92 protein-coding genes (2 of these 92 only partly in view) are annotated in these 115343 nt (G+C 70.2%); 55 read left to right on the top strand and 37 right to left on the bottom strand.

All coding sequences use genetic code 11. The annotated features are described in order from the left end of the window. Nucleotides 1-1277, top strand: the 3' portion of a protein-coding gene (locus ACWIGI_RS11195) for an alpha/beta hydrolase (protein WP_454202219.1). Its footprint begins 247 nt before the window's first position; the window shows 1277 of its 1524 coding nt (coding positions 248-1524); the start codon falls outside the window, past its left edge; it ends in the stop codon at nt 1275-1277. On the opposite strand, the gene ACWIGI_RS11190 is transcribed toward ACWIGI_RS11195, so the two are convergent. Both ACWIGI_RS11190 and ACWIGI_RS11185 read right to left on the bottom strand, forming a co-directional pair. Further along, on the bottom strand, nt 1274-1558 hold the full coding sequence (locus tag ACWIGI_RS11190; RefSeq protein WP_454202218.1) for a hypothetical protein: 285 nt from the start codon (nt 1556-1558) through the stop codon (nt 1274-1276). The genes ACWIGI_RS11195 and ACWIGI_RS11190 overlap by 4 nt on opposite strands. Before the next feature lie 202 nt (nt 1559-1760). Further along, nucleotides 1761-2270: an NUDIX hydrolase gene (locus ACWIGI_RS11185; RefSeq protein ID WP_454202217.1), complete on the bottom strand. Its 510-nt coding sequence runs from the start codon at nt 2268-2270 to the stop codon at nt 1761-1763. Between the two features lie 358 nt (nt 2271-2628). Between ACWIGI_RS11185 and ACWIGI_RS11180 the strand changes: the two genes are divergently transcribed. Next, nucleotides 2629-3009, top strand: coding sequence for a nitroreductase family deazaflavin-dependent oxidoreductase (locus ACWIGI_RS11180; RefSeq protein WP_454202216.1), 381 nt, complete (start codon nt 2629-2631; stop codon nt 3007-3009). 238 nt (nt 3010-3247) lie between these two features. Here ACWIGI_RS11180 and ACWIGI_RS11175 read toward each other — a convergent pair whose 3' ends face one another. After that, nucleotides 3248-3751, bottom strand: a complete 504-nt coding sequence (locus ACWIGI_RS11175) for a nitroreductase/quinone reductase family protein (protein ID WP_454202215.1) — start codon at nt 3749-3751, stop codon at nt 3248-3250. 210 nt (nt 3752-3961) lie between these two features. Here ACWIGI_RS11175 and ACWIGI_RS11170 point away from each other — a divergent pair, with 210 nt between their 5' ends. Further along, complete coding sequence (locus ACWIGI_RS11170) at nt 3962-5524, top strand: ArnT family glycosyltransferase (RefSeq protein ID WP_454202214.1); 1563 nt, start codon at nt 3962-3964, stop codon at nt 5522-5524. On the opposite strand, the gene ACWIGI_RS11165 is transcribed toward ACWIGI_RS11170, so the two are convergent. The 3 genes from ACWIGI_RS11165 to ACWIGI_RS11155 all read right to left on the bottom strand — a co-directional run bounded on the left by ACWIGI_RS11165 (nt 5454) and on the right by ACWIGI_RS11155 (nt 10389). Beyond that, nucleotides 5454-6965, bottom strand: a complete 1512-nt coding sequence (locus ACWIGI_RS11165) for an ABC1 kinase family protein (protein WP_454202213.1) — start codon at nt 6963-6965, stop codon at nt 5454-5456. The genes ACWIGI_RS11170 and ACWIGI_RS11165 overlap by 71 nt on opposite strands. A gap of 339 nt (nt 6966-7304) precedes the next feature. Then, the gene (locus ACWIGI_RS11160; RefSeq protein WP_454202212.1) at nt 7305-8576 is read right to left on the bottom strand and encodes a PucR family transcriptional regulator; all 1272 of its coding nucleotides are present in this window, start codon (nt 8574-8576) and stop codon (nt 7305-7307) included. Nucleotides 8577-8586: 10 nt separating this feature from the next. Continuing rightward, nucleotides 8587-10389: an AMP-dependent synthetase/ligase gene (locus tag ACWIGI_RS11155; protein ID WP_454202211.1), complete on the bottom strand. Its 1803-nt coding sequence runs from the start codon at nt 10387-10389 to the stop codon at nt 8587-8589. Between the two features lie 358 nt (nt 10390-10747). On the opposite strand from ACWIGI_RS11155, the gene glnA reads away from it, so the two are divergent. The 4 genes from glnA (at nt 10748) to ACWIGI_RS11135 (ending at nt 14620) form a co-directional block, all read left to right on the top strand. After that, a complete protein-coding gene (gene glnA / locus ACWIGI_RS11150; RefSeq protein WP_454202210.1) occupies nt 10748-12184 on the top strand; it encodes a type I glutamate--ammonia ligase in 1437 nt (478 codons plus the stop codon). A 98-nt stretch (nt 12185-12282) separates the two neighbouring features. Continuing rightward, nucleotides 12283-12642 (top strand): nuclear transport factor 2 family protein, encoded by a 360-nt coding sequence (locus ACWIGI_RS11145; RefSeq protein ID WP_454202209.1) that lies wholly within the window; start codon nt 12283-12285, stop codon nt 12640-12642. A 248-nt stretch (nt 12643-12890) separates the two neighbouring features. After that, entirely contained in the window at nt 12891-14228 is a 1338-nt protein-coding gene (locus ACWIGI_RS11140; RefSeq protein ID WP_454202208.1) for a hypothetical protein, read from the top strand. A 32-nt stretch (nt 14229-14260) separates the two neighbouring features. After that, the gene (locus ACWIGI_RS11135; RefSeq protein WP_454202207.1) at nt 14261-14620 is read left to right on the top strand and encodes an arsenate reductase family protein; all 360 of its coding nucleotides are present in this window, start codon (nt 14261-14263) and stop codon (nt 14618-14620) included. Nucleotides 14621-15047: 427 nt separating this feature from the next. Here the strand turns inward: ACWIGI_RS11135 and ACWIGI_RS11130 are convergent, their stop codons facing one another. Further along, nucleotides 15048-15518: a nitroreductase family deazaflavin-dependent oxidoreductase gene (locus ACWIGI_RS11130; RefSeq protein ID WP_454202206.1), complete on the bottom strand. Its 471-nt coding sequence runs from the start codon at nt 15516-15518 to the stop codon at nt 15048-15050. Between the two features lie 126 nt (nt 15519-15644). On the opposite strand from ACWIGI_RS11130, the gene ACWIGI_RS11125 reads away from it, so the two are divergent. Next, the gene (locus ACWIGI_RS11125; RefSeq protein ID WP_454202205.1) at nt 15645-16334 is read left to right on the top strand and encodes a TetR/AcrR family transcriptional regulator; all 690 of its coding nucleotides are present in this window, start codon (nt 15645-15647) and stop codon (nt 16332-16334) included. 196 nt (nt 16335-16530) lie between these two features. Here ACWIGI_RS11125 and ACWIGI_RS11120 read toward each other — a convergent pair whose 3' ends face one another. Both ACWIGI_RS11120 and ACWIGI_RS11115 read right to left on the bottom strand, forming a co-directional pair. Beyond that, entirely contained in the window at nt 16531-16911 is a 381-nt protein-coding gene (locus ACWIGI_RS11120; RefSeq protein WP_454202204.1) for a DUF4873 domain-containing protein, read from the bottom strand. Continuing rightward, complete coding sequence (locus tag ACWIGI_RS11115; protein WP_454202203.1) at nt 16908-17822, bottom strand: AurF N-oxygenase family protein; 915 nt, start codon at nt 17820-17822, stop codon at nt 16908-16910. The genes ACWIGI_RS11120 and ACWIGI_RS11115 overlap by 4 nt, the downstream gene beginning before the upstream one ends. 96 nt (nt 17823-17918) lie before the next feature. On the opposite strand from ACWIGI_RS11115, the gene ACWIGI_RS11110 reads away from it, so the two are divergent. After that, a complete protein-coding gene (locus ACWIGI_RS11110) occupies nt 17919-18629 on the top strand; it encodes a TetR/AcrR family transcriptional regulator (RefSeq protein WP_454202202.1) in 711 nt (236 codons plus the stop codon). A gap of 61 nt (nt 18630-18690) precedes the next feature. Here ACWIGI_RS11110 and ACWIGI_RS11105 read toward each other — a convergent pair whose 3' ends face one another. Further along, entirely contained in the window at nt 18691-19938 is a 1248-nt protein-coding gene (locus ACWIGI_RS11105) for a DUF418 domain-containing protein (RefSeq protein WP_454202201.1), read from the bottom strand. A gap of 143 nt (nt 19939-20081) precedes the next feature. On the opposite strand from ACWIGI_RS11105, the gene dop reads away from it, so the two are divergent. The 13 genes from dop to ACWIGI_RS11040 all read left to right on the top strand — a co-directional run bounded on the left by dop (nt 20082) and on the right by ACWIGI_RS11040 (nt 34607). Continuing rightward, entirely contained in the window at nt 20082-21581 is a 1500-nt protein-coding gene (gene dop / locus ACWIGI_RS11100; RefSeq protein ID WP_454202200.1) for a depupylase/deamidase Dop, read from the top strand. Nucleotides 21582-21975: 394 nt separating this feature from the next. Next, nucleotides 21976-22170 (top strand): ubiquitin-like protein Pup, encoded by a 195-nt coding sequence (locus tag ACWIGI_RS11095; protein WP_067536347.1) that lies wholly within the window; start codon nt 21976-21978, stop codon nt 22168-22170. A gap of 26 nt (nt 22171-22196) precedes the next feature. Then, nucleotides 22197-23018 carry a proteasome subunit beta gene (gene prcB, locus ACWIGI_RS11090; protein WP_454202273.1) on the top strand — a complete coding sequence of 274 codons (822 nt, stop codon included), beginning with the start codon at nt 22197-22199 and terminating at the stop codon, nt 23016-23018. Further along, nucleotides 23015-23788, top strand: coding sequence for a proteasome subunit alpha (gene prcA / locus ACWIGI_RS11085; RefSeq protein WP_454202199.1), 774 nt, complete (start codon nt 23015-23017; stop codon nt 23786-23788). The genes prcB and prcA overlap by 4 nt, the downstream gene beginning before the upstream one ends. 438 nt (nt 23789-24226) lie before the next feature. Continuing rightward, nucleotides 24227-25585 (top strand): Pup--protein ligase, encoded by a 1359-nt coding sequence (gene pafA / locus ACWIGI_RS11080; protein ID WP_454202198.1) that lies wholly within the window; start codon nt 24227-24229, stop codon nt 25583-25585. A 286-nt stretch (nt 25586-25871) separates the two neighbouring features. Further along, the gene (locus ACWIGI_RS11075; RefSeq protein ID WP_454202197.1) at nt 25872-26864 is read left to right on the top strand and encodes a helix-turn-helix transcriptional regulator; all 993 of its coding nucleotides are present in this window, start codon (nt 25872-25874) and stop codon (nt 26862-26864) included. Nucleotides 26865-26995: 131 nt separating this feature from the next. Further along, nucleotides 26996-27970: a helix-turn-helix transcriptional regulator gene (locus ACWIGI_RS11070; protein ID WP_454202272.1), complete on the top strand. Its 975-nt coding sequence runs from the start codon at nt 26996-26998 to the stop codon at nt 27968-27970. After that, nucleotides 27967-29004 carry a 2-dehydropantoate 2-reductase gene (locus ACWIGI_RS11065; RefSeq protein ID WP_454202196.1) on the top strand — a complete coding sequence of 346 codons (1038 nt, stop codon included), beginning with the start codon at nt 27967-27969 and terminating at the stop codon, nt 29002-29004. The genes ACWIGI_RS11070 and ACWIGI_RS11065 overlap by 4 nt, the downstream gene beginning before the upstream one ends. A 148-nt stretch (nt 29005-29152) precedes the next feature. Then, complete coding sequence (gene tatA, locus ACWIGI_RS11060) at nt 29153-29422, top strand: Sec-independent protein translocase subunit TatA (protein WP_454202195.1); 270 nt, start codon at nt 29153-29155, stop codon at nt 29420-29422. 91 nt (nt 29423-29513) lie between these two features. Further along, a complete protein-coding gene (gene tatC / locus ACWIGI_RS11055; RefSeq protein ID WP_454202194.1) occupies nt 29514-30485 on the top strand; it encodes a twin-arginine translocase subunit TatC in 972 nt (323 codons plus the stop codon). Nucleotides 30486-30488: 3 nt separating this feature from the next. After that, nucleotides 30489-33185 carry a DEAD/DEAH box helicase gene (locus ACWIGI_RS11050; protein ID WP_454202193.1) on the top strand — a complete coding sequence of 899 codons (2697 nt, stop codon included), beginning with the start codon at nt 30489-30491 and terminating at the stop codon, nt 33183-33185. A 114-nt stretch (nt 33186-33299) separates the two neighbouring features. Then, complete coding sequence (locus ACWIGI_RS11045) at nt 33300-34025, top strand: DUF4333 domain-containing protein (RefSeq protein WP_454202192.1); 726 nt, start codon at nt 33300-33302, stop codon at nt 34023-34025. Nucleotides 34026-34163: 138 nt separating this feature from the next. Further along, complete coding sequence (locus tag ACWIGI_RS11040; RefSeq protein ID WP_454202191.1) at nt 34164-34607, top strand: hypothetical protein; 444 nt, start codon at nt 34164-34166, stop codon at nt 34605-34607. Nucleotides 34608-34715: 108 nt separating this feature from the next. Here the strand turns inward: ACWIGI_RS11040 and ACWIGI_RS11035 are convergent, their stop codons facing one another. Then, a complete protein-coding gene (locus ACWIGI_RS11035) occupies nt 34716-35687 on the bottom strand; it encodes a 5'-3' exonuclease (protein WP_454202190.1) in 972 nt (323 codons plus the stop codon). Between the two features lie 141 nt (nt 35688-35828). On the opposite strand from ACWIGI_RS11035, the gene ACWIGI_RS11030 reads away from it, so the two are divergent. Together ACWIGI_RS11030 and ACWIGI_RS11025 are read left to right on the top strand one after the other, a co-directional pair. Next, nucleotides 35829-38411, top strand: a complete 2583-nt coding sequence (locus ACWIGI_RS11030) for an alkaline phosphatase family protein (RefSeq protein ID WP_454202189.1) — start codon at nt 35829-35831, stop codon at nt 38409-38411. Nucleotides 38412-38578: 167 nt separating this feature from the next. Continuing rightward, complete coding sequence (locus ACWIGI_RS11025) at nt 38579-39709, top strand: M24 family metallopeptidase (RefSeq protein WP_454202188.1); 1131 nt, start codon at nt 38579-38581, stop codon at nt 39707-39709. Between the two features lie 364 nt (nt 39710-40073). Here the strand turns inward: ACWIGI_RS11025 and ACWIGI_RS11020 are convergent, their stop codons facing one another. Together ACWIGI_RS11020 and ACWIGI_RS11015 are read right to left on the bottom strand one after the other, a co-directional pair. Further along, on the bottom strand, nt 40074-40514 hold the full coding sequence (locus ACWIGI_RS11020; RefSeq protein ID WP_454202187.1) for a hypothetical protein: 441 nt from the start codon (nt 40512-40514) through the stop codon (nt 40074-40076). Nucleotides 40515-40747: 233 nt separating this feature from the next. After that, the gene (locus ACWIGI_RS11015) at nt 40748-41173 is read right to left on the bottom strand and encodes a PPOX class F420-dependent oxidoreductase (RefSeq protein WP_454202186.1); all 426 of its coding nucleotides are present in this window, start codon (nt 41171-41173) and stop codon (nt 40748-40750) included. Between the two features lie 44 nt (nt 41174-41217). Between ACWIGI_RS11015 and ACWIGI_RS11010 the strand changes: the two genes are divergently transcribed. Further along, the gene (locus ACWIGI_RS11010; protein ID WP_454202185.1) at nt 41218-41979 is read left to right on the top strand and encodes an SDR family NAD(P)-dependent oxidoreductase; all 762 of its coding nucleotides are present in this window, start codon (nt 41218-41220) and stop codon (nt 41977-41979) included. Beyond that, nucleotides 41976-43220 carry a precorrin-6y C5,15-methyltransferase (decarboxylating) subunit CbiE gene (gene cbiE, locus ACWIGI_RS11005; protein WP_454202184.1) on the top strand — a complete coding sequence of 415 codons (1245 nt, stop codon included), beginning with the start codon at nt 41976-41978 and terminating at the stop codon, nt 43218-43220. The genes ACWIGI_RS11010 and cbiE overlap by 4 nt, the downstream gene beginning before the upstream one ends. Before the next feature lie 30 nt (nt 43221-43250). On the opposite strand, the gene ACWIGI_RS11000 is transcribed toward cbiE, so the two are convergent. The 7 genes from ACWIGI_RS11000 to ACWIGI_RS10970 form a co-directional block, all read right to left on the bottom strand. Further along, entirely contained in the window at nt 43251-44858 is a 1608-nt protein-coding gene (locus ACWIGI_RS11000; RefSeq protein WP_454202183.1) for an alkaline phosphatase D family protein, read from the bottom strand. A gap of 159 nt (nt 44859-45017) precedes the next feature. Further along, complete coding sequence (locus tag ACWIGI_RS10995; RefSeq protein WP_454202181.1) at nt 45018-45755, bottom strand: anti-sigma factor; 738 nt, start codon at nt 45753-45755, stop codon at nt 45018-45020. Then, nucleotides 45748-46407, bottom strand: coding sequence for an ECF RNA polymerase sigma factor SigK (gene sigK / locus ACWIGI_RS10990; RefSeq protein ID WP_454202180.1), 660 nt, complete (start codon nt 46405-46407; stop codon nt 45748-45750). The genes ACWIGI_RS10995 and sigK overlap by 8 nt, the downstream gene beginning before the upstream one ends. A 160-nt stretch (nt 46408-46567) precedes the next feature. Continuing rightward, the gene (locus tag ACWIGI_RS10985; protein ID WP_454202179.1) at nt 46568-47356 is read right to left on the bottom strand and encodes a DUF1295 domain-containing protein; all 789 of its coding nucleotides are present in this window, start codon (nt 47354-47356) and stop codon (nt 46568-46570) included. After that, nucleotides 47353-48621 carry a class I SAM-dependent methyltransferase gene (locus ACWIGI_RS10980; RefSeq protein ID WP_454202178.1) on the bottom strand — a complete coding sequence of 423 codons (1269 nt, stop codon included), beginning with the start codon at nt 48619-48621 and terminating at the stop codon, nt 47353-47355. The genes ACWIGI_RS10985 and ACWIGI_RS10980 overlap by 4 nt, the downstream gene beginning before the upstream one ends. Continuing rightward, nucleotides 48618-49394 (bottom strand): DUF1365 domain-containing protein, encoded by a 777-nt coding sequence (locus ACWIGI_RS10975; RefSeq protein ID WP_454202177.1) that lies wholly within the window; start codon nt 49392-49394, stop codon nt 48618-48620. The genes ACWIGI_RS10980 and ACWIGI_RS10975 overlap by 4 nt, the downstream gene beginning before the upstream one ends. Continuing rightward, nucleotides 49391-50689 (bottom strand): NAD(P)/FAD-dependent oxidoreductase, encoded by a 1299-nt coding sequence (locus ACWIGI_RS10970; RefSeq protein WP_454202176.1) that lies wholly within the window; start codon nt 50687-50689, stop codon nt 49391-49393. Before ACWIGI_RS10970 ends, ACWIGI_RS10975 begins: the two co-directional genes overlap by 4 nt. Nucleotides 50690-50971: 282 nt before the next feature. Between ACWIGI_RS10970 and ACWIGI_RS10965 the strand changes: the two genes are divergently transcribed. The 7 genes from ACWIGI_RS10965 (at nt 50972) to ACWIGI_RS10935 (ending at nt 78690) form a co-directional block, all read left to right on the top strand. After that, entirely contained in the window at nt 50972-51613 is a 642-nt protein-coding gene (locus ACWIGI_RS10965) for a fasciclin domain-containing protein (protein WP_454202175.1), read from the top strand. Between the two features lie 119 nt (nt 51614-51732). Beyond that, the gene (locus ACWIGI_RS10960) at nt 51733-52395 is read left to right on the top strand and encodes a sigma-70 family RNA polymerase sigma factor (protein WP_454202174.1); all 663 of its coding nucleotides are present in this window, start codon (nt 51733-51735) and stop codon (nt 52393-52395) included. Then, nucleotides 52392-53165, top strand: a complete 774-nt coding sequence (locus ACWIGI_RS10955; protein ID WP_454202173.1) for an anti-sigma factor — start codon at nt 52392-52394, stop codon at nt 53163-53165. The genes ACWIGI_RS10960 and ACWIGI_RS10955 overlap by 4 nt, the downstream gene beginning before the upstream one ends. A gap of 35 nt (nt 53166-53200) precedes the next feature. Beyond that, nucleotides 53201-54769 (top strand): molybdopterin-dependent oxidoreductase, encoded by a 1569-nt coding sequence (locus tag ACWIGI_RS10950; protein ID WP_454202172.1) that lies wholly within the window; start codon nt 53201-53203, stop codon nt 54767-54769. A 280-nt stretch (nt 54770-55049) separates the two neighbouring features. After that, nucleotides 55050-78266, top strand: coding sequence for a non-ribosomal peptide synthase/polyketide synthase (locus ACWIGI_RS10945; RefSeq protein WP_454202171.1), 23217 nt, complete (start codon nt 55050-55052; stop codon nt 78264-78266). Beyond that, nucleotides 78263-78496, top strand: a complete 234-nt coding sequence (locus ACWIGI_RS10940) for an MbtH family protein (protein ID WP_454202170.1) — start codon at nt 78263-78265, stop codon at nt 78494-78496. Before ACWIGI_RS10945 ends, ACWIGI_RS10940 begins: the two co-directional genes overlap by 4 nt. Next, the gene (locus ACWIGI_RS10935) at nt 78493-78690 is read left to right on the top strand and encodes a hypothetical protein (protein ID WP_454202169.1); all 198 of its coding nucleotides are present in this window, start codon (nt 78493-78495) and stop codon (nt 78688-78690) included. The genes ACWIGI_RS10940 and ACWIGI_RS10935 overlap by 4 nt, the downstream gene beginning before the upstream one ends. A gap of 163 nt (nt 78691-78853) precedes the next feature. Here ACWIGI_RS10935 and ACWIGI_RS10930 read toward each other — a convergent pair whose 3' ends face one another. Both ACWIGI_RS10930 and ACWIGI_RS10925 read right to left on the bottom strand, forming a co-directional pair. Beyond that, nucleotides 78854-79282 carry a hypothetical protein gene (locus tag ACWIGI_RS10930; RefSeq protein ID WP_454202168.1) on the bottom strand — a complete coding sequence of 143 codons (429 nt, stop codon included), beginning with the start codon at nt 79280-79282 and terminating at the stop codon, nt 78854-78856. Between the two features lie 61 nt (nt 79283-79343). Continuing rightward, the gene (locus ACWIGI_RS10925; protein WP_454202167.1) at nt 79344-80102 is read right to left on the bottom strand and encodes a GTP pyrophosphokinase; all 759 of its coding nucleotides are present in this window, start codon (nt 80100-80102) and stop codon (nt 79344-79346) included. 228 nt (nt 80103-80330) lie between these two features. On the opposite strand from ACWIGI_RS10925, the gene ACWIGI_RS10920 reads away from it, so the two are divergent. Then, a complete protein-coding gene (locus tag ACWIGI_RS10920) occupies nt 80331-81128 on the top strand; it encodes a serine protease (protein ID WP_454202166.1) in 798 nt (265 codons plus the stop codon). A 2-nt stretch (nt 81129-81130) separates the two neighbouring features. On the opposite strand, the gene ACWIGI_RS10915 is transcribed toward ACWIGI_RS10920, so the two are convergent. Next, nucleotides 81131-81691 (bottom strand): DJ-1/PfpI/YhbO family deglycase/protease, encoded by a 561-nt coding sequence (locus ACWIGI_RS10915; RefSeq protein WP_454202165.1) that lies wholly within the window; start codon nt 81689-81691, stop codon nt 81131-81133. An 11-nt stretch (nt 81692-81702) separates the two neighbouring features. After that, nucleotides 81703-81951 carry a hypothetical protein gene (locus tag ACWIGI_RS10910; RefSeq protein WP_454202164.1) on the bottom strand — a complete coding sequence of 83 codons (249 nt, stop codon included), beginning with the start codon at nt 81949-81951 and terminating at the stop codon, nt 81703-81705. A gap of 165 nt (nt 81952-82116) precedes the next feature. Here ACWIGI_RS10910 and ACWIGI_RS10905 point away from each other — a divergent pair, with 165 nt between their 5' ends. Then, a complete protein-coding gene (locus ACWIGI_RS10905) occupies nt 82117-83445 on the top strand; it encodes an NAD(P)/FAD-dependent oxidoreductase (RefSeq protein ID WP_454202163.1) in 1329 nt (442 codons plus the stop codon). 23 nt (nt 83446-83468) lie between these two features. Here the strand turns inward: ACWIGI_RS10905 and ACWIGI_RS10900 are convergent, their stop codons facing one another. Together ACWIGI_RS10900 and ACWIGI_RS10895 are read right to left on the bottom strand one after the other, a co-directional pair. Further along, entirely contained in the window at nt 83469-84317 is an 849-nt protein-coding gene (locus ACWIGI_RS10900) for a DUF4436 family protein (RefSeq protein ID WP_454202162.1), read from the bottom strand. Nucleotides 84318-84389: 72 nt separating this feature from the next. Next, the gene (locus ACWIGI_RS10895) at nt 84390-85037 is read right to left on the bottom strand and encodes a hypothetical protein (protein WP_454202161.1); all 648 of its coding nucleotides are present in this window, start codon (nt 85035-85037) and stop codon (nt 84390-84392) included. Between the two features lie 18 nt (nt 85038-85055). Here ACWIGI_RS10895 and ACWIGI_RS10890 point away from each other — a divergent pair, with 18 nt between their 5' ends. The 14 genes from ACWIGI_RS10890 (at nt 85056) to ACWIGI_RS10825 (ending at nt 95451) form a co-directional block, all read left to right on the top strand. Further along, nucleotides 85056-85307, top strand: coding sequence for a hypothetical protein (locus ACWIGI_RS10890; RefSeq protein ID WP_454202160.1), 252 nt, complete (start codon nt 85056-85058; stop codon nt 85305-85307). A gap of 315 nt (nt 85308-85622) precedes the next feature. Further along, on the top strand, nt 85623-86804 hold the full coding sequence (locus ACWIGI_RS10885; protein WP_454202159.1) for a lipid-transfer protein: 1182 nt from the start codon (nt 85623-85625) through the stop codon (nt 86802-86804). A gap of 2 nt (nt 86805-86806) precedes the next feature. Beyond that, nucleotides 86807-87265, top strand: a complete 459-nt coding sequence (locus ACWIGI_RS10880) for a MaoC family dehydratase N-terminal domain-containing protein (RefSeq protein ID WP_454202158.1) — start codon at nt 86807-86809, stop codon at nt 87263-87265. Further along, nucleotides 87262-87681: a MaoC/PaaZ C-terminal domain-containing protein gene (locus tag ACWIGI_RS10875; protein ID WP_454202157.1), complete on the top strand. Its 420-nt coding sequence runs from the start codon at nt 87262-87264 to the stop codon at nt 87679-87681. The genes ACWIGI_RS10880 and ACWIGI_RS10875 overlap by 4 nt, the downstream gene beginning before the upstream one ends. A gap of 15 nt (nt 87682-87696) precedes the next feature. Then, complete coding sequence (locus ACWIGI_RS10870; protein WP_454202156.1) at nt 87697-88527, top strand: SDR family NAD(P)-dependent oxidoreductase; 831 nt, start codon at nt 87697-87699, stop codon at nt 88525-88527. 132 nt (nt 88528-88659) lie between these two features. Next, a complete protein-coding gene (locus tag ACWIGI_RS10865) occupies nt 88660-89835 on the top strand; it encodes a TetR/AcrR family transcriptional regulator (RefSeq protein WP_454202155.1) in 1176 nt (391 codons plus the stop codon). A gap of 78 nt (nt 89836-89913) precedes the next feature. After that, nucleotides 89914-91101 (top strand): MFS transporter, encoded by a 1188-nt coding sequence (locus tag ACWIGI_RS10860; protein WP_454202154.1) that lies wholly within the window; start codon nt 89914-89916, stop codon nt 91099-91101. A 235-nt stretch (nt 91102-91336) separates the two neighbouring features. Then, nucleotides 91337-91702, top strand: coding sequence for a hypothetical protein (locus tag ACWIGI_RS10855; protein WP_454202153.1), 366 nt, complete (start codon nt 91337-91339; stop codon nt 91700-91702). Next, complete coding sequence (atpB, locus tag ACWIGI_RS10850; protein ID WP_454202152.1) at nt 91699-92421, top strand: F0F1 ATP synthase subunit A; 723 nt, start codon at nt 91699-91701, stop codon at nt 92419-92421. The genes ACWIGI_RS10855 and atpB overlap by 4 nt, the downstream gene beginning before the upstream one ends. 71 nt (nt 92422-92492) lie before the next feature. Beyond that, on the top strand, nt 92493-92753 hold the full coding sequence (gene atpE / locus ACWIGI_RS10845; protein ID WP_454202151.1) for an ATP synthase F0 subunit C: 261 nt from the start codon (nt 92493-92495) through the stop codon (nt 92751-92753). 4 nt (nt 92754-92757) lie between these two features. Then, nucleotides 92758-93210, top strand: coding sequence for a F0F1 ATP synthase subunit B family protein (locus tag ACWIGI_RS10840; protein ID WP_454202150.1), 453 nt, complete (start codon nt 92758-92760; stop codon nt 93208-93210). After that, nucleotides 93207-93746 (top strand): F0F1 ATP synthase subunit B family protein, encoded by a 540-nt coding sequence (locus ACWIGI_RS10835; RefSeq protein ID WP_454202149.1) that lies wholly within the window; start codon nt 93207-93209, stop codon nt 93744-93746. Before ACWIGI_RS10840 ends, ACWIGI_RS10835 begins: the two co-directional genes overlap by 4 nt. Before the next feature lie 257 nt (nt 93747-94003). Continuing rightward, on the top strand, nt 94004-94768 hold the full coding sequence (locus tag ACWIGI_RS10830) for a DUF222 domain-containing protein (RefSeq protein ID WP_454202148.1): 765 nt from the start codon (nt 94004-94006) through the stop codon (nt 94766-94768). Then, nucleotides 94765-95451, top strand: coding sequence for a DUF222 domain-containing protein (locus ACWIGI_RS10825; RefSeq protein ID WP_454202271.1), 687 nt, complete (start codon nt 94765-94767; stop codon nt 95449-95451). Before ACWIGI_RS10830 ends, ACWIGI_RS10825 begins: the two co-directional genes overlap by 4 nt. Before the next feature lie 872 nt (nt 95452-96323). Here the strand turns inward: ACWIGI_RS10825 and ACWIGI_RS10820 are convergent. From ACWIGI_RS10820 to ACWIGI_RS10810, 3 genes are read right to left on the bottom strand one after another with little or no spacing between them, the layout of a single operon-like run. Beyond that, nucleotides 96324-97202 (bottom strand): hypothetical protein, encoded by an 879-nt coding sequence (locus ACWIGI_RS10820; RefSeq protein ID WP_454202147.1) that lies wholly within the window; start codon nt 97200-97202, stop codon nt 96324-96326. Then, nucleotides 97186-98397 (bottom strand): FG-GAP repeat domain-containing protein, encoded by a 1212-nt coding sequence (locus tag ACWIGI_RS10815; protein ID WP_454202146.1) that lies wholly within the window; start codon nt 98395-98397, stop codon nt 97186-97188. Before ACWIGI_RS10815 ends, ACWIGI_RS10820 begins: the two co-directional genes overlap by 17 nt. Nucleotides 98398-98427: 30 nt before the next feature. Continuing rightward, complete coding sequence (locus tag ACWIGI_RS10810) at nt 98428-100164, bottom strand: hypothetical protein (RefSeq protein ID WP_454202145.1); 1737 nt, start codon at nt 100162-100164, stop codon at nt 98428-98430. Between the two features lie 253 nt (nt 100165-100417). Here ACWIGI_RS10810 and ACWIGI_RS10805 point away from each other — a divergent pair, with 253 nt between their 5' ends. Continuing rightward, entirely contained in the window at nt 100418-100798 is a 381-nt protein-coding gene (locus ACWIGI_RS10805) for a nitroreductase family deazaflavin-dependent oxidoreductase (RefSeq protein ID WP_454202144.1), read from the top strand. Here ACWIGI_RS10805 and ACWIGI_RS10800 read toward each other — a convergent pair. The 5 genes from ACWIGI_RS10800 to ACWIGI_RS10780 form a co-directional block, all read right to left on the bottom strand. Further along, nucleotides 100751-101836: an AraC family transcriptional regulator gene (locus ACWIGI_RS10800; protein ID WP_454202143.1), complete on the bottom strand. Its 1086-nt coding sequence runs from the start codon at nt 101834-101836 to the stop codon at nt 100751-100753. The genes ACWIGI_RS10805 and ACWIGI_RS10800 overlap by 48 nt on opposite strands. A gap of 285 nt (nt 101837-102121) precedes the next feature. Then, nucleotides 102122-103498, bottom strand: coding sequence for an alpha/beta hydrolase (locus tag ACWIGI_RS10795; protein ID WP_454202142.1), 1377 nt, complete (start codon nt 103496-103498; stop codon nt 102122-102124). Further along, nucleotides 103498-104769 (bottom strand): MFS transporter, encoded by a 1272-nt coding sequence (locus ACWIGI_RS10790; protein WP_454202141.1) that lies wholly within the window; start codon nt 104767-104769, stop codon nt 103498-103500. Before ACWIGI_RS10790 ends, ACWIGI_RS10795 begins: the two co-directional genes overlap by 1 nt. 29 nt (nt 104770-104798) lie before the next feature. Beyond that, nucleotides 104799-105743: an alpha/beta hydrolase fold domain-containing protein gene (locus ACWIGI_RS10785; RefSeq protein WP_454202140.1), complete on the bottom strand. Its 945-nt coding sequence runs from the start codon at nt 105741-105743 to the stop codon at nt 104799-104801. An 11-nt stretch (nt 105744-105754) separates the two neighbouring features. Continuing rightward, on the bottom strand, nt 105755-106759 hold the full coding sequence (locus ACWIGI_RS10780) for an alpha/beta hydrolase (protein WP_454202139.1): 1005 nt from the start codon (nt 106757-106759) through the stop codon (nt 105755-105757). Between the two features lie 104 nt (nt 106760-106863). On the opposite strand from ACWIGI_RS10780, the gene ACWIGI_RS10775 reads away from it, so the two are divergent. Together ACWIGI_RS10775 and ACWIGI_RS10770 are read left to right on the top strand one after the other, a co-directional pair. After that, nucleotides 106864-107865: a LacI family DNA-binding transcriptional regulator gene (locus ACWIGI_RS10775; protein WP_454202138.1), complete on the top strand. Its 1002-nt coding sequence runs from the start codon at nt 106864-106866 to the stop codon at nt 107863-107865. Between the two features lie 390 nt (nt 107866-108255). Beyond that, on the top strand, nt 108256-110127 hold the full coding sequence (locus tag ACWIGI_RS10770; RefSeq protein ID WP_454202137.1) for a CocE/NonD family hydrolase: 1872 nt from the start codon (nt 108256-108258) through the stop codon (nt 110125-110127). A gap of 52 nt (nt 110128-110179) precedes the next feature. Here the strand turns inward: ACWIGI_RS10770 and ACWIGI_RS10765 are convergent, their stop codons facing one another. Then, nucleotides 110180-111400, bottom strand: coding sequence for an MFS transporter (locus tag ACWIGI_RS10765; RefSeq protein ID WP_454202136.1), 1221 nt, complete (start codon nt 111398-111400; stop codon nt 110180-110182). A gap of 4 nt (nt 111401-111404) precedes the next feature. Continuing rightward, nucleotides 111405-112745, bottom strand: coding sequence for an FAD-dependent oxidoreductase (locus ACWIGI_RS10760; protein ID WP_454202135.1), 1341 nt, complete (start codon nt 112743-112745; stop codon nt 111405-111407). 101 nt (nt 112746-112846) lie between these two features. Between ACWIGI_RS10760 and ACWIGI_RS10755 the strand changes: the two genes are divergently transcribed. The 3 genes from ACWIGI_RS10755 (at nt 112847) to ACWIGI_RS10745 (ending at nt 114742) form a co-directional block, all read left to right on the top strand. Beyond that, complete coding sequence (locus ACWIGI_RS10755; RefSeq protein WP_454202134.1) at nt 112847-113710, top strand: helix-turn-helix domain-containing GNAT family N-acetyltransferase; 864 nt, start codon at nt 112847-112849, stop codon at nt 113708-113710. A gap of 35 nt (nt 113711-113745) precedes the next feature. Continuing rightward, nucleotides 113746-113943, top strand: a complete 198-nt coding sequence (locus ACWIGI_RS10750; protein WP_454202133.1) for a hypothetical protein — start codon at nt 113746-113748, stop codon at nt 113941-113943. 61 nt (nt 113944-114004) lie between these two features. Continuing rightward, a complete protein-coding gene (locus ACWIGI_RS10745; protein WP_454202132.1) occupies nt 114005-114742 on the top strand; it encodes an alpha/beta fold hydrolase in 738 nt (245 codons plus the stop codon). 73 nt (nt 114743-114815) lie between these two features. Here ACWIGI_RS10745 and ACWIGI_RS10740 read toward each other — a convergent pair whose 3' ends face one another. Beyond that, nucleotides 114816-115343 carry the 3' end of a cytochrome P450 gene (locus tag ACWIGI_RS10740; protein ID WP_454202131.1) on the bottom strand. It continues 741 nt past the right edge of the window, so 528 of the gene's 1269 nt are visible here — the last part of the coding sequence; the start codon falls outside the window, past its right edge; its stop codon occupies nt 114816-114818.

The following is a 115343-nucleotide window of genomic DNA, read 5'->3' as shown; positions in this document are numbered from 1 at the left end:
CCGTCCTGAAGGCGCCAGCGCGCGGTGAGCGGATCGGCTCGCTGCTGCTGAACCCCGGTGGGCCGGGCGGGCCCGGAATGGCCATGGCCGCCGTCGGAGCCAAGACCTGGGCGCAGAGCCCGGTGACCGAACGATTCGACCTGATCGGCTTCGACCCGCGCGGGGTCGGGGCGTCCACGCCGGCCATCGACTGCTTCGGCGACGCGGAAACCGATGCGGGACAGGCTGTTTTCCCGATGGCATCGAGTGTGGGGCGCTGGAGTGCGGACGACACCCGGGCGCTGGTGGACCGCTGCGCCGAACGCAGCGGCGGCGCGGACGTGCTCGAGCACGTCGGCACCCGGGACGCGGTGCGCGACATGGATATCCTGCGCGCGGCGCTCGGCGACGAGAAGCTCAGCTACCTCGGCCAGAGCTACGGCACCCGGCTGGGACCCGTCTACGCCGAGACCTTCCCCGACCGCGTCCGAGCCATGGTGCTGGACAGCGCCATCGACCCGCACGCGGGCACCGTCGACCGGCGCATCACCCAGTTCGCGGGCTTCCAGCGCGCATTCGACACGATGGCCGCCGACTGCGCCACCCGCCCCGACTGCCCGCTCGGCACCGATCCGGCGCGGGCCACCACGAACTTTCAGCAGCTCGCCCGGTCGGTCGCCGACAAGCCGGTCGAGGTCGAGGGGCATCGGCTGGCCTTCGCCGACGTGTGGGGCGCGGTCACCGCGGGGCTCTACGATTCCGCCGCGTGGCCGGTGATCACCAAGGGCCTCAACGAGATTCGCGAGGGCAAGGGCGACACCCTGGTGGCACTCGGCAACGCGTTCGGTGGTCGCGGCCCCGACGGCCGCTGGCCCAACTTCGCCGAGGCCGCCTACGCGATCAACTGCCTCGACGAGGAACGCCGCACCCCCGAGGAGGAAACCGAGCTGCGCCGCCGCCTGTACGAGGTTGCCCCGTACATGGATCCGGGCCAAGGGGTCGAAGGCGCACGCGACGCCTGCGAGTTCTGGCCCGCCCCACCGACCCTGGGCTACCCCTACGCGGTGGGTATCGAGGGCCTCCCGCAAACCCTCACCATCGGCATCACCGGCGACCCCGCCACGCCCTACCCCGGCAGCGAGTCCCTCGCCGAAACCCTCGGCGGCACACTGCTCACCGTCGACGGCGAACAACACACCGTCGCCCTGTCCGCGATCAGCCCCTGCGTGAACGACGCCGTCGCCGACTACCTGATCAACCTGAAGACCCCGCCCGCCGGGACGCGCTGCACCCTCTAGCCCTGCCGTCGCGGGCCGGGCTGGTGACCGCCCCGGCCGCGCCGCTGGTTCATGTCGTTGCCGGGTGCCGCCGTTCGCGCCGGCCGCCGTTCTCGGCCAATTGCCACCGCGGTGCACAAATCGGCAACCAAGCGGTCGGGGATCCGGTCCCAGTAGTGCCCGGCGTGACCGTCCGGATCGTAGGCATGGGACACGTCGTCGATGAGGTCGTACTGCTCCGGCGTCGCACCGGGCAGCTCGAGGGCGACAGCCGCCCAGGGTAGGAGTCTGTCGAGCGCCACGTACTGCCACCACTCCGCATCCGACCACCATCGGCGCCGTCGGCGGCCACCTCGGAATCCCAGGCGCGCAGACACAATTGGGTGATCACATCGGCCACCCGGGACTTCGCGTCACCGGCTTTCGCGGCTGCCACGATGGTGGCGACGTCGACGACATCTCCAACCTGGTGGGGGCATCGCGGGCACCGGTAGACGGCCCGGGTCAGCGCAGGAGATGGGGGACCAGGACGCGGGTGTCGGGGACGAAGGGCCAGGTGGGGTCGGTCAGGTGGGCGCGGAGCTGGGCGTCGGTCCACCACCAGCCGTCGGCTATCTCGGTGGGCTGGTGGTGCAGGGGGCCGTCGGAGCGGTACTCGTAGGCGAACAGGTGGCAGCGCATCGGTTTTCCGGACCACTCGCCATCCCAGGAGGTGGTCGCCAGGGGGCGCAGGGGGATGGTGGCGGTGATGCCCAGTTCCTCGGAGAGCTCGCGGGCGGCCGCGGCGGCGGGATCCTCGCCGGGGTCGAGCACGCCGCCGGCCAGACAGTCGTGCATGCCGGCGAAGACCGCCTTGGTGTCGGTGCGGCGGTGGACGTAGATGCGGGCGCCGTCCAGGGAGCGGACCAGCACGCCGGCGGCGGCGTGCCAGAGGCCCTCGGCGTAGACGCGGGCGCGGTCCGCGGAGCCGATCTCGTTGCCTGCGGCGTCGTAGATCGCGATCATCTCGGGCATGGGGCTCCTCTCCGCGCCGGGGCCGGCGGTCGACTCGGAACACTAGTCAGGGGGCCGGGCCGGCGCGTACCCGGCCGCTGGCGGGGGTCGGCCGCATGGCGATTCGAGGGCGTGGCGAGTATTCACGGCGTCTCGGCGCGAAGCGCTCGGCCCGACACGATGGCGGTTGAGCCGGGCGCGGTGCGAGCGTGGGGCGCCACCGAGTGCGGCACCGTCGGCCGCAGCGGCTCCGGTGGGTGTGTGCACGACCGCGCCGAGCCGGTGGCCCGACCGGCCATTCGGCGTCACTCGCCCGCCGCGAGCGCACAGGCGGCGTAGCCTCTGGGGCGCAACCGTTTTCGTCAGAGAGGACGTGATCATGCCGCTGCCTCAGGCTTTGGCCGAGCTCAATCGGCGAGTCACCAACCCGGTGCTGGGGGTGCTGGCGCGGGTCGCGCCGGGGTTCGGGATCGTGCGGCACGTCGGCCGCAACTCCGGGCGGGCCTACTCGGTCCCGGTCATGGTGTTCGAGCGCGACGGGGGCTATCGGATCGCCCTCACCTACGGGCGGAACGTGGACTGGCTCAAGAATATTCGAGCGGCGGGCAGCTTCGACTTCCAGACCCGGGGTCGGGTCGTGCGGCTCGTGGACCCGGTGGTGGGACAGGACGCGTCGGCCTCGTGGGCTCCGCCGGGCGTGCGTCAGGTGCTCGTCGCGTTGTCCGCCGAGAACTACGTGCAGGCGCGTATCGCGGACTGACGCGACACGCGATCGGATTTCCTCCGGTCGCGTCGCGGAAGACGCGACGCCCATGTGGTCGGCCGCGCAGCTTCCGATGCCCGGGCCGGACGGGATCCGGACGCCTTGTCTTCGCGACTCGAACCACTCGCGGGCGGGCTTCCCTCCTTCGCCTACGCGCCGAGCACGCCGCGGACCGCCTCCAGTCGCCGGGTGCGTGCGCCTCGTGCCGCGCGTCGGCGGGCGGCGATGCCGCGCCTCAGCGCGGGGTGAGGCGGATGACGACGCCGCCCTGCTGCCAGGTCTGGTAGATGTCCGCCTTGTTCGGTGCGCCGTCGGGATCGAAGCCGATCCCGTTGAACGTCGCGTTGCGGGCGTTGTCGCGGGCGACGAGCTCGTACAGGCGCATCACCGACTCGCTGTCGGTGTGCACCTCGGCGTCCGCCGTGCGCCGGGGGCCGCCCGCGGTGAACTCGAGCGGGACGTCCTTGCGGATGTTGCGCACCCACGGGTGGTCGGCCGTGCCGATGAGCAGGTCGCCCTCGTGCCGGGTGTACGCCAGCGGGACGTCGTAGACCCGGCCGGACTTGCGGCCGACGACGTGCAGGATCAGCAGGCGTTTGCCGACGACGCCGGCCGGGCCGGGCACCTTCAGCAGCAACCGGATGATCCTGTTGAGGAAGCCCTGGTAGCCGCGGATCGGCTGCGGTCCGGTCGTGGTGGGGGTTCCGAAGGGGTTGGGCTCGGGCGGCTGGGCGGTCATGGCCACACTCCTTGCCTGAAAGATGTTGTACGGCAGCGGCATACGCGCGCAAGTATAGGACGCGCAGGTGGGTGGCCCCGCGTGTTCCCTGCCGTGCGGGGTGTGGCCGGGGTGCCGGTTCGAAATCCCACCTGTTTCGCAGGGCTCCGGCATCGGATGGAAGCTGTAGATTTGCTGAAGTCCAGTGCCCTGCCTGCGAGGAGTGTGCCGATGACCGACGTGGTTGATCGTCCGGCCCAGCCCGGACCCCCCGGTTCCTCGGGCCGACATGCGGCGGTGGAAGAACAGATCGGCATGGCGTGGTGGTGGGTCGCGGGCGTCGCCATCCCCGCTGCTGTGGTGTTGCTGCTCTCCGCCACGCGCTACGGATACTTCGGCGACGAACTGTACTTCCTCGCCTCGGGCCGGCGGCCCGCGTTCGGCTACGCCGACCAGGGCCCGGTGCTCCCGCTGCTCTCGCGGCTGATGGACATCCTCGCCCCGGGCTCGTACTTCGCCCTGCGCCTGCCCGCGGTGCTGCTGACGGTCGCCGCGATCGTGCTGTGCGCCATGCTCGCCCGCGAATTCGGCGGCGGACGCTGGGCCCAGGTGCTGGCCGCCCTCGGCTACGCCACCTCGCCGTTCCTGCTGCTGCAGGGCGCGATGCTCACCACCAACGCCATCGACACCGCGCTGTGGGTGATCATCACCTGGCTGGTGGTGCGCTGGGTGCGGACCCGCCAGGACTGGCTGTTGCTGGCCGCGGCCCTGGTGACCGCGCTGGATCTGCAGGTCAAATGGCTGATCCCGTTCTTCTGGATCGCGGTGGCGATCAGCAGCCTGGTGTTCGGGCCCCGTGATCTGGTGCGCCGCCCGCTGCTGTGGGCGGGCGGGGTCATCGCGGTGCTGGCGACCGTGCCCGAACTGCTGTGGCAGCACGACCACGACTGGCCACAGCTCGAGATGGGCCGCATCATTGCCGCGGAACAGGACATTCTGGGCGGACGGCTGCTGTTCGTGCCGATGTCGGTGAGCCTGGCCGGATTCCTCGGCGCACTGCTGCTGCTCTGGGGGCTGTGGGCACTGCTGACCTGGGACCTGTTGCGGCCCTATCGTTTTCTCGGCGCTACCTTGATCCTGCTGTTCGTGGCCTTCCTCGTCACCGGCGGCCGCATCTACTACGCGGCGGGCATGTACGGGGTGATGATCGCCGCGGGCGCGGTCGCCCTGGTCACCACCGCCGAACGGATTCCCGCGGTGGGGCGGCGGGTGCTGACCGTGGCCACCGCGCTCCTCGCCCTGGCGGCAACGGCTTTCGTGCTCTACTCCACCCCCTGGCGACCGGCGGACGACATCACCCCGCCCGCCGACGACGCCGAGGCCGCGATCAATATCGGCGTGTACGGCTCCTTCGGCTGGCACGAACTCACCGACGAGGTGATCCGGGTCTACGACGCGCTGCCGCCGGAGGAGAAGTCGCGCGCGGTCATCCTCACCGACACCTATTGGCAGGCCGCCGCTCTGGATCAATTCGGCCGCGATCAGCTCCCGCCGATCTACAGCCCCAGCCGCGGTTTCGGCTACTTCGGCGCACCGCCGGACGACGCCACCGCCGTACTGGCCGTCGGCGGCTACGAGGTGCTGCTGCGCACCCAGTTCGAGCGGGTCGAACCGGTCGGCAAGGTGGATACCCGTATCGGATTCCCGGGCAATACCCAGGACGTCACCATCTGGAAGTGCACGGGGCGGAAGGAACCGTGGTCGAAGGCGTGGCCGAACTGGATGCATCTGTGACCGCGACGGATGCGTCTGTGACCACGACCAGGCGCCGCACGGGAGCGGGGGCCTCGCCGAGCAGGAAGCGCTCCAGCGGATCGGCCAATTCCGGTATGTAGGTGAGCAGTTCGGCGCGCAGCGGGCCCTGCACCTCCAGCTGGCACAGCACCCCGGCGGTGGCCACGATGGCCCGCCCGATGGGGGTGTACTCGGGGGCGGAGGTCAGTTCCCGGCACACGTTGGTCAGGCGTAGATCGGTGGCGCGCAACACCTGTCGCCGCAGCCAGGGCGTGGTCAGGCGCACCTCGCGGTGATAGAACAGCTCGCGGATCTCGAAGGTGTTCTCGCGCAGCGCCGCGATGTCGAAATCGCGGTCGGTGCGCACGAATCCGTAGCGCCGCAGCACCTCGAGGAGCTGATCGTTGCTGCCGTTGAAGGCCGCGTCCCCGATGTCGCCCACGAGCGTGGGGAACTCGGCGGGCGAGACCGGGCAGGCGCCGAAATCCATCACACCGAGCCGTCCGTCGGGCAGCACCCGGAAGTTGCCCGGATGCGGATCGGTGTACAGCCGTCCGGTCCGCACCCCCGAGGACAGTACGAACCGGGCGATCAGCAACCCGATGCGGTCCTTCTCCCGCTGGGCGCCCGACTCGATGATGCGCGGCAGCGGAATGCCGTCGAGCCATTCGCTGATCAGCACGTCACCCCGCTGGTGGACCACTTGCGGCACCACGAAATCCGGGTCGCCGGCGTACGCCTCGGCGAACGCGCGCTGGGTGGCCGCCTCGGTCTCGTAGTCGAGTTCCTCGGTGATGCACTCCGACAGCGCCGCGGCCAGTGCGCGGGTGTCGGCGGCCGGCGCGAAAACCGTTGCCAGCGGGGCGAGCCGGCGGATCTGTTCGAGGTCCGAGTGCACCGACTGCCGGGCGCCCGGATACATGATCTTGACCGCGACCGCGCGCCCGTCGTGCCACACCGCGCGGTGCACCTGACCCACCGAGGCCGCCGCGCAGGCACGGGTGTCGAAACGGGTGAACAGGGTCTCCCAGTCCGGGCCGAGGCTCGCGGACATGGCCGCGCGCACCGCGCCGGGCAGCATGGCCGGGGCCGAATCCTGGAGCCGGCTCAGCGCCTCGCGATAGGGCGCGCCGAGTTCGGCGGGCAGGGCCAGTTCGTACAGGGCGAGCAGTTGCCCGAGCTTGGCCGCACAACCCTTGAGTTCACCGAGCACCTGGAACATGTGCTGGGCGGTGCGGGCCTGGATGTCGAGTTCCACCTCCCGCGCCGAGCGGCCGAGCGCGCGCCGTCCCACGCCGCCCGCGCGCCGCGCCGCGTAGGCGACCGGCAGCGTGGCGATCTTGGCGTTGCGGACCGACGCACGAACCGGCGGCTGTCCGGTCGTGTCGGAATCGGCACGTCGGCGCAGCCGCCGGAGTCCACCCTGGCGCGGTTCGGGCATGGAATACCTCCGAAGATCGGTGTCTCAGTGTGTCACGCGGTCGATCACCGGGGGAGGGGGTGCCGGGGAGAAGATTGCTGAGAATTATGGACATCGGGGGTGATTGCGGGCGTATCCGAAGAGTTGTCGTGGACGTCGAAATATATTGTCTGGGACATTGATTCGACGATGACTCCGGATCGGTTACCCGACTTCAACTGGAAGTTCGAACGTTCGTTCGCCCCGGCGGCGAGCTCGGTGGACTGCTTCTAGATCAAATATTGGCGTGTTCGGATAACTGTCAGGGCTCTCGGCGCAGCCCCCTCTGCCGTCCGCGCTGACGCGCCGCGAGCGCCCCGACTACGGAGTGAAGGACGCCGATTCCAGACAGCGCGCGATACGGGCCGCGGACAGCGTCATGGCGTCGGTGGGCCGATGCGGGTCCAGGCCCGTGAGTTCGTGCACCCGGGCGAGGCGGTAGGTGACCGTATTGCGATGGATATTGAGCAGGCGCGCGGTGGCCAGCTGGTTGAACCCGGTGTCGACGAACACCTCCAGGGTGTCGGCCAACATCGGCTGCGCGTCCAGCGGAGCCAGGACCGCGGCCAATCCGGGACGGGCCGAACCGCCCGCCGCGATCGTGTACTCGAACATGAGATCGTCTCTGCGGCAGAGCATCTGCGGCCGATCCAGGCAGCGGCCGAGTTCGGCCAGCATGCGCGCCTCGGTGAACCGGGCCGGAATATCGGCTCGGGAATGGGCGCCGGCCACCCCCACCCAGAACGGCGCGGGCGGGGCGACGCGTCCCGCCGGATCACCCTTGCGCACGATGCGCGCGCCCGGCTGTTCGGCCCGCCGCGTGGGCGCGGTGCTCGCGGGCGAGACGTGCCCGGCGGGATGGGCCGGGAGCAGGCGGGCGGTCAGGGCGGCGATGGCGGCGGTGCCGTCGTCGCCGGGTTGCAGCGGCAGCAGCGCGGTCCAGCCGCCGCTGTCCATCCGCAGGAAGACGCCGGGGATGGCCTCGACGCGATGCCGCAGCTCGCTGGTGTCGCCGCCGCGCGCGGGGCTGAGCCGGAACGCCGCGATCAGGAACGCGTCGGGGACCGCGATGGCCGGTTCGTCCGCCCACTCGATGGGATCGCGGCCGGTCAGCAGCGCGTCGGCGATCGCGCGGCGGCGCTCGAGCAGCTCCCAGCGCGGATCGTGGGCGTGCTGCACGTACGCGGTCGCGATCCGCGTGGTCAGCAGGGTGATGTACTGGATCAGCGCCAGCGCCGAGTCGGTCAGCGTCTGCTGCTCCTCCGCGCTCGCGCTCGCCCGGATCCCGCCCCAGATGTACTCCGCGCCGATCCGGTACCTGCCGAGCACCTCCTCCAGCGGTTCGCCGTCACGCACCCGGCCCAGCGCGATCTCGACCACCTCGCGGGTGTCCGCCTCCGACGGTGTCACCCCGCTGCGCAGGAAGTCGAAGAACAGATCCACGTTGAGCTTGATCCCGCGTTCGACCCCGCTGGCCACCAAGGGTTCCGGCAGCGTCCGGTACGGCGGCAGCGCGCCCTGGAATTCCTCCCGCACCGTCACCGCCCGCCGGTACAGCTGTTCCAGCGCCCTGTCCCCGATTCGCCCCTGCATAACTCTCCTACTACCCGTACAGCGAGTCGATAGTAGCCGCGTAGGCGTTAGCTATCGGTTTGCGCCTCAGTTTTCCGGTGGCGGTGAGGCACTCGCTGCCCGGCGCCCACACGTCGGGCAGCACCACGAACTTCTTGATCTGCTCGACCCGGGACAGCTTGGCGTTGGCGGCGTCCACGCCCTCCTGCACGCTCGCCAGCACCACCGGATCCTGCGCCAGGGCCGCGATACTGCGATCCGATAGCTGATTGCGCTCGGCGAAGGCGGCGACCAGATCGGGATCGAGGCAGATGAGAGCGGTGTTGTAGGACCGGCCCTCGCCGATCGCGACCACCGTGCCCGCCAGCGGAGTGCTCTCGGTGACGGTGTTCTCGATATTCGTCGGGGACATGTTCTTGCCCGCGGCGTTGATGATGAGTTCCTTCTTGCGATCGACGATCTTCAAGAAGCCCTCGGCGTCGATCTCGCCGACGTCGCCGGTGTGCAGCCAGCCGTCGGCGTCGATCGTCTCCGCGGTCTTGTCGGGGGCGTTGCGGTAACCGCGCATGACCATGCGGCCGCGCACCAGCACCTCACCGTCCGCGGCGATCGAGACCTCGGCGCCCGGCAGCGCGGTGCCGACGGTGCCGATCTTGACTCGCTCGGGGCGGTTGACCGTCGCGCCCGCGGTGCACTCGGTCATGCCGTAGCCCTCGCACAGCGGCAGGCCGAGGCCGAGGAAGAACTCGTGGGTGTCGCGCGGGATCGGGGCCGCGCCGGTGACCGCGACGCGAACTTTGTCCAGGCCCAGGCGTTCCCGGATGGTCGCCAGGACGAAGCGATCCGCGAGGCGGAAGCGCGCGGTCTCGAACGCCGACAGCGGGCGGCCGTCGGACACCGCGCGGGCGCGGGCCCGGCCGGTGGCGATGGCCCAGTCGACCAGGCGGCGCTTGAGCGGGCTCGGTTCGGCGCGGAAGCGATCCTCCAGGGCCGCTTTGACTTTCACCCACACCCGGGGCACGCCCAGGAACACCGAGGGGTGCACCTCGAGCAGCGCCTCGGCGACCTGCTTGAGATCGGGACAGGTGGTGATCTGCCCACCGGTGGTCATCGAGAGATAGTGCGCGAACCAGCGATTGGCGGCGTGCGCGTCGGGCAGGTACGACACCACCTTGTCCTCGGGGCCGCCGCCGCCGAATTCGTCGATCACGCGGGCGTTCTCGAGGAAATTGGTGTGGGTCAGCTCCACGCCCTTGGGTGGGCCGGTGGTGCCGGAGGTGTAGACGATCGTGAGCAGATCCTCGGGATCTACCGCGCGCCAGGAGGATTCGAAATCGAAGCCGGGATTCGGGGCCGACTCCAGGGCGGAGAGGGTGGTGGTGCCGGCGGGCTCGCCGTCGATGCAGATCACGTGCTCGACGATCGCGCCCTGGGTGGCGGCCTTGGCAACCGCGGCCAGGATCTGGGATGCGAACTGCTCCTCGCAGATCACGACCTTGTTCCCGGCATTGCCGAACTGGTACGCCAGCAGGTCCACCGGATTGGTGTTGTAGACCGAGAACGGCGTCGCGCCGGTGTGCAGGACGCCGGTGTCGCAGAGGTGGAACTCCGGGCGGTTGGTCATCATGAGCGCGACGGTGTCACCGCGGCCGACGCCCAGGGCCGCGAGACCGGCGGCGATGGATCGAACGCGCTGCCCGTACTCGCGCCAGGTGTGCGACTCGGCGCCGCCGAGCGTTCGCAGGGCGACCGCCTCGGGGTACCGCGCCACGTTCGCCTGAAACGCCTCGCACAGCGTCCGCGGCTGCACCGCCGCTACCTCTGTTGAACTCACGACCTACCTCTGATTCGACTGTGATCGAGAGCACCCCGGCCCTCGGTGTCATCCAGCACACCGCACAAAGACGGGTCGGGACCAGTGGCAATGGCGAAGATCTGCGGGGGCGCGTTTGTGCACATGACCAAAGGGGGATCGCGGGGCGAGATCCGGTGCGCGAATTGCCCGCAATGGTGCTGCGTGGCCGGACACGGCCTGCGATCGGCGGGGCAGTGCGCGTCGAATGATCTTGTTGCACAAACTGATTCGTCAACGGAGCGGTGTGGCGCGGACGTATCGTTGATGGACACGAGGACCGCCGGTACCCGGCTGGGCCGTCCGATCGGGGCGCGATGCGGCCGTGAGGGAGCCCGCCGTGATCACCCCCAGCGTCAGCGGAGTACAGGATTTCATCGACGCCGAACAGGTCGAGTACGTCGACGTCAGGTTCTGCGACGTGCCGGGGGTGCAGCAGCACTTCTCCATACCGGCGTCGATGTTCGGCGCCGAACTCGTCGACGAGGGCATCGCCTTCGACGGGTCGTCGGTGCGCGGATTCCAGGCCATTCACGAATCCGACATGCTGTTGCTGCTGGATCTGCGTACCGCGCAACTGGATTCGTTCCGGACCGCCAAAACGCTCAATATCAACTGTTTCGTGCACGATCCGCACACCCGTCAGGCGTACAGCCGCGATCCGCGCAATGTGGCGCGCAAAGCCGAGGAATACCTGCGCAGCACCGGGCTCGCCGACACCGCGTACTTCGGACCCGAAGCGGAGTTCTACATCTTCGATTCGGTGCGGTACGAGACCGGGATGAACGGGGCGTTCTATCGGGTGGATTCGGCGTCGGGGAGCTGGAACACCGGGTCCAAGCGCAATATCGACGGCAGTCCCAATCGTGGATACAAGGTGCGGCCCAAGGGTGGGTACTTCCCGGTCGCGCCCTACGACGCCGACGTCGATCTGCGCGATCGGATGTGCACGCACCTGCAGCGGGCGGGATTCGAATTGGAGAAGGGGCATCACGAGGTCGGCACCGCCGGGCAGGCGGAGATCAACTACCGCTACAACACGCTCCTGGCCGCCGCCGACGACCTCATGCTCTACAAATACATCATCAAGAACGCCGCCTGGCAGGGCGGGAAAACCGTCACCTTCATGCCCAAACCGCTGTTCGGCGACAACGGTTCCGGAATGCACGTGCACCAATCCCTGTGGAAGGACGGCCATTCCCTGTTCTACGACGAGTCCGGCTACGCGGGCCTGTCGGATATGGCCCGCCACTACATAGGCGGCATCCTGCACCACGCGCCGTCGCTGCTGGCCTTCACCAACCCCACCGTCAATTCCTACAAACGGCTGGTCCCCGGCTACGAGGCGCCCGTCAATCTCGTGTACAGCCAGCGCAATCGCTCGGCCGCGGTCCGAATTCCCGTCACCGGCGCCAATCCCAACGCCAAACGCCTCGAATTCCGCTGCCCCGACGCCTCGAGCAATCCCTACTTCGCCTTCGCGGCGATGATGATGGCCGGCCTCGACGGCGTCCTGAACAAGATCGAACCGGCCCTCCCCATCGACAAGGATCTCTACGAGCTGACCCCCGAGGAAACTGCCGAGGTGACCCAAACTCCCGCGAGCCTCGAGGCGGTGATCGACCGCCTGGAGGCCGACCACGACTACCTGACCCGGGGCAACGTCTTCACCGACGACCTCATCGAGACGTGGATAGCCCTCAAGCGCGAGACCGAGATAGCCGAGATAGCGATCCGCCCCCACCCCTACGAGTTCGACCTGTACTTCGACGTGTGAGGCGCCGCCGCCGCGCTCGTTCGATCGCTGCGGCCCGGGCGTCTGGCTTTACCCGAGGCGTAATCGACGTCACACCCTCGGGCGAAGATGCTTGGTGCATGAGCGAATACGAGAGCATCGCGCGGCGCTACATCGACATCTGGAACGAAGGGGACGCGGGGGTGCGGCGGGCGCGCATCGGCGAGTTGTACACCGCGGGGGCCGAGTTCACCGACCCGCTGGTGCGGGTCCGGGGGGTTGCGGAGATCGACGACATGATCTCGGGGGCGCGGGAGCGGTTCGCGGGACTCGAATTCGGGCTCGGGGTCGTGGACGGGCACCACGACATCGCCCGGTTCACTTGGACTTTGGGCGCGCCCGGCGGCGGCGAACCGCTGGTGATCGGCTTCGACGTGATCACCCTGGTTGACGGGCGAATCGACCGTGTGCACGGATTCCTGGACCGTGTGCCCGCATGAGCCGCCGCCCCACCCGACCCGGACGGCGTTCGGAGGGTAGCGTGTTCGGAAGAACTCGCACCGGCAAACGCGTTGCGGGGAACGGTGATTGAGGTCAGGAGTGAGCGGGGGTAAACGGGTGGGGTGGGTTCTACGTGCGCATAGTCATACGACGCGCGCTCAAACTATGACCTTTCCCTCACTGCCCGCGCCCATCACCCGGGTAGCCATACGATCCGGGCCTGATAGAGGTGGAAGGCGAAGTGCCCATGGATCGAAACGCGTTCGTCGAAGTGATGAACGAGGCGAGCGGGATGCTGGAGTCGGGCCGCGCGGGGGAGGCGCTGGAACGACTGACGGCGTTCGACGACGCGCTCACCACCGCACCCGATCCCAAGGACTACGGGTGGGTCGTGTCCTACCGGTTCCGTTCGGCGTTCGCGGCCGGTGAGTTCGATCAGGCCCTGAATCTGGCCGAGCACGGCCCGGCCCGTTTTCCCGCCGACATCCCGCCCGCCACCCTGTCCACCATGTACTCCATGGCCGTGGAGGCCGCGACCCAGCTGGGCCGGGCCGAGACGGCGGTCGTGATGGCCGACCGCTGCATCGAGATCCGGCGCGGCCACGGCGACAGCGGTGAAGTCCTCATGGCCGCCATGACCGCGTGCACCCTGCTCGGCGACATCGAGCGGCACGACCTGGCCATCAAATACGCGCAACTGCTCATCGCCGAGGGTGAGGGGCACGACGAACACCGCTCCTACGGGTACTACGCGGTCTGCGCGGCCATCGAACACGACGTGCCCGGCCCGCTGCTCGAGACCCTGAGCGCAGGCCGGGAATGGCTCAGCGGCCGCGACAACGAATTCGCCCGCGAGGCACTGGAATACCTGGACAAGGTGCAGTCCGATCCGCCGCCCGCCGCGTCCGGCCCGGCCGACGCCGCGCCCGCCGACCCGCAGGCCACCGAGTACCTGCGCATCTCCGACACCGGAGCCCAGCAGGTCACCGGGCCCGCCCAGCCGCCCGCCGACCAGGTCGCGGGCGGGGAGACCGCCGACGCCCTGCTGGACGCGCAACGTCCCGGCATCGCCGCGGCCGCCTACCGCGCGCTCGTCGACGACGCCTTCGCTACCGGCAAACCCGATCCGCTGATCGCGGGCAAGGCCGTGCTGGGCCTGCTCATGGCGCTCATCTTCGACAACCGCGTCGGCGAGGCGCACGCGGTGTGGATCGACGAGCAGAGCGCGACCTTCCTCGGGGTCTGGGCGCTGGAGAACGGGCAGACCTCGGTCCACGACGCGATCGCCTACAACCTGGTCGCGGCCTTCCTGCACTCGCTCAGCACCGGCGACCGGCACGCCGCCAACCACGCGGTCGACACCCTCATGGCGCGCACCATCGAGTGGGCGTTCGAGAACGACCCGCAGGCCGTGCCGCTCATGCTCAACACCTGGAAGCTGCATCTGCGCGAAATCCACGAGGGCGATCCCGCACCCGAATTCCGCTGGGAACTCGGCCGTTTCGAACAGCGCTGGAACGGACCCGTTCCCGACTCCGGGCTGTACTGGATGCGTCCCTACCGGTGGGTCGTCGACTGGGTCTGACCCGCGCCCGCCCGCTGACTAGGCTGCCCGGCATGGCAACCGAAATCTGGCACAACCCGAAGTGCTCGAAGAGCCGTACCGCCAAGGCGCTGCTCGACGACGCCGGCGCCGGCTACGTGGAGCGCCGCTATCTCGACAACCCGCCCACGGCCGCTGAAATCCGCGCCGTGCTGGGCAAACTCGGCCTCGAGCCGTGGGACATCACCCGCACCGGCGAGGCCGAGGCCAAGGAACTGAACGTCGCGTCCTGGGGCCGCACCCCCGCCGACCGCGACCGCTGGGTCGAGGCCCTGGCCACCCACCCCCGCCTGATCGAGCGCCCGATCGTCATCACCGACGACGGCAAGGCCGTGGTCGCCCGCAGCGAGGAAGCCCTCGACACCCTGCGCTGAGCCGCGTGCGCCCGCCGCCGACGTGCTGCGCTGAATCGCGCAGCTGCGGCGAATATCGCACCGCTTCCGACACACCTCCTCGCCTTGCGGCGAGGTGCGACCGCGTCGCCGGCCGACGCGGTCTGGCGGCGATGGCGGCCCGGGCAGGCGATCAAAGTTCTGGCGCCGGAGATGCGCCGGCTCGCCGAGTACGACGCCGTCGAGGCGGCCGGCGGCACGGTGCCCGCGGGCGCCTCCAGCACCGCCTCGCCGACCCCGACCCGCACCGGCGCCGAACCAGCCCTGGCCACGCCGTCATCGCGGCGGCACTCCCTCCGGTCATCCGGGGACGATCCGCGACCGGGTCGTGCCGCCGACGACTCCGATCGGCGCGGCCTGGCGAGGTTCGATTGCCCGGGCGGATCGGGTGTGACCGCCCGCGACCGAGTCACCGGGCGGTGTGGGGCGCCGGGGTGATCTCGAAGACCGGGAAACCCGGTGCGATCGCGGCCAACTCGGCGTCGGTGGCGTTCTTGGTCAGGCCCTCGAAGAAGCGACCGACCTCCCAGCCCCAGCGCTCGAGGTACTCGCGCAGGACGGGGACCTTGTCGGCGTCGGGCATCTCTGCCGCGGTGAAGGTCTCGACCTTGCGGCCCAGGCGCAGCTCGCCCGAACCCGCGACGCGCAGGTTGCGGACCCACTGGGTGTGCCCGCGCGGGGCGACCAGGTAGCGCTTGCCGTCGGAGTCGAGGATATTGACCATCGTGGTCCGCCACTCGCCGGACTTGCGGCCGCGCACCGCGAGCAGGCGGGAGCCCAGGACGCTGATGCCGAGCTTGGGCAGCAGGTTGAACACGCGATTCATGATGGGATCCAGGCCGCTGGGCAGGATGTAGCGGGTGGCGGCGGTGTCGTTCATGGTCTTCCCTCTCACTCTTCGAGAGCGGTGCTCTCTGATGTGATCAGTGTGCGCGGAATCGCCGCGCATTGTCAAGAGCGGCGCTCTCTAAAAAGGTCGGTGCTCCGAATGTGGCACACTGTTCGCATGAGCGCGCCGCGTACCGCCCGTGAACGGGCCCGGGTCGAGATCACCCGAGAGATCACCGATGCCGCGCGGCGCCAGCTCGCCGAATCGGGCGCGGCCGCGCTCTCGCTGCGGGCCATCGCCCGCGAACTCGGCATGGTCTCCTCGGCGCTGTATCGCTACTTCCCGAGCCGGGACGAGCTGCTCACCACGCTGATCATCGAGGCGTACAACGCCATCGGCTCGGCGGTGGAGGACGCCGTCCGCGCGGCGCGGACCCCGCGCGCGCAATGGATCGCCGCGTCGAACGCGGTGCGGGACTGGGGAATCGCGCACCCGCACGAGTACGCGCTGCTGTACGGCTCGCCGGTGCCCGGCTACCAGGCCCCGCAGACCACGATCGCGCCGGCCGCCCGGGTGCCCCTGGCCGCACTCGGCATCCTGAGCGCCGCCGTCGAGAACGACGCCCTCGCGGTCGGCTCCGAACCGCTCGCACCCGAACTCGCCGCCCAGACCGCCGCGCTGGCGGCGCAATTCGCCCCCGGCGTACCCGAGGCGAACATCGCCCGCATGGTCGTGGCCTGGACCCAGCTCTTCGGCCTGGTCGGCTTCGAACTCACCGGCCAGCTCGTCGGCAGCATGGACCCGGCCGGGCCGCTCTTCGACTACTCGGTCGCGGCCATGGCCGATCTCATCGGACTGCGCGACTAGATCGTGCCCGCGGCGAGGATGCGTACCGCGCACGCCCGCATCGGCCCCGCTCTGTGCTCCGAATCGCGTGGGGTGACCGGGTCGCCGGCACTCGCGCAGGCGAACAAGGCGGCCGTCCCGGGCGATCTCGCCGAGGCGATGGGGAAGACGTGCCGGCTCGGTGGCGATTCGCGCCGGTTTCGGTGTGGCATGGCGTCTAGTGGGCGGGCGTCGGTTCCAAGGGAAACGGCGGCGCGCCCTCGCCCGCTATTCGCAGGTTGCCCCAGGGGTCGCGCTCCTGCAGCACGGCCCGGGCCGGCAGACCTCCCGGCACCATGAGGAACACCTGACCGCGGCCCGGATCGGGCAGATCCACGTGCTCCGGCGCGGAAACCCGGCCGTACCAATGGAATTTGCCGTCTATCGGGTCCAGATGGCCGTTCAGGGCGACGGTCACCGGGAGATCCCCGGCGGGTGTGTCGAGCAGCGCCGGGCCCGAATACTCCGGTCCGGCTTCGAGTTCGGGGACCGGGTCCGCCCCGCCCGAACGCGGGAACCTGTCCGCCCGCGCCCGCCGCCGTCTGCCGAAGCGCCTCACAGCAGCCCCCTGCGCTGCCAGATACGCTTGCCGATCGGCCCCATGAGCCCCTGCTTGTCCAGGAACGCACCGAGATTCGCCGCGCCGATCCCCAGCGCCCGGCGGGCGTGCGGATTGGCGCGGGCCATCCGCCGCGCGCCCCGGCCGTCCTCGATGCCGGCGCGAACGTACATGTGCCAGTTGGTCATCAGATGCACGAACAGCGGCGCGGCGATCGCCACGCACATCCGGGTGTACGCGCGCTCGGCCGCGGTCATGGTCGGTGCGCGCCGGGCCAGTGCGTCGCGGGCGAAACCGATGTGCCGCGCCTCCTCGGTGACGTGAATCCGCATGGCGCGCGCCACGATCGGCTGCAGGTCCGCGTCGTCGAGGGTGCGCCGCTGGATGGCGTCGAAGATCTCCTCGCCGACCAGCGCGCCCACCCAGACCATGGGCCCGCGCAGGAACAGCTGCAGCGAGCTGATCACCAGGCGCTCGTAGCGGTTCGGCCAGTACGGCCGTGCCTCGATGCGGTCGATGAGTTTGCCGAACATCATCATGTGCCGGCATTCGTCGCCCATCTCGGTGAGCGTGTAGTGGCTGTGCCGCGAGGTCGGATCGCCGTTCATGAGCTCGCGCAACAGCAGTCGATTGAGCAGGTTCTCGAACCAGATGCCCACCGAGAGCACGCTCGCCAGCTCCTGGCGGGACAGTTCGCGGCGCTGCTCCGCGCTCATGGCCTCCCACAGCGGCGTGCCGTACAGCGAGATCACCTCGGGCGGGAGAAAGAGTTTGTCCGGATCCAGCGGTGCGTTCCAGTCGATGTCGACCACGGGGTCGTAGGACTTCTTCGCCGATCCGAGCAGCAGGCGCTGCGCGAAGGCCTCGCGGGGCAGTGGTGCGGCCGTTGTCACCGATGCGTCGTCGCCCATGACGGCTCCTGACTCAAGTTACTGATACAACCTGTTACACTCAGATTAGTGGTACACGATGTATCGGTCAATGGACAGGTGGGTATCGTGAGCCGGGTGACCGGAACCAGCGCACGCACGTCGTCCGCGGCAGCCGACGGCCGCAGCACCCGCTGGAACGGCCACAAGGCCCGCCGCCGCGCCGACATGCTCGACGCCGCCCTGACGGTGATCGAGGCCAACGGCACCGACATCTCGGTGCAGCAGATCGCCGACAAGCTCAAGGTGCCGCGCCCGGTGGTGTACCGGCACTTCAACGGCCGCGCCGATCTCGACGAGCAGATCCGCCGCCACATCCTCGAATCGCTACTGGCCGAACTGCTTCCGCGCCTGCGCCCGGACGGGACCCTCAAGGACGCGGTGCGCGGCGCGGTCGGCACCTACGTGGGCTGGGTCGAGCGGCATCCGAACCTGCATCGCTTCCTGGCCACCGCCGACCCCCAGGGCGAGTCCTCGCGCGCGGTCGCGGGCGCCCGCGACCGCATCGGCGGCCAGCTGGCGGACCTGTTCGCCGACACCCTCGCCGGGTTCGGACTGGATCGAAACCGCGCCCGCCCCATGGCCTTCGGGATGGTCGGCTTCGTCGACGGGGTGGTCAACAGCTGGCGCGCCGAGGCCACCCTGACCTCGGAACAGGTCGAGGGCATCCTCACCGAGTCGGTGCTCGCGCTGATCGAGGGCAACGCCCGCAGCCTCGACGTCCCCATGTCCCGGGACACCGTCGTCGGCGAGCTGATCTCGCGCGCCGAGGCCGTGCGCGCGCAGTAGTCCGGAACGAGCGCGGGCACCGGCGCGCGATCGCGCCGATGCCCGCAGAGGCCGTACCGGGCTAGGCGGTGCGCGCGCCGCCGCGCTCGGCCAGCGCCCGGTAGCTCGCGTTCCACAGCCACTCCACCGGGCCCTTGTCGAAGCGGCGCAGCCACAGGTGCGCGAAGATCAGCATGAACGCGCTGACCACCAGGTAGACCCCGACCGTGAACGGCACCCGGGCATTGCCGGTGAACTCCGCGGCCAGGCCCAGTCCCCAGCCGTAGCAGATGGCACCCGCGACGAGGTTCTGCAGGATGTAGCAGCTCAACGCCATCCGCCCCACCTCGGTGAACCGCCTGCCTACCACGCCCGGCGCAGGCCGGCGCACGTAGAACTCCGCCACCAGCGCCAGGATGCCCAGCGCCACGAACGGCGCGATGCCGTAGCGGGTGAACAGGATGAGGGTCCCGCCAAGCATGCCCAGCGCCAGATCCAGGGGTGCGGCGACGGCGAAACCGATGATCATGAGGCGCTTGCGGATTCGCGCTCCGCCCGGTTCGAAGACGCCCGCGGCGAACAGTCGAGCGCCGAGCAGGAACAGCGCGATACACAGCGGGAAGATGACGATCGCCTCGACGCGGAACAGCAGCGCGTTGTCCAGGCGGAACAGCACCAGATCCCAGAACGACCCGTCCGCATAGGGATTGGGGTCCAGCACCTCGGAGGACGACGAATCATCCTGTCCCGAACCCGATATCGCGGCCAGCGCCACCACGACGGCCAGCAGGGTGAGCAGCGCGGTGTGGATGCCGGCGGCGATCCACAGCCAGCGGCGTTGCGCCCGGGGACTCGTCGCCAGCACGAACGCCACGACCAGGCCGGTGGCCGCGTATCCCATCAGGACATCGAATTCGGCCACGAACAGGAAGTTCAGCAGGCCGTCCAGGAACAGCAGCCCGGCCCGCCACGGGTATTTGCCGGGCCACGGCCGGCCGCCGCGGGCGGCCGAGCGCTGCTGGATCGCGAGCCCGATGCCGAACATGATGGTGAGTAGACCCAGGAACTTGCCCTGCGCCAGTTGTTGCAGGAACCGCTCGGCCCACAGCCAGATCCCCTCGGGCTCGTCCGTGCGGGAGATGTATCCGGGGAGACCGCTGATGTTGGTGAAGATCCAGACGTTGGTGCCCAGCGTCCCCAGGATGGCGATGCCGCGCAGGACGTCCAGGGCGGCCAGTCGCGATGAACGCGGCTCGGCCGGAACGGGTTTCGACCCGGTGTCGGTGGTGGTCCGGGGTGCGAGCTGCGGAGCGGGTACCGGTTCGGCCATGCCGGATATTCTGCCGACGCGGCAGGTCAGCGCGGATCCACCGGCAGAACGATCGGCGGTGCGACCAGAGGATGACCTGCCCCCGAGGTGCGCCGTTGCCCAGGCGGCCACCATTCGCGGCCGCGTCGCCTAGGCTCGACGCCATGCAGCGCATTATCGGAATCGAGGTCGAGTACGGCATTTCGACGCCTTCGGAGCCGTCGGCCAACCCGATTCTCACGTCGACCCAGGCGGTGCTCGCCTACGCCGCGGCGGAAGGCGTACCGCGGGCCAAACGCACCCGGTGGGACTACGAGGTGGAGTCACCCCTGCGCGACGCGCGAGGATTCGATCTGGGGCGGCTCAACGGGCCCGCGCCGGTGATCGACGCCGACGAGGTCGGCGCGGCGAACATGATCCTCACCAACGGCGCCCGGCTCTACGTCGATCACGCCCATCCCGAGTACTCCGCCCCCGAGGTCACCGACCCCCTGGACGCGGTCATCTGGGACAAGGCCGGCGAGCGGGTCATGGACGCCGCCGCCCGCTACGCCTCGAGCGTGCCCGGTGCGCCGCGCATGCAGCTGTACAAGAACAACGTCGACGGCAAGGGCGCCTCGTACGGCACCCACGAGAACTACCTGATGAGCCGGGACACCCCGTTCAACCAGATCATCGTCGGGCTCACCCCGTTCTTCGTCTCACGCCAGGTCGTCTGCGGTTCCGGTCGCGTCGGCATCGGCCAGTCCGGTGACACCGCGGGCTTCCAGCTGTCCCAGCGCGCCGACTACATCGAGGTCGAGGTCGGGCTCGAGACCACGCTCAAGCGCGGCATCATCAACACCCGCGACGAACCGCACGCCGACGCCGACAAGTACCGCCGGCTGCACGTGATCATCGGCGACGCCAACCTCTCCGAATGGGCCACCTACCTCAAGGTCGGCACCACCGCCCTGGTGCTGGACCTGATCGAGGCGGGGGAGGACCTGTCCGATCTGCAGCTGGCCCGCCCGGTGACCGCGGTGCACACGATCAGCCACGACCCGACGCTGCGCGCGACCGTCGCGCTCGCGGACGGCCGGGAACTGACCGGCCTTGCGCTGCAACGCATCTACCTCGACCGGGTCGAGAAGTTCATGGACCGCGAGGGCAACGACGACCCGCGGGTGCAGGACGTCATCGAGAAGTGGGCCCACGTCCTGGATCTGCTCGAGCGCGATCCGATGGAGACCGCCGACCTGCTGGACTGGACCGCCAAACTCCGCCTGCTGGAAGGCATGCGCCAGCGCGAGGGCCTGACCTGGTCCGCGCCCAAGCTGCACCTGGTCGACCTGCAGTACTCCGATGTGCGCCTGGACAAGGGCCTGTACAACCGCCTGGTGGCGCGCGGATCCATGCAGCGCCTGGTGACCGAGCAGCAGATCCTGGACGCGATGACCAACCCGCCCACCGACACCCGCGCCTACTTCCGCGGTGAGTGCCTGCGCCGCTTCGGCGCCGACATCGCCGCGGCCAGCTGGGATTCGGTGATCTTCGATCTGGGCGGCGACTCGCTGGTCCGCATCCCCACCCTCGAGCCGCGCCGCGGCACCAAAACCCATGTGGGGCAGCTGCTGGACGGGGTGTCCACCGCCGCGGAATTGGTGAAACAGCTCACTCGCTGAGCGATACCCGAGGGACGTCACGCGGTGCGGGCCGAGCGCCCCGCACCGCGTTCGCGTGCGCGGCGCGCGGTCGCGGGCACCGCGGCGTGCCCCGGCGCCGGCACCGCGCACGAGGTGGGGTTCACCCCCTATAGCCCCTAATTTCCGGGGTGTTCGCGGGCGGTGCCCGGCGGCGCCGAACCGGGCGCTCGACCTACTTTTTCGAGGGTTCGAGGGGTTACCCCCGAAGAACTTTCCGTGCTTCGGGGCCGTACCCCGCAAGGCTGCCGGAAGGTCGCGGAAAGACGGCATTGCGGTTAATCCGGCATGTTGCGGTCGTCGCTGGGTACTGTTGGGTGCACGGGCACCGGCTTTTTCCGATGCTCGCCGATGATCACAGAGGAGGTCGGCTGCTATGGCACAAGAGCAGACCAAGCGCGCCGGTGGTGGCGACGAGGACGAGGGGCCCGTCGGGGACGGTGCTGCGGGGCAGGAGCGTCGCGAGAAACTGGCTGAGGAGACCGACGACCTGCTCGACGAGATCGACGACGTCCTCGAGGAGAATGCCGAGGACTTCGTGCGCGCCTACGTTCAGAAGGGCGGCCAGTGACCTCAGGCGACCCCTTGCGCAGCCAGATGGGGCTCGCTCTTTCGTCCTTCTCCGAATATCTCCGGCTCCACGCACCGGAACTGTTGCCCGGCAACGATTTCCGGGTCGACGGCGCATCCGGTTCGGGTGCGCCGTCCGACATCGCGCCGCACGGCACCACCATCGTCGCGGTCAGCTACCGCGGCGGTGTGCTGATCGCGGGCGATCGCCGTGCGACACAGGGCAATCTGCTCGCCAGCCGTGACATCGAGAAGGTGTACATCACCGACACCTTCTCCGCGGCGGGCATCGCGGGCACCGCGGGCATGGCGATCGAGATGATCCGCCTGTTCGCGGTGGAGCTCGAGTACTACGAGAAGATCGAGGGGGTGCCCCTCACCTTCGACGGCAAGGCCAACAAACTCTCGAAGATGGTGCGCGACAACCTCCCCGCGGCCCTGCAGGGTCTCGCGGTGGTGCCGATGCTGGTCGGGTACGACCCCGACCAGCCGGACCCGGACAAGTCCGGGCGCGTCATCTCCTATGACGTGGTCGGCGGCCGCAGCGAAGAGCGATTCGGTTACACCGCTGTCGGTTCCGGCTCGCTGTTCGCCAAGTCGTCGCTGAAGAAGACCTATCGCCGGGGCATCGATCAGGACCGGGCGCTGAGCATCGCCGTGGAAGCCCTGTTCGACGCCGCCGACGACGACACCGCCACCGGCGGCCCCGACACCATGCGGGGCATCTATCCGACGGCGATCGTCATCGATTCCGAAGGCGCCGTTGAGGTGTCGGAGGACCGGCTGGCCGAGATCACACGCGGGATCGTGGCCGCGCGTGGCGACGAAGAGGGGGATGCGCAAGCATGACACTGCCGTATTACGCATCCGCCGAACAGATCATGCGCGACAAGACCGAACTCGCGCGCAAGGGCATCGCGCGCGGGCGAAGCGTCGTCGTGCTGGTCTACGACAAGGGCGTGGTGTTCGTCGCGGAGAACCCGTCGGCGACCCTGCACAAGGTGAGCGAGTTGTACGACCGCGTCGGGTTCGCCGCGGTCGGCAAGTACAACGAGTTCGAGAGCCTGCGCCGGGGTGGCATCCTGCAGGCCGACCTGCGCGGGTACCAGTTCGACCGGCGCGATGTCACCGGCCGGTTCCTGGCCAACCTGTACGCGCAGAGCCTGGGCACGATCTTCACCGATCAGCTCAAGCCCTTCGAGGTGGAGATCTGCGTCGCCGAGGTCGGGTATCCGGAGGCCGAGTCCAACTCGGTGCTGTACCGGATCAACTTCGACGGATCCATTGTCGACGAGCGCGAATTCGTGGTGATGGGCGGCAACACCGACCCGATCGTCACCGCGCTCAAGGGTTCGTACAAGCCGGGGCTGCCCCTGCACGACGCGGTCTCGGTCGCGGTGGCGGCGCTGGCCAAGGCGACACCCGAGGGCGCCGACAAGGACAAGCGGGTGGCGGGCTCCTCACTCGAGGTCGCCACCCTCGAACAGGCCCGGCCGCGACGGGCGTTCCGTCGCATCACCGGCGCCGCTCTGCAGGAGCTGATCACCGGCAGGGCACCCAGCGCCAAGGCCGCCGCCGAAGCGGACAAGCCCACGGGCGGAGATCCGTCCCAGGCATAGGGAATTCGCGCAATCCCCGGTCATCCACCGCATTCGGATGACCGGGGATTTTCGACGCCGTCCCGCATCGGATCCCACATGCTGAAATTCGGGTCGCGCGCAATTCGACGCGCGGTCCGGAAAGCGCCGTACCCGCCCCGGATTCCCGGTGCGCGACCCGGATTCGTTTTCCCGCACCGGGTGTCGGGACGCGCACAAATCCGGGCCCGCTCGCCCGTCCCGGCCACCGCGCCGCCCCCGCCGATCCGGCGCCGGCGGGCTCGCACTCGCCTCACCTGAGTGTTTGCAGTCTGCACAGCAGAGTGCAAAGGGGACTTGCCTTTTCGCTGGCTACGGCCCGTGCGGCGTTGCATCCCGTGCTAAATCGTTGTGAATACGTTTGCACCATGTCTCTCACAGCGCCCTTATCGGGCAGCGTATCGCTGTAATGTCGATAGGGTGCAGCGACGAATCATGGGGATCGAAACCGAATTCGGGGTGACGTGCACCTTCCACGGTCACCGTCGGTTGAGTCCTGACGAGGTGGCCCGGTACCTTTTCCGCCGGGTAGTTTCCTGGGGCCGTAGTTCTAACGTGTTCCTCCGCAATGGCGCCCGGCTCTACCTCGATGTCGGTTCGCATCCGGAGTACGCGACGGCCGAGTGCGACAGCCTGGTGCAGCTGGTCACTCATGACCGCGCCGGTGAACGGGTCCTGGAGGATCTGCTCATCGACGCCGAACAGCGTCTCGCCGAGGAAGGCATCGGCGGCGACATCTACCTGTTCAAGAACAACACCGACTCCGCGGGCAACTCCTACGGGTGTCACGAGAACTTCCTCGTGGTGCGCGCCGGCGAGTTCTCCCGCATCTCCGACGTGCTGTTGCCGTTCCTGGTGACCCGGCAGCTCATCTGCGGTGCGGGCAAGGTGCTCCAGACGCCGAAGGCGGCCACCTTCTGCCTCTCGCAGCGCGCGGAACACATCTGGGAGGGCGTCTCCTCGGCGACCACGCGCTCGCGGCCCATCATCAATACCCGCGATGAGCCGCACGCCGACGCCGAGAAGTACCGCCGCCTGCACGTGATCGTCGGCGACTCCAACATGGCCGAGCCGAGCACGATGCTCAAGGTCGGCACCGCCTCGCTGGTGCTCGAGATGATCGAGGCCGGGGTCGCGTTCCGGGACTTCGCCCTGGACAACCCGATTCGGGCCATCCGCGAGGTCTCCCACGACCTGACCGGGCGCCGTCCGGTACGGCTGGCGGGTGGCCGGCAGGCCAGCGCCCTGGACATCCAGCGCGAGTACTACGCCCGCGCCGTGGAGCATCTGCGCAATCGCGACCGCGATCCGCAGGTGGACGCGGTGGTGGACCTGTGGGGCCGCACCCTGGACGCGGTCGAGGCACAGGACTTCGCGAAGGTCGACACCGAGATCGACTGGGTCATCAAGCGCAAGCTCTTCCAGCGCTACCAGGACCGCTACAACATGGAGCTGTCCGATCCCAAGATCGCCCAGCTGGACCTGGCCTACCACGACATCAAGCGCGGCCGCGGGGTCTTCGACCTGCTGCAGCGCAAGGGTCTGGCCAAGCGCATCACCGAGGACGAGGCCATCGACAACGCGGTCAACACCCCGCCGCAGACCACCCGGGCCAAACTGCGCGGCGATTTCATCACCGCCGCCCAGGAGGCGGGCCGTGACTTCACGGTCGACTGGGTGCACCTCAAGCTGAACGATCAGGCGCAGCGCACCGTGCTCTGCAAGGATCCGTTCCGCTCGGTGGATGAACGAGTCGACAGGCTGATCGCTTCGATGTAGTTCGTGGTTTCAGGCGCAGCGCACCGTGCTCTGCAAGCGGTGCCCGTGCCGCTCGGTCGATGAACGAGTCGACAGGCTGATCGCTTCGATGTAGTTCGCCTCGGTGTAGGCGATCGAACAGCTCGGAACCGGGCCGTGAACCCTCGTGGTTCACGGCCCGTTCTGCTGTTTTGTGAGGTTCGTCCGAACTCGCGGGACGGGCCCGCCGGTGCGCGCGCACCGAAGCGCTACTCGCAGAGGCCGGGTCGTGGTACGCGCGAGCGCGGCGCACACTAGTCTCTACGGGGTGGCGATATCCAAGGTCGAGCGGTTGATGAATCTTGTTATCGCGCTGCTGTCCACCCGCCAGTTCCTGACCGCCGAGCGGATTCGGGATTCGGTCGCGGGATACGAGGAGTCCGCGAGCGACGAGGCGTTCAGCCGCATGTTCGAGCGCGACAAGAACGAGCTGCGCGATCTGGGCATTCCCCTCGAAATCGGTCCGATCAGCCGGTACTCGAGTGCCGAGGGCTACCGCATCAACCGCGATGCGTACGAGCTACCCGACATCGACCTGACCAGCGCCGAATCGGCCGCGGTCGCGGTCGCCGTGCAGCTGTGGGAGTCGCCCGAACTGGCCGCGGCGGCCGAGAGCGGTCTGCTCAAGCTGCGCGCCGCGGGCATTCACGTCGAACCCGATGTCGGCGTCTCGGCGGTGCCCGCCGTGCCCGCGCGCACCCGCGGTTCGGAACCGGTGCTCGGCAAGCTGCTCGCCGCCATCGACGCCGGGCGCCCGGTGCGGTTCTCGCACCGGCAGTCGCACGGCGATCCGGTCGAACGCGACGTGCAGCCCTGGGGCGTGGTCACCCATCACGGCCGCTGGTACCTGGTCGGGCACGACAACGTCCGCGACGCGCAGCGCGTGTTCCGCGTCTCGCGCATCGGCGACGACGTGGTCGAGTACGGCCCCGAGAACACCGTGCACAAACCCGAGGGCCTGGATCTGCGGGCGGCGGTGGCCGAGGTCACCGGTCAGGCCCCGATCGCCGGTTCGGCGACGGTCTGGGTCGCCAAGGGCCGCGGGCAGGAGATCCGCCGGCTCGGCGCGACGATCGAGGATCGGGAACTGGCCGGGCGCGCGGGCGCCATCGTCGAGGTGCCCATCCGCTCGCGGGACTGGCTGGCCCGCCTCATCACCGGACTCGGCGCCGACGCCCTGGTGCTCGCCCCGGAAGATCTGCGCGACAACGTGATTGCCCGGCTCGAGTCGGTGCTCGAACGGACGGAGGTTTCGGCGTGAGCGAGGTAGCGGGCGGCAGTGCCCGGCGTGCGCAGCAGGACGGTGCGCGCGCCTCGGCCGGTTCGCGCGAACGCCGGAGCGCGGCCGCGTCCGGCAGTCGGCTCTCGGTCCGGCTGTCGCGGCTGTTGAACATGGTCCCGTACTTCCAGGCCAATCCCGGCATCAGTGCCGCCGAGGCCGCGGCCGAACTGGGCGTGACCACCAAACAGCTGATGAGCGATCTCGATCAGCTCTGGATGTGCGGCCTGCCGGGCTACGGTCCCGGTGATCTCATCGACCTGTCGTTCTCCGAGGAGAGCATCGAGGTCACCTTCTCCGCGGGCATCGACCGCCCGCTGCGCCTGACCTCGCCCGAGGCCACGGCCCTGCTGGTGGCGCTGCGCTCGATCGCGGATCTGCCCGGCATGGTCGATCCCAGTGCCGCGCACTCGGCCATCGCGAAGATCGAATCCGCCATCTCCGGTCGCACGTTCGAGGGCCCGGCCCTGCCCGCCCCGGTCGAGGCGCCCTCGGTGGCGACGGTGCGTTCGGCGCTCAACGCCAATCACGCGCTGCGCCTGGTGTACTACTCCGCCAGCCGCGACGTGGTCTCCGAACGGGTGGTGGACCCGATCCGCATCGTGCTGGTGGACAGCAACAGCTACCTGCAGGCGTGGTGCCGCCAGGCCGAGGGCGTGCGCCTGTTCCGGCTCGATCGCATCGAGGAGGCCACCGAACTCCCCGAGCCCGCGCGCCCGCCCGCCGAGGCCGCGCTCGACGAGGCCACGGCCCTGGACCTTTTCGTCGACGATCCCGCGGTTCCGCTGGCGCGCCTGCTGATTCGCGCCGACTACGCCTGGGTGCTGGATCAGTACCCGATGCACCGGGTGACCCAGCACGCCGACGGCGGCGTCGAGGCCACCATGCGCTTCGCCACCCTGGACTGGATGGCCCGGCTGCTGCTCGGATTCGGTTCCGGGGTCACGGTATTGGGCCCGCCCGAGCTGGTCGCCGCGGTGCGCGAGCGCTCGGGCGCCGCGCTGACGGCGTACTCCGCGCTGGCCGACGCGCTGTCCCGCGACGGCGAACTCTCCACCGCCGGTTTCGAGGAGGTCGGTCCCGCTTGACCTCTCGGGCAACTCCGGCGCAGCGGGTCCTGGTGTTCGGCGCGGGCAGTATCGGCGTCTTCGTCGGCGGCAAGCTCGCCGCGGCGGGCGCGGAGGTCACGTTCGTCGGCCGTCCACGCGTGCTCGACGAGATCGCCGAACACGGCCTGCGGCTCACCGACCTGGACGGGCACGACGTGCAGGTGCCGCCCGACGCGTTCCGCGGCGTCACCGACGTGAACGACGCCGCGCCGCCGGACCTGGTGCTGATCACCGTGAAATCCGCCGATACCGCCGCGGCCGCAAGCGAACTCGCGGGCCTGCTGAAACCCGGGACGGTGGTGCTGAGTCTGCAGAACGGCATCGGCAACGACATCGTCATCCGGGAGATCCTGCCCACGTGCGTGGTGCTGGCCGGCATGGTCATGTTCAACGTCGTGCATCACGCGGACGGGCGTTTCCATCGCGGCACCGCCGGCGGGGTCGCCCTGGCCTCGGATCCGGTGCTCAACCGGTTCGGGCCGCTGTTCCGGGCTTCGGGGCTCGAGGTGAAACGGCATCCCGATCTGCTGCCGGTGCAGTGGGCCAAGCTGCTGCTCAACCTGAACAATCCGATCAACGCGCTGTCCGGCCGGCCGCTGCGCGAGGAGCTGGCCACCCGGGACTACCGGCGCTGCCTGGCCCTGACCCAGGGCGAGGCGCTGACGGTGATGAACGCCGCCCGGATCACGCCCGCGCGGCTGACCCCGCTGCCGCCCGCGGCGATGGTGCGCCTGCTGACCGTGCCGGACGGACTGTTCCGCCGGGTTGCCGGTCGGGTGCTGGCGATCGACCCGGTGGCGCGCTCGTCCATGGCCGACGATCTGGCGGCCGGTCGCCGAACCGAGATCCGTTGGCTCTGTGGCGAAATCGTGAGTCTGGGTACGATGGTCGGGTTACCGACACCGGTCAATCAGCGGCTCATCGAACTCATCGCGGTCGCCGAGGACGGTGATCGGCGCACGTGGTCCGGGCCGGAGCTGCTGGCCGAGCTGCGGGCCGCCGCCGGCGGGTGAGAGTCGAGTCCGCTCGGCGGGCGGTCGACAGCTCGTCCGGGTAACATCCGGGCAAATCCGCGTGACGACAGGCCGTCCATGGGTTGACAAATGGTTTGCCATATGCCGGTCGGGTAGCATCAAAGCACCACAGTATTGGAGGAAGTCGATGGGTTCACTCAGCGCGACGCACTGGATCATCATTGCGCTGCTGTTCCTGGTTCTGTTCGGAGCCAAGCGGCTGCCGGATGCCGCCCGGGGTCTCGGTCGTTCGCTGCGCATCTTCAAGAGCGAGATGAACGAGATGCAGTCCGACGGTGACAAGTCCGCCTCCGCGAAGGCCACGGCCCCCGCCGCGGAACTCCCGGTCGCCCCGGCCCCCGTCGCTCCGGCGCAGGCGGCCGACGCCGAACTGAAGAAGGACCTGCACAAGGCGTAATCGCCGCAACCGACCCCGGGATGAGGAACCACTCGTCCCGGGGCGAAGTTTGTCCAGGTCCAGCGCGGCGATCAGCGAGGCAGACACTTCCATGCGCATTCCGTTCGACCCCCGGCGCAGTCGGCGCAGGACGAATCCCGACGGCACCATGTCGTTGGTCGAGCATCTCTACGAGCTGCGGTCGCGACTGCTGAAGGCCATCCTGGCGGTCACGCTGACCACCGTGCTCGGCTTCTTCTGGTATTCGCATTCCTTCCTCGGCATCGAGAGCCTGGGCGACATCCTGCGCGGGCCGTACTGTTCGCTGCCGCCCGAGTCGCGCGCGGCCATCACCGCCGACGGTGAATGCCGGCTGCTGGCCACCGCGCCGTTCGAGCAGTTCATGCTGCGGTTGAAGGTCGCCATCACCGCGGGCGTGGTGCTCGGCTGCCCGTTCTGGCTGTACCAGCTGTGGGCGTTCATCACCCCGGGCCTCTACGCCAAGGAGCGCAAGTACGCGATCTCCTTCGTGGCCTCGGGCGCGACGCTGTTCGTGGCCGGCGCGCTGCTCGCCTACTGGGTGGTCGCGCACGCCCTGAGCTTCCTCATGACGATCGGCAACGACGTGCAGGTCACGGCGTTGAGCGGTTCGGAGTACTTCACCTTCATCATTCAGCTGCTGATCATCTTCGGGGTGAGCTTCGAGACGCCGCTGATCATCGTGGGGCTCAATCTCGTCGGTGTGCTCACCTACGCCAAGCTGGTGCAGTGGCGGCGCGGGCTGATCTTCGGCCTGTTCGTCTTCGCGGCCATCGTCACCCCGCAGGACCCGTTCTCGATGCTGGCGCTGGCCCTGGCGCTGACCGTGCTGTTCGAGCTCGCGGTGCAGATCGCGCGGATCAACGACAAGCGCAAGGCCCGCAATGCCGAGAACTGGGCGAACCTGTCCGACGAGCAGGCCTCGTCGCTGGGCGGTCCCGACGGCATCGATCACGCCACGCCTGTGGCCACGCCGGAACCGGTGGCCGCGACACCGCCGGAAAAAACAACGCGAGCTGTCCCGGATTACTCCGATACCCTCTGACGGGTGACATCAAGGTCGCTTACTGGCGAACTGGCGGCATTCGCCGCCGAGCTGAAATTCGCACTGGATCCCTTCCAGCAGAAGTCGTGTGAAGCGTTGCAGGGCGGGCACAGCGTGCTCGTCTGCGCGCCCACCGGCGCGGGCAAGACCGTGGTCGGCGAGTTCGCCGTCCACCTCGCGCTGGCCTCGGGCGGCAAGTGTTTCTACACCACCCCCATCAAGGCGCTCTCGAACCAGAAGTACGCCGATCTCACCGCGCGCCACGGGCGCGAGAGCGTGGGATTGCTCACCGGTGACCAGTCCATCAACGCCGACGCGCCCGTCGTGGTCATGACCACCGAGGTGCTGCGCAACATGCTCTACGCGAGTTCGGATGCGCTGCGCGGACTTTCGTACGTGGTCATGGACGAGGTGCACTACCTGGCCGACCGGTTCCGCGGCGCGGTGTGGGAGGAGGTCATCCTGCATCTGCCGCCCGAGGTCCGCCTGGCGTGCCTGTCCGCGACGGTGTCCAACGCCGAGGAGTTCGGCGCCTGGATGGAGACCGTGCGCGGTGACACCGCGGTGATCGTGGACGAGACCCGGCCGGTGCCGCTGTGGCAGCACGTCATGGTCGGGCGACGCATGTTCGATCTGTTCGACACCAAGTCCAGTGATCAGCGGGTGCTGGTCGACGAGGACCTGGTGCGCTTCATCAAACAGCGCGAAGCCGCGGATCGGATGGAGAACTACGGCGGGATCGGGCGTCGTGGCAGCGGCGGCGGCCGCCGCATGTTCCGGCCGGTGCCGCGCCCGGAGGTCATCGCCAAGCTGGACGAAGAGGGGTTGCTGCCGGCCATCACCTTCATCTTCTCGCGCGCGGGGTGCGACGGCGCGCTGGCGCAGTGCGTGCGCTCGCGGCTGGACCTGAGCCGCGCGGACGATCGGCCCGAGATCGACGCGATCATCGAGAAGCACACCGGGGAACTGCCGCGCGAGGATCTCGAGGTGCTCGGCTACTGGGAGTGGCGCGAGGGCCTGCATCGCGGATTCGCCGCGCACCACGCGGGCATGCTGCCCGCGTTCCGGCACACGGTCGAGGAACTGTTCGTGCGCGGTCTGGTGCGGGCCGTATTCGCCACCGAGACACTGGCTCTGGGCATCAACATGCCCGCGCGCACGGTCGTGCTCGAGCGGCTGGTGAAGTTCAACGGCGAGACGCACGCCGAACTGACTCCGGGGGAGTACACCCAGCTCACCGGGCGTGCGGGCCGGCGCGGCATCGACGTCGAGGGCCACGCGGTGGTCATGTGGCAGCCGGAGGTGGACACCAGCGCGGTCGCCGGACTGGCCTCCACGCGCACCTATCCGCTGCGCAGTTCGTTCAAGCCGGGCTACAACATGTCCATCAACCTGGTGGACCGCATGGGCGCGGCGGATTCGCGGGCGCTGCTCGAGCGGTCCTTCGCCCAGTTCCAGGCCGATCGCTCGGTGGTGGGCCTGGTGCGCGGCATCGAGCGCAGCGAGGGGCAGGCGCGCAAACTGCGCCTGCAGCTCGGGGACGACAGCTTCCTGGAGTACATCCAGCTGCGCGAGCGTATTCGTGAGCGCGAGCGCGCGATCGAGCGGCAGGGCCGCACCGATCGGCGGGCCGCGGCGGTGTCCGCGCTGGCGGCGCTGCGCCGCGGCGACGTGGTCGCGATTCCGGCCGGCCGGCGGCAGGGCCTGGCGGTGATCCTGGAACCGGACACCACGCCCGGTGATCCGCGACCGCTGGTCCTGACCGAGGACAAGTGGGCCGGACGGGTCTCGGCGGCCGACTTCCCCACGCCCGCGCAATCTTTGGGCCACCTGCGGTTGCCGCGGCACGTCGACCATCGCACCGCGCGGGTGCGGCGCGATCTGGCCTCGGCGCTGCGCAGTACCGGGCTGTCCCCGCAGGGCAGGCGCTCGGGCGGCAAGAAGTCCAAGGCGGCCGACGACCACGAGTTGCAGTCGCTGCGGCGGGCGTTGCGCAACCATCCGGCACACGAGCGCCCGGATCGGGAACAGCTGGCCCGCATCGGCGAGCGGTACAACCGCATCGAGCGCGAAGCCGAGACCATGCGCCAGCAGGTGGCCGCGACCACCAACTCCCTGGCGCGCACCTTCGACCGGATTCTCGCGCTGCTCAGCGAGCGCGGGTACGTGCGGGACGGCGAGGTGACCGCGGACGGCCGGCGTCTGGCGCGCATCTACGCCGAGGCCGACCTGGTGGTGGCCGAATGCCTGCGCCAGGGGTTGTGGCGGGGCCTCGGGCCCGCCGAACTGGCGGCCGTGGTGTCGATTCTGGTGTTCGAATCCCGCCAGGAGGGCGGCTATCTCGGCGCTTCGGGGCCGACCGCGCCGATCCGCCGGGCCGTGGACGCCACGATCGGGGTGTGGTCGCAACTGCGCCAGGACGAGGCCAGGCACCGGCTCGCCCCGACCCGCGAACCCGACCTGGGATTCCTGACCGGCATGCACTCCTGGGCGCGCGGCGACGATCTGGCCGACGCGCTGCTGGCCAGCGGGGATCGCGGAAACCCGCTGTCGGCGGGCGATTTCGTGCGCTGGTGCCGCCAGGTCATCGACATGCTGGACCAGATTCACAACACGGCGGACGATGTAGAGGTGGCGGGTACCGCCGCCAAGGCCGTGCGGGCCATCCGGCGGGGTGTCGTCGCGGTGGACGCCGCGTAAGGAAAGTGACTGTGCTTTGATTCTTTGAGACGTACCGACCGCGGTGGGACCACGAGCGTGTTCCCGCTCGGGGGGCTAGCGTGTGTACATCGGATTGCGAGGGAAGGCAAGCAAATGAGCGGCCCGTACGGACCGAACGACGCCCCTGGCACAGGGGAGGGACGCAACGATCCGACGCAGCAGTGGGGCAGCGGTCAGCCCGCGCCCGGCGGCGCCGGACCGACTCAGAACTGGGGTGGGCAGCAGCCGGCACAACCCACCACCGCGTGGGGGGATCAGCAGCAGCCGTGGGCGCAGAGCCAGCCGCAGCAGCCGCAGCCCGGTCAGCAGGGGTGGGGTCAGCAGAGCCAGCCGCAGTGGCCGCAGCAGGGCCAGCCGGTCACCGGCCAGGAATGGAATCAGCAGCAGCCGCAGCAGGGGTGGGGTCAGCAGAGCGCGCCGCAGTGGCCGCAGCAGCCGCAGCCCACGGGCCAGGACTGGAACCAGCAGCAGCCCGGTCAGCAGTGGCCGCAGCAGCCCGCGCCCGCCAAGAAGAAGACGGGTCTGATCATCGGTGCGGTGATCGCGGCGCTGGTCGTGCTCGGCGGCATCGTGGCCGGTGTGGTCGTGCTGACCGCCAAGGACCAGCTGGACAACTCGGCCGTGCAGACCGGTGTCACGAAGGTGCTCAAGGACTCCTACGGCATCGAGGACGTCCAGGACGTGAGCTGCCCGTCGGGCAAGAAGGTCGAGGTCGACAAGACCTTCGAGTGCTCGGTCAAGGTGGGCGGGGAGGCCAAGAAGGTCACCATCAAGATCACCAAGGATGACGGGACCTATGAGGTCGGCCGCCCGAGCTGATCGGCTCGAAACGAATTCCGCTGGGCCCGGCCGCGATCGAGAGGATCGTGGCCGGGCCCGGCGGGCTTTTCCGGCCACGCCGTCCCGCCGGAGTACAGTGGGCCCGGAAAAGCCGAAGTTGATCATGTTGGGGGTGACGTGAAAACCGTCGCACACACGACCCGGGGATTCGCGATCCTGTTCGCGGCCCTGACCGCCACCGCCTGCGGCGCGGGCGCGACCGAATCCGCCCCCGTGAGCAGTACGGTGACCGCCGCCCCGGTGGCGACCGTCGGCAAGGCCGTACCCGTGGTGGACGACTGCACCACCTATCCGGCCCAATCGGTGAGCAAGCCCATCGATCTGCTGCTGGCCTGCGGTGACGGCGGGCTGTGGGTCCGCGAGATCACCTGGAGTTCCTGGGGGCCCGACACCGCCGAGGGCGAAGGCACCCAGAGCCGCCGGATCTGCGAACCCGATTGCGCCACCGGCGGTGTCGCGACCGGACCCACGCACATCACCCTGCGCAAGCTCGTGGACAACCGCTTCACCGAGGCCGTGATCACCGACCTCGGCGGCAAGCCGGAGACCTGGCCGCTCTAGCGGCGCGCCGTCCGGCGGCGGGGTGGCCTGCCGGATCGTCCTCGGCCCGAGCGCATCCCGGCCGCGTGATCGGCCGGGATGACGAGAAGTACGGCGGGACGGTCGAATTCAGCGCTTCGCCATCGCCGTGACGAGGCGTTTGACCGGGCTCTCGGCGTTGTAGGCCACGGCCAGGGCGTTGAGCCGGTCGAGATCGGCGGGTTCGCGGGGCAGCAGGTCGGCGCGGGAGTACTCCACGGCGGCGTCCTGCACCACGCGGACGACCGGGCCCGCGGCCTTCAGATAGTCCTCCGCCGCAGCCAGTTTGGCGCGCACGCCCTTGGCCATCTCCGAACCCGGATCGGACACCGCCGCGCGCAGGGCGTCCAGTGACCCGAAGCGGGAGATGAGCTGGGCGGCGGACTTGTCGCCGATGCCGGCCACGCCGGGCAGGCCGTCGGAGGCGTCACCGCGCAGGGCGGCCATGTCGGCGTAGGCGGGGCCCGCGTTCTGCTGCGGCACACCGTATTTGGCCGACACCTCGGCGGGACCCCAGAGTTCGGCCTTGGCCAGGCCGCGGCCCACGTAGAACACGCGCACCGGCGGCTCGGGGGTGTCGCGGACCAACTGCAGCAGGTCGCGGTCACCGCTGACCACGATCGTCTCGCTGTCCCGCTCCCGGGTGGCCAGGGTGCCGATCACGTCGTCGGCCTCGAGCCCGTCGGCCCCGGCCGTCGCGATGCCCGCGGCCTCCAGGACCTCCATGATCATGTCGACCTGCGGGGTGAGGGTGTCCGGAACCTCTTCGGCCACCGCGCCGCTCACGGTCGCGGCGTCGACGGTCTCCGCGACGCGGTGCGCCTTGTAGGACGGGATCAGGTCCACGCGGAACGCCGGGCGCCAATCCAGGTCCAGGCAGACCACGAGGCGGCTCGGGGCATGCTGTTTGGTGAGCGCCGCGACCATATCGGTGAAGCCGCGCAACGCGTTCACCGGTCGCCCGTCCGGGGCGGTGATCTTCTCCGGGATCGCGTAGAAGGCGCGGAACCAGAGACTGGCGCCGTCGAGCAGCAGCAGGGGACCGGCTTCGGGGGTGCTCATGGGATCAGACGCTACCGCTCACGGCGTGGCGGCGACACGTCGCCGCGCGTGTGGGCGCCTGAGCGGGGATGTCGCGCCCGGCGGCTAGGGTCCGGACTCGGACTGCCGGGGGATCGCGGACGGACGCGGGAATGGAGCGGGATGGATCGGCGTGGATTTCTGCGGGGCGCGGCGACGGCGGGGGCGCTGTCGCTGCTGCCGCCGAGCCTGGTGAGCGCGTGGGCGCGGGCGCGCCCGGCCGGTGGGCTGGACAGGGTCGAGCACGTGGTGATCCTCATGCAGGAGAACCGTTCGCTGGACCACTACTACGGGACGTTCCCGGGCGTGCGCGGATACGCCGACCTCAACGCCCTCCAATTGCCTTCGGGGCGATCGGTTTTCCATCAGCCGCACGGCGACGGGTTCGTGCTGCCGTTCGCGACCGAGCTCGAGAACCTCGACGGCTGCGACCATTCGGCGTTCGGCGGGCACCGCGCGGTGGCGGACGGGCGCTGGGACGACTGGATCGCGGCCAAGGGCACGGGCACGATGGCGGGGTACCGGCGGCGCTCGCTCGAGTTCTATCACCAGTTGGCCGCGGCCTTCACCGTGTGCGATCGCAACCACTGCTCGTTCAACGGCGCGACCGACCCGAACCGGCTGTTCCTGTTCAGCGGGGCGGCACGCAATCCGTTCGCCATCGAGAACGTGGCCTCCACGCTGCAGCAGCAGCTGTACGCCACGCCGGAGGTGACGCGGTGGACCGACGGGCTGCCCGAGGCCGCGGTGGCCGATCTGTTCGCCGACGCGCTGCTGGGCGTGTCGGCGACGCCGGAGCCCGTGGTGGCCGGGGTCAGCCGGGCGCTGGGGGCGCCGACATCGCAATTGATGTTCAGCAACGCCGCGCTGCGCGCGCCCGACGGGCGGGAAATGTTGCGCGAGGCCATCACCGGGCTGCGGTGGAGCACCTACGCCGAACGGCTCCAGGCCGCGGGGGTCGGCTGGCGCGTGTACCAGGAGTGGGACAACTACGGGGACAACTCCCTCGAGTACTTCGCGACCTTCCGGGCGGCCGCGCGAAACGCGCTGCGGTACACCGACGGTGGCGGCGGGACGCCGTTCCGGACGTTCTACGCCTACTATCGGGCGCTGCTCGGCGCGCCGCAGCTCGCGGACGGGCACGAGCGGGCGCTGCGGCGGGGGCTGGCCGAGCTCGGGGAGGGTGAGCGCGCCCTGGTCGAACGTGGATTGTTGCGAGCGCCGGAAGGGCAGGTGGCGCGGGCGTTCCGGGCCGATGTCGAGGGCGGGCGGCTGCCGGCGGTGTCGTGGATCGTGCTGCCCGAGGCGCAATCCGAGCATCCGGTGTACGGGCCGCGCAACGGGCAGGCGGTGGTTCGCGATCTGCTGGCCGCGCTGAGCGATCATCGCGAGGTCTGGGATCGGACGGTCGTGATCCTGAACTACGACGAGAACGACGGGTTCTTCGATCACGTGCCCGCGCCGGTGCCGCCGCCGGGCACGGCGGACGAGTTCCTGTACGGCTACAACCTCGGGTTGGGCGCGCGGGTGCCGCTGCTGGTGGTGTCGCCGTGGAGCAAACAGCAGGTGTGCTCGGAGCTGTTCGATCACACCTCCGTGCTGCGGTTCCTCGAGCGGGTGACCGGGGTCGAAGAACCCAACATCAGCGCGTGGCGGCGCGCGATGTGCGGGGACCTGACCTCGGTGCTGGACTTCTCGAGCGCTGCGGCGCCGGTGCTGCCCGTCGCCGCGCCCGCCGCGCCGCAGCCGAGTTCCGGAGCGCCGCAGGCGGTTCCGGCCGAACAGCGGCTGCCGCAGCAGGAGTCGGGCAGCGCGGGCCGGGTGCCGCTGCCCTATCGGCTCGGTGCGCGGGTGCGGCAGCAGCGCTCGGCCGGCGCGCTGACCGTCACGCTCGGGAACCGGGGTACCGCGAGCACCCACTACACCGTGCACCCCAACGCCTTCGCCGAGAACTTCACGCCCGAGCGCTTCGATGTCGGGCCCGGCGGCGACGTGGTCCGGGACTTCCCGGCGCCCGGCGGGCGGTACGACTACAGCGTGTACGGGTCCGACGGGTTCGGGCGGCGCTGGGCGGGTGATCTCGGCGCGCCGGGCGCGGGCCTGGAGGTGGACGCGGTGGCGGCGGTATCGGGTTCGCGCACGGTCGAATTCGCGTTCGCGAACACCGGAGCGACGGTGGCGGAGTTCGTGGTCGTCGCCAACGCCTACCGGGGCGACGGGCCCTGGCGGGTGCGGGTTCCGGCGGGGGAGGCGCGCGGCTGGACCCTCGACTGCGCGGGCGACGACGTGGGCGCGGGCTGGTACGACCTGTCCGTCACCTGTGACCTCGACGCCGGGTTCCTGCGGCGCGCACGGGGTTTCGTGGAGAACGGGGAACGCGGGCGGACCGCCGACGATGCCGCGCCCTTCGACCGGCTGCTGCTGGACCGGTCGATGTACGAGGCGGGACGGGCGCTCGTGGTGAGCTACGCGCTCGCCGAGGCGGCCGACGGGCACCTGCTCGCGGTGTATCCGGACCCGGGCGCGACGGTGTGGCAGCCGCCCGCCACGCCGCCGCTGCGCACCCTGGCCCTGCCCGCCGGGACGGTGCGCGCGGAGGTGGCGCTGCCGGTCGAGGGCGCGCTGCCCGCCGGGGCGTACGCGCTGCACCACCTCAACGACGCGGGCCGGGCGCTGGCGCATCCGGTGCGGTTTCGCGTGCTGTGAATCGCGGGCGGCGCCGGGGGCGTTCGTCATCCGGCATACTTTCGGGCGATCTCGGCGCGCAGCGGGCCCGGACGCGGAGGGAACCGCATGCGGGAGCGCGTCCGGGCCGGGCGCGCGGGTGGTGACCGATGCGAGCGCGAACGGCGCAGCGGGTAACGTCGGGGGGCATGAGCTCTCACGGCGAGTCACGATTCTCAGCGGACGTCTACGGAGCGCGACTGGAGCGAGCGGCGGAACTGACCCGCGCCGCGCACCTGGACGCGCTGCTCATCACCCCCGGCCCGGATCTGCAGTATCTGATCGGGTCGCGCGCGCAGTCGTTCGAACGGCTGACCTGCCTGGTGGTGCCCGCCTCGGGCGAGACGCCCTCGGTCATCATTCCGAAGCTCGAGCTGGCCTCGCTGGGCGCGTCCGCGGCCGGTGAGCTCGGTTTGCAGGTGGTGGACTGGGTCGACGGCGTCGATCCGTACGCCCTGGTGAAGTCGGTGCTGAACGCGGGCGCGCGCACCGCGGTGGACGACGCCATGCCCGCCCTGCACCTGCTGCCCATCGCCGACCGCCTGGGCAAGGTCCCGGTGTCGGCGACCTCGGTGCTGCGCGAACTGCGAATGATCAAGGACCCCAGCGAGATCGAGGCGTTGCGCCGGGCGGGCGCCGCCATCGACCGCGTGCACGCCCGCATGGGTGAGTTCCTGCGCGCCGGGCGCACCGAGGCCGAGGTGGGCGCGGACATCGCCGCCGCAATCGTCGCGGAGGGCCACACCCAGGCAGCGTTCGTGATCGTCGGCAGCGGCCCGCACGGCGCGGACCCGCACCACGAGGTTTCCGACCGGGTGATCGAGGACGGCGACGTGGTCGTCATCGACATCGGCGGCCCGGTGGAGCCCGGCTACTTCTCCGACTCGACCCGCACCTACATCCTGGGCGAGCCCTCGGAGGAGATCGCCGCCCAGGTCGCCGAGCTCGAGCGCGCCCAGGCCGCCGCGGTCGCCGCGGTCCGTCCCGGCGTGACCGCCCAGTCGGTCGACGCCGCCGCCCGGGACCTGCTCGCGGCCTCGGACCTGGCCGAGTTCTTCGTCCACCGCACCGGCCACGGCATCGGCCTCTCGGTCCACGAGGAGCCCTACATCGTGGCCGGCAACGACCTGGTCCTGACCGAGGGCATGGCCTTCAGCATCGAGCCCGGCGTCTACTTCCCCGGCGAGTGGGGCGCCCGGATCGAGGACATCGTCGTGGTGACCGCCGACGGCTGCGAGTCGTTCAACAAGCGCCCCCACGGCCTGACCCGCCTGCCGTAGTTCCGGCGTAACGACAAGGCGGCCCCGGCGTCATACGCCGGGGCCGCCTGGGTCATGAAGAGCCCGCGCGGCGCCGCCTGTCTGCGTTGTTCGTGGAGCGCTCCTGTGGCCTGGGCCTACCCGGGGTTCGGCGCGACGACCGCGCAGGCTCCACATCTGGCTCCGGGGCAGCGCTGCTCAGCAAGCGCGCGCGGCCCGTGTGTTCGGGTCTGTTGACCCGTCGGCCTCGGGATCGAGTGTGGGGCCGCGTTGTTCATGCGTGCCGCTCGGACGGTGGCTCGGGATCCGGGCCTCGGGGAGTGCGGCGTGACGTGGGATTGTCGTTGGCGCCGTGGGCCCGGCCGCAGCATGGGTGGGTGCGGGGTCAGAACAGGGACGGGTCGGTGTCCAGTTCCGGGAACGGGATGTCCTCGAAAGCGGGTGTCGCACGCGGGGATTCGTCGGGTTCCGGGTCATCGGCGGGCAGCTCTACGGGGACCGGGTCGGGGAAATCGGGGCCCAGGGTCAGCTGGCCGGACTGCCAGTCGCGGGCGAACAGGGACAGCTGGGGGGACATCGCTTCGATGTCGGTGTTCAGGCTGCGCAGGCAGCGGACGCAGGTCACGCCCGCGCGGGTGGGTTGCAGGGCGCTGGGGGACCAGCCGGCGACGCCGGTGCGGCACAGCAGCTCGGGGACTTCCTCCGCGCCGATCCACTTGCCGAGTTCGACCGCGTGCACGGTGCGGCCGTTGCGGACGATGGCGTGCACGCCGGGGTCGCCGAACTTCGCCCGAGCGAACGCGGCCAAGGGGGCGATGTCGGTCATGCCTTGGACGATACAAACTTCGGCCGACAAACGTCGGGAACCCCCGCCGAATCGGTCGCTCGTGCCGCGATTTTCGGGCGGATCGTCACGGTCGGCGGCCCATGCGGCTCCGGTGGCGGACGGGTTCTCCGGATCGTCGTCGAAGCACCCGCGACCGTCGGTGTCAGTGCGGGGCGCGTCGAGCAGGGGCGAGTGGGTGCGGTCGGTGTACGCGGGGGGCGTCCCGGCGATCGTCAGTGGGCCGGGGTCGCGCCCGGCTTGAAGACGCTGCTGGACAGCACCCGGCTCACCTGGATCGCGATCACCACGCGGGTCGGGTTCTCGCGGGGGACGCGGTAGCGGGCGGCGTAGCGCTCGACGGCCTCGGCGACCGCTTCGGGCTCGCTCAGGACGGTCGCGGGACCTTCGAGGGTGAGCCAGCGGGGGCCGTCGACCTGGCTGACGGCGGCGTAGCCGGAGCGGCGCACGTTGCGGACCTTGACCGAGCCGTCATTGGTGATGACGCGGGCGATGCCGGCCTCCGGATCCCAGGTGAAGCCCACCGCGACGACGTGGGGGGTGCCGTCGGCGCGCAGCGTGGTGAGGGTCGCGAGGTGGCGGTCGGTCACGAATTCGGCGGCGGCGGGCGAGAGTTCGGGGCGGGTCTCGGTGCTCGGCATGATCTCGACGCTAGCAATGTGCTCCGGATGGCAGACTGTCAGCCATGGCATTCGGATCGCGGGACGTCGATGCAGGCGTCGTGCTGTTGCTGGGCGGTCGCAGCGAAATCGGTTTGGAGGTGGCGCGCAGGCTCGCGCCCGGGCGCACGGTGATTCTCGCCGCCCGGCGCAGCGACGACCTGGATTGGCAGCGGCGCGAACTCGGCCTGTCCGAGGCGGCCGCGGTGCACTGCGTGGAATTCGACGCCGACGACCTCGAGAGCCATCAGGCGCTGCTGGAGAAAGTGGTGGCCGAGCACGGTCCCATCGGGGTCAGCATTCTGGCGTTCGGTGTGCTGGGCGATCAGGCGCGTGCGCAGGAGGACGCCGCGCACGCGGTCGCGGTGGTGCAGATCGACTACGTGGCGCAGGTCAACATCCTGACCAGTCTCACCACGCTGCTGCGCGAGCAGGGCAACGGGCAGATCGTGGTCTTCAGCTCGATAGCCGGTGTGCGGGTGCGCCGCGCCAATTACGTGTACGGCTCGGCCAAGGCCGGCCTCGACGGATTCGCCAGCGGGTTGCAGGATGCCCTGCACGGCAGCGGGATTCACCTGCTGCTGGTGCGGTCGGGCTTCGTCATCGGACGGATGACCGCGGGGATGGAACCGGCCCCGCTGTCCAGCACCCCCGATCAGGTGGCCGACGCGGTGGTCGCGGGCCTGTACCGGCGGGCGCGCCTGGTCGTGGTGCCGCGCCGGTTGCGCCTGCTGTTCGTCGCGATCCGCCTGACCCCGCGCTTCCTGTGGCGGCGGGCCCCGCGATGACGCGGCCCCGCGCGCACCCGATCGCGGTGGTCGGGCTCGGGGCGGACGGCTGGGACGGGCTCGGCGGCCCCGCGCGCCGGGAGATCGGCGCGGCCGAGGTGCTGCTGGGTTCGGAGCGGCAGTTGGCCCTGATCCCGGCGGCCGAGAGCGCCGCCGACCGGGTGGCCTGGCCGTCGCCGCTGGTTCCGGCGCTGCCCGGGCTGCTCGAGCGGTTCGCGGACCGTCGCCTGTGCGTGCTGGCCAGTGGCGACCCGATGTTCTTCGGCATCGGCGCGACCCTGGCCCGGCTGGTGGGCGCGGACGCGCTGCGGGTGCTGCCGCAACCGTCCTCGGCCTCGCTCGCCTGCGCGCGGCTCGGCTGGAGCCTGGCCGAGACGCCCGTGGTGAGCGCGGTGGGGCGGCGGCTGGAGACGGTGCTGCCGGAGTTGGCGTCCGGGCGCGCGCTGCTCGTGCTCAGTTCCGACGAGCACACGCCCGGTCGGCTCGCGGAACTGCTGGCGCGCAACGGTTTCGGGCGGTCGCGGCTCACGGTGCTGGAACAACTCGGCGGTCCGGACGAGGCCGTCGCGGCGGGCGTGGCCGCGACCTGGGACCGGGCGGCCGGTGATCCGCTCAATATCGTTGCCGTGGAGTGTGTTTCCGATCCCGAGGCCCCGCGACTGACTCGGGTGCCCGGGTTACCCGACGCGGTCTACGGCGGCGACGGCCAGCTCACCAAGTACGAGATCCGCGCGCTGACCCTGAGCGCGCTGGCGCCCGCGCCCGGCGAACTGCTGTGGGACGTGGGCGGCGGCTCGGGCACGATCGCCATCGAATGGGCGCGCACGCATCCGTCCTGCCGGGCGATCACCTTCGAGCGCGCCGAGAGCCGCCGCAAGCAGATCGCCGAGAACGCCGCGGCCCTGGGCGTTCCCGGTATCGAGGTGCGCGGGGCGGCGCCGGAATCCTTCGACGGCGTGCCGGATCCGGGGGCGATCTTCATCGGTGGCGGTCTCACCGTGCCCGGCTTGTTCGAGCGCTGCTGGGCGCGGCTGCCGGTGGGCGGGCGGCTGGTGGCCAACGCGGTGACGGCCGAATCCGAGGCGCAACTGACCCTGCTGGCCGCGCGGTACGGCGGCACGCTGCGCCGATTCCAGGTCTACCGCGCCGAACCGCTGGGTGGGTTCACCTCGTGGCGTCCGCAACTGCCGGTGACGCAGTGGTCGGTGGTCAAAACCACGGTGCCGGAGGCGGATTCGTAAGCCGGCCCGGCTGCTTCCGGTCCCGCCGGCTCATCGACCTGCCGGCGCGGGGAAGTCCATTTCCGCCACCGTGTGCAGGCCGGTGTCCGGGTGCGCGGTCTCCAGTTGGAATCGGCACCGGCGGCCGCTGATGTGCAGTGCGCCGATGGAATTGCCGAAGTGCGGCCCGCTGATCTTCTCCCAGCGCAGGGGATCGGGGCCGATGCCCCGGCGCGTGGCCAGCCGGCGCAGCGCCGCGGCGAGCGGGCGCGCCCAGGACAGCGCGAACATCGGCCGGAAGATCTTCGGCGGGTCGTTGTGCACCGGCGAGCACACCAGTTGCAGCACATGGGATTCGGTGGGCGGATCGTACTCGGCGCGCGCGGCGTAGCTGTGGTGCACGTCGCCGGAGAGCACGCAGATGGTGCTGGGCGGGTCCGGCACCCGGCCGAGGCGGTGGATGAGCGTGGACAGCTGCAGAAACGAGGAGCGGAACGCGGGCCAGTGCTCCAGATCGGCGGCCTGCCGGAACTTCTCGCCCAGTCGCCCCCGCAGGCCGGGCTGACCCGCGGCGCGTTCGTTGAGCGCCTGCAGATGGCTGAGCGCGTGCGGCATGAGCCACGGCAGCGAGGATCCGATGAGCAGATGGTCGTAGTCGCCCGCCGCGTTGGCCTCGATCCACTCGAATTCCTCCTCCCCGACCATGAGCCGGCGCCCGTCGAGGATGCGACCGCTGCGAGTGTCGATGACCAGCAGGCGAATTCGCCCGAAGTCGCGCCGGTAGCTCCAGCGGGTGGGTTTGCGCCCGTCGGCTTCCTGATCGGCTCGGGCGCCGAAGTCCTCCAGCAGACCCTGCGCGTCCCCGCCGGATTTGGTCACCTCGAGGTACAGCTCGTTGCCCGCCAGCTCCGCCGGGCTCAGGTTGCCCAGGTGCTGATACACCCAGTACGAGGCCAGCCCGGCCCGGATTCGCTCACTCCACCAGGGTTTCTCGGCCATCTGCTCGCGCCAGGCCCGCGAGGTGTTCCAGTCGTCGCGCACGTCGTGATCGTCGAAGATCATCGAGGTGGCGACGGTGGACATGAGCCAGCGGATCTCCGGGTCGCTCCACGATTCGTGGTACAGCGCACCGTATTCCCGGAACGAGACCACCTCCTCGGCCGGTTCGCTGCCCGCGCGCCGCGCGGTCAGCCACTCCTGCAGCTGCGGCGTCGGCTGGTCGGCGTACACCTGGTCCCCGAGCAGGATGAGCGCGTCCGCCCACTCGTGCTCGGGTCGCCCCATCATCCGTAAGGCGTACGCGTCCAAAGCATCCGGCCCGACGCGGTCCGCTTCCAGCACCCCGGGCGTGGCCTTGGCCGCCCGGCACGACCCGAACAGCAGCGTCTCGATCGTCCGCGTCCGGATCCGGCTCGGCGGGAACCGCGACCCCGCCTCCGGCCAGACCCGTTCCCCGTCGAGCGCCACCTCGTACTCGACCGACTCGTCCGGGGTCAGCCCGTCCACGACCACCAGCGCGAAATGCTGCTCGCCGACCTGGAACGTCGCCCCCCGTCGCCCCAGAATCTCGACCTCGCACGCCGCGTCGGTCTCCACCCACACGGTCGCCGTCGTCGAATCGACGTGCCGCAGCACCGGTCCCAGCACAAGCACAGCCATACGAATCGAGGGTAGTTCGTCCCATTCGGCCCGGCCGGAGAACGCCGCAGCCCCCCTTGACAGTTCGGGCTCGAGCGATGAAAGCGGTTGCTGGTACACCGTATTCACGGCAGAACCGGCGATCGGGTGCGGGCGATCCACCCTTCGCCCTCGCCGGCCCTACTCCATGTTCATCGCGACGATGGGATCGGTCGTGGGCTGGGGGGAGCCGCCGGTGGGTTCGATCGAGACGGCTATCTGCTTGGGGGTGATCTCGGGCATCAGCAGGACCATCGGGGCGGTATCGGTGGGGAGGGTGGTCATGACCGCCGCGGACTGGGCCTGGCCGGCCGGGGAGATCGTCCACAGCTGGTAGGTGTGGCCGGCGGGGGGTGCGGGCACCGTCGCGAACGAGATCGTGGCGGCGTCCAGGTCGCGGGAGGCGGCGACGGTGAGGGTGCCGCCGCCGGCGACCTCGGTGGTGGCGGTGCGGGTATCGGAGTGGGTGCGGATCTGTTGCGCGGTGACCGGGCCGGGGTCGCCGGACCCCGAGCGCACGACCGCGACGGTCACGCCGATGGCGATCACCGCGACGAGGGCGGCCGCGGCGGCCAGCAGACGCGGGGAGAAGGCTCGGCGGGGGCGCAGGGGTACCACGGGGGCGGCCGCGTCGCGCTCGGCGTCGAGGGCGCGATTCAGCGCGTCTTCCACCGACGGAGGCGCGGGCTGCGCGTCCAGGATCGTCATGGCTGCCATGGCCTCGCGAATATCGCGGACCGTATCCCGGAAGCTCGCGGCGACAGCGCTGTCGGCGCCGGTCAGGGCGTGTTCGATCGCGTCGCGTTCGGCATCGGTGAGCGCGTCGAGCGCGTACGGGTACGCGTAGTCCAGGAGATCGGCTCGATCGTCGTCAGGCATCGCCCACCACTCCCGTCAAACAGTTCTGGAGTCGTTTGAGGCCATCACGAATGCGGGTCTTGACCGTGGACAACGGGATCTCGAGATGTTCGGCAACCTCGGTGTAAGTGCGCCCGCCATAGTAGGCCAGGGCGATGGTCTCGCGTTGGAGCGCGGTCAGCGTGCCCAGGCACTGCACCACCGCGCGCTCCTCGGTGCGCTGGCCGACCGCCTCGGCGACGATGTCGTGATCGCGGCCGAGCTCGCGCTGTCCGTACGCGAGATCGCGTGTGGTGGAATTGCTTTCGGTGCGGACACGGTCCACCGCGCGGCGATGGGTGAGCATCATGAGCCAGCCGATCGGACTGGCCAGGCGCACGTCGTACTGACCGGCGGCGTTCCAGACATGGAGGTACACCTCCTGGGTGATCTCCTCCGCGGCCTGGGCGCGGCGCAGCACGCGCAGCGCGAGCCCGAAGACGCGGTCGTGGGTGGAGCGGTAGAAGTCGGTGAAGGCATCGCGGTCGCCGCCGGCTATCTCACCGAGCAGGCGCGCCAGGCGCGCGGCGACCTCCTGGTCCGGGGTGGGCCGATCGATGGGACAGGCCGGGGCCGGGTCGGCGTCGCCCGAGGGTTCGGTGTCGACCGAGTGGCCACGCGGTTGGTCCGCCATATCTGGCTGTCTCCGGGGGATCGGCTGTGCGCGGGTAGAGGTGGGCCGGTTGGTTGCCGTGGAACTGCCGGACGTCTCTTCGGAGGTTAGTTGGGGATGTCGGCTCATGTCGAGAATCGGCTTTCTGCGCGCACGCCCGGCGGTGGCCGGGCGCTGGAAATCAGCGGGGCGGCCGCGGCCAGAAATAGGCCGTACGCTGCTGGTACTCGCGATACCCCGGTCGTTCTGCCATATGTCTCTCCAGCAATCTCGCCCCCGTTCCGTAGATCAGCACGTAGGTCATCAGCAGCGGCGCGAAGATCGTCAGTACCCCGGGCCAGGCGCAGGCCGCGATGAGCCACAGCCCCCACCACACGCAGGCGTCGCCGAAGTAGTTCGGATGTCGCGTCCAGGCCCAGAGCCCGCGATCCATGACCGTCCCGCGATGGCACGGATCGGCCTTGAACTCCGCGAGCTGGCGGTCGCCGACGGCCTCGAAGGTGAATCCGATCAGCCACAGCAGCACCCCCGCGCCGACCGCGAGCCACGCGAGTCCGCTCGCCGGGCCCGCGACGGCCGACACCTGCAGCGGCGCGGAGATGACCCACTGCGAGGCCCCCTGGATGATGAAGATCCGGCGCAGCACCTGCCAGGTGCCGTGCCCGCGGCGGTCCAGCAGCTCGGTGTAGCGCGGATCCTCCCCGCGCCCAGCGGATTTGCGATGCATGTGCAGGCTCAGCCGCAGGCCCCACACGGTGACCAACACGAACAGCAGCAACCTGCGCCAGAGCGGGCCGTCGCCCGCTAGCACCCCGATCAGGGCGACCAGGACGAAGCCCAGCCCCCAGCTGACATCGACGACGTTGTAGCGGCCGATGCGGCGGCCGATGAGATAGGTCGTGCCCTGCAGCGCGGCCAGCGCGAGCAGGCTGAGCAGGGCGATGAGCGGCAGCCCGTCCACGGCGTTCACGAGCGGGCCTCGCGATCGAGCACGATCTGGCGCACGTCGAGGTATCCGGAGCGGAATCCGGCCTCGGAGTACGCGAGATAGAACTGCCAGATCCGCCGGAAGCGGGCGTCGAAGCCGAGCGAGCCGACCTCCGGCGCGCGGCTGTCGAACCGCTCCCGCCAGAGTCTGAGCGTCTCCGCGTAATGCGCGCCGAATCCGAACTCCTCGCGCACCCGCAACGAGGTGTGGCGTGCGGCGGTGGCCGCGATCGCCTCGGGCGAGGGCAGGAACCCGCCGGGGAAGATGTACTTCTGGATCCAGGTGTGGGTGGAGCGGGTGGCCAGCATGCGATCGTGCGGCATGGTGATGGCCTGCAGCGCGACCCGACCGCCCGGTGCGAGCAGTCTGTCGAGGCATCCGAAATAGGTCGGCCAGTGCGCGTGTCCGACCGCCTCGATCATCTCCACCGAGACGATGGCGTCGAAGCTGCCCTGCACGTCGCGGTAGTCGCACAGCTCGATGGTGACCGCGTCCGCGTACCCCGCGGCGGTGACCCGCAACCTGGCCAGGGACAGCTGGCGGGCGGACAGGGTGACCGAGTGCACGGTGGCTCCGCGTTCGGCCGCGCGCACCGCCAATTCGCCCCAGCCCGTGCCGATTTCGAGTACCCGGCTGCCCGCGCGCACCCCGGCCGCGTCCAGCAGCCGGTCGATCTTCGCGCGCTGGGCATCGGCCAGGCGCTCCCACGGCACCGGCCCGGCGGCGAGGTCCGCGGCGCCGAACAGGGCCGAGGAGTAGGTCATGGTCTCGTCCAGGAACAGCTGGAACAGCTCGTTGGACAGGTCGTAGTGATGTTCGATGTTCACGCGCGCGTTGGCCTCGGTGCCCACCGAGCGCGCGGGCGGGCGGGGCAGGACCGACCGGAAGCGTTGCAGCGGTGCGGGAATCAGCCGGGTCATCGCGCCCGCGAGCACGGTGAGCACCGCGGCCGGATCCGGGGCGGTCCAGTCCCCGGCGGTGTAGGACTCGCCGAACCCGATCAGCCCCTGGCCGCCGAGGCGGGCGAAGAACGCCGCCGGGTCTCGAATGATCATGCGCGGCAACGGATCGGTGTCCGCGTGCGCGCCGAGCAGCACGCCGTTGGGCAGCTCGACGCGCAGCGGCAGGCGGGTCACCGCGCGCCGGAACAGCGCGGCCGCGGCGTCGCCGCGCAGCCGGGCGAGGGTTCCGGTCGGTGCGGGCGGCAGCTCGAACGCGGTCGTGGTGTCGAGGCAGAAGTCGGTCACTGTGCAGTCCTCAGCGGAGATTCGGCCCGGGGCCGTGGAACGATGGGGAGGCCGCGCGCCCACAGCGCGATGCCGTGCCGCCGGATGCGCGCGGCGATCAGCCACGGCGCGAACGGGGTTCGCCATTGCGCGCGCAGGACCGCGCGCGTGGTCACCGGCACCCGATGGCCGGACATGGTCGCGGCGAAGGGCGGCTCGCCGTCCCGCAGCAGGGTGATACCCAGGTCGAGATCCCGCCCGGGTTCGGGCAGCCGCAGCGTGTAGCTGCCCTCGACCGCGTTGAACGGCGAGACGTAGAACTCCTTGCCGACCGTGGCGCGCCCGCGCTCGTCGGTGCGCACGAGATAGGAGTGCCGCTCGCCGTAGGTGTTGTGCACCTCGGCGATGACGCATCGCAGGTCGCCCGCGGCGTCGTGACACCAGAACACGGTGAGCGGATCGAAGACGTACCCGAGCGTGCGCGCGTTCATGAGCGCGGTGACGCGCCCGCCGCCGCAGTCGATTCCGTTGCGCGCCAGGAAGTCATCGACCCGGGCTCGCAGGTTGTCGCCGGTGTCCCGGCGGGCGGACGGCTCGCTTCCGGTGCTGACCGGCGCGAGGTGATCGGCCGCCTGGAACGAGACGAAGGGCCGCAGGGGGAGTGCGACGGTGGGCGGATTGTCGAGGTCGAAATACCAGCTGTAGCCGCGATATTCGAACGCGTGCCGGACCGGCGCGACGCGGGTGTGCCGTATCCGGGTGAAATACAGTGCGGGGGCGCCGGCCTCGTTCATCGCGCACCCACCCGGTCGGCGGGGTCGGGCTCGCGCGTCCAGCGCCCGCCGAGGCGTTCGGCCGCGCGCAGGCCCGAGAGCGCGCCGTCCTCGTGGAAGCCCCATCCGTGATAGGCCCCGGCGAAACAGACACGCGCGGTGTCGATCTCGGGCAGGCGCTGCTGCGCGGCGACCGACTCGGGGGTGTAGATCGGGTGCTCGTAGTGCATCCGCGCGATGATCCGATCCGGATCGACGAGGTGCTCCCCGCCCAGGGTGACCAGGAAACGGCGGTCCGCGACGTGGCCCAGGTTCATGAGCCGGGTCAGGTCGTAGGTGACCACGCCGCCGGTCCCGCCGCCGGGCGGCATGCGGTAGTTCCAGCTCGCGCGAGCGCGTTCGAGGGTGGGCAGCACCGATTCGTCGGTGTGCAGCAGCGCGGAATTCGGCGTGTACGGCATCGCGCCCAGCACGGCGGCGGTGAGCGGGGAGGGATCGGAGAGCAGGGCCAGCGCCTGGTGCGGGTGGGTGGCGATGACGACGGCGTCGAAGCGGCGCACCCCGCCGGGATCGCGGACCAGGACCTCGTCGGTGCCCTCGTGCACCCCGAGTACCGGTGTGCCGGTGCGGATCTCGTCGAGCCCCGCGGCGATCTTCTCGACGTAGCGGGCCGAGCCGCCGACGACGGTGCGCCAGGTGGGGGAGCCGTACACGGTCAGCATGCCGTGGTGCTCGAGGAAGCGGAACAGGTAGCTCGCGGGGTAGCGCAGCGCGGTCTCGGGGTCGCAGGACCAGGTCGCCGCGACCAGCGGGCTCACGAAGTAGTCGATGAAGAATCGGTCGAATCGGTTGTCGCGCAAAAACTCCGCGAGCGTCACCGCGGAGTCGTCCCGGCGCAGCAGCTCGCGCGCGGCCCGGTGGAAACGTGGCACCTGCGCGAGCAGCCACAGGTAACGCGGGCGCGCGAGCATGCGCGCCGCGGGGAACAGTCCGGCCGGGCCCTTGGCGCCCGCGTATTCGAGTCCGATCGCGTCCGCGCGCACCGACAGCGACATGTCGGTCTCCTGGGTGGCCACCCCGAGTTCGTCGAACAGTCGCAGCAGCGTCGGATATGTCCGGTCGTTGTGCACGATGAACCCGGAGTCGACCCGCACCCGGCGCCCCGGCGCGAACTCCACCTCGTGCGTGTGCGCGTGCCCGCCGAGCCTGGTGTCGCGTTCGTACAGGGTCACCCGATCGTGCCCGGCCAGCACGTGGGCGGCGGTGAGGCCGGCGACCCCGCTGCCGATCACGGCGATATCGCGTCTTGACTGCATACCCCGAGTTCGATGTGCCCCCCGAACCGGTTTGGCGGGCGGAGGGGTTTTGAAAAAGATTTTTCGGATCCGACCAAACCGCGGGGCGGGGCAGGGCGAAACCCTGTTCGTGGTCATCGACGCGTCGATGGGCACCGGGGTCGAATCGCCCCGCACGCAGTGGTCACCGGCCGAGCGCAACACCCGACCCCCATCTCGGCCGGTGATCACGCATCGCTCGAAAGCTCTTCCCTCCCTTGCCGAACAGGCTCCCGACGAGCCGACGTATCGAAGGAACGAATCATGAAGCTCACGCAGCGCACCATCGCCGTCGCCATCGCCGTGGCGGCCGTTTCCGCCGGTCTGACCGGCTGTTCCGATGACAAGTCCGATTCCACCGCCTCCTCGACCAGTTCCATGGCCATGACGACCTCGGCCGCCGCGCCCGCGGCGAACCTGGTCGGTCCTGGCTGCAAGGCGTACGCCGAGCAGGTGCCGACCGGAGCGGGTTCGGTCAGCGGTATGGCCATGGACCCGGTGGCCACCGCCGCGTCCAACAACCCGATGCTGACCACGCTGGTGGCCGCGGTGTCGGGCAAGCTGAACCCGCAGGTCAATCTCGTCGACACGCTCAACGGCGGACAGTTCACCGTGTTCGCGCCGGTCGACGCGGCCTTCGCGAAGATCCCGGCGGCCACGATCGACTCGCTCAAGACCGATTCCGCGACCCTGACCAAGATCCTGACCTACCACGTGGTGCCCGGTCAGATCGCGCCGGACAAGATCGCGGGCACGCACAAGACGGTCGAGGGCGCCAGCGTGACCGTCACCGGCAGCGGCGACAACCTCAAGGTCGGTGACGCGGCGGTCGTGTGCGGTGGGGTCAAGACCGCCAACGCCACCGTCTACATGATCGACAGCGTGCTCATGCCGCCGGCCGCCTAGCTCCGGATCGACACGCCATGGTCGCCCAGGTCCATCACCTCGAACCGACGCACGTGATCGCCGATGCCGCGAATCCTGTTCGCCCCGGCGAAAACCGGAGGAAGAACACAGGTGTCAGTGTGAGCGATGACGACAACGCGAAGGTCGTGCCGCTGTTCCGGCAGCTCGGGGACGACCCCGGGACCGGACCCTCCTGCGCGGCGGTGCGTCCCGGACGGGACGAGGACCTGGCCCGCCGCCTGACCGCGCTGATCGGCGCGGTGGGCGGCGGCGACCGCGACGCGTTCACCGAGCTGTACCGGCTCACCAGTCATCGCGTCTTCGGACTGTCGGTGCGCATGACGCGTAATCGCGCCATCGCGGAGGAGATCGCCCAGGAGGTGTACCTCCAGGTGTGGACGCTGGCCGAGCGCTACGACGGGCGGGTGTCGAGCCCGATGGGCTGGCTCATGATGCTCACCCACCGGCGCGCGGTCGATCGCATCCGCGCCGAGAACTCCTCCGCCGGGCGCGAAGTCGCCCACGGGCATCTGTATCTGGGCCGCGACCACGACGTGGTGCTGGAGGCGGTCGAGCAGCGTTCCGAGGAGCGCGCAGTCCTGCGCTGTTTGGACGCCCTCACCCCGATTCAGCGCGAGACCATCGCGCTGGCCTACTACGGCGGCCGCACCTATTCCGAGGTCGCCGACCACCTGGGCACGCCGGTGCCCACGGTGAAGACACGAATTCGCGACGGGCTCAAGCGACTAGCGGCCTGCCTGACAGGAGGTGACCTGCGATGAGCATTATCGAGCGGCCGGACATGGATGATCTGGCCGAGCTCGCCTATCCCTACGCGCTCGACGCGGTGAGCGAGTCCGAGCGCGCGGAGATCGAACGGCGGCGCGAGCGCGCCGACCGGGTGACGGCCGCCGAATTCGACGCCGGCGTCAGCGCCGTGCGCGAGTCCATGGCCGAACTGAGTCTGCTCGACGCCTGCCCGCCCCCGGCAGAGGCGGAGGACCGGCTGATGCGCGCCCTGGACCGGATGCTGCGCGCGGCCCGGGACCAGGGCGGATACCTCGCTCGAACGCAGCGTCCCGCCACCCGCAGATGGGGCCTGGGTCCGTTCACCGGCATCGATACCGTGGCCGCCGTGCTGCTGCTCGTGGCGCTGGGCGCGGGACTGATCTTCGTGGTGCAGCGCGCGCACGATCGCCCCGCCATCGACGCGCTCTCCACCTCGCTGATCGACCGGCAACCCGACGTCACGACCCGCACGGTGCGCGTCGCGGGCGGCGGAGAACTCGAAATCCAGGTCTCGGCAGCGCTGTCCGCGGCGTCCATTCGCTTCGTCGACGTGCCCCCGCCGCCCGCGGGGCAGGCGTACCAGATCTGGCTGGTGCAGTTGGGCGGCGAACCGCGGTCGGCCGCGGTGCTGCCCGAACCGGCCGGGGACGCCGTGGTCACGACCTTCCGTCCCGCCGACACCCTCGCGGTGACCCTGGAACCGGCGGCGGGATCACCGCAGCCGACCACCGAACCGGTGGCCAGTATCAATCTCCTGACCTGAGCCGGCCGCGTCCGGACCGACCGAGAGCAGTCATCATGTCCGCGCCACCCCGCACAGCCGAAGAGCCACAGCAGGATTCACGGGGGCGGTCGCACGGCCGGATACGCGGGGCGGTGGCGGGCCTGCTCGCGGCGGCCACCGTACTCGGGGTGGGGCACCTGGTGGCCGCGTTCGTCGATCCGGCGTCCTCGCCCTTCTACGTGCTGGGGGCGACCATGGTCGATCACACCCCGCACGAGCTGAAGGACGCGGCCATCCGCCGCTTCGGCAGCAACGACAAACTCGCGCTGTTCGTGTCGATGGCGGCGGTGATGGTGGTGGGCGCGGCGCTGGCGGGCCTGGTGGAGCGCCGCCGCCCCTACGGCAGTATCGCGCTGCTCGTACTGGGCGCGGTGACGATGGTGGCGGCGCTGCAGCGACCCACCGCCACCGTGTGGTTCGCGCTGCCGACGGTGGCCGGGATCGCCGCCGGAATCCTGGCGCTGCGAATCCTGGTGGCGGGCACGCCTTCCCCGCTCGCTCCCGCGCCCGCGGCGCTGTCCAGACGCCGATTCCTGGTGTCGGCGGCCGCGATCGGCACGCTCGCGGTCGGCGCTGCCGCCGCCGGACGGGTGCTGGGCGCGCGGTTGCGTGACGTGGTCGCGGATCGCGCGCGGTTCCTGCTGCCGCGCACGGGGGCGCCCGAGCCGCAGGTCCCGCCCGACGCCCGGCCCGCGGTGCCGGGGCTGACGAGCTTCATCACGCCCAACGACGAGTTCTACCGCGTCGATACCGCCCTGCAGATTCCGGCGCTGACCAGCTCGGACTGGCGGCTGCGCATCCACGGAATGACCGATCGCACGGTCGAATTCGATTTCGATCGACTGCGGCAGTTCACCCCGGTGGAACGGGTGCTCACCCTCACCTGTGTCTCCAACGAAGTCGGCGGCACGCTCGCCGGAACCGCGCGGTGGCTGGGTTATCCACTGGCGCAACTGATCGGCGCCGCGGGCGTGCGTCCCGACGCGGACATGGTGCTGTCGCGCAGCATCGACGGCTTCACCGCGAGCACGCCGCTGGCCGCGCTGCTGGACGGGCGCGACGCGCTGCTCGCGGTCGGTATGAACGGTGCGCCACTGCCGTTGGCGCACGGCTATCCCGCACGCCTCATAGTCCCCGGTCTGTACGGGTACGTCTCGGCCACCAAATGGGTTGTGGATCTCGAGGTGACCCGGTTCGATCGGGCCACCGCGTACTGGACCGATCGCGGCTGGGCCGATCGCGCGCCGATCAAGACCGCCTCCCGGATCGACGTGCCGGCCGCGTTCGCCACCGTCGCGGCCGGCCCGGTCACGGTCGCGGGCGTCGCCTGGGCGCAGCGCCGGGGGATCGACGCGGTCGAGGTGCAGGTGGACGACGGGCCGTGGCAGGCCGCGACACCGGCGGCGGAGTACTCCATCGACACCTGGCGGCAGTGGACGTGGCAGTGGACGGCAACCCCGGGCACCCACACAATCCGGGTGCGTGCCATCGATCGCGCCGGCGAAACCCAGTCCGAACAACGCACCCCGCCGTTCCCCAGCGGATCGACCGGATGGCACAGCAGGGTGTTCACCGTGCGCTGAGCGCTTGAAATAAAAGGATTCTCACTACCGGCCGGACGCAGGCACGACGCGTCCGGCCGATTCGTGCTGTGGGGACCGAGGATTCATCCTTGATGCCCGAATTGTGCGGATTATCAATTCTTTTCGAAAGGAACCAATCCGGGCGCTCGGTCTGAACGAACTCCATCATCGAGCGTTGCAGAAAAATAGCTGCCAGAGGGTGCAGCGCTCGCCGTGTTCACAGCGGTTGTTCTTCTTCCCGGGATATGTCCAGATTCCTATCGGTGATTGGAGTGGTGAGATGACCGCCTTGGCCCTGGATCCGGCAGGTCGTGACGCATCGGAAATCATGTTTTCGTTCCCGCTGTCAGCAGCGCAGATCGGTATCTGGAACGCGCAGCACATCGCGCCGGACGTCCCGTTGACCGTGGCGCAGTACGTGGAGATCCGCGGCGACTTCGATGCCGCGCGTCTCGAGACGGCGTTGCGTCGATGTGCTACGGATTTGCAGAGCCCCTGGCTTCGGATCGTGGAGGTCGAGGGAAATCCTCGCCAGCTGGTCGGACCGGACGAACCGGTCGAGATCGCGCGTCACGACTTCCGCTCGTGCGACGACCCCCGCGCCGCGGCCATGGTCTGGATGCGGCAGGACGCCGCGGTCCCGATTCCACTGCTGGGTGATCGCCTGTTCAGCACCGCGGTGCTGCGGATCGGCGATCGCGAATACCTGTGGTTCGCCAAGATGCACCACATCGCCATCGACGGCTACGGCGCCATGCTGCTGGTGGCCCGGATCGCCGAGCACTACAACGCCCTCACCGACGGCACGGCCCCGAGCCCGTCGACCGCGCACGACGTCCACTCCATCTACGAGTCCGAGCGCGACTACCGCGAATCGGCGGCCTTCACCGAGGACCAGCGCTTCTGGCGCGGCAAGCTCGGCCACCTCGACTCGATCTTCAGCCTGAGCGACCGCTACGGCGTCGCCGAAGCCGAGCGCTGGGTCGAGGGCGGGGTGCTAGCGCCCGCGTGCACGGACGCCCTGGACGCGGTGCGCGAACGCTTCGCCGCCTCGCGCCCGGCGCTGCTGACCGCCGGCGTCGCCGCCTACCTGGCCGCGGTCAGCGGACGCTCGCGGGTCTCGCTGAGCCTGCCCGTCACCGCCCGCACCACGCCCGAGCTACGCATGTCCGCGGGGTACGTCTCCAATGTGGTTCCGCTGTCGTTCGACATCGCGCCGGGCACCTCCGTCGCCGATCTGGTCGGCACGGTGGACCCGAGCATTCGCGACGCGCTGCGTCATCAGCGCTACCGCCACGAGGACATGCAGCGCGACCTCGGCGCCGGCGGCGAGCACCGCGGCTTCTTCGGCCCGGTCGTCAATATCATGCTGTTCCACAACGGCCTTCGCTTCGGCGACGCCGAAGCCACCATGCACCTGCTGTCCACCGGACCGGTGGAGGACCTGTCGATCAACATCTACAACGGGTCCGGCGACAGCGGCCTGCACGTGGACTTCATGGGCAACCCCGCGCGCTACACCGCCGACGAACTGGCCGCGCACCACCGGCGCTTCCTGGCGTTCCTGACCGAGTTCCTCACCAGCGCACCCGAATCCGACCTCGATGCGCTGCCGGTGCTCGGTGCGCGCGAACGCGAACTGGTACTGCGCGAATGGGCCGTGCCGCCCGCGCCCGCCCCCGCGCCGGCGGCGACCCTGACCGACCTGTTCGACGCCGCGGTCGCCGCGCACGGCACAGCCACCGCGCTGTCGTGCGCCGGGGTCACCCTGACCTACCACGAACTCGACGCGCGCGCGAACCGGCTCGCCCGCGCCCTGGTGCGCTACGGCGCCGGACCCGAAACGCTGGTGGCGGTGGCGCTGCCGCGCTCGGCCGAACTGGTGGTCGCGCTGCTGGCGGTCATCAAGTCCGGCGCGGGCTACCTGCCGATCGATCCGGACTACCCGGCCGATCGCATCGCCTACATGCTCGCCGACGCCCGCCCGGTCTGCGCGATCTCCGACGCGACGCTGCCGATCACCCTGCCCGCCGAATTGCCGGTGCTGCACGCGGAATTCGCCGAACCGGGCGCCGACGACGCCCCGCTGACCGACGCCGACCGCCGCGCTCCGCTCACCCCGGCCAACATCGCCTACGTCATCTACACCTCCGGCTCCACCGGACGCCCCAAGGGCGTGCAGATCCCGCACGCCAACGTCGCGACGCTGTTCCGGAACACCCACGGCGACTTCGGTTTCGACAACCGGGACGTGTGGACGCTGTTCCACTCCTACGCGTTCGACTTCTCGGTGTGGGAGCTGTGGGGCCCACTGCTGTACGGCGGCACGCTCGTCGTCGTCGACTACGAGACCTCGCGCTCGCCCGCGGACCTGCTGGCGCTGCTGCGCCGCGAACGCGTGACCGTGCTGAACCAGACCCCGTCGGCCTTCGCGCAGCTGGTCGAGGCCGATCGCCTGGCGGCCCGGACCGCGGTCGACGAGCAGCCATTGGCGTTGCGCTGCATCATATTCGGCGGCGAGGCGCTCGAGCCCCGGAGACTGACCGAATGGTTCCGCCGGCACCGCGACGACGCGCCCCGGCTGATCAACATGTACGGCATCACCGAGACCACCGTGCACGTCACCCACCGCGCCCTGGACCGTGCGGCGGCGGCGACCGGCGGCGGCGGAATCGGCCGTGCCATACCGGGACTCGGCACCTATGTGCTCGACCGCCGGTTGCGTCCCGCGCCGCTCGGGGTGGCGGGGGAGATCTACGTCTCGGGTGAGCAGCTCGCCCGCGGCTACCTCGGACAGCGCCCGCTGACCGCGGCGCGGTTCGTGGCGAATCCGTTCGGCGCGCCCGGCACCCGGCTCTACCGCTCGGGCGATCTCGGGCGCTGGACCCCGAACGGGGAGTTCGAATACCTGGGCCGCGCCGATGACCAGGTCAAGGTGCGCGGCTTCCGCATCGAGCTCGGGGAGATCGAGGCCGCCGTCCTGGCTCAGGAGGCGGTCGGGCAGGCCGCGATCGTCGTGCGCACCGACGACGCGGGCGAATCGAGCATCGTCGCCTACGTGGTGCCCGCGACCCCGGGTCCGATCGACACCGCGGTGCTGCGCGCGGGCGTCGCCCTGCGCCTGCCGGACTACATGGTGCCCGCGGCGTGGGTCGCGCTGGAGGCGATCCCGCTGACCGCCAACGGCAAACTCGATCGGCGCGCGCTGCCCGAGCCGGTGGCGACCACCGTGGCCTACCGCCCGCCGGTCACCGCGAGCGAACAGGCGGTGGCCGCCGTGCTGGCCGAGGTGCTCGAGGTCGAGCGCGTCGGCCTCGACGACGGTTTCTTCGCCCTGGGCGGCAACTCGCTGAGCGCGACCCGGGTCGCCGCGCGCCTCGGCGCCGAACTCGGCGTCTCGGTGCCGGTCCGGCTGGTGCTCGAGGAGAGCACGGTGTCCGGGCTGGCCGCGCGCGTGGCCACCCTGCTGCCCGAATCCGGCGCGGTGGCGCTGACCGCCGGACCGCGCCCGGCGCGCGTCCCGCTGTCCCCGGCCCAGCAGCGCCTGTGGTTCATCAACCGCTTCGACCCCGCGGCGTACACCTACAACATCCCGTTCGCGCTGCGTATGCGTGGTGAGCTGGACAGCGAGGCGCTGCGCTCGGCCCTGTCCGATCTGGTGGCCAGGCACGAACCGCTGCGCACGGTGTTCCCCGACGGCCCGCACGGGCCGCACCAGGTGATCCGGCCCGCCGCGAGCATCGACCTGCCCGTGCTCGAGGTCTCCGCCGCCGACCTCGGCGAGCGCCTGCGTGCGATCGGCGCCCAGGGCTTCGACCTGGTGAGCGAGACCCCGCTGCGGGTGCGCCTGCTGCGCACCGGCCCGCGAGAGCACGTGCTGGCCATGGTGATTCACCACATCGCCGCCGACGGCTGGTCGCTGGCTCCGCTGCTGGGCGACCTCGGCGCGGCCTACGCCGCCCGCCGCGAGGGCCGGGCGCCGGACGCACCGCCGCTGCCGGTGCAGTACGCCGACTACAGCCTCTGGCAGAGCGCCACCCTCGGCGACATCGAGGACCCGGCCAGCGTCGCGGCCGCCGAATTGGCGTACTGGCGCGCGGAATTGGCCGACCTGCCGGACGAGTTGTCGCTGCCCTACGATCGCCCGCGCCCGGCCGTGCAGTCCTTCCGGGGCGCGAAGCTGGAACTGGCGATTCCGGCGGCGGTGCACGCGAATCTGCTCGGCCTGGCCCGCGCGCACGACGCCACCCTGTTCATGGCGGTGCACGCGGCGTTCTCGGTGCTGCTGGCCCGCCTCTCGGGGGGCTCCGACGTCGCCGTCGGCACCCCGGTGGCCGGGCGCGGCGAAGCCGACCTCGACGCGCTCATCGGCATGTTCGTCAACACCGTGGTGTTCCGCTCCCGGCCCGAGCTCGGTGAGTCCTTCACCGATCTGCTGATCCGGCAGCGACCGCTGGATCTGGCGGCCTTCGCGCACACGCGCCTGCCCTTCGAGCGGCTGGTCGAGGCGCTGAACCCGGTGCGCTCCACCGCCCGTCACCCGCTGGTGCAGGTCGGGCTGTCCTTCCAGAACCTCGGCCGGATCGGGGTCGAGCTGCCCGGGCTCGAGGTCACCGGCAGCCCGATCGAAACCGGTGTCGCACAGTTCGATCTGCAGCTCGTGCTCACCGATCGGTACGACGAGTCCGGAGCGCCCGCCGGCATCGACGGCCATGTCGTCTACGCCACCGACCTTTTCGACGAGAGCACGGTCGCCGGGTTCGCCGGTCGATTCACCCGCCTGCTCGCCGACGCCGTCGCGCGCCCGCGGGCGGCCCTGGGCGATCTGGACCTGCTCGAGCCCGGCGAGCGCCGGCGAATCCTGCACGACTGGAACAGCACCGGGCACGCCCTGGACACCCGCCAGACCCTGGCCTCGCTGTTCGCCGCCCAGGCCGCCCGCACCCCGTCCGCGGTGGCGCTGGTCGCCGACACCCCGGCCGGGTCGCGGAGCCTGACCTACCGGGAATTCTCCGAGCGCGTCAATCGCCTTGCCCGGCATCTGATCTCGCTCGGCGTCGGACCCGAGACCCCGGTGGCGCTGGCCATGCGCCGATCGGCCGAACTCATGATCGGCATGTACGCCGTGGCGGTCAGCGGCGGCGTCTACGTGCCGATCGATCCGGATCAACCCGCCGAGCGCCTGGAACACATCCTGGCGACCGCCGCGCCGCGCTGCGTGCTCAGCACCGCCGCGGACGCCGCGGGCCTGCCACCGGCCGGCGTGCCGGTGCTCGCGATCGACACCCTGGACCTGTCCGCGGTGCCGCCGTACCCGGTGCTGGACGGCGAGCGGCGCACGCCGTTGCGCCCGGACCACACCGCCTACATCATCTTTACCTCCGGTTCCACCGGCCGCCCCAAGGGCGTGGCGCTGCCGCATCGCGCGGTGGTGAACCAATTGCTGTGGAAGCAGGACGCTTTCGGTCTCGACGGTGACGACACCGTGCTGCTCAAGACCGCCGCGACGTTCGATCTGTCGGTGTGGGAGTTCTACTCCGGCATGCTGGTCGGCGGGCGCACCGTCATCGCCGCCGCGGACGGGCATCGCGATCCGGCCTACCTCGGCGCCCTGATCGCCGAGCGCCGCGTCTCGGTGCTGCACCTGGTGCCGTCCATGCTCACCGCGCTGATGTCGGGCCCGCGCGCGGAACTGCCCGCCACCGTGCGCCTGGTGCTCGCCATCGGCGAGGCGCTGCCCGCCGCGGTCGCCCAGCGCTTCCGCGACGCCAACCCGCACATCCAGCTGTGGAATCTCTACGGCCCCACCGAGGCCGCGGTGTCGGTCACCGCGCACCGGGTCGGGGACGCCGACACCGGTGCGGTGCCCATCGGGAAGCCCGAATGGAACACCCGCGTGTACGTCCTGGACGCGCGCCTGCGGCCGGTGCCGCCGGGGGTGGTGGGTGAGCTGTACCTCGCGGGAATCCAGTTGGCGCACGGCTACATCGGCCGGGGCGTCCTGACCGCCGAACGGTTCCTTCCCGATCCCTACGCCCCGGCACCGGGCGAACGCATGTACCGCACCGGCGATCTCGCCGCGTGGAACGCCGACGGCGCGCTGGAGTACCACGGGCGCACCGACTTTCAGGTCAAGGTGCGCGGATTTCGCATCGAACTCGGCGATATCGAGGCCGCACTGCTGGCGCAGGACGGCGTCGAGTCCGCGGTCGTGGTCGCCCGCGCCGACGGCGCACGGGGCGATCAGCTGGTGGCGTATCTCGCACCCGCGTCCGGACGCACCGTCACCGCGGACACGGTGCGCGCCGCGCTCGTGGCCGCGGTCCCGGCGTACATGGTCCCGGCCGCGATCATGGTGCTGCCCGCGCTGCCGATGACCGCCACCGGAAAGGTCGATCGCCGCGCCCTGCCCGAGCCGGTGTTCGCGGTCGCGCGCTACCGCGCGCCCGGCACGCCCGCCGAGCACACGGTCGCCGAGATCTTCGCCGAGGTGCTCGGCGTGGACCGGATCGGCCTGGACGACGACTTCTTCGCCGCGGGCGGCAATTCGCTGCTCGCCACCAAGGTCGCCGCCCGGCTGGACGCGGCCCTGGGCGTGCGCGTGGAGGTGCGCGCCCTGTTCGAGGCGCCGACCGTCGGCGCGCTGGCGGCCGCGCTCGCGGGCGCGGCGGGCGCGGGCGACCGGCCCGTGCTCGGCGCGGCGCCGCGCTCCGCACGCGTGCCGCTGTCCCCGGCCCAGCAGCGGCTGTGGTTCCTGAACCGCTTCGACACCGACTCCGGCGCCTACAACGTCGCGGTCGGGCTGCGCATGCGCGGCCCGCTCGAGGCCGAGACGCTGCGGCTCGCGCTCGCGGACGTGGTCGCCCGGCACGAGGTGCTGCGCACGCTGTTCCCCGAGGACGCCGACGGTCCGCACCAGGTGGTGCTGCCGGTCGAGCGGGCCGCGATCCCGCTCGCGCAGCTGGTCGCGCACGTGGACGCCGCCGCGGGCACGAACTCCGCCGAGGACGACGCCCGCGACTTCGCCCGTGCCGGTTTCGATCTCACCGCGCAGCCGCCGATGCGCGCGGCCCTGGTGCAGATCACGCCCGAGGACCACCTGCTCGTGGTGGTCGTGCACCACATCGCCGCGGACGGCTGGTCGCTGACGCCGCTGGCCGGGGATCTGGCCGCCGCCTACGCGGCCCGCCGCGACGGCGCCGCGCCGGACTGGACGCCACTGCCGGTGCAGTACGCCGATTACAGTGTGTGGCAACGGGAATCGCTCGGCAGCGAGGACGACCCCGCCAGTCCGGCGGCCCGTCAGCTGAGCTACTGGCGCGAGCGGCTTGCCGGACTGCCCGAATGCCTGGAACTCCCGGTCGATCGCCCGCGCCCGCCGGTGGCCTCCCAGCGCGGCGCGACCGTGCGCGCACACCTGGACGCGGACCTGCACGCGGCGCTGCACACGCTCGCCCAGCGCAGCGGGGTCAGCGTGTTCATGGTGCTGCACGCGGCGCTGGCGACCCTGCTCGCACGCCTGGCCGCCACCTCCGACGTGGCGGTGGGCACCCCGATCGCCGGCCGGGTCGACGCGCGCCTGGATCGACTCGTCGGCATGTTCGTCGGCACCCTGGTGCTGCGCACCGAGGTCGACGGGAACCGGAGTTTCGCTGCGCTGCTGGACACGGTGCGCGAGGGCGATCTCGATGCCTTCGCGCACGCCGAGCTGCCGTTCGAACGCCTGGTGGAGGTGCTCGAGCCGGTGCGCTCGTCGGCACACCACCCGCTGTTCCAGGTCATGCTGTCGGTGCACGGCGCGGTGCCCGAGACGGTGCCGCTGCCGGGCCTGGACACCGTCGCCACCGCGATCTCCGCCGGGGTGGCGCGCTGGGATCTGGAGTTCACCCTCGTCGAAAGGCATTCGGCGCCCGGCGTTCCCGCGGGCCTGGATCTCGAACTGACCTACGCCACCGACCTGTTCGAGGACGCCTCCGCGCGGCGCCTGGTCGAGCGCTTCACCCGGGTCCTGACCGCGGCCGCGGCCGCCCCGGACACCCCGGTCGGCGAGCTGCCGCTGCTGTCGGGCGCCGAGATCGCCGCGCTGACACCGGTGTGCGGCCCGCAGGCCGCGCCGGCCGGCACGCTGCCGGAGATCTTCACCGCCGCGGCCGCCGTCGATCCGCATGCCATCGCGGTGCGCTTCGGCACCCACGAGCTGACCTACGCCGAACTCGATCGCCGGTCGAACCGGCTCGCCCGGCTGCTCATCGACCGCGGCGTCGGACCGGAATCGATCGTGGCGCTGGCGATCGCGCGATCGATCGAATCGGTGTGCGTCACCGTGGCGGTCACCAAGACCGGCGCGGCCTTCCTGCCGGTCGACCCCGCCTACCCGCGCCCGCGCCAGGAGCACATGCTCACCGATTCCGGTGCGCGCGTGGGTCTCACGACGCAGGAGCATCGCGACGAGTTGCCGGCCACGAGCGTCACCTGGCTGGCCCTGGACGACCGGGCGATCGTGAGCGCGCTGTCGGAGGTGTCCAGCGCGCCGATCACCGACGCGGATCGGGTCCGGCCGCTGCGGATGTCGCACCTGGCCTACCTCATCTACACCTCCGGCTCGACCGGCGTCCCCAAGGGCGTGGCCGTCACGCACGCGGGCATCGCGAACTTCACCCGGACCATGGCGGACCGGTTCGGGGTCGGTTCCGATTCGCGCACACTGCATTTCGCCTCGCCGAGCTTCGACGCCTCGATCCTGGAACTGCTGCTGACCTGGGGTGCGGGCGCGACCATGGTGATCGCCCCGCCGCAGATCTACGGCGGTGAGGAACTGGCCGAGCTGCTCGAACGCGAAGCGGTCACCCACGCCTTCCTCACCCCGGTCGCGGTGGCCGGGCTCGGGGCGGGCGGGCGGACCCTGCCCGCACTGCGCGGGCTCGTCGTCGGCGGCGACGCCGTCGGCGCCGAACTGCTCGAGCGCTGGGCGGGGGACCGTGAGCTGTTCAACGCCTACGGGCCCTCCGAGGCCACGGTCGCGGTCGCGATCTCGCACGCGCTGTCCCCGGACCGGCAGGTGGTGCTGGGCGGGCCGATTCGTGGCGCCGGGCTCGCGGTGCTGGATCGCCGCCTGCGTCCGGTACCGGTCGGCGTCGCCGGTGAGCTCTACATCGGCGGCGCGAGCGTGGCACGCGGCTATCTCGCGCGCCCGAGCCTGACCGCGTCGCGCTTCATCGCCGACCCGTACGGCGCCGCGGGCGATCGCATGTACCGCACGGGCGATCTGGTGCGCTGGACGGCCGAGGGCGAACTGGTGTTCCTGGGTCGCGGTGACGACCAGGTCAAGGTGCGCGGATTCCGCATCGAACTCGGGGAGATCACCGCCGCGGTAGCGGGCGAGGCGGGTGTCGGCTTCGCGCACACCGAGGTTCGCACCGACGCGGGCGGGCGCGCGCACGTGGTGACCTACGTGCTGCCCGAGGGCGATACCGCGCCGGACGTGCGCGCCCTGCGCACCGCGCTCGGCGCCCGGCTGCCCGCGCACATGGTGCCCTCGGCGATCGTGGCGCTGACCGCGATTCCGTTGTCGCCCGGCGGCAAACTCGATCGCAAGGCGCTGCCGGAACCGGTCTGGGACCTGGGCGTCGCGGGCCGCGAGCCGGCCACGCCGAACGAGGCCCTGGTGGCCGCGGAGATGGCGCGCATGCTCGATCGCGAGCGGGTGGCCGCCGATCACAGCTTCTTCGAACTGGGCGGCAACTCGCTGTCCGCGACCCAGCTGGTCTCCCGGCTCGCGGCCGCCTGCGGGCATCGGCTCGCGGTCAAGGCGGTCTTCGAGCATCCGACCCCCGAGGCGCTGGCCCGGCTGCTGGATCAGGCGGCGGGCGAACCGATTTCGAACCGGCCCCGGCTGACCGCGAACGGCCGCCCGGCCCGGGTGCCGCTGTCCTCGGCACAGCGGCGGCTGTGGTTCCTGAACCAGCTCGACACCGATTCCGGCGCGTACAACATCCCGGTGGCGCTGTGGTTGCGCGGCGACCTGGACGAGCCGGCGCTGCGCGCCGCGCTCACCGATGTCCTTGCCCGGCACGAGATTCTGCGCACCCTGTACCCGCAGGACGCGCAGGGCCCGCATCAGGTCGTCGTTCCGGTGGAGGAGGTGCCGCTGAGCCTGACCGTGCTGCGGGCCTCGGCCCTCGAGGTCGATTCGCACGTCGCGGCCGCGGCCGAACAGGGCTTCGACCTGACCACCGAACTGCCGATCCGCATGGATCTGGTGCGCACCGGCAACGAGGAGTACGCGCTCGCGCTCATCGTGCACCACATCGCCATGGACGGCTGGTCGCTGGCCCCGCTGGCGGCCGACATCAGCACCGCCTACATCGCGCGGCACGCGGGCCGGGCCCCGCAGTGGGCCCCGCTGCCGGTGCAGTACGCGGACTTCGCGGTCTGGCACGAGGACCTGGTCGGCAGTGAGGACGACCCGGAAAGCGTTGCCGCACAGGAGCTCAAGTACTGGCGGGCGCGCCTGGCCGCGCTGCCGGACTGCCTCGAGCTGCCCGCGGATCGCCCGCGGCCGGTCGTCGCCACCCACGGCGGCGGATCGGTGCGCGCCCGGGTCGAAGCCGATCTGCACACCCGGGTCGCCGCCCTCGCGCGCCGGCACGACGTCAGCGAGTTCATGGTGCTGCACACCGTGCTCGCGGTGCTGCTGGCCCGGCTGGCCGGGACGTCCGACATCGCCGTCGGCACCGCCATCGCCGGGCGCTCGGAACCCGAATTGGAAGCGCTCATCGGCGCTTTCGTCGGCACGTTGGTGCTGCGCACCGAGGTCGACGGCAACGCCGCGTTCACCGACCTGCTGGCGAACGTGCGCGAGAGCGATCTGGCGGCCTTCGCGCACGCCGATCTGCCGTTCGAACGACTGGTGGAAGAGCTGAACCCGGTGCGCTCCACCGCGCATCACCCGCTGTTCCAGGTGAGTCTGTCGGTCGACAACTTCCCGGCGCCCGCCGTGCGCCTGCCCGGGCTCGACCTGTCCGTCCATCGGGTCGACCCCACCGTCGCGAAGTTCGATCTGCAGTTCGCCTTCACCGCCGTGCCGCCGTCCCCGGGCGACCCGGGCGCCGCCGGTCTCGAACTGTGCCTGACCTACGCGACGGACCTGTTCGACGAGACCACCGCCGCGGAGCTGACCGGCCGGTTCGTGCGCCTGCTGGCCTCCGCCGTCGCCGAACCCGGTGCGGCGGTGGGTGATCTGGAACTGCTCGATCCCGAGCAGGTGCGCGCCCTGGCCCCGGTCCGGGGACCCGCGGCGCGCGAATTCCGCACCCTGCCGGAGCTTTTCGCGACCGCCGCCGCCGACCCGGCGCGTACCGCGCTGCGCACCCCGACCGGCGACCTGACCTACGGCGCGCTCGACGACTGGTCGAACCGGTTGGCCCGCACCCTCATCGCCGAGGGCGTCGGCCCCGGTGACGTGGTGGCGCTGGGCATGGGCCGCTCGATGGAATCGGTCGTCGCCACGGTGGCCGTGGCCAAGACCGGCGCGGCCTACCTGCCGGTGGACGTGCGCCACCCCGCCGATCGCATCCGGCACATGCTCACCGATTCCGGTGCGGCGCTGGGCCTGACCACCGCCACGGACAGCACCCGCCTGCCCGCCGACCTCGACCTGCGCTGGCTGCCGGTGGAGGACTCGGGTGAGCTGAGCACCCCGGTGAGCGACGCCGACCGGACGCGCCCGCTGTCGGTCGACGACATCGCGTACGTCATCTACACCTCCGGTTCCACCGGCGTGCCCAAGGGCGTCGCGGTGCCGCATCGCGGACTGGCGGCCTTCGCGGCCGAACAGCGCGAGCGCTACGGCGTGCTATCCACCAGTCGCACACTGCATTTCGCCTCGCCCAGTTTCGACGCCTCGGTGCTGGAACTGCTGCTGGCCTGGGGCGCGGGCGCGACCATGGTGGTCGCCTCGGCCGACAACTTCGGCGGCGACGAGCTGGCCGAGCTGCTCGAGACCGAAGCGGTCACGCACGCGTTCATCACCCCGGCCGCGCTGGCCGACATCGACATCGCGCGCCGGCCGCTGCCCGCCCTGGGCTGCCTCGTCGTGGGCGGCGAGGCGGTCGGCGCGGATCTGGTGGCCCGCTGGGCCGCCGGCCGCGCGATGTTCAACGCCTACGGGCCCTCCGAAGCCACCGTGGCCCCGGTCATCTCGGACGCGCTCGTCCCGGATCAGCCGGTGCTGCTCGGCCGCGCCATTCGCGGTGCGGCGCTGGCGGTGCTCGACGCCCGCCTGCGCCCGGTACCGGTCGGCGTCGCGGGTGAGCTCTACGTCGCGGGCGCCGGTCTGGCGCGCGGGTACGTCGAGCGCAACGGCCTGACCGCGGCGCGGTTCGTGGCCAACCCCTACGCGGCGACACCGGGCGAGCGCATGTACCGCACCGGCGACGTCGTGCGCTGGACCGCGAGCGGCTCGCTGGTGTTCGTCGGGCGCGGCGACGACCAGGTCAAGATCCGCGGATTCCGCGTCGAACTCGGCGAGATCAGCGCGGCCGTGGCCGAGCTGGCGGGAATCCGCTTCGCGCACACCGAGATCCGGCACGACGACGCCGGCACCCCGCGCATCGTCAGCTACATCGCCGGCGACGGCACGCTCGACGCGGGTGCCGTGCGCACGCACGCCGCCGCCCGCCTGCCCGGCTACATGGTGCCGACCGCGGTCGTGCTGCTGGACACGATTCCGCTCTCGCCCAGCGGCAAGCTCGATCGCCGTGCGCTGCCCGCTCCGGTCTGGGAACTGGCACAGGGCCGCGAACCCGCCACGCCCAGTGAGGTTCTGGTGGCCGAGGCCATGGCCGAGGTCGTCGGGCGCGATCGGGTCTGCGCCGATCACGACTTCTTCGAACTCGGCGGCACCTCGCTCTCGGCGACCCGGCTGGTCGCACAGCTCGCCGCCGCGACCGGGCGTCAGCTGGGCGTGCGGGCGGTCTTCGAACATCCCACCCCGGAGCAGCTGGCGCGGGTGGTCGACGAACTGCTCGCCCGCGATTGCGATGTGCCCGAGCTGACCCGCGGGCACCGGCCCGGCCGGATTCCGCTCTCCCCGGCACAGCAGCGACTGTGGTTCCTGAACCGGTTCGACACCGACTCGGGGGCCTACAACATTCCGGTGGCGCTGCGCCTGCGCGGCCCGCTGGACGAGCAGGCGCTGCGCGCGGCGCTGCTGGACGTCGTGCAGCGGCACGAGGCGCTGCGCACGCTGTTCCCCCAGGACGCCGAGGGGCCGCACCAGCAGGTGCTGCCGCTCGATCGGTCGGACAGCCCGATCGGCCGAAACCCGGAGGCGGACAACAGCGTTGCGCACCGGGCCCCGGTGCGCACCGCGCGCTTCACCCTGCCGGTGTCCGAGCTCGCCGCGGACGCCATCGCCGAGCACCTGAACGACGCGGCCGCGCGGGGCTTCGATCTGGCGACCGAGCTGCCGCTGCGCGCGGAACTGCTGCGGGTCGCCGCCGACGACCACGTGCTCCTGGTGGTCGTGCACCACATCGCCGCCGACGGCGGATCGACCGCGCCGCTGGCCGGGGACCTGGCCACCGCGTACGCCGCCCGGCGGCGCGGTCAGACCCCCGACTGGGCCGAATTGCCGGTGCAGTACGCCGATTTCAGTCTGTGGCAGCAGGCGGTGCTCGGCGACGAGACCGATCCTGAGAGCCGGGCCGCGCGCCAGCTCGGCTATTGGAAGGAGCGGCTCGCCGGACTGCCGGACGTCCTGGAACTGCCCGCGGATCGCCCGCGCCCGGCCGCGCGGACCCAGCGCGGCGAGTCGGTCACCGCCCGGCTCGAGGGCTCCTCGCACGCTGCGCTCACCCGCCTGGCCCGCGACAACAACGCGAGTCTGTTCATGGTGCTGCACAGCGTGCTCGCGGTGCTGCTGGCCCGGCTCGCCGGAACGGGCGACGTCACGGTCGGCACCCCGATCTCCGGGCGCGCCGACGCCCGGCTGCATCCGCTGATCGGCATGTTCGCGGGCACCCTGGTGCTGCGGACCGAGGTCGATCGCGCCACCCGGTTCACCGAACTGCTCGCCGCGGTGCGCGAGCACGACCTCGACGCCTTCGCGCACGCGGAGATCCCGTTCGAACGCCTGGTGGAGGCGGTGGACCCGGCGCGGTCGACCGCACACCACCCGCTGTTCCAGGTCATGCTGTCGGTGCACGACGCGATGCCCGAACTGCCGCACCTGGACGACGTGGTGATCCGGGTCGAGGACATCGCCCTCGAGATCGCCAAGTTCGATCTGCAGTTCACCTTCACCCAATCGCACACCGCGGCGGGCGATCCGGACGGCCTCGACATCCGCCTGACGTACGCCACCGACATCTTCGACGCGGACACCGCCGCGGAACTCTGCGCGCGGTTCGTCCAGCTGCTCGCCGGGGTCAGCGGCCGCCCGCACATCCCGGTCGGCGACTTCGACCTGCTCTCGGTCGCCGAGCGCGCCGCCTCGGCGCCCGCGCGCGGCGTCGGCGGGCCCGTGCCCGCCACCCTGCCCGAGATCTTCACCGCCGCCACCGCCTCCCGCGAAGCCCTTGCCGTGGTATCGGATTCGGGCTCGATGAGTTACGGCGAACTCGACGAGCGGTCCAACCGGGTGGCGCGCGCGCTGATCGCGCGGGGCGTCGGCCCCGGCGACACCATCGCGGTGGGACTGCCGCGGTCGCTGGAATCGGTGCTGGCCGCGGTCGCGGTCACCAAGTCCGGCGCCACCCTGGCCCCGGTCGATCTGCGCTACCCGGCCGACCGCATCGCCCACATGCTCACCGATTCCGGTGCGCGCCTGGGCATCACCACCGCGGCCAATCTCGCGGATCTGTCCACGGAACTGACCTGGCTCACCCTGGCCGATCTGGAAGCGGGCGCGTCCGCCGCGCCCATCTCCGATTCCGAGCGGATCCGGTCGCTGGCCCTGGACAACGTCGCGTACCTGGTCTACACCTCGGGCTCGACCGGCAAACCCAAGGGCGTCGCGGTCACCCATCGCGGGCTGGCCGGGTTCTCGGCCGAACAGCGGGAGCGATTCCGGATCGACTCCGACAGCCGCACCCTGCATTTCGCCTCGCCGAGCTTCGACGCCGCGATCCTGGAAATGCTGCTGGCCTGGGGCGCGGGCGCGACCATGGTGCTGACCTCGCCCGAGATCTTCGGCGGTGACGAACTCGCCGAGTTCCTGGACCGCGAGCGGGTCACCCACGCGTTCATCACCCCGGCCGCGCTGGCCAGCATCGATGTCCGGCGCTGGCCGCTGCCGGCCCTGCGCAGCCTGTGCGCGGGCGGCGAGGCCGTGGGCCCGGAACTGGTGGCGCGCTGGGCCGATGACCGCTCGATGTTCATCGGCTACGGCCCCACCGAGACGACCATCATGAGCGTCATCTCCGATCCGATCGGCGCGCACGATCCGGTGGTGCTGGGCGGCCCGATCCGCGGCACGACCGTCGTGGTGCTCGACGAGCGCTTGCGCCCGGTGCCGCCGGGGGTCTCCGGCGACCTCTACATCGGCGGCGACGGCCTGGCCCGGGGTTACCATCAGCGCCCCGGCCTGACCGCGCATCGCTTCGTGAGCAATCCCTTCGCGGCGAACCCGGGCGAGCGCATGTACCGCACCGGCGACGTCGTGCGCTGGACCCGGTCGGGCGTGCTGGCCTTCGTCGGCCGCAGCGACGATCAGGTCAAGCTGCGCGGATTCCGCGTCGAACTGGGCGAGATCACCGCGGTGGTCTCGGACGGTCCGCGGATTCGCTTCGCGCACACCGAGGTCCGCAAGGACGCCGCCGGGCGGCAGGCGATCGTGTGCTACGTCGTGTCCGAGGACGATCCACTGGACGTGGCCGCCCTGCGCGCCGGCGTCGCCGAGCGGCTGCCGGTGCACATGGTGCCGGCGGTGTTCGTCCCGCTGGCCTCGATCCCGCTCTCACCCAACGGAAAACTCGACCGGCGGGCCCTGCCCGAACCGGTCTGGGAGGCCGCGGCCGAGGGCCGGGAGCCGAACACGCCCACCGAGCGGCTGGTGGCCGGGGTCATGGCCGAGGTGCTCGGGCACGACCGCGTCTACGCCGATCACGGGTTCTTCGAACTCGGCGGCAACTCGCTCTCGGCCACCCAGCTGGTGGCGCGCCTGACGGCCGCGAGCGGGGTGCCGCTGGCGGTGCGCGCCATCTTCGAACATCCCACGCCCGCCGAACTGGCGCTGCTGCTCGATGATTCGGCCGGAGCGGCTGCGGGCCGCCCGGCGCTGGTCGCCGCGCCCCGCCCGGACCGGGTGCCGCTGTCGCTGGCACAGCAGCGCCTGTGGTTCCTGAACCGCTTCGACCCGGGCTCGGCCGCCTACAACATCCCGCTCGGGCTGCGCCTGAACGGGACGCTGGACGCGACGGTGCTGGCCCAGGCCGTCGCGGACGTGGTCGCCCGGCACGAGGTGCTGCGCACGCTCTTCCCGGAGGACGCGCACGGCCCGCACCAGGTGGTGCTGAGCGCGGCCGCGGCCGAACTGCCGTTCGCCCGCATCGCGTCGAGCCCGCAGTCCGTGCTCACCGACGCCTTCGATGTCGCGGCGGCGGGATTCGATCTGGCCGTGGAGATTCCGATCCGCGCGGCGCTGCTGCGCGTCGGCGAGGACGAGCACGTGCTGGTCGTGGTGATCCACCACATCGCCGCGGACGGCTGGTCGCTCACCCCGCTGGCCGGGGATCTGGTCGCCGCATACGGCGCGCGCAGCTCCGGCGCTACGCCGCAGTGGCGCGAATTGCCGGTGCAGTACGCCGATTTCAGTGTCTGGCAGCGCGAACTGCTGGGCGCCGAGGACGATCCCGAGAGCCTGACCGCGCGGCAACTGGCCTACTGGACCGAGCGCCTGGCCGACCTGCCCGAATGCCTGGAACTGCCGGCGGATCGCCCGCGCCCGGTGGTGGCCTCGCACCGCGGCGGGTCGACCTCGGCCCGGATCGAGGCCGATCTGCACACCCGTCTCGTCGAGGCCGCGCGCGGCCACGACGCCAGCGTGTTCATGGTGCTGCACGCGGTACTGGCGGTGCTGATCGCCCGTACCAGCGGCACCGGCGACATCGCCGTCGGCACCGCGGTGGCCGGGCGCGGCGACGCCGCGCTCGACGAGCTCATCGGCATGTTCGTCGGAACCCTGGTGTTGCGCACCAGGATCGACGGCGGCGCGAGCTTCGACGAGGTGCTCGCCTCGGTGCGCGAGGCCGACCTCGACGCCATGGCCAACGCCGACCTGCCGTTCGAGCGCCTCGTCGAGGTGCTCAACCCGGTCCGCTCGACCGCGCATCACCCGCTGTTCCAGGTGAGCCTGTCGCTCACCAACATGGGTGTGCCGACCGTGCGCCTGCCCGAGCTCACCGTGGCCGGGTTCCCGGTCGATCCGGGCCTGGTCAAGTGCGATCTGCAGTTCACGTTCTCCGAGACGCACACCGCGACCGGCGAACCGGACGGCATCGAGATGACGCTGTCCTACGCCACCGACCTGTTCGACGCCGCCACGGCGGATCGGATGAGTCGGCGCTACGTGCGGTTGCTGGCGGGCCTGCTGGCCGATCCGGCGGCCGCGGTCGGCGACGCCGACGTGCTCTCGGCCTGGGAGCGTTCGGTGCTCGCGCCGGCGCGCGGCGCGCGGGCGGCGAGTTCGATCACCCTGATCGAGTTGTTCGAGCGCGCGGTGACCCCCGGGCACCCGGCGCTCGTCGCGGGGGAGCGGACGCTGACCTACGACGAGCTGGATGCCTGGACGAACCGCTTGGCGCGCAAGCTGATCGGGCGCGGCGTCGGCCCGGGCGACGTGGTCGCGCTGGGCCTGGCGCGCTCGGTGGAATCGGTGGCGGGATCGCTCGCCATCGCCAAGACCGGCGCGGCGTTCCTGCCGGTGGACATTCGCCATCCGCTCGATCGGATCCGGCACATGCTCACCGATTCGGCGGTGCGGTTCGGTCTCACGGTGCCCGGCGATCGGGCCGCGCTCCCCGAGGACCTCGGGATCGAGTGGATGCTCGTGGGCGGGGCGGCCGAGCTGCCGGAGTTCTCCGACGCCCCGGTCACCGACGCCGAGCGGATCCGCATCCCGCGCCTGGACGACCTGGCGTACCTGATCTACACCTCCGGGTCCACCGGATTGCCCAAGGGCGTCGCGGTCACCCACCGCGGACTGCTCAATTGCGCGGAGGTACAGCGGGTTCGGTTCGACGTCGACCGGTCCGCGCACACGATGCACCTGGCCTCGCCGAGCTTCGACGTGGCGGTGCTGGAACTGCTGCTGGCCTGGTGCGGCGGCGCGACGATGATCATCGTCCCGATCGACGTCTACGGCGGCGACGATCTGGCCGAGCTCATCGACGCCGCCGGGGTGACGCACGTGGTCATCACCCCGGCCGCGCTGGCGAGCATGGACGCCGACCGCTGGTCGCTGCCGAGCCTGCGCACGCTCATCGTCGGCGGCGAGGCGTTCGACCAGGAACTGGTGCAGCAGTGGGCCCGCGGCCGGGACATGGTCAACGGCTACGGCCCGTCGGAGGCGACCATCGCCACCACCTTCTCCGAGCCCATGCACCCGGATCGGCCCATCGTGCTGGGCCGCCCGATGCGCGGGGTCAGCACGGTGGTGCTCGACGCTCGTATGCGGCCGGTGCCGCCCGGCTCGGTCGGCGAGCTCTACGTCGGCGGCGTCGGATTGGCGCGCGGCTACCAGCACCGCCCGGCGCTGACCGCCGAGCGGTTCGTGGCCAACCCGTTCGGCGAGTCCGGGGAAAGGCTCTATCGCACCGGTGATCTGGTGCGCTGGAACGCCGACGGCGAGCTCATCTTCGCCGGGCGCGCCGACCACCAGGTCAAGGTGCGCGGCTTCCGCATCGAACTGGGCGAGATCTCGGCGGTCGTCGCGGCCTGCGACGGAATCCGGTTCGCGCACACCGAGGTTCGCAAGGATCACGGTGGCCGCGCGCACATCGTGTGCTACGTCGTCGCGCTCGAGGGCGTGCCGGTCGAGGCGCGGGTGCTGCACGAGGTCACCGCCCAGCGCCTGCCCGCGCACATGGTGCCCTCGGCCTTCCTGATGCTGGAGTCGATTCCGCTCTCGCCCAACGGCAAGCTGGATCGCCGGGCCCTGCCCGAGCCCACGTTCACCGTGTCCGACACCGGTCGAGCCCCGCGCACGGCGGGGGAGAAGGTGGTGGCCGCCGCCATGGCCGAGGTCGTGGGCCGCGAGACGGTGTGCGCGGATCACAACTTCTTCGAACTCGGCGGGAACTCGCTCTCGGCAACGCAATTGGTCGCCCGCATCGCCGCGGCCTCGGGCTGCCGGCTGGAGGTGCGCGCGGTGTTCGAACAGCCGACCCCGGAGCAGCTGGGCGCGGTGCTCGAGCGCGCGCTGGCCGCCGGCGGCGGTGATCGGCCCGCACTGGTGGCCGGGGCCCGCCCGGCGCGGATTCCGCTGTCCCCGGCGCAGCAGCGCCTGTGGCTGCTGAACCGGTTCGACCCCGCCTCCGGCGCGTACAACATCCCGCTGGTGCTGCGCCTGCGCGGCCCGCTGGACGCGGACGCGCTGAGCCGGGCCGTCGCGGACGTGGTGGCCCGGCACGAGGTCCTGCACAGCGTGTTCCCCGCCGACGGGGCGGGCCCGCACCAGGTGGTGCTGCCGGTGGCCGACCCCGCGCTCGCGGTGCCGCTCACCGAGCTCACCGAGACCGCCGCGGCGCAGTTCGCCCGCACCTTCCTCACCGCGGGTTTCGATGTGACACAGCAGATTCCGGTCCGTGCGGCGATCCTGCGGGTGGCCGCGGACGAGCACGTGCTGCTGCTGGTCATGCACCACATCGCCGCGGACGGCGCCTCGGCCGCGCCGTTGGCGGTCGACCTGGCCACGGCCTACGCCGCGCGGTCCGAGCACCGGGCCCCGGCCTGGCAGCCGCTGCCGGTGCAGTACGCCGATTTCAGCCTGTGGCAGCACGAGGTGCTCGGCAGCGACGCGGACCCGGACAGCTCGGCCGCGCGCCAGCTCGCCTACTGGACCGAGAAGCTGGCCGAGTTGCCCGACTGCCTGACCCTGCCCATGGATCGGCCGCGCCCCGCGGTGCCGACCCAGCGCGGAGCCTCGGTGTTCGCGCGGATCGACGCCGATCTGCACGACGAGCTCAACGAACTGGCGCGCTGGCACGGCGTCAGCGTGTTCATGGTGCTGCACGCGGTGCTCGCGGTACTGCTCGCACGTTTGGGCAGCACCGGCGACGTGGTGGTCGGCACGCCCATCGGCGGACGCGTCGATCCGCGCCTGGACGCGCTGGTCGGCATGTTCGTCGGCACCCTGGTGCTGCGCACCCCGGTGTCGAGTTCCGGATCGTTCGCCGAATTGCTCGACACCGTGCGCGAAACCGATCTGGATGCCTTCGCGCACGCCGACATCCCGTTCGAGCGGCTCGTCGAGGCGCTCGATCCGGCTCGCTCGGCCGCGCATCACCCGCTGTTCCAGGTCATGCTGTCGGTGCACAACGCGGTGCCGGGGCTGCCCCGGCTCGGCGCCGTCGAGGCCACCGCGGAGGATCCGGGCTTCGAGGTCGCCAAGTTCGATCTGCAGTTCACGCTGACCGAGACCCACACCCCGCACGGGGCCCCGGACGGGATCGAGCTGTGCGTGACCTACGCGCGGGATCTGTTCGACGCCGAGAGCGCGGAACTGCTGTGCGGCCGGTTCGTCCGGGTGCTGTCGGCCGCGGTCGCGGACACCTCCATCGCGGTCGGCGATCTCGAGCTGCTCGACCCGCGCGAAACCCGCACGCTGGTACCGGTATTCGGCGCCGAGTCGCGGGGCGCGATCACCTTCCCCGAGGTGTTCGCCGCCGCGGTCGCCGCCGCGCCGCGCACCGTCGCGGTGCGCGATCGCGAGATCCAGATGAGTTACGAGCAGCTGGACCGCTCCACCAACCGGCTGGCGCGGACGCTGCTGGCCCGCGGGGTCGGACCGGAAACCGTGGTGGCGCTGAGCATTCCGCGCTCGGTCGAGGCGGTGCGGGCCATGCTCGCGGTGCTCAAGACCGGCGCCGCCTTCGTCCCGGTGGACCCGGCCTACCCGGCGCTGCGCAAGGAGCACATGCTCACCGATTCGCAGGTGGCCATCGGGGTGACCGTCACCCGCTGCCGGGCCGAGCTGCCCGACGGACCGCAGTGGCTGGCACTGGACGACCCGGCCTTCGCCGCCGAGACCCGGCTGTACTCGAGTGCGGCGCTCGCGGCGAGCGATCTGCATCGCGCGCCGCACCTGGCCAATCCGGCGTACCTGATCTACACCTCGGGTTCCACCGGTCTGCCCAAGGGCGTCAGCGTCACGCACGCGGGCATCTCCGATTTCGCCGCGGAGCTCACCGAGCGCGGCGGGGTCACCGCGGGCTCGCGGGTACTGCACTTCGCCTCGCCCAGTTTCGACGCCGCGATTCTCGAGGTGCTGCTCGCGCTCGGGGCGGCGGCGACCCTGGTGCTGGCCGACGCGAGCGTGGTCGGCGGCGCGGAACTGCGCGAACTGCTGCACGCCGAGCGGATCACGCACGCCTTCGTCACCCCGGCGGCGCTGGCGACGGTCGACCCGGCCGGGCTGGAGGAGCTCGAGATGATCATGGTGGGCGGTGATCGCACCGGACCCGAACTGGTGGATCGCTGGACCCTGAGCGCCCCGCAGCGCACCATGCTCAACGCGTACGGACCCTCCGAGGCCACCGTGGCGGCGACGATCAGCGCGCCGCTGCGGCCCGATGCGCCGATCACCATCGGCGGGCCGCTGCGCGGGTTCGGGCTCGCCGTGCTCGACACCCGGCTGCGGCCGGTGCCGATCGGGGTGCCCGGCGAGCTGTACCTGGCCGGGCCGGCGCTCGCCCGCGGCTACCACCGCCGGGCCGCGCTGACCGCGGAACGCTTCGTCGCCAACCCCTTCGGGCGTCCGGGTACGCGCATGTACCGGACCGGCGACCTGGTGCGCTGGCTGCCGCGACCGGCCGGGCTCGAGCTCGAATACCTCGGGCGCGGTGACCATCAGGTCAAGATTCGCGGGTTCCGCATCGAGTTCGGTGAGATCGACGCCGCCCTCGTCTCGTTCCCGGGAGTACGCGCCGCGACCACCATCGGCTACGACACCGCGTCCGGCGCAACGATTCTGGCGGCCTACGTGTGCGCCGACCCGGCGCCGATCGTGGCCGACCTGCGCCGGCACGTCGCGGCGCGGGTGCCGGGATACATGGTGCCGCAGGCGATCACGCTGCTGGAGGCGTTGCCGCTCACCCCGGCGGGCAAACTCGATCGGGCCGCGCTGCCCGAACCCGAGCTGCTGGCCGGCGCCCCCTACCGGGCGCCGGGCACCCCGACCGAGGAACTGGTGTGCGCGGCCTTCGCCGCGGTGCTGGGACCGGCCGCGGTGGGCGTGGACGACAACTTCTTCGAGTTGGGCGGAAACTCGCTGCTGGCAACGCGATTGGTGACCGAGATCCGGGAGCGGACCGGAGCGGACCTGCCCATGCAGGCGCTGTTCCTGGACCCGACCCCGGCGGGCATCGCGGCCCGGATCGCCGATCCGGGCCCCGGCGCCGCCATCGAGTCCGCGCTGGCGCCGCTGCTGCCGATTCGGCCGCAGGGCACGCTGGCCCCGCTGTTCTGCGTGCACTCGGCCAGCGGCGTCGCCTGGAGTTACACCGGCCTGCTGCCGCACCTCGAGCCCGAACGTCCGCTCTACGGTGTGCAATTGCCGCATCTGACCGAGGACGAGACCGGGCTGGACACCATCGAACAGCTCGCCGGCCGCTACGTGCGCGAACTGCGAACCGTGCAGGCCGAGGGGCCGTACCACCTGCTGGGCTGGTCGCTGGGCGGGCTCATCGCGTACGAGATGGCCGCGCAACTGCGGGCGGAGGGCGAGCGGGTGGCGGTGCTGGCATTGCTGGACAGCCGGATTCTGGCCGGTGAACCGGAGGTCGCCGACCCCAGCGCGGGCGAGCTGCTCGCCGCCCTGCTCGGTGATTCGAGCCTGGCCGCCGAACACGTCACCGCGGCCCGGGCGGCCGAGCTGCTGCACGAGCAGCAGGGCCCGTTCGGCGCGCTCGACGCGACCCAGGTCGAGCGGCTCTACCGGGGCTACTTGGCCGGAACCAGCATGGCCTACCGCTACGAACCCCGCGGCTACGACGGTGACCTGGTGTACTTCACCGCCACCGTCCAGGACACGCCCGCCCCCGACCGCCCGGCGCCGCCGGTGCCCGGGAGCGGACCGTGGCGGGACATCGTGGGCGGACAGATCCACGAGCACTTCATGCCCTGCTCGCACGTGGACATGGGCTCCCCGCGCGCCCTCGATCAAATCGGCCCGATCCTGCGCCGGCATCTGACCGAATCCGCGGACCGCACAGAGGTTTCCACCACCGGCGCCACCGGGCGCCGGTCCACCACCAGCACCGGAAGGGACAGCGCATGAGCGAGACCAATCCATTCGACAACGAGGACGGTCGTTTCGCCGTCCTGGTCAATCTCGAGGGCCAGCACTCGCTGTGGCCCGATTTCGCCCCCGTCCCCGACGGCTGGCAATCGGTGCACGAGGGCACCCGCGCCGCCTGCCTGGCCTACGTCGAGGAGCACTGGACCGACATGCGCCCGACCAGCCTGGTCGCCGCCATGGCCGCCGACCCCGTCGCCACCGACCGATGAGACCGCCCCGGACCGTGGCCCTGCCCGCGATGGCCCTGTTGATCGTCGCCGGCGGCAGCGCGAGCTGCCTGCCCGGCGGGATCGCCGGCGCACACCGGCCGTCGAAGGAACTGGACCTGTTCGCCCCCGCCGCACCCGACCCGGTCCATCCCCACTACACCCGGCCCGCCACACCCTTGCCCCTATCGATCTGATCCACGCCCGCCCGCCCGCCGAACCGGCGGGCCGGCCGAAAGACGCACGACGGCACAGTGATCGGCCCGACCCACCCGGTCCGGCCCGATACCCGAGCGGACCGGCGACCCCGGTCCGCTCCGTGCGTTTCCGGGCCCGGTCGCCGGAAACTCGCACCGGCGCTCAGTGATCCGTCGCGGGAGCCAGGAGATCTGGTGTGTCCGCGGGCCGCAGCTGGGGCGCGTAGATCGACACGGCGAGCCGGACGTCCAGGTCGGCCAGGCGGCGCAGCAGCGGCGCGGGGAAGACGGGGGAGGTGACCGGCCCGGTCAGCGCGGCTTCGTAGCCGAGGTCGAAGACGCGGTCGGCCACGGCGTGCCAGCGCGTGCGAGCGGGGTCCGGCAGCGCCTCGATCAGGGCGCAGAGGGTCGCCGCGACGGCGGCCGGGTCATCGGAGTGGTCCGTGCCGGCCTCGAAGGTGAAGACGAACGATCCGTCCGGGTCGATTCCCTCGTGCAGGACCGAGATGGCGTCGCCGAATGCGGTGCGCAGCTCCGTCGGATCGGCCGTATCTCGTACTTCCACATCGATATTCAAGAATCGGGCGCTCATGGCGCCCATCCTGCCACGGCCGTCGAATGGATTTCCGGTGCGCGACAGCGGTTCCCCGGATTCAGCTTTCGGCGAGCAGATTTTCGTAGAGGGCGCTGAAATCGACCCCGCCGGCCCGATCTCGGACGGGCTCGCGGCCGCCATTGTGGTCGACGAGACGGTGCAGGGACTCCATTTTCTCGTCGAGCCGGTTGGCGGCTTCGGCGGCCTGGGTCAGTTCGCTCAGCAGATTCGGGGGGACCTGGCCGCGATATTTGTAGTAGATCTTGTGTTCCAGGCTGGCCCAGAAGTCCATGGCGATGGTGCGAATCTGGATCTCGACGGGAACGCGGACCGTGCGATCGACGCGGAACACCGGTATCGAGACGATCAGGTGCAGGCTCTGGTAGCCGTTGGGTTTGCGATGGGTGATGTAGTCGCGCTCGTCCAGGACCGTCACGTCCTCCTGACCGGCGATCATGTCCCGCACCGCGGCGATATCGGAGATGAAGCTGCACACCACCCGGACCCCGGCGATGTCCAGCACGTTCTCCCGGATGCTCGCCAGATTCATCGGGTACTTCTTGCGCTGCACCTTCTCCAGCACGCTCTCGGGCGACTTCAACCGCGAGTTGATGTGCTCGATCGGGTTGTACTCGTTGGAATTGTGCAGATCCTCGCGCAGGATATTGAACTTCGTCGTGATCTCGTCGATCGCGAATTTGTAGTCGAGCATGAAGTCGACGAACTGACCGTGCAGTTCGCGGAGTTCGTCGATCCGTACCGCGCCCGAACCGTCGGCGTCGACGTCGGTGGCCGGAGGGCGTGCGGGAGATTTCATCCCCTCCATACTGACAGATGGCCGAGTATCCCCATGTCAGCGCCATTCCCGCGCGGAATTCGAGGCACGCCGGGCGATTTTCCGGCATTGTGTGCTCGGTCACATATAGAATTCTTCAGGCGGCGTCCTTCGGTCCGAAAAGTTTCATCGGACGCCGCGCAACAGTCGGCACACCCGTTGGCGCAAACCTCCAGAGTCCCTGTTGCATCGCACCCGCAGGAGCAGCCCATGCCGCTTCCCACGTTGTCCGGGCACCATCGACTACTGTGCGGTGCGGGTGCCGTCGCCGTGGCGGCGATCGCGCTGGCGCCCTGTACGCCCGCCGCGGCGATCGCGGGAGGTCGCCCCGCCGCCGCCGGGGAAATTCACTCCGTCGTCGAGATCACCGGCGGGCTCAGTCCCTGCAACGGCACGATCCTCGCTCCCCGCGCGGTGCTCACCGCGGCGCACTGCCTGATCGGTATCGAGCGGCCGACCAACCTCGGCATCCTGTACGGATCGATCGACACCGGCGCGGGGACCCCGGTCCCGGTCGCGGACGCGGCGGTGTACGAACACTTCAACCCGATGCTCGGTCTCGGTGATCTCGCCGTCCTCATCCTGGCCGAGCCCATCACCTTCGGCCCCACGGCACAGCCGGTCGACCTGCCCCCGCAGGGCCAGGACCCGGACACGGGCACCACCGCGGTCATCGCCGGCTGGGGCGCCACCGAACCCAACGGATCACAAAGTCCCACACTGCAAGTGGGCACGGCCCGCGTCATTTCGCGCTCCCACTGTCTGGTTCCCGCGGCCGCCCTCGGCCTGCTCGGGGACCTCGTCTGCATCTCCGGCGCGGGCGCGGCGCGGCCCTGCGTCGGTGACAGCGGCGGTCCGATGCTCTACACCCCGCCCGGCGCGCCCCGCCCCGTCGTCATCGGCATCACCTCGAACGGGCTCCCGTGCGGTTTCGACCTGAGCGGCCACGCCGCCTACACCAGGGTCGGGCACTTCAGCGTCTGGATAGAGGAACACCTGCCGGCCTGAGGTCAGGCCCGCGTCAGCAGCTCGGTGATGGCCGCGACGAAATTCGGCAGGTCGTCGGGCCGGCGCGAGGTGATCAGCGGCCAGTCCTTGTTCGTGCAGGTGACCGCCGGTTCGTCGACCCAGTTGCCGTGCGCGTTGACGATGTCGGTGCGCAGGGAGGGATACGAGGTGAGGGTTTTGTCCGGCAGGACGTACGAGTCCACCAGCAGCCACGGCCCGTGGCAGATCGCCGCGATCGGCGTCCCGGACTCGACCAGCGCCTGCACCAGCGCGCGTGCGGGGTCGTGTACCCGCAGCTTGTCGGCGTTGACGGTGCCGCCGGGAATCACCAGGGCGTCGTAGTCGGCGGGATCGACCGCCTCGATCGCGAGATCGGGGTGCACCCGTTCGGCGGGGTCGAGGTCGTGCCGGAAGGTCCGGACCGGTTCGTGCTCGATCGCCGCGTGCGTCACCGCGGCTCCGGCGGCGCGCAGCTGATCCCTGGGCACCGCCAGCTCGTCGTGTTCGACCCCCGTATTGGAGGTGATGACGAGTACGCGCTTGCCGTCGAGTGATCCGGTCATCGGATGCTCCTTTACCGTCGTCTGTTGCGGAAGCGGTGGTGCTCGACCGCGATCCAGGCCAGCCCGGCCGAGAACGTCGCGGCGATCACCGCGGAGCGCATGATCGGCCAGCCGCCGGAACCGGCCAGGGTCCAGGCCAGCGTCAGGACCCCGGCCAGCAGCAGCGCGAAGCCGGGCCAGTTCACGCCGTCCAGCAGGGTCGGCGGGGCGGCGGGCTCGGCGGACAGCGGTGCGGCTTCGGGGACGGTCGTCTGGGTCATGGGCGGGCGCTCCTCGGTGTCGGTTCCACAGGCCGTGTGCCCCGATCTCGGCGGGGCAAACGGTGCGCGGTGATTCCGGGCGCGAGCAGGGTCACCCTGTGGGCCGGGTTTCGAGGCGGGTGGCCGGGGAAACGCGGAGGAAACGAGACGAGCGAGGTGGATCGGGTGAGCGTGGAGAACAATGCGGGACCGCAGCGCGTGGTGATCGTCGGGAGTGGATTCGCCGGGTACACCTGCGCCCGGAAACTGTCCCGGATACTGGGGCGGTCCGGACGCGACGTGGAGATCGTGCTGGTGTCCCCGACCGACTATCACCTGTACACGCCGCTGCTGCCCGATGTGGCGGGCGGCCTGATCGACCCGAGGTTCGTCGCGATCTCCCTGGTCGACACCCTGCCGCGGGTCCAGTTGGTGATCGGCACCGTCGACGCGATCGACCCGGACGCGAAAACCCTGACCGTGCACCGGGGTGACGACGCGCCCCTCGAATTGTCCTGGGACAGGCTGGTATTGACCCCCGGTTCGGTCACGCGCCTGTTCGACGTGCCCGGTCTGGCCGAGCACGCGCGCGGGCTGAAGACGATCGCCGAGGCGGTGTACCTGCGCGAGCACTTCCTGCGGCAGCTCGAGTTGGCCGACCACGACGACGATCCCGAGGTGTGCCGGGCGCGCCGCACCGTGGTGGTCGTGGGTGCGTCCTATGCCGGAACCGAACTCGTCGCCCAACTGCGCGCACTCGCCGACGCGTACAGCGCCCGTCGCGGCCACGACCCCTCGGACATCCGGTTCCTGCTGCTGGACACCGCGGACCGGGTCATGCCCGAGGTCGGAGAACGCCTGGGGGACAAAGCCTTGAGCGTGCTGCGCGATCGCGGCATCGACATCCGGCTGGAGACCACGCTGCGCGAGGTGACCGACGAGCACGTCGTGCTCACCGACGACACCGTCGTGCCCACCCGCACGGTCGCCTGGGTGACCGGGGTGACCGGCGCCCCGATCCTGTCCGGTCTGAACCTGCCGATGGAACGCGGCCGCCTGATCGTGGATCCCTCCCTGCGGGTCCCCGGCCATCCGGGCGTCTTCGCCGGCGGTGACGCCGCGGCGGTTCCCGATCTGACGGTCCCCGGCAAGATCACCCCGCCCACCGCCCAGCACGCCACCCGCCAGGGCGCCGTCCTGGCCCGCAACGTCGCCGCCAGCCTGGGCGTCGGCGCCAGCACCCGCTACAAACACCGCGACCTGGGCCTGGTGGTGGACCTCGGCCCGCGCTTCGCCGTGGCGAATCCCCTCGGCGTCCGCCTGTCCGGCCTCCCCGCCAAATTCGTCACCCGCGCCTACCACACCCTCGCGGTGTCCCGGGGCGTGAACCGCTGGGCCGTCACCCTGTCCTACCTGACGAACATCGTCACCCCGCGCCCCCTCTCGACCTTGGGCCTGGTGGACTCGGTCGAGTCCGGATTCAGTGGGAGCGAAGGGATTCCGTCGTCCCGCTGACCTCGGGGGGTGTCCGGGCACGATCAGGTCGTGACCCGAACCCCCTTCCAGGTCACCAGCGCGATGGAGAACGCGACGATCGCCTCGGCCCAGAAGAACGCGCAGTAGTCGATGAGCGAGCCCACCGGCGGCGTGCCGGGTGCGGCGTTGCGGAACCCCACCAGGGCGAACAGGGTCGCGGCCATCCAGCCCAGCGCCGGCCACGGCAGCCCGAGGCGATGGCGCACGATGTACAGCGCCCCGGCCAGCACCGAGAGCGACAGCAGCCACATGACCACCAGCTGGAACCACGCCAGGATGAACGTGCCGCGCGAGCGCTTGACTGTGACGGTCGCGTAGGCCGCCCCGGGATCCACCTGCTCCTCGCCGATGCGGCTGAGGTAGAAGGGGTCGTAGTCGGTGTAGGACAACGACATCGGGACGTCCGCGCCGTCCACCGTCACCTCGGCGAGCAATTCCACGGTGTACCGGTCGAACGGATAATCCGAGATCACCCCGTCCGAGAGCGGCAGCCGCACCTCCTTGCCGGTGATCCGGTCGCCCGTGGGCATGGTGAGCCGTGTGGTGTTCGCCAGCGGCAACTCCACGACGATCTCCTTGGCGGGGATGGTCTGGTCGCTGTCCGAAGCCAGTGCGCCCCAGGGCACCACGCGCAGTTGCGTCACGACTTCCCGTCGTTGCGCCTCGATGCGCTGTGCCCCGAACTCGAGGTGCACGCCGTCGCCGACCTCCGCGGCCCCGATCTCCGAGGCGACCTCGCGGGTTCCGCGCTCGTTCGCGTAGGCGAGTGCACCGATGGCAATCGCGCAGACGACGCCGACAGCGGCGATCACATACGGCATTCGGCGTCGTTGGGAAGCAGTGTCGGCCACGATCGGGAACGTTAGCGAATGTCCGGCTATTCGAGACGGTGTAGCGCGCGGGCGCGCCGGGTCCGAGTGCGGCTAGTCCTTGGTCTCGATCGCGATCTCGCCGCCGAGGGAATACCCGCCGGACAGCTCGAGGCCGTCGCCGCTCCAGAAGCGGCCCGGGTCATACCAATTGGCTTTGCGGTCCTTGGGCAGCAGGCCCATCTCCTGGTAGGTCACCGCGACGACCTCGGCGCAGTAGGCGCTCTCGAGCTCGCTGGTGGTGGTGCGCTCGGATTTGCGGCGGGGCAGGCGCGCGCCGCGACCGCGGAACCAGCGGCCCGCCAGGGCGGCGGTGGACGGGAACGGGGTGCCGTCCAGGCGGGCGATCGTGCGCAGCAGGTTCGCTTCCATGTCGGGGGTGACCGGGCGATCGAGCTGACGGAACCAGGCGCGCTGTTCGTAGCGCTCGGCCCAGACCATGACCGCGTCGCGCAGATTGTGCAGCTGGACCCCGCGATGGGTGGTGCCGGACCACATGTCGGGCAGGGAGCGGCCGAGCTCGGCGTGCCAGATCAGCGCGGGCAGATCGTCGATCACCACGGACATGCCGACGTGGTTGACGGGGCTGTTGGTGGTCATGCGAATCGCCCGGTCGGCGGCCGAATGACCGCGAAAGAGCCAGATGTCGCCGGTTCTGGTGAGCTCGAGTGCTCGGTCCAGTCCGATGCCGGTGTCGCTCATACCCGTAGCCTATGCGGTATGAGGTGGTGGAAGGCAGTGGGATTGGCGGGCGCGGCCGGTGTGGTCGCCACCGGCGTGGTCGTGGTGCGCGCCGAACGGCGGCGCCGCGCCTATACCCCGGACCAGGTTCGTGACCAGTTGCACGCGCGCTTCGCGCAGGCCGAGGCGGCCGGGGAAGTGGCCGACATCGCCGCTCCCGCACCGCAACCCGCTGCGGGGCTGCGCGAACGGCTCCGTCGCGTGTTCCGACGCGGACCCTTCGCTCGGTAGTCGGCACGGAACCCGTTCGGGTTCCGGTGTTCTCGTCCACGCGGTGTCGCCGTGATCCGCATTCGGGTCCGGTGACAGCCGCGGATACGGCTGTGCCCCATCGCTTCCGTGCGGTGTGAGCCGCCCACCCCGTCGCTTCCGGCCCCGGCCCGTTCGAGCGCTCAGCTCACGGAAGATCCGCCGCCGCGTTCGCTCAACTCTGCGAGTAAGTGAACCAGAATAAGCAGCATTCCGCCCTTCGGGGAAGCCTTTTTTGTAGCGCGCACTTCCCGTACCGTCCGATAAGTAAATTGCGAACAGTTTAGGAGGGCCTTTATGGCCACCACCGTCGTCGCCGGTGTGGGGATGATCCCGTTCACGACACCGCGCAACAGTCAGACCTACGACCTGATGGGCGAACAGGCCGTCCGCGCCGCGCTCGCGGACGCCGGGATCGCCTACGAGGCCGTGCAGCAGGCGTACGCGGGCTACGTGTACGGCGATTCGACCGCGGGCCAGGCCGCGCTGTACCGGGTCGGCACCACCGGCATCCCGGTCGTGAACGTCAACAACAACTGCTCCACCGGATCCTCGGCGCTGTTCCTGGCCCGCCAGGCCATCGAGCACGGGATCGCGGAGGTGGTGCTCGCGGTCGGGTTCGAGCAGATGCGGGCCGGCGCGCTCGCCGCCGGCTACACCGACCGGCCGACCCCCTTCGACAGCTTCGACCGGGTCGTCGAGGGCATCCAGGGCAGCGGCGACGAGCCGTTCGCCGCACGGTATTTCGGCGGCGCGGGCCGCGAGTACTGCGAGAAGTACGGCATGGATCCGGCGGTCTTCGCACAGATCGCGGTCAAGGCGCGCAAGCACGCGGCGAACAACCCGTACGCGGTGTTCCGCGACCCGGTCACGGTCGAGGAGGTGCTCGCCTCGCCGCGGATCTACGGCCCGCTGACCAGGCTGCAGTGCTGCCCGCCCACCGGCGGCGCGGCGGCCGCGGTGCTGGTGAGCGCCGACTACGCCCGCAGGCACGGGTTGCGCTCGGACGTGGCGATCAAGGCCCAGGCCATGACCACCGACGGCACCGCGACCTTCGCCGGAAATTCCATGCTGACGATCGTCGGCTCGGAGATGAGCCGCGCCGCCGCGACCCGGGTCTACGAGCAGGCCGGGGTCGATCCCCGCGATATCCCGGTCGTCGAACTGCACGACTGCTTCACCACCAACGAACTGCTGACCTACGAGGCCCTCGGCCTCACCCCCGAGGGCACCGCGGAGAAGTTCATCGCCGACGGCGACAACACCTACGGCGGGCGCGTGGTCACCAATCCGTCGGGCGGCCTGCTGTCCAAAGGACATCCGCTCGGCGCGACCGGACTCGCGCAGTGCGCCGAACTCGTCTGGCAGCTGCGCGGACAGGCGGGGGACCGCCAGGTCGAGGGCGCGAAGCTGGCGCTGCAGCACAACATCGGCCTCGGCGGCGCGGCCGTGGTCACGCTGTACGAGAAGGTGAGCTGACCGTGACCGTCGACCCCGCGCTCATCGGCGCCGAACTACCCGCGACCGTGCTCACCGTGGACGAGGGCCGACTTCGCTTCTTCGCCAAGGCGATCGGCGAGACGAACCCGATCTTCACCGACTCCGCCGCCGCGGCAGCCGCCGGGCACGCCACGCTCCCGGTGCCCCCGACGTTCCTGTTCGCCATCGAACTCGAACAACCCGATCCGTTCGCGTGGCTGGCCGACACCGGCGTCGACCTGCGCCGGGTGCTGCACGGTGAACAGGAATTCACCTACTACTCGCTCGCCCACGCGGGGGACGTGCTCACCGCGCGCCCCACCGTCGCCGATGTCTACGCCAAGAAGAACGGCGCCCTCGAGTTCATCGTCAAACGGACGAGCGTCACCCGGGCCGACGGCACCGCGGTCGCCGACCTGACCTCGGTGATCGTCGTGCAGAATCCGCGGGAGCGATCATGACCACCACCACGAAACTCGGTGTCGGACAGACCCTGCCACCGCTCGAGATCGACCCGATCTCCCGTACCACGCTGGCGCTGTTCGCGGGCGCCTCCGGCGACCACAACCCGATCCACCTCGACATCGACGTCGCGGCGTCGGCCGGACTGGACGACGTCTTCGCCCACGGCATGCTCTCGATGGCGTACCTCGGCAGACTGCTGACCGGGTACTTCGCACCCGAGTCGATTCGCTCGTACGCCGTGCGCTTCGCCGCCAAGACCCCGGTGCTGGGCCGCCCGACCGCGACCGGAACGGTCACCGCGGTCGACACCGTCGACGGCGAGACCCGGGCCACCCTCGACCTCGCCGTCACGCTCGCCGACGGCACCACCACCCTGATCGGCACCGCGGTCGTCGCGGTCGCCACGCCTTGAAAGGACATGCGGCACATGGGAAAACTGGACGGCAGAATCGCCATCGTCTCCGGCTCGGGGCGCGGCATCGGGCGTGAGATCGCGCTCAAACTCGCCTCGGACGGCGCGGCGGTCGTGGTCAACGATCTCGACGCCGACCCCGCCGGGGAGACCGTCGCCGCCATCGAGGCCGCGGGCGGCAGAGCGGTCGCCTGCGTGGGCAGCGTGACCGACGCCGACTTCGGCGAACGCTTCGTCGGCACCGCCGTCGAGCACTTCGGCGGGCTCGACATCATCGTCAACAACGCCGGCTACACCTGGGATTCGGTCATCCAGAAGATGACAGACGAGCAGTGGGACGCGATCCTCGACGTGCACCTCAAGGCGCCGTTCCGGATTCTGCGGGCGGCCCAGCCGGTGATCGCGGGACTGGTGAAGCAGGCCCGGGCGGCGGGGGAGCCGGTGCACGCGCGCAAGGTCGTGAACATCTCCTCGATCGCGGGCCTGGGCGGCAATGCGGGACAGGCGAACTACGCCGCCGCCAAGGCCGGTGTCACCGGGCTCACCAAGACCCTGGCCAAGGAGTGGGGCCGGTACAACGTCACCGTGAACACGGTCGCGTTCGGTCTGATCAAGACCAGGCTCACCGAGGCGTCGGCCGATTCCGGCGGCACCATCGACGTGGCGGGCAAGCAGATCAAGGTCGGGGTGAACGCGGACCTGCTCGCGGCGATGGAGAAGGGCATCCCGCTGGGGCGCGGCGGGACGCCCGCCGAAGCCGCGGGGGCGGTGTACCTGTTCTGCATTCCGGAGTCGGATTACATCAGCGCCCAAACCGTGGTCTGCGGAGGCGGTTTCAACGTTTGACGGCTGCCGCCCCGCACCGGCCGTGTGCCTTCCGGCGGCGCTGGACCCGATGGTGCGAGTACTCGGCGGTTTCGGCGATAGTCTTCCGCGAGAACTCGTCGGGGACGAGCCGATCGATCGAGAGCTAGAGGAATGGTGCAGACCGTGACCCGTCCGGCGCGTGGGACTCGCCCGGCCAACCGCCGGGAGCTCGTGCTGGCCGCCGCCGCCGAGCTGTTCTACCGCCGCGGGTACTCGCGGGTGTCGATGAAGGACATCGCCGAGGCGGTCGCGGTCAGCCCCGCCGCGCTCTACCGGCACTTCCGAAACAAACACGAACTGCTGGAAGCCGTTGTGGCGGAAGGACTCACCGCCGTACAGCTCGTGCTCGCCAGGGTACGCGCGGACGCGCTCCCCGACGCGGTCGCCCCGCTCGCCGAGGTGATGATCGAGCGGCGGGCGATCGGCGTGCTCTGGCATCGCGAGGCCAGGCACCTCACCGGGGAAGCGCGGCGGGAGATTCGCGGCAGACTCCGCGATATCGGCCGGGACCTCGCCGCCATCGTGCGCCGCGACCGCGCCGAGCTGGACGCAGTCCAGGCCGAGTTCCTGGCCTGGGCGATGCTCGGCGTCGCGACCAGCGTCTCGTTCCACGCGGTCGAGGTGGATCCGGACCTGCTGGCCGGGCTGCTGTGCGAGACCGCGGCGACCGAGATCCCCGCGTTCGGGGCTCCGATCCCGGCGGCCCCGGCGTCCTCGTGGTCGCCGTCGCGGCGCGCGGAGATCCTGGCGGCCTCCACCGAACTCTTCGCCGCACAGGGCTTCTCGGCGGTCGGCCTGGACGACATCGGGGCCGCGATCGGCATCGCGGGCGCGAGTCTCTACAACCATTTCGGCAGCAAGGCCGAGATCCTGTCCGCGGCCATCACGCGCGGCGGTGAGCTGCTGGGCGCGGATCTGGAGCGTGAACTCGCCCGCGCGCACGGCCCCGAGGACGCGCTGCGCCGGCTGGTCGGGAGCTACCGCGAGTTCGCGTTCGAGCACTCGTCCCTGGTCCGGCTGCTCAACTCCGAGGTGGACCAGCTCCCCGACGAGGACCGCCACCGCGCCCGCGCCGCCCAGCACGACTACATAGCGACCTGGATGCGCCTGCTGCGGCAGTCCGGAGTCGAGTCCGCCGACGCCCGCGCCCGAGTCCGGGTGCAGGCCGCGCTCAACACGATCAACGACGTCGCCACCACGCCGTCGCTGCGGCAGTACGCCGCCACCGTCGCTGCGGTCGAAGCGGTATGTCACACACTGCTTCTGGAGGGGCGCACCGGCGACTGACCTGCCGCACACTCCGCCGGGACGGTCACGTCGTATTACCGCCGGTACCCGGGTGCGGGCGTCCCTACCGTCGGTCGGGTGCATATCGATACCAGCGCCGAGGCGCCTGCCCGGCTCCGCGGTTCCGTTGTCCTGTTCATGTCGGTCGCGGCCGCCGTCGGCACCTCGGCCATCTACCCGATGCAGCCCGCGATCGCGGATGTCGCCGACGCGCTCGACACGCGCATCACCGCGGTCGGCATCGCGCTCGCGTGCGGACCCGTCGGCTACCTGATCGGCCTGGGTCTGCTTGTGCCGCTCGTCGATCGCTTCGCTCCGGGACGAGTGCTGGCCGCGCAGTTCGGGATTCTCGCCGCCGCCCTCGCGGTCGGCGCGGCCGTTCATTCCGTCGCCGTGCTCGGGGTGGTGATCGGCGTGACCGGGGCGTGCTCGGCGGTCGGGGCGGGGCTGAGTTCGGTCGCGGGGCGACTGGCGCCGCCGCGGCGGCGGGCGACGGTGCTGGGGGTGGTGACCGCGGGAATCTCGGTCGGGATCCTCGCCGGCCGGATCGTGGGCGGGTGGCTCGCGGACGCGATCGGTTGGCGCGGCATGCTGCTCGTCTTCGCCGCGGCGTGCGGTCTGCTCGCCCTCGGATGCCTGTCGGTGCTGCCCGCCGCGCCCGGCGGCAGCGAGCGCGGCTATCTCGCGACGCTGCGATCCCTGCCCGGCCTGTTCGTCCGTCACGCCACCCTGCGCGTCGCGGCCATCGGCGGTTTCCTGTGGTTCTTCGCGTTCTGCGCGGTGTGGGCGGGCCTCGCCGTCGCGCTGGCGCAGCCGCCGTACTCGTACTCGGCCGAACGGATCGGCCTGTACGCCCTCGCCGGACTGTCGGGCCTGGTGGCCACGCGGATCGCGGGCGCGCGGACCGACCGCGACGGTGCGCGCCGGGTGATCCTCGCCGGTCTCGCCCTGGCCGCGGTCGCGGCGGGGCTCGCGGGGTTCGGCCTCTCGAACACGGTGGTGACACTGGTCTGCCTGGCCGCCTTCGACGCGGGGCTCTTCGCCGCCCAGGTGGCCAATCAGAGCACGGTGCTGGCGATCGAACCCGCGGCGCCGGCCCGCTTCAACAGCGCGTACATGGTGGTGTACTTCGCGGGCGGCAGTCTCGGTACGGCGTTCGGCGCGGTGGCGGTCGAGTGGGCCGGATGGCCGGCCACCGCACTGAGCGCGGCGGCGGCGATCGGCGTCGCGGCGATGGTGGTGAGCCGGTCGCGGCGCGACGCGTGATCGGGGCAGTGCGGCAAGGGGTTTCGTACCGGCACGGGGCGTCACAGACTTTTGGTGGTATGCAAGTACCATTTTAGATGGTACGTTGATACCATCAAAAACAGGCGGGTGGCCGTTGATTCCGAACGGCCACCGGGCCACGTCTCGTCCATGTATACTACGAATTGTAGTAGTTGGAAGCCGTTGCGGGATTGGGGAATTCGGCTCCGCAACACTGTCGGTAGAGGGAGGGTTCATGTCGTATGCCACGGAACGCCGGCTGATCCTCGTCGGAGTGGGAACCGGGGCAGTGGTTCTCGCGGCGGCCGGGTTATTCGATCACCTGCTGTTCGGTGTATTCATCTGTGCCGGAATGATGTTGGGCCTGGCCAACGCCCATGTCGCTCGGGTGTCGATAGGGTGGGCCGGCGGCGGAGCGCGGTCCGGTGCGCGCGCTCTCGTCGCGGCGTCCGGGCTGCGGCTGTTCGGGGTCACCGCCCTGGCGTTCGTCATCGGAGTGCTGACACGACCGGACGGACTCGGAATCTTCTTCGGGCTGTTGGCCTTTCAGATAGCCACCCTGTTGAGCTACGCCCTCCCGATCCGGGAGCACGCGCGATGACCACGATCGAAGTGGGCCATCACGAAACCGCTCGGCTGTTCGGGCTCGACTTCCACGTCGACACCATCATCGCGACGGTGATCGCCGCGGTGATCGTCCTGGCCATGGCCTTCTACCTGCGGGTCAGGCTGACCTCGGGTGTCCCGAACGGGGTGCAGCTGTTCTTCGAGACGGTCACCGTCCAGATGCGCAGCCAGGTCGAATCCGCGATGGGTCTGCGGGTCGCACCGTTCGTCCTGCCGTTGGCGGTGACACTGTTCGTCTTCGTACTGCTCTCCAACTGGCTCTCGGTGCTCCCGGTGCAGTACGGCGACGGCGAGTTGATCAAACCGCCCGCCGCCGACGTCAACTTCGCCTATGCGCTGGCCCTGTTCGTCTTCGTCTGCTACCAAGCGGCGGGTATCGCGCGCCGCGGACCGGTCGGCCATGTCAAGCAGATCCTGAAGGGCCACATGGGCTGGGGTCCGATGGTCCTGATCAACATCATCGAGGAAGTGGCGAAACCGCTCTCGCTGGCGCTGCGCCTGTTCGGCAACATGTTCGCCGGTGGCGTGATGATCTCGGTGATCGCGATGCTCCCGGCGTGGATCAGCTGGGGCCCGAACGCCGCGTGGAAGATGTTCGACCTGTTCGTCGGACTCATTCAGGCCTTCATCTTCGCCCTGCTCACCGTTCTGTACTTCGGCCAGGCCACCGCGCTCGAGCGCGACGACCACTGACGGCCCGGTCCTCGAATCTGCCCGTGCGGCAGCACATTCCCGGTCAACCCGGAAACAGGAAGGAATACCCCATGGCAGAGGTAACGCACGAGACGATCGTCCAGGCGGCCGCGCTGATCGGCGGCGGGCTGATGATGGTGGGCGGTGCGATCGGCGCCGGGTACGGCAACGGCATGGCCGGCTCGGCCCTGATCACCGGGGTCTCCCGGCAGCCCGAACACGAAGGAAAGCTTCGCGGAAACTATTTGATGGCGGTCAGTCTCGTGGACGCCGTGTACTTCATCAACCTCACCTTCATGGCCCTGTTCGCCTTCGCGGCCCCGGGAAAGTAGACCGATGACAGGAACCCTTGCGACACAGAACTTTCTGATTCCCAACGGCACCTTCTTCGCCGAACTGATCATCTTCCTGCTGGTGTTCGCCGTCATCCGGTTGTTCGTGGTCCCGCCCGTGCGGGAGGTGCTCGCGCAGCGCGCGGCGCGCGTGGAGACGTCGGCGGCCGACCGGCAACGCGCTCGGGACGCCTTCGCGGCGGCCGAACACGACTACCGCTCGGCGGTGTCGGAAGCGCTCACGTCTGCGGCGGCACGGCGCGAGGATGCGAGGAAACAAGGCCGCGCCCTGGTAACCACCGCCTGCCGGCGGGCACAGGACGAGACCGACGACGCCGTGGCCACCGCCACCGCGCTCCTGCGCGCCGATGCCGCTCGCATCGGACCGCGGCTCGACGAGCATCTCGACACGCTGGCGACCGACCTCGCCCACCGCATGATCGGAGGCGGCCGATGAACGACCACGAGCGCATCTACGACATCACCTGGAACTGGCCGGTTTTCGTGAGTCAGCTGTTCGCGTTCGCGATCATCGTCGGCGCCCTGTCGAAATGGGTGCTGCCGCAGGTGCGGAGGATGATGCGGAACGCGCAGGGCACGATCGCCGCTCAAATCGAGGAAAGTGCCGGAGCCGCTGCGGAATTGGCTGCCGCAAAGGCGGCTTTCGGACGGGCGGCGGAGGCCGCGCGCGCCGAGGTGGTTCGCATCGAGCACGATGCTCGGCACGACGCGGAACGCATCCTGTCTGTGCTGCGTGAAACGGCGGCCGCCGAGGTCGAGCGGGTGCGTCGCGAAGGGGAGCGGAATGTCGCGACCGTCCGGCGGCAGTTGGAACACGATCTCGTGTCCGAGCTCGCGCACAGCGTCCTCGATCGCACCGAGACCGCGATGCGGGAGATGTTGTCGACGTCGGCGGCGCAGTCGGGCTGTATCGATCGGTTTCTCGAGGAACTCGACAGGGAGGATTACATAGCGGAGGTCCTCAGCCGATAGGAGATGGCTGGATCGGGGCCGGCCGCGTTGTCGAATTCGGTGAATGGCTGTTGCTTCACTCGAAAGGGTGGAGCAACGGCGGTTTCGGTGGTTTTCGTTTGGCGGAATTCCTATGACCAAAACGGTACTGATTCTGAATAAGCCTGTATCACAACGTGATTGGACTATTCGTGCTCGCTATGAAGGCGTAGAATAGGGGCATGGATTCGAGAGAGGTACCCACCATCGCGACGAGTGCCAAAGCACTCGCTGCCGCGGTGGAGAACCTGCTCGAATTGCCGATGTACTCGTTGGCCAAGGACGAGGTCATCGAAGTTATGCAGGAGCTCGAAACCAGCTTCCGCAAACTCGAAGCGGTCAAGCAGCGGTTCGCGCTCGAGTGCGGAGCACGGGACTTGGGCCCTCGGGCGGGCGTGAAGAGCCTGATCCTGTTCCTGCAACAAACACTGCGCCTGTCCTACGCCGAGGCCGCCGCCCGCGTACGCAACGCCGATCTGCTGTCGACAGTGTCGGCGGGTTCGAGCACCCGGCCCCCGAAATTGCCGCTCGTAGCCGCAGCACAAAGGGCCGGGGAGATCTCCGCCGATCATGTGAAGGCCATCAACGATGCGCTGACGCGGATCCCCGACGCCGCCGGTCCGGAAGTGAAGGATCATGCCGAGGAGCATCTGACCTCTTATGCCCGTGAGGGTGATCCGAAGGGTGTGACCAAGCTCGGGGTCCATATCCTGGCCCACGTCGATCCTGACGGGCGTTTGACCGAGGACCGGGACCGCCAGCGGGTCCGGAGCGTCAAGATCGGGCATCAGGGCATCGACGGCATGTACCCGATCTCCGGGTTCCTGACCCCGCAGTTGGGGGCGGTGATGATCCCGATGTTCGAGAAGTTCGGACGCCCGGCATGTGCAACCCGGACGATCCTGAAAGCCCGTGGACCACCGCTGAACTCGGGCTCGACACCGAACTCGACGACGGCGACGACACCGACGATGATGACGCCAAGGCCGACGACCCTTCGCTGACCCCGGCCCAGCGTGCCCGGATTGCCCTTCGCGCGAAGCTGCGCGCGGCCGCCAAACGCGATCACCGCAACGCCGAGCAACGCAACCACGATGCTCTGCTGGTGTTCTTCCGCCCGGACATGGGCCCCACGAAGCTGGGATCGCATCGCGGACTTCCGGTCTCGACCATCATCACCATGAACATCGAAGACCTCGAGAAGCGCGCCGGGGTCGCGACCACCGCGACCGGCGGCACCATGTCGATCACCCAGGCCCTCCAGGTAGCCCGGAATTCGACCCCGTACCTGGTGGTGCTCGACCGCAACGGCCGACCGCTGCACCTGTCCCGCGGGCAGCGTCTCGCCAACCCGGCACAACGCCTGGCGCTCACCGCCACCGAACGCGGGTGCACGCGCCCGGGATGCGACGCGCCAGCGAGCCGCTCGGCCGTCCACCACATCCGAGAGTGGGCAGATGGCGGCGAAACGGACATCGAGAACCTGACCCTGGCGTGCGATGCCTGCCACGCCCAGATCAACACCGGCCCTAACGGGTGGGAAACCGTTGTGATGGGCGAGGATTCGGAGAATCCGGGCAAAACGGGGTGGATCCCACCGCCACACATCGACCGAGCTCGTAGGCCACGTGTGAACTTCCGCCACCATCCCCAGTTCCCGGGAATCCCCGCACGATGGCGCTGTTAGCCACACACCCCGGTCGCGTTTCCCGGCTCACCGTTTTCCACGCTGCCTCTTCGGCTTTCCCATGCCGAAGGGGCTCCCCGCGCGTCCTGGAGGCTCGGCCTTTCCCACCCGTGCAGCGGGTGCGCCCCCACGCATCAGTGTTCACGCCCGTGGCCGACGTAGCTCACACCCCACACCCACCCCTGCGGCTTCCAGCGGGGTTCGGGAGAGCAGGCAAAACAGATGCGACAGTGCTGGTTACCTCGCCTGCCGTACCCGACCTATGGCTCCCCAGTTGGGAGCGCGTTCGCCCTTCCAGCCGGGCTGGGTGGCCGTGGGAACCTTCTCGAGACTCAACGACAAAGACTCGTCATCAGCACAATGAGGTGATGTCCATGGCGGTGATTGCCGTGCCCAGTCCAGGGTCGCGAACTCGGCCACGCATCCGAGGGCTTCGATCCCGTCGATCGGCCCGGAAGGGCTGGAACCGCAGTCGAGGCTCCCAACCGGCTCCGGCTGGTACTCCGTTATCCAGGCGTCCTTTCCCCGGTACGGCACCCAACCGCCGTCGAGTCTCTCGACGTGCCCCCGCTGGTACGCCGTTGGTCCTGGCTTCTTTCCTGCGGCAGGGCTCCCCGCCGCCGCCGAGGCACCCAACCCAACTCGGCCGGTACTCCGTTTTCTAGTCGTCTTTCGGGCGGTAGGGCACTCACCCGCAATCGAGTCACCCAACCCGCCCCGCTGGTACTCCGTTGTCCAGGCTTCCCTCCGGCGGCAGGGCTCCCACCGCACCCGAGTCACCCATGTCTTCCCGCCGGTACTCCGTCATCCAGTCATCTCTCCCCCGGGCAGGTCCAGAACCGCAGCCAACCCGCCCCACACATCTCGCCCCTTCAGTTGACGAACCGGAAGCAAGCCCGCTGCCCACCATCCCCCACGGTGCCCGACGACATACACACCATGCGGTACTCCTTGGCCGGCCGCTGCGAAAGAATCCCGTACAAATACCCGTTCGAACACGCCCGCGCCAGCGAATGCACCTCCTGTTCACCGCCTTTCGTCTCGAATACCACCGCCCCCTCCGCACAGTCGCCGTTCAAAAACGGCGCCAGATCCGCCAGCCATCCGATGGTCAGAATGTTCCACTCCGGATTCACCGCCCAGGTCGCACCGTCATAGGTAACCCCCGCGGGAAACTGGTTGGTGTGCTTGAAATCGAAGCCGAGGATCTGCGCGTTGAAATTGAAGGGCGGCAGCAGCGGCGGCGCGGCCGTTGTCGCATCGTTCGGGAATCGGAAGCAATTCTCAGTGCGTTGCACGGGATCGTTCCCACTGGGAGGCTGGGCGGCAATCTCTACCACCGCACAGACTTCGGCGTAGTCGCCCGCCGCCCTCTCAGCGATAGCCAGATACGGCAGTGGAATACCGCAGGAGGTACCGACGCGCACTTCCTCCTTCGCCCCGCCCTTGGCCTCGAATACGAATGTTCCGGTGGCGCAGAAGCCATCGAATGGCGTGGCATCTGCAAGAACACCGATGATCCCCGCATTGATACTCGGCGCCAAGGTGACGATATCGCCGTCGAACAGCGCACCGCTGGGCACGGTGGTGAAGTGATTGAGGCTCGTGCCGCCCAGACTCGAGCCGAAGGACAGCGTCGGTTCCAGCGCGGTCGCGCTCGGCGCCGCGCTGGTCACCGCGGCCGCGAAGACACCGAGTGCGATGGCCGATACCAGAAGAGAATTACGCACCGTGTCAGCCTCTTTCGCCACTGCGGTTGATCATGACCGCCACGTCCTCGGACAGGCTGGACATGCTGATGAGATCGAGTCGGCCGTCGCCGGTGAGATCCACGGCTTCCAGAGCTTGCGGGCCGAGGCCGATGGTGTGCTGCTCGATGTAGTCGAAACCGCGTTGCCCATTGCCCTTGAAGATCATGGCGGTGGATGGAATGTACTGTCCGGCAGCGATATCCATGATCCCGTCGCCGTCGAAATCCCCCACTGCCACCGCACACGGCGCGGCCGCCGGTCCGATGAGTTGCGGTGGCCCGAAGTTGCCCCGCCCGTCACCCCAGTGCACGCTGACGCTGAAGCCCGCGATATTGGCCGTGAGCAGATCCAGCGCACCGTCTCCGTCGACGTCGGCCAGCTTCAGATCCTCACTCGGCAACGCTGCGAGATTCCACCGCGGGGCGTCGAATCCGCCTCGCAGGTCGTTCAGCAGCACCCACACTCCCGAGGTCGCCAGATCGTGCATGGCCAGATCGGCGTAACCGTCCCCGTTCAGATCGCCGGCTATGACGCTGGCCTTGCCGAGTCCGACTCCGCGCCACTGCGGTGCGGCGAAGTGGCCCAATCCGTCTCCGCGCATGATGCCCACCCCACCGGGCACCGGCGCCAGATTGTTGAAGGCCAGGTCCAGCGCGCCGTCGTTGTCGAAGTCCGCCAGCGCGATACCGAACGGGATGCCGCCGGTGCGGTACGTGACATCGGGATTGACGTCGGTGGCGTAGATCCGATCCACCGCGAAGTCGCCGCGGCCGTCGTTGAGCAGTACCGAGATGCTCAGAAAGTTGGTGACCACCAGATCCGCCGCGCCGTCACCGTTCAGATCCCCGGCTTGCACCGCGTTCGCACCGATTTCTGTGTGTACGAATTGATTTCGCCGCAGTGCGCCCCGGCCGTCACCGAACAGCACACCCACTCCGTCGACCACCCCGGTGGCGGCCACATCGGTGTCCCCGTCTCCGTCGAAATCGGCGTATGCCATGGTCTGCCCGCCCACGGCCGGACCCAGCCCGCCCACGCGATACTGCGCTGATTCCCGGAAGATCGGATCGGCGCCTTCCGAAGAGCCGGAATGCGATCCGGGTGCTACCTGTGCGCCGGCCTGCCCGGCGGCGATCGCGCTCACCGCGAGCGCGAGTACCGCACTCGCGGCCCACAGTCGTTGTACTCCAGACATGGAGAACCTCTCGAAACAGTAGGAAAGATCTCAGCCCTGCGCCGTGCAGCTGTAGCGCGGGCGGCCGTTGATCGCGTCGATGAACCATTCGGGCCGAATCATCTGGCCGATGGAGGCGCGATCCGGAATGCGCAGGCACAGAGTGGGACCCGCGCTGCCCTGCGGCGAGTACTCGCTGGCGAAGGCTCGCGATAGACCCGCGCGCGGTGTACTCAGCGCGGCGCAGGCGGTGGCATCGGCGTCGGGCCGGCCGTGGCAATTGAACCAGTCCATCGAGTACGCCACCGAGAGCGCGGGTGAGGTGATGTTGCGCGGTACGCCGATCCAGTTGATCGAATCGCCGTGACTGCCGCTCTCGTACACGATTGTCTGCACCGGCGCGGTGGTACCCCCGGCAACAATGTCGCGGTGCCGATCCATCGTGCCGAATGGCCCGTCGGTGGGATTGAAGAACGGCTGATAGAAGTTGGTGAGGCCGTAGCCCGACAGCCCCGGTATGTCGAGATCCGCGGTCTGCATCTGCAGCGGCACGTCGGTCACCAGCGCCGTATACCCCGACATGACCGATGCCGATGCGATTCTCGGCAGTGGCCTGCCGTCGATGCCGTGCCCCTTGACCTGCCAATTCAGGTAATTCGAGGTGCCGACCGCGCCGACGGATTGCCCGAAGAGATTGACCCAGTTCAGGTCCATCTTCTCGATCCACGGATTGCTGATGTTCGCGCCCCCGGCCGCTGCGTAGGCCGGGTTCTGTCGGTTCACGCGCGGCACCATGAGAATGTTGTTCAGCTCGTTGCCGAGATCGATGACGGGGGTGATGGGTTCGTTGAACACCCAGCGCACCGCGTCCTGGACGTCGCGGCAGGATCCGGGCGCGAAGCAATCCGGCACGCTCAGCAGCGGCAGCACCATGTCCAGGGCGTTGCCGTCGCTGTCGGGCTGACCGGATTGGGCGAAGGTGACGGTCATGTAGCCGTTGCGAGCCGCGGATTGGGCGTACATGCCGATGTGGTTCATCGCTTCGGCCGCACCCGGCGCGCCCACCGCGACCGGATATTTCCGGTCCGATTCCAGTGCGCCGTAGGGCATCCACACCATGGCGGCCATGGATATGCCCCGCGAGTTGATGATTCGGAACTTTTGAACGTCGCCGAGTTTGAACTCCGCGCCGGAGTTTTCCGGAGCGCAAGCGCCGGAAAGGGTTTCGTACCAGACGGTGCCGTCGGGGTTCAGGCACGGATAGCGAAATTTCGCGCTGTTGTACTCGGGCCGGTCGTATTCCCCGTCCAGGACGGTGTCCGATTCGAAGCCGGGGAGCAATTGTCCCGCGGTATCGGCGATGCCGAAGTTGCCGTCGTGATTCCAGTCGGGCAGGTAGTCCGGGTGCGGCGGGAATCCGATTCCGGCGGGCTCGACGTGCGCCAGGGTGTCGAAGATCCGCTGCGCCGCGCTCGCCAATCGCAGTGCGGCGTCGGGCGAGTTGTAGGTCTCCGGTTTCGCGAGGTCCTCGAAGGCCTCGGTCCAGTTGCCCGCCACGGTCATGATCCCGGCCTTGACGAAATAGTCGAGCATTCCCGGGCGCGTGACGTCGGACAAGGTGCCGCCGAGTAGATCCCCGATCTGATTCAGGACATAGGCCGGATCCGGCGGCTGCGGGCTTATATCGGGGTTCGCGCCCGCCGGTATCGCACCGCTCCCGGCCACGGTGAATGCCGTCACCGCGATCGCGGCGCAGACCGTGCGGGCCAATCGACGGGAATGTTTCACCCGGATCCTCCTGTATGCCAAGAACAACGAGCTGTCAGGAAAACGCTAGGTCGCCGCGGGTCTCGATACCGCGCCATGAGATGCCAGGAGGTTGACATCTGCGGACAAGGCGAATGACGGCGGAAATCGTCAATTCTCCGACCGCGATTGATCTGGTCACCGAGGCCGACCGCCGATAGTTTCGGCAGATTCGCACGTTCGCGTGGACAGGGTGGAATCGACCATGGCGCAGGGAAATACAGATCGGCCGGGGATGTCGGATGGCATCGCGCCGCGGTGGCTCGCGCTGTTCAATCGCCGAGTCACGAATAGGTTCGCACGGCTCTACGCCGGCAGGATTCCGCCCTACAGCCTGATTCATCATCGCGGCCGAAGGTCCGGAAAGCCCTTCACCACACCGGTACTCGCGCACTTCGATCACGACAGGCTCTACGTGCCGCTGCCCTACGGAACCGGATCGGATTGGGTGCGCAATGTGCTCGCCGGTGGCGGCGAGGTGACCTATCGGCGCACGACGCGCCGTTTCACCGGCCCCCGCATCGTGGAGGCGGGCGCGGCCGGCGAATTACCGGGCAGGGTGCGGCGACTATCCCGCGTGACGCGAATACTGGTCGCGGATCTGACCGTGACCTGACGGATGCGACGCCGCCCCGGCTCCGACCAGGGTCGCCGGCCGCGCTCGGCGCAGCCGGTACTCGCCGGGCGGGCAGCCCTTCCAGCGCCGGAAAGCGCGGATGAACGAGGCGGATTCGGCGTATCCCAGCCGCACGGCCACCTGCTCGGTGGTCATCTCGGTGTGTTCGAGGAGTTCCTCGGACAGCACCTGCCGGACTTCGTCCACCAGTGCCCGGAACGAGGTGCCCTCCTCGTTGAGCCGCCGGGACAGGGTGCGCGGGCTGATGAACAGTCCGGCCGCCACCTCCGCCTGGTCGGGAATGCGGCCGGGATCGCGCACCAGTAGATCGCGAACGGTGCCCGCGATGCCCGTGCGCGCTCGCCGCCGCGCGAGCAGATCCCGGCACAGCTGTTCACAGGTACCCCGCGCCCATTCGTTCGCCTGCGGCAGCGGCATATCGAGGTAGGCGCTGTCGAAAGCGGCCTCGTTGCGCACGGCGTCGAAGTCCGGGGCGATGCCGAAAGCCGCGCGATAGCGTGTGATGTCGGCCGGGCCGGCGTGCCGAAAGGTGATGCGGTGGAACGGAACACCGGCGGGGAACAGCTCGCGCCCGATCATCCGGATACCGGTGAGCACGCGCTCGGTGAGGAAACCGCGCACGTCCTCGGGCAATTCGTGATCGTCGAAGATCAGCCGTGCCTCGGAGTCGGTCTCCTCGAATCGAACCTGCCCGAACGCGAAGGCCAATTCCACATAGCGCAGCGCCACCTCGATCGATTCGCGCAAGGTGCGACTGGCGAGCATGGCCAGCCCCCAGGGACCGTACAGCGAGATGTGATAGCGACTGCCCGCCGCGACGCCCAGACCCGGCTCGTCCCCAAATCGGGCGATCAGGTTGCGTACCACCGTGAGTTCCTGCCGGGCGGTGATCTCCGAGTGCGGGTCGAGGATCGCCTCCGGCGCCAGATTCGTTCCGGACAGGCATGCCGCGGCCGACATTCCCCGCTCCTCGGCGAGCAGCGTCATGACGTGCACGCTGGAGGTGTTCCTCAGCAAATCCCAATCGAACATATGCCCGCAGTCCCCATCGACGAACCAGCAGCTCCACAATCTCAGCTGTACCGGACAGTATCGGTCCGCTCGGCGAAATGCGATGGGGATGCCCCAAAAATTGACTGCTTCGCGCCCATTGACACCGTTCAGGGCGTTATCGCCGAGCTGCTCCGCCGACTGCCTGCGCTACGGCTGGACAGCTCTGACCAGCATCGAGGTTGTGCACAGTGCGCAAAGACGGGTCATCGACACCTCGGTCACCCTGTCGCACAGGGTGACCCATACGGTTCAGCTCCGCAGGATCCGAATCGTGGCGGAGCGGACCTCGGTGTTCGCTCCCGGGGTGTACTGCTGACGCTCGTTCGCCGCGCCCAGATCGACGGGGATGGTGAGCCTGCCCGCCGCGTCCACGGTCACGGCCGTGGCCTTGCCGTCGACGGTGACCGTCGGCGTGCTCCGGAAGATCGGGGGTGTGGTGATGGTGGTCGCGCCGGAACCGCTGACGGTGAATCCGTCCGCACTCACCGCGCGCAGGTCGAGGAATTCGAGGGCGCGTTGCGGATCCGCCTCCACCGACCAGCCCCAGACGTCGAAAGACGGTTCTGTCGACCGGAAGTCGAAGACGGCCGGGGCCGCCGCCGGGGCGGTGAAGACCTGCTCGAAACGCTCGATCGCCTGCCGCATCTGCGCTTCGAACAACGCGACGCCGTGGCACCCCCAGGGCAGTTCCACCCAGCGATGCGCGATGCCCAGATCCGTCAGGACCGCGTGCATGCTGCGGCTCGCCGGGTTGATGATGCCGCCCTCGAGCGGGCAGCCGACCGAGGCTTCGACCTGGGTTTCGCCGCCGGCGGGGTCGTACACCCCGTTGCCGGTGTACAGCTGCAGGTCCACGGCGGCGAGGTTGCCCGCCAGATCCGCCGGATTGTGCCCGCGCCAGCGGATTTCGTGCGCCGCGCGCGAACCGTAGATCGCGTCGCCCGCCTCGTTCTGCAGGCGCGGGGATATCGCCAGCAGGTCCCAGGTGATCGGGAGGTTGGTGTCGAGAACGCCGGACAGGCTTGCCGCGGCGGCGAACAGGTCCGGATGCCGGGCGCCGAGCATCATGGTTCCGAAGCCGCCCATGGATTCCCCCATGATCGCGCGGTGCGAGCGCTCGGGAATGGTCCGGAAGCCGGCGTCGATCAGCGGAACGAGCTGCTCGATCACGAACGACTCGTACTTCGGCGCGAAGGCTCCGCCCGCACCCAGCCAGTCGGACCAGTAGCCGGCGTCGCCGCGCGGGGAGACGACGAGCGACGGGTACGCCGCGGTGACATCCTCGCCGTCGTAGGAACGAAAAGTGGTCTCGTCGTGCGCGGTTCCGCCCAGGTAGTAGGTCACCGGCCAGCGCCGGTCACCGTCGGCGTCGTAGCCGGCCGGGAAGGTGATCTCGACGGGCACCGGTGCGGCGAAGGCGTCCGTGGCGACGGTGATGCGCAGTGTGCGCGGGGTCAGCCACTGCCGGTCGAGGATCGCCGCGGCCGCACCGGGCGGTTGCGCCGTGACCGGTGTCGCGCCGCACGCGAGTGCGATGCCGACGACGGCCGCGGCGAGCAGCCTGCGCGGTCGCCCCGAAGTCGTTGCGCGCCGGGTCATACCCGTGGATCCGATGTTTCGCTTCATTACCGCACCGTCCGAATCGGAAGAACAACCAGTCCGCCGAGCACGGCGGCGACGATCGCGCCGGCGAACAGCGCGGAGTAGTTGGGCCCGGCGTCGCCGAGCGCCAGCAGGGGCGTGGCCACCACCGGCAGCAGGAGCTGGGGCAGCTGGTACGACAGGGCGATGACGGCCAGTCCGGCGCCCGCCCCGGAATCCGGTGAGTCGGGCAGTAATTCGGTCATCATGGCGACGTCGACGCAGACGAACGCGCCCTGTCCCATACCGACCAGCGCGATGCCGAGGGTGAAGACCACCAGTTCGCTCGCCGACATCGTGACCAGCAAGCCCAGCGCGGTGAACAGCGCCGAGGAGTACACGATCACCTTGCGCCGTCCCGTGCGATCGGAGATCCAGCTGAACAGCACGCTGGTGAGAACACTGGCGGCGAACATGACGCCGATGACGCCGCCCTGCGCCGTGGTCGCGTCGTCTTCGCTCAGGCCGAGCCGGTCGGTGAGCAGATACAGCAGATACGTCGCCACCGATACCAGCGCGAGCGTAACCAGCAGCCGGCACAGCCAGGCCCACGCGAAATCCGGATACCGGATGGGATTGATCCAGTAGCTGCGCAGCAGACCGCGCGGATCGATCGGCACGGGCTCGGTGCGCACGATGTCGCGCAGCACCAGCACCATGGCAATGCTGGTCAGCAGCGAGAGCACCGCCGGAATGCCGAACCAGAACACGGGATCATCGGGGAGCGCGCCGATCAGCCAGCTGCCCAGCGCCGGCGCGAGCGCGGTGCTCATACCGAACGCGGCGGCGACTCGCGCGCGGATGCGAGTGCGAATCTGTTCCGCCAGTAGCGCGTTCAGCGCCATGGTGGTCGCGCCGAAGCCGGCCTGGGTGATGGCCCAGCCGCCGATGATGGCGGGCACGCTCGGCGCGAGCGCGAGCACCGCCAGGCCGAAGGTGCTGACCAGCGCACCGCCGAGGATGAACGGGCGGCGGATACCGGCCCGGGAGGTGGAGACGTCGCTGATGCGCCCGAGCGGCGCCGAGACGAGGATGATCACCACGCCGCCGACGGCGACCGTCAGCGAGAGCAGATCGGATTTGTGGGCGGGGTCGAGTTCGGCGAGCCGCAGCGGGATGCTGACGAATCCCGCCGACAGCGCGGCCAGTGCAGCGCCGAAGTAGGCCAGTACCAGGGTGGGCAGGAACAGCGACGACTGTGTGCTGCCCGGCAGTTCGGCGGCATCGGTGTCGGGCATGGATTCGATTTCGGACATCATTGTCTTCCAAAGGGTGGAGCGGAATCTCAGTCGTGCAGCGCGCGCAGCGCGTCCACCACGACGACGGCCGCCGTGCGGGCGGTGGGTGACACGCGTTCGAAGAGGGCGCCGTTGTGCGGCAGTCCGAGGAGTTCGATCGCCGAGACCGGCACCCCGGCCGCGGACAGCGCCGCCGCGTAGCGCGCGCCGTCGTGGCGGATCACGTCGCATCCGGCGGTCAGAATGTAGGCCGGGGGCAGGCCGGTGAGATCGGCTGCGCGCAAGGGCGATACGAGCTGATCGCGCCACAGCGAGCGATCGGGCAGGTACCAGCTCAGAATCGTCTCCAGCGAATCCCGTTCCGCGGGAGCCGCTTCGCTCACATCGCGTTCGGCCGGATCGTCGGTCAGGTCGAGGAAGGGGACCTCGAGGATCTGCTGCCGCAGCGGGTGCCGGGCGCGATCCCGGTTGAGCAGGGTCAGCGCGGCGGCCAGATTGCCACCCGCCGACTGGCCCCACAGTCCGATGCGGGCCGGATCGATGCCGAGCGAATCACCTTCGCGGACAAGCCAGTCGAGCGCGGCGTACCCCTGTTCCAGCGCGGCCGGGAAAGGATGTTCGGGGGCGAGCGCGTAATCGACGGCGGCGACCACCACCTCGGCGTCGGCGGCGCGGCGGGCGCACTGGGCATCGGTGGCGGGATGATGCAGGCCGCCCTGGATGAAGCCGCCGCCGTAGAAGAACAGCGAGACCGGGAGATCGGTCGCGGCGGTGTCCGGGTAGTACAGGCGCACGGTCACATCCGGGTACCCCTCGACCGGAACGAGCTGATCACGGGTCCGCAGCGCGGGACCGGGCAGCCCGATGCGCGGGAAGACCGCCTGCTCGAATTCCCAGGCCCGCTTACGCTGTTCGCCCGGATCGGTGGTCGGTTCCGGCAGGGGAACACCCAGTTCGGTCAGGGCGCGAACGATAGCTGCGTCGAGTGGCATGTCGGGTCTCCTCAGCGTGCGGCGGGCGCGGTCGATTCGCTACGGCTGCGCAGGAAACCGGCGACGCGGTCCTGCCAATCACGGGCGATGGCGGAGATCTCGGTGATCGCGGCGGTGCCGTGCAACTGCCCCGGGGCACACCAGCTCCGCACCGGAACACCGGCTGCGGCGAGCCGTTCGGCGTAGGCAATGCCGCAGTCGCGCAGCGGGTCGAGTTCGGCCGTGATGACCAGTGCGGGTGGCAGATTCGTGAGATCGGCGACATCGGCGGGCGTGGCCCAGCCCGAGTCCGGACGGGCAGCTCCGAGGTAATCGGTGCGCAGCGCGGCCAGTTCGGCGCCGAGGTTGTTGAGTTCGGCGTAGGCGCGGTACGACTCGTCGTCCTCGATATCGAAGGCGGCTGCCGGTACCTCCAATACCTGGTGGTCGAGCCGGATTCCGAGGTCACGGGCGTGCACGGCGACCAGGGCCGCGAGGTTGCCGCCCGCCGAACTGCCGCCGACGCCTATGCGCGCGGGATCTATCCCGAACTCCGAGGCCCGGTCGAGCAGCCAGCGCAGCGCGTCGATGCCGTCCTCGATCGCGGCCGGGAAGGGGTGTTCGGGCGCGAGCCGGTAGTCCACGTCGAAGACGTCGAGGCCGCCGGCGACCGCGCGGGTGCGCCACAGCCGATCGTTGATCGACTCGTGCACGCTGCCGATGACGAAGCCCCCGCCGTGGAACCCGAGATGCGCCGCGCGGGGTCCGTCGGCGAGCGGCGGCCGGTAGTGCACGACGGTGATGTGCCCGGCGCGCGTGGGCACCGAGTACTCGATGACCTCGCAGTCCGGCGGGCCGGGAACGGTGAAGAGCTCGGCGAGCGCGTCGGACAGTTCGCGCGCCGCCGCGCGCCGCACGGATCGGTCCGGCGACGTGAGACCGGGCAGCCCGGCGGAGATTCGCAGATTGGCGGCGAGCCAGTCCAGGACCGGCGGTTCGCATCCCGCCGATGCGGCCAAACGCATGTAATCTGGCATTCAACCTCCATCGAAGTGCTTCTACGAAGAACTCTACGTTCGATTGTGACGTGCGTCAACAAACACAGCGAAGCCGGGTTCGGACCATGGAATAGGGTGAGACCGTGGGGCATTCGAGCGTGACGATCTACCAGGTGGCCGAGGCGGCCGGAGTGAGCATCTCGACGGTGTCGCTCGCGCTCAATCACCCCGACCGCGTGAAGCCCGCGACCCGCGACCGGATCATCGAGGTCGCCGGCGAGCTCGGATACCGCCCGGGCGCGACATCCTCCGAACGCGCCCGCCGCCGGGTCGGCAGAATCGCGGTCCTGGCTCCCTTCAGCAGCTACGAGACCTACCGCACCCGGTTGATCGGCATCCTGGACACCTTCGGCCCGGCCGATGTCGAAGTGGTCGTGCACGACGCGCCGTCGGCGGCCGAGACCAGCACGCCGCTGCTGGAAACCCTGCCCGTGCGCGGGGATGTCGACGGACTCCTCATCATGGGCGTGCCGCTGGGCGAACAGGGCGCGGACCGACTGCGGCGCTGGGGTCCGCCGACCGTGCTGGTCGACTCGGCCCATCCCGCCTTCAGCTCGGTCACCTTCGACGACGAGGCCGCGGGGTACACCCTGGCCACCCACCTGCTCGAGCGCGGCCACGAGCGCCTGGCCTACCTGCACGAGCCCCAGCGCGCGGGCGGTTTCGTCTCCGCGGCCATGCTCCGGCGCGACGGCATGCGACGCGCGCTGCGCGCCGCGGGCGGCGGCGATATCGAGGAACTCGTCCTGCCGGACAACCACTTCGACGCGGCCCGCCGGTTCGCCGCCGATGTCGCCGCCCGCACCGATCGCCCGTCGGCCGTCATCGCCCATCACGATGTACTAGCCGCGGGCTTTCTCACCGGCCTGCGTGCCGCAGGGGTGTCCGTGCCCGACGCGGTCGCGGTGGCGGGTTTCGACGACGGCCCGCTCGCCGAGGGCCTCGGGCTGACCACGATCCGCCAGCAGTTCGCCGAGTCCGGCCGCCGCGCGTCGGAGATCCTGCGCTCGCTGATCGATTCCGGCGGGCAGGCACCCACTCGGACGCTGCTGCTGCCCGAGCTGGTGGTGCGCGAAACCGCCTGACGCGCGGGCCGAGCGCGGGCCGGGATGAATCCTCGCCCGGCGGTGCCACCTCCGCAGCCGAGGGCTCGATCCGGAACATCATGCCCGCCAACGGATTCGAGCGAGCAGTACATCCCTGTTCTCGGTGGCGAAGTCGACGTCACGAGCCCCTACCTGCCCACCGTGAGCTACACCGCCCGGGCGGGCTTCGAATCCCCGTCCCGCGAGCGGTAACCGGTGGCGCGGGGCCGCACGGCCCGGTGTTGTGCGTCGAGCCAAAGACCGACATCGTTTTTCTGCCGCTGATGCACTGCCCGGAGCGCGCCGGGTCGGGCACCATGGACTGATCCGCCTGTTGTCTCAGACGGATAGTCCGTATGCCGCCGAGACGATGATGTCGGAGGACCGCCCATGTCCGTGCCCTCGCACCCCGGATCACCGGCCCTGCCGCCGGACGCGCGATTCGACATCGGGCCCGCCCGGTACCCCGCGGTGCACCTGGACCCGACGGCCACCATCGAGATGTCCGACGGTGTCGTGTTGTGCGCGGACCTGATTCGGCCCGCGCGCACGCCGGGTACGCCCGTGAGCGGGGCGTTTCCGGTGGTCGTGAACTTCACGCCCTACAACCGGCTCGCGAACCGGGTCGCCGCGCGGGTCGCGGGGAGCGCGCGGCGGGTTGCCGGTGCGGGGGCCGGGTCGGATCGGCGCCGATTCACCGGTCGCGATGTGCTGCATACTCCGGCGGGCGGGGCGGTGGACGTGTGGGCGACCAACCGCACGCTGGTCGAACACGGGTACGCGAGTCTGGTGGTGGACGTGCGCGGCACCGGATCCTCCACGGGCGTCTGGGACTTCTTCGCACCGCGCGAGCAACTCGACTACGTGCAGACGCTGGCCTGGATTCGCGAACAGTCCTGGTGCGACGGGCATCTCGCGGTGACGGGCGTGTCCTACGGCGCCATCGCCGCCCTGATCGCCGCCGGCCATCGGCCCGAGGGCCTGGACGCGGTCTTCGCGATCGTCGGCGGCGAGGATCCGATTCGCGAACTCGGCTTGACCGGCGGCGTGCCGACGCCGGGCATGGGGTTGTGGATGGCCGGGGTGAACGCCGCGAAATGGCTGCCCTCCGCGCGCGGCATAGTGCGCAATCGGATCCTCGCGCCGTACCTGCGCGATCGGCTCCGCAGCCCGTTCAGCAATATGGGCTGGGCCGCCCGCATCGCCGTCGGTGAGGCGCACCCGGATGCCTTCCTCAATGATCAGTGGGCCGCCAGAACCCCTCGCTTCGAGGAGATCTCGGCGGCCACCTGGATCCACGGGGCCTGGCACGACGTCTACAACCGCTCCAATTTCCGCATGTACGAACGCATTCCGCTCGATGGCGGCGCGAAGCAGGTACTCGTCGACGACGGCTACCACATCAGCTTCGGTTCGGGCTTCGGGGAACCGGGCAATCCGGCAGCGCTGGACGAGCTGCAGTGCGCCTGGTTCGACCGCTGGCTCAGGGGAATCGACAACGGCATCGACCGTTTCGGGCCGGTGACGGTTCGCGCCCAGGGTGGCGGCGGGTGGGTGGCGCGGCCGAGTTTTCCCGATCCCGCCGCGACCGTGCGCCGCCTCTATCTTTCCGCCGACCCCAGCGGTTCCGCCCCGCACGCCGGAGCGGATGGGTCACTGGAGAGCGCCCCGCCCGCCGGCCCCGTCCACGTGCCGCTGCCCACCGGGCGCGGCCACCTGGCGTCCAGCAACACCTCGGTCATGGCGCTCGGCATGGCCGGCCTGCTGCGCCGCGACCGCAGGCCCGATGACCGCCGGGCCGAGGCCGCGGCCGTCACCTTCACCACGGCGCCGTTACCCGCGGACCTGGTCCTGAGCGGCCCCCTGAATCTGCACCTGCGGGTGGAAACCGCTGGGACGGAGGCGTTCTGGTCGGTCACGGTCACCGATGTCGAGCCCGACGGCACGTCGGCGGCCCTGACCCGCGGCGCGCTGCTGTCCTCGTTGCGCGCGATCGACGAGAAGAACAGCACCTATGTAGACGGTGAATTGGTCTCCCCGCTGCACCCGCTACGCGCGGATTCGGTCCTGCCCGTGGTCCCCGGCGAACCGTTCGACATCGACATCGACATCAACCCGACCGAGGCCGTCCTGCGCGCGAACCATCGCTTGCGGGTTGCCATCGCGCCGGCGAGCTTCCCCGCCACTGGCTCCCGCCCGCCCTGCGCCGGAAGATCGCCGGCCAGTCCGTGGTACTGGATCCGGATCACCCTGCCTACCTGAGCTTTCTGGCGGTCGACCCGGCTGACTGACCCGGAACAGTGCCCGCGAGCGCCTACCCCACCGACGGCACCGCGCGCGCCTTGGCAAGCGCGCCGGTGCCGACCGCGAGGAGCGCGATGGCGCCCAGCGCCAGATAGGCGCGGGCGAAGCTGCCGGTCCACGCGGACAGCGCCGTGCCCGCCCACGGCCCGAGCGCCATCACGATCACCACCGGCGCGGACAGGATGCCGTTGAGCCGCCCGTAATGTGTTGCGCCCCAGCGGTCGGTGATCGCGGTCGCCTGCACCAGGGTGAAGATCCCGCGGACCAGGCCCGCGCCGATCGAGACCGCGATCAACGCCGTGACGCCGGTGACGACGCCGAGCAGCGCGGTGGCGACGGCGGTGGCGGCGAGGATGACCAGGGTGCGGGTCATGACCGTGCTGCGCGCGGCCAGCGGTAGATAGCCGGTGCGGCCCAGCACCTGACCGGCGCCGCCGAGGCCGAGCGCGAGCGCCGCCAGGGTCGGTGAGAAGCCGCGTTCCTGCAGCAGCGGAACCAGATTGAATACACCGGCGGAGGTCGCGAACGCGCCCAGGCACAGGGTGATCACGAGCAGGGCGAAGGCGCGGCTGCGCGCGATGCCCGCGTGATCGTCGAACGATTCGTGGAGTGGCGCGGGTGGATGGGGCCACGGACCGCGCAACCCGAACCAGTGGGTCGGGATCGTCACCACCGCCAGGATCGCGGTGAGCACCAGATACGTTGTGCGCCAGTCGGTGCCCTGCTCGAGCGCGGCGGTCAGCGGCGCGAACACGGTGCTGGCGAGGCCTGCGGCCAGGGTCAGGATCATCAGCGCTTTCAACCGGTCCTCGCCCCACCAGCGGGTCAGCGCCGCGAACGCGGGCGGATACAGCACCGCGCCCATCGCCAGCCCGGCCAGGAACCAACCGGCATAGAACACAACGATATTCGGCGCGAGCGCCACCATTGCCAGCGCGGGCACCGCGAAGACCGACCCGGCCGTCATGACCGCGCGCGGGCCGACGCGATCGAGGATGCGCCCCACGGGAATACCCGTCAGCGCCGCGAAGAGCTGACCGAGCGAGAACGCCGCGGTGATCGCCGGCAGCGACCAGCCGGTGTCACGGGAGATGGACACCGCCAGGACGGGAAACGCGTAGTACAGGATGCCCCAGCTGGTGATTTCGGTCAGGCACAGCACGGCCAGGACCCGGCGCAGACCGGCACGATCGAGAGTGCCGGTTCGCGCGTCGTTGTCGGTGGAGATCATCGAGTCAGTTGCCCACGCCCAGGGTGATCGGTTGCGGCGCCGGGGATCCGCAGCAGCCGCCCGCGCTCTCGGGCGCGGCGGCGCCGGGTTCGTCGAAGACGCCCGCCCCGCCGCACACCCCGGTGTCGGGCAGGGTCAGCTCCACCCGGGCGGCGGACTCGTGGTCACCGGCCAGTTCGGCCGCGATGCTGCGCACCTGCTCGTAGCCGGTCAGCGCCAGGAAGGTCGGGGCACGGCCGTAGCTCTTCATCCCGGCGAGGTAGAAGCCGGGCTCCGGATGCGAGAGTTCCTTCACCCCATGGGGATACACCGTTCCGCAGGAATGCACGTTCGGATCGATCAGCGGAGCCAGCTCGGCCGGGGCCTGCAGCACCGGGTCCAGGTTCAGCCGAATTTCCGAGAGCCACGACAGTTCCGGGCGGAAGCCCGTCAGCGCGACGACGCGATCGACACCCTCGAGCCGGGCGCCCGCCTCGGATACCAGCGTCAGCCTGCCATCGGGCTCGGATTCGACCGCGGCGGTGCGGAATCCGGCCACCACCTCGAGCAGGCCGGTCTCGAGAGCCTGTTTCGCCCGCTGCCCCAGCGCCCCGCGTGCGGGCAGCTGGTCATCGCTACCGCCGCCGAAGGTGTTGCCGACCTCGCCCCGGCGCAGGAGCCAGCTGATTCGGGTTCCGGGAACGGTTTTCGCCACCCCCGCCAGCGCGACGATCGCGCCGAGCGCCGAGTGGCCGCTGCCCGCGATGGCGATGTGCCTGCCCGCGTACTCGGCTCGGACATCGGCGTCGTCCAGATTCGGCACCCGGTAGGAGATGCGGTCGGCGGCCGCGCGTTCGCCGAGCGCGGGCAGGCCGTCGCCGCCGAGCGGGTTCGGCGCGTTCCAGGTGCCCGAAGCGTCGATCACCGCGCGGGCCAGGAATCGCTCCTCGCGGCCGTCGGCCCGGCGCACCCGCACCGAGAGCGGCTCGGTGTCGCGGCCGGCGTCCACCACTCGATCACGCCCGCGCCTTGCCACGCCGATCACCTCGGTCCCGGTCCGCACGACGTCGCCGCCGAGCGCCGCGGCCAGCGGGATCAGGTACTCACCGGCCCATTCCTGTCCTGTCGGGTACGAATCCGGTTGCGGGGCGGTCCATCCGGAGGCTTCGAGCAGGCGGCGCGCGGCCGGTGCGACCAGCTCACCCCAGCGGGAGAACAGCCGGACGTGGTTCCATCCGGCCACCGCCGCGCCCGCGGTGGCGCCGCGTTCGAACACCAGCGGGGTCAGTCCGCGTTCACGCAGTTCGGCCGCCGCGGCCAGGCCGATCGGCCCGGCTCCCACCACGACAACGGGCAGCTCGTTCATCAGAAGTCCCTTTCATCGATGCTCATCGATTGAATGAATCGAACTGTATCGATAGATGTCGATGAAGGCAACCATCGATATGTATCGATATAGTGGGGGCCATGACGTCGCTGGATATGCCGGTCGTACGACGCACCGACCACCGCGTGGACACGCTGCCGGTCGCCGAAGCGACCACCTACGCGGCCTGGTTCGCCTGCCTGGCCGATCCGACCCGCGTGCGACTGCTGCATCACGTGGCCACCCGGCCCGCGGGCATCACGGTCGGCGAACTCGCCGAGGCGCTCGGCGTCGGTCAGCCCACGGTCTCGCACCACGTGCGCAAGCTGGTCGACGTCGGGTTCGTCAACGTCCACAAGGACCGCACCAGCACGGTCGTGGCGATCAACCCGGCCTGCTGCACCGGGCTCCCACACGCGGCCGACGCGGTCATGGGCGTGCTGCCCGCGCGGCCGTGCTGCCCCGACAACGTCCCCGACGACGTCTCGGTCCGCGCCCTGAACGATGCCGATTGGGAGGCCGTCCGCCGCATCTACGCCGAGGGAATCGACACGGGCAACGCGAGTTTCGAGAGCGAACCCCCGACTCGCGACGAGCTGGAGCGCCGGTGGCTACCCGATCACCGATGGGTCGCCGAGATCGACGGCCGGGTGGTCGGCTGGGCGGCCCTGAGCCTGGTCTCGACCCGCGAGTACCTCGACGGCGTCGCCGACACCGCGATCTACGTCGCCGCCGACGCACGCGGGCGGGGCGTGGGCAAAGCCCTCGCCCGCACCCTGGTCATCGCCGCCGACGAAGCGGGCCTGTGGACCCTGCAATCCTCGATCTTCCCCGAGAACCGAGCCGCGATAGCGCTGCATCATCACTCCGGGTTCCGGACGATCGGCGTCCGGGAGCGGATCGCGCAACTCGGCGGCACGTGGCGCGACACCGTCCTGCTGGAACGGCGCGGTGCTCACGCTTAGCCTCTTTCGGATCTCCACTGCCGCATACGAATTGCGTGCCCGCCGACGACACGGACCAGCGCCTGTGGCAGGTCCGGGAGATGCGTCTGGCGCTGGCCGCGGGCGCGCTCCTGATCGCGGGCGCCTTTCGTTTCCCGCCGCGTAGGGGGCTCCGCGGCGACGCCCTGCACAACCCGAAGGACGATCTTCCGGCGATCTTCCGAATTCGAGGCATTCCGGCTGTCCCGCATTGACTCAGACGGTCACGATCATCGACGATGAGCGCTCGATCGCCGGCGCGGGGAAGAGGATGTGATGACCAATTGGCTGCTGCTACGCGGACTCACACGCGATAGTCGCCACTGGGGGGACTTTCCGGACGAGTTGGCCGCGCGGCTGGGAGTTCGCGTCTTGACGATCGATCCGCCGGGATTCGGAACACAGAACGGCCGGATCTCTCCGCGCACAATCTCCGCCATCACCGACGACATCCGCGGCAGATTCGACCCCGGCGCGGACCACTGGTCGCTGCTCGGGATCTCGCTCGGCGGGATGATGGCCATGGATTGGGCGCGGCGCTACCCGCGGGATTTCCGGCGGTGCGTGGTGGTCAATACCGGTGCGCCGGCGCTGCTTCGCCCCCATCAGCTGCGCACCGGCCTCGTCTCGCTCGTCGCGGGCAAGCAGTTCCGCACGATGCCCGCCCACGAGGCAGCGGCCCTGGCGCTGACCAGCAATCGCCCGCGAACCGAGCTGACGGAGCTGGCCGCGACATGGGCGCGATACCAGCGGGAAGCGGCGCCCCGGACGGCGAGTGCGCTCAGCCAGCTGACCGCCGCGGCCACTTTCCAACTGCCGGAACACATTACACCGCCGCTGCTGGTCCTCGCGTCCCGAGGCGACCGGCTCATCGACTACCGCGTGGCCGAACGGATCGCCGCCCGCCTCGACGCGCCCCTGCGCCTGCATCCCGACGCGGGCCACGACCTGCCCCTCGATGACGGGCCCTGGGTGTGCGAGCAGATCGCGGACTGGGTCGCGGGCCCGAACTGACGCCGGTGACCGCGCCGCACTGACGACGCCCGCCCGGTGACCGTCGCACCGGCGAATTCAACGGTGTTCCTGCCTATTCCGTCCTGGAACGCGTGATCGCACCGAAGGTGACCGGGAGGCGGGCGGGGCCGCGGAGGGTGACGTGCTCACGGTACGGCGGGGGAAACCCGGTGAGCTCCGGATCTCGAACGCGACGCGCGAATCGCGTGAGCGCGACCGCCGCCTCGAGCCGGGCCAGCGGGGCGCCGAGACAGAAGTGCTGCCCGAGGCCGAAGGCGAGGTGCCGGTCGTCCCGAGCGGGATCGAATCGGTCCGGATGGTCGAAGATGACCGGGTCACGGTTGGCGGCGGCGATCAACAGGACAACGAGATCGCCTGCGGCGATGTCGATTCCGGGCAGCTCGATGGCCGTGCGGGCGATACGCGGAACGAGTTGAACCGGTGGGTCGTAGCGCAGACTCTCCTCGATCACCGCGGTGGCGAAGGCGGGCGCGGTGCGCAGAATGGCGAGGTGGTGCCGGTGACCACCACGCAACAGGGTCAGCGCGGTGTTGGCGATGAGGTTGACCGTGGTCTCGTGGCCGGCGATCAGCAGCAGCGC

The organism is Nocardia sp. NPDC055321 (genome assembly GCF_053645575.1).
Note: the sequence above shows the minus strand (reverse complement) of the source record. Positions and strands in the feature narration are given on the sequence as shown.

What these genes read in the sequence shown, in the direction of transcription:
- ACWIGI_RS10975 (WP_454202177.1), bottom strand. Translation starts at nt 49,394, where the DNA reads ATGAACGAGGCCGGCGCCCCCGCACTGTATTTCACCCGGATACGGCAC.
- ACWIGI_RS10765 (WP_454202136.1), bottom strand. Translation starts at nt 111,400, where the DNA reads ATGATCTCCACCGACAACGACGCGCGAACCGGCACTCTCGATCGTGCC.
- sigK (WP_454202180.1), bottom strand. Translation starts at nt 46,407, where the DNA reads ATGGCGGACCAACCGCGTGGCCACTCGGTCGACACCGAACCCTCGGGC.
- ACWIGI_RS10895 (WP_454202161.1), bottom strand. Translation starts at nt 85,037, where the DNA reads ATGAGCGACACCGGCATCGGACTGGACCGAGCACTCGAGCTCACCAGA.
- ACWIGI_RS10875 (WP_454202157.1), top strand. Translation starts at nt 87,262, where the DNA reads ATGACCACCACCACGAAACTCGGTGTCGGACAGACCCTGCCACCGCTC.
- ACWIGI_RS10970 (WP_454202176.1), bottom strand. Translation starts at nt 50,689, where the DNA reads ATGCAGTCAAGACGCGATATCGCCGTGATCGGCAGCGGGGTCGCCGGC.
- cbiE (WP_454202184.1), top strand. Translation starts at nt 41,976, where the DNA reads ATGACGCGGCCCCGCGCGCACCCGATCGCGGTGGTCGGGCTCGGGGCG.
- ACWIGI_RS10795 (WP_454202142.1), bottom strand. Translation starts at nt 103,498, where the DNA reads ATGAAGCGAAACATCGGATCCACGGGTATGACCCGGCGCGCAACGACT.
- ACWIGI_RS10805 (WP_454202144.1), top strand. Translation starts at nt 100,418, where the DNA reads ATGTCGGATGGCATCGCGCCGCGGTGGCTCGCGCTGTTCAATCGCCGA.
- ACWIGI_RS11175 (WP_454202215.1), bottom strand. Translation starts at nt 3,751, where the DNA reads ATGACCGCCCAGCCGCCCGAGCCCAACCCCTTCGGAACCCCCACCACG.
- tatA (WP_454202195.1), top strand. Translation starts at nt 29,153, where the DNA reads ATGGGTTCACTCAGCGCGACGCACTGGATCATCATTGCGCTGCTGTTC.
- dop (WP_454202200.1), top strand. Translation starts at nt 20,082, where the DNA reads ATGCAGCGCATTATCGGAATCGAGGTCGAGTACGGCATTTCGACGCCT.
- ACWIGI_RS10915 (WP_454202165.1), bottom strand. Translation starts at nt 81,691, where the DNA reads ATGACCGGATCACTCGACGGCAAGCGCGTACTCGTCATCACCTCCAAT.
- ACWIGI_RS11070 (WP_454202272.1), top strand. Translation starts at nt 26,996, where the DNA reads ATGGTCCCGTACTTCCAGGCCAATCCCGGCATCAGTGCCGCCGAGGCC.
- ACWIGI_RS11185 (WP_454202217.1), bottom strand. Translation starts at nt 2,270, where the DNA reads ATGCCCGAGATGATCGCGATCTACGACGCCGCAGGCAACGAGATCGGC.
- ACWIGI_RS11125 (WP_454202205.1), top strand. Translation starts at nt 15,645, where the DNA reads ATGAGCGCGCCGCGTACCGCCCGTGAACGGGCCCGGGTCGAGATCACC.
- ACWIGI_RS11180 (WP_454202216.1), top strand. Translation starts at nt 2,629, where the DNA reads ATGCCGCTGCCTCAGGCTTTGGCCGAGCTCAATCGGCGAGTCACCAAC.
- ACWIGI_RS10790 (WP_454202141.1), bottom strand. Translation starts at nt 104,769, where the DNA reads ATGTCCGAAATCGAATCCATGCCCGACACCGATGCCGCCGAACTGCCG.
- ACWIGI_RS11130 (WP_454202206.1), bottom strand. Translation starts at nt 15,518, where the DNA reads ATGAACGACACCGCCGCCACCCGCTACATCCTGCCCAGCGGCCTGGAT.
- ACWIGI_RS10870 (WP_454202156.1), top strand. Translation starts at nt 87,697, where the DNA reads ATGGGAAAACTGGACGGCAGAATCGCCATCGTCTCCGGCTCGGGGCGC.
- tatC (WP_454202194.1), top strand. Translation starts at nt 29,514, where the DNA reads ATGCGCATTCCGTTCGACCCCCGGCGCAGTCGGCGCAGGACGAATCCC.
- ACWIGI_RS10955 (WP_454202173.1), top strand. Translation starts at nt 52,392, where the DNA reads ATGAGCATTATCGAGCGGCCGGACATGGATGATCTGGCCGAGCTCGCC.
- ACWIGI_RS10840 (WP_454202150.1), top strand. Translation starts at nt 92,758, where the DNA reads ATGACAGGAACCCTTGCGACACAGAACTTTCTGATTCCCAACGGCACC.
- ACWIGI_RS11020 (WP_454202187.1), bottom strand. Translation starts at nt 40,514, where the DNA reads ATGACCGACATCGCCCCCTTGGCCGCGTTCGCTCGGGCGAAGTTCGGC.
- ACWIGI_RS10760 (WP_454202135.1), bottom strand. Translation starts at nt 112,745, where the DNA reads ATGAACGAGCTGCCCGTTGTCGTGGTGGGAGCCGGGCCGATCGGCCTG.
- ACWIGI_RS11035 (WP_454202190.1), bottom strand. Translation starts at nt 35,687, where the DNA reads ATGAGCACCCCCGAAGCCGGTCCCCTGCTGCTGCTCGACGGCGCCAGT.
- ACWIGI_RS10770 (WP_454202137.1), top strand. Translation starts at nt 108,256, where the DNA reads ATGTCCGTGCCCTCGCACCCCGGATCACCGGCCCTGCCGCCGGACGCG.
- ACWIGI_RS11010 (WP_454202185.1), top strand. Translation starts at nt 41,218, where the DNA reads ATGGCATTCGGATCGCGGGACGTCGATGCAGGCGTCGTGCTGTTGCTG.
- ACWIGI_RS10920 (WP_454202166.1), top strand. Translation starts at nt 80,331, where the DNA reads ATGCCGCTTCCCACGTTGTCCGGGCACCATCGACTACTGTGCGGTGCG.
- ACWIGI_RS10890 (WP_454202160.1), top strand. Translation starts at nt 85,056, where the DNA reads ATGAGGTGGTGGAAGGCAGTGGGATTGGCGGGCGCGGCCGGTGTGGTC.
- ACWIGI_RS11145 (WP_454202209.1), top strand. Translation starts at nt 12,283, where the DNA reads ATGAGCGAATACGAGAGCATCGCGCGGCGCTACATCGACATCTGGAAC.
- ACWIGI_RS10945 (WP_454202171.1), top strand. Translation starts at nt 55,050, where the DNA reads ATGACCGCCTTGGCCCTGGATCCGGCAGGTCGTGACGCATCGGAAATC.
- ACWIGI_RS11140 (WP_454202208.1), top strand. Translation starts at nt 12,891, where the DNA reads ATGGATCGAAACGCGTTCGTCGAAGTGATGAACGAGGCGAGCGGGATG.
- ACWIGI_RS10755 (WP_454202134.1), top strand. Translation starts at nt 112,847, where the DNA reads ATGACGTCGCTGGATATGCCGGTCGTACGACGCACCGACCACCGCGTG.
- ACWIGI_RS10925 (WP_454202167.1), bottom strand. Translation starts at nt 80,102, where the DNA reads ATGAAATCTCCCGCACGCCCTCCGGCCACCGACGTCGACGCCGACGGT.
- ACWIGI_RS11030 (WP_454202189.1), top strand. Translation starts at nt 35,829, where the DNA reads ATGGATCGGCGTGGATTTCTGCGGGGCGCGGCGACGGCGGGGGCGCTG.
- prcA (WP_454202199.1), top strand. Translation starts at nt 23,015, where the DNA reads ATGACACTGCCGTATTACGCATCCGCCGAACAGATCATGCGCGACAAG.
- ACWIGI_RS10885 (WP_454202159.1), top strand. Translation starts at nt 85,623, where the DNA reads ATGGCCACCACCGTCGTCGCCGGTGTGGGGATGATCCCGTTCACGACA.
- ACWIGI_RS11045 (WP_454202192.1), top strand. Translation starts at nt 33,300, where the DNA reads ATGAGCGGCCCGTACGGACCGAACGACGCCCCTGGCACAGGGGAGGGA.
- ACWIGI_RS10780 (WP_454202139.1), bottom strand. Translation starts at nt 106,759, where the DNA reads ATGCCAGATTACATGCGTTTGGCCGCATCGGCGGGATGCGAACCGCCG.
- ACWIGI_RS10910 (WP_454202164.1), bottom strand. Translation starts at nt 81,951, where the DNA reads ATGACCCAGACGACCGTCCCCGAAGCCGCACCGCTGTCCGCCGAGCCC.
- ACWIGI_RS11025 (WP_454202188.1), top strand. Translation starts at nt 38,579, where the DNA reads ATGAGCTCTCACGGCGAGTCACGATTCTCAGCGGACGTCTACGGAGCG.
- ACWIGI_RS11170 (WP_454202214.1), top strand. Translation starts at nt 3,962, where the DNA reads ATGACCGACGTGGTTGATCGTCCGGCCCAGCCCGGACCCCCCGGTTCC.
- atpB (WP_454202152.1), top strand. Translation starts at nt 91,699, where the DNA reads ATGACCACGATCGAAGTGGGCCATCACGAAACCGCTCGGCTGTTCGGG.
- ACWIGI_RS10950 (WP_454202172.1), top strand. Translation starts at nt 53,201, where the DNA reads ATGTCCGCGCCACCCCGCACAGCCGAAGAGCCACAGCAGGATTCACGG.
- ACWIGI_RS11165 (WP_454202213.1), bottom strand. Translation starts at nt 6,965, where the DNA reads ATGCCCGAACCGCGCCAGGGTGGACTCCGGCGGCTGCGCCGACGTGCC.
- ACWIGI_RS10965 (WP_454202175.1), top strand. Translation starts at nt 50,972, where the DNA reads ATGAAGCTCACGCAGCGCACCATCGCCGTCGCCATCGCCGTGGCGGCC.
- ACWIGI_RS10865 (WP_454202155.1), top strand. Translation starts at nt 88,660, where the DNA reads ATGGTGCAGACCGTGACCCGTCCGGCGCGTGGGACTCGCCCGGCCAAC.
- ACWIGI_RS10930 (WP_454202168.1), bottom strand. Translation starts at nt 79,282, where the DNA reads ATGAGCGCCCGATTCTTGAATATCGATGTGGAAGTACGAGATACGGCC.
- ACWIGI_RS11160 (WP_454202212.1), bottom strand. Translation starts at nt 8,576, where the DNA reads ATGCAGGGGCGAATCGGGGACAGGGCGCTGGAACAGCTGTACCGGCGG.
- ACWIGI_RS10835 (WP_454202149.1), top strand. Translation starts at nt 93,207, where the DNA reads ATGAACGACCACGAGCGCATCTACGACATCACCTGGAACTGGCCGGTT.
- prcB (WP_454202273.1), top strand. Translation starts at nt 22,197, where the DNA reads ATGGGGCTCGCTCTTTCGTCCTTCTCCGAATATCTCCGGCTCCACGCA.
- ACWIGI_RS10935 (WP_454202169.1), top strand. Translation starts at nt 78,493, where the DNA reads ATGAGACCGCCCCGGACCGTGGCCCTGCCCGCGATGGCCCTGTTGATC.
- ACWIGI_RS10785 (WP_454202140.1), bottom strand. Translation starts at nt 105,743, where the DNA reads ATGCCACTCGACGCAGCTATCGTTCGCGCCCTGACCGAACTGGGTGTT.
- ACWIGI_RS11105 (WP_454202201.1), bottom strand. Translation starts at nt 19,938, where the DNA reads ATGGCCGAACCGGTACCCGCTCCGCAGCTCGCACCCCGGACCACCACC.
- atpE (WP_454202151.1), top strand. Translation starts at nt 92,493, where the DNA reads ATGGCAGAGGTAACGCACGAGACGATCGTCCAGGCGGCCGCGCTGATC.
- ACWIGI_RS11135 (WP_454202207.1), top strand. Translation starts at nt 14,261, where the DNA reads ATGGCAACCGAAATCTGGCACAACCCGAAGTGCTCGAAGAGCCGTACC.
- ACWIGI_RS11095 (WP_067536347.1), top strand. Translation starts at nt 21,976, where the DNA reads ATGGCACAAGAGCAGACCAAGCGCGCCGGTGGTGGCGACGAGGACGAG.
- ACWIGI_RS11015 (WP_454202186.1), bottom strand. Translation starts at nt 41,173, where the DNA reads ATGCCGAGCACCGAGACCCGCCCCGAACTCTCGCCCGCCGCCGCCGAA.
- ACWIGI_RS10995 (WP_454202181.1), bottom strand. Translation starts at nt 45,755, where the DNA reads ATGCCTGACGACGATCGAGCCGATCTCCTGGACTACGCGTACCCGTAC.
- ACWIGI_RS11115 (WP_454202203.1), bottom strand. Translation starts at nt 17,822, where the DNA reads ATGGGCGACGACGCATCGGTGACAACGGCCGCACCACTGCCCCGCGAG.
- ACWIGI_RS10940 (WP_454202170.1), top strand. Translation starts at nt 78,263, where the DNA reads ATGAGCGAGACCAATCCATTCGACAACGAGGACGGTCGTTTCGCCGTC.
- ACWIGI_RS11000 (WP_454202183.1), bottom strand. Translation starts at nt 44,858, where the DNA reads ATGGCTGTGCTTGTGCTGGGACCGGTGCTGCGGCACGTCGATTCGACG.
- ACWIGI_RS10815 (WP_454202146.1), bottom strand. Translation starts at nt 98,397, where the DNA reads ATGTCTGGAGTACAACGACTGTGGGCCGCGAGTGCGGTACTCGCGCTC.
- ACWIGI_RS10745 (WP_454202132.1), top strand. Translation starts at nt 114,005, where the DNA reads ATGACCAATTGGCTGCTGCTACGCGGACTCACACGCGATAGTCGCCAC.
- ACWIGI_RS10855 (WP_454202153.1), top strand. Translation starts at nt 91,337, where the DNA reads ATGTCGTATGCCACGGAACGCCGGCTGATCCTCGTCGGAGTGGGAACC.